General features: G+C 59.4%; 77 protein-coding genes. 39 read left to right on the top strand and 38 right to left on the bottom strand.

What is annotated here, in order from left to right; translation table 11 throughout:
* Together B2344_RS14330 and B2344_RS14325 are read right to left on the bottom strand one after the other, a co-directional pair.
* The coding region (locus B2344_RS14330) for a mechanosensitive ion channel domain-containing protein (RefSeq protein WP_290485453.1) at positions 1 to 1,451 on the bottom strand (1,451 nt) is incomplete at its 3' end.
* 11 nt (positions 1,452 to 1,462) lie between these two features.
* Positions 1,463 to 2,380 carry an SDR family NAD(P)-dependent oxidoreductase gene (locus B2344_RS14325; RefSeq protein ID WP_206991355.1) on the bottom strand — a complete coding sequence of 306 codons (918 nt, stop codon included), beginning with the start codon at positions 2,378 to 2,380 and terminating at the stop codon, positions 1,463 to 1,465.
* 102 nt (positions 2,381 to 2,482) lie between these two features.
* Between B2344_RS14325 and B2344_RS14320 the strand changes: the two genes are divergently transcribed.
* The 5 genes from B2344_RS14320 (at position 2,483) to B2344_RS14300 (ending at position 5,305) form a co-directional block, all read left to right on the top strand.
* Positions 2,483 to 3,133 (top strand): HAD-IA family hydrolase, encoded by a 651-nt coding sequence (locus B2344_RS14320; protein WP_206991354.1) that lies wholly within the window; start codon positions 2,483 to 2,485, stop codon positions 3,131 to 3,133.
* Positions 3,120 to 3,704, top strand: a complete 585-nt coding sequence (locus B2344_RS14315) for a hypothetical protein (RefSeq protein ID WP_206991353.1) — start codon at positions 3,120 to 3,122, stop codon at positions 3,702 to 3,704. Before B2344_RS14320 ends, B2344_RS14315 begins: the two co-directional genes overlap by 14 nt.
* 3 nt (positions 3,705 to 3,707) lie before the next feature.
* A complete protein-coding gene (locus B2344_RS14310) occupies positions 3,708 to 4,001 on the top strand; it encodes a 4a-hydroxytetrahydrobiopterin dehydratase (RefSeq protein WP_290479970.1) in 294 nt (97 codons plus the stop codon).
* Positions 4,002 to 4,100: 99 nt separating this feature from the next.
* The gene (locus B2344_RS14305; RefSeq protein WP_206991351.1) at positions 4,101 to 4,871 is read left to right on the top strand and encodes an SDR family oxidoreductase; all 771 of its coding nucleotides are present in this window, start codon (positions 4,101 to 4,103) and stop codon (positions 4,869 to 4,871) included.
* A 62-nt stretch (positions 4,872 to 4,933) separates the two neighbouring features.
* Complete coding sequence (locus B2344_RS14300; protein ID WP_034810488.1) at positions 4,934 to 5,305, top strand: VOC family protein; 372 nt, start codon at positions 4,934 to 4,936, stop codon at positions 5,303 to 5,305.
* Here B2344_RS14300 and B2344_RS14295 read toward each other — a convergent pair.
* Positions 5,292 to 6,536: an MFS transporter gene (locus tag B2344_RS14295; protein ID WP_290485452.1), complete on the bottom strand. Its 1,245-nt coding sequence runs from the start codon at positions 6,534 to 6,536 to the stop codon at positions 5,292 to 5,294. The two genes, B2344_RS14300 and B2344_RS14295, sit on opposite strands and share 14 nt — an antisense overlap.
* Positions 6,537 to 6,695: 159 nt before the next feature.
* On the opposite strand from B2344_RS14295, the gene B2344_RS14290 reads away from it, so the two are divergent.
* The 4 genes from B2344_RS14290 to B2344_RS14275 are packed head-to-tail and all read left to right on the top strand — an operon-like array spanning position 6,696 to position 8,409.
* The gene (locus tag B2344_RS14290) at positions 6,696 to 6,989 is read left to right on the top strand and encodes a YggT family protein (protein WP_034810489.1); all 294 of its coding nucleotides are present in this window, start codon (positions 6,696 to 6,698) and stop codon (positions 6,987 to 6,989) included.
* Positions 6,990 to 6,993: 4 nt separating this feature from the next.
* On the top strand, positions 6,994 to 7,290 hold the full coding sequence (locus tag B2344_RS14285; protein WP_206991350.1) for a DUF167 family protein: 297 nt from the start codon (positions 6,994 to 6,996) through the stop codon (positions 7,288 to 7,290).
* On the top strand, positions 7,271 to 8,158 hold the full coding sequence (folD, locus tag B2344_RS14280) for a bifunctional methylenetetrahydrofolate dehydrogenase/methenyltetrahydrofolate cyclohydrolase FolD (RefSeq protein ID WP_206991349.1): 888 nt from the start codon (positions 7,271 to 7,273) through the stop codon (positions 8,156 to 8,158). The genes B2344_RS14285 and folD overlap by 20 nt, the downstream gene beginning before the upstream one ends.
* Positions 8,155 to 8,409 carry an HNH endonuclease gene (locus B2344_RS14275; protein ID WP_290479969.1) on the top strand — a complete coding sequence of 85 codons (255 nt, stop codon included), beginning with the start codon at positions 8,155 to 8,157 and terminating at the stop codon, positions 8,407 to 8,409. The genes folD and B2344_RS14275 overlap by 4 nt, the downstream gene beginning before the upstream one ends.
* On the opposite strand, the gene B2344_RS14270 is transcribed toward B2344_RS14275, so the two are convergent.
* Positions 8,406 to 9,146 carry a LytTR family DNA-binding domain-containing protein gene (locus B2344_RS14270; RefSeq protein WP_290485451.1) on the bottom strand — a complete coding sequence of 247 codons (741 nt, stop codon included), beginning with the start codon at positions 9,144 to 9,146 and terminating at the stop codon, positions 8,406 to 8,408. The two genes, B2344_RS14275 and B2344_RS14270, sit on opposite strands and share 4 nt — an antisense overlap.
* A gap of 162 nt (positions 9,147 to 9,308) precedes the next feature.
* Here B2344_RS14270 and B2344_RS14265 point away from each other — a divergent pair, with 162 nt between their 5' ends.
* The 8 genes from B2344_RS14265 (at position 9,309) to odhB (ending at position 19,793) form a co-directional block, all read left to right on the top strand.
* A complete protein-coding gene (locus tag B2344_RS14265) occupies positions 9,309 to 9,731 on the top strand; it encodes a DUF2141 domain-containing protein (protein WP_290485450.1) in 423 nt (140 codons plus the stop codon).
* Positions 9,732 to 9,754: 23 nt separating this feature from the next.
* A complete protein-coding gene (locus B2344_RS14260) occupies positions 9,755 to 10,306 on the top strand; it encodes a DUF2306 domain-containing protein (RefSeq protein ID WP_290483588.1) in 552 nt (183 codons plus the stop codon).
* A gap of 75 nt (positions 10,307 to 10,381) precedes the next feature.
* A complete protein-coding gene (locus tag B2344_RS14255) occupies positions 10,382 to 11,554 on the top strand; it encodes an alkaline phosphatase D family protein (protein WP_290485449.1) in 1,173 nt (390 codons plus the stop codon).
* Between the two features lie 37 nt (positions 11,555 to 11,591).
* Positions 11,592 to 12,842, top strand: a complete 1,251-nt coding sequence (locus tag B2344_RS14250; RefSeq protein WP_206991344.1) for an MFS transporter — start codon at positions 11,592 to 11,594, stop codon at positions 12,840 to 12,842.
* 122 nt (positions 12,843 to 12,964) lie between these two features.
* The gene (gene sucC / locus B2344_RS14245; RefSeq protein WP_206991343.1) at positions 12,965 to 14,161 is read left to right on the top strand and encodes an ADP-forming succinate--CoA ligase subunit beta; all 1,197 of its coding nucleotides are present in this window, start codon (positions 12,965 to 12,967) and stop codon (positions 14,159 to 14,161) included.
* A gap of 6 nt (positions 14,162 to 14,167) precedes the next feature.
* Complete coding sequence (sucD, locus tag B2344_RS14240; RefSeq protein WP_034810499.1) at positions 14,168 to 15,070, top strand: succinate--CoA ligase subunit alpha; 903 nt, start codon at positions 14,168 to 14,170, stop codon at positions 15,068 to 15,070.
* Between the two features lie 164 nt (positions 15,071 to 15,234).
* On the top strand, positions 15,235 to 18,243 hold the full coding sequence (locus B2344_RS14235) for a 2-oxoglutarate dehydrogenase E1 component (RefSeq protein WP_290485448.1): 3,009 nt from the start codon (positions 15,235 to 15,237) through the stop codon (positions 18,241 to 18,243).
* Between the two features lie 29 nt (positions 18,244 to 18,272).
* Positions 18,273 to 19,793, top strand: a complete 1,521-nt coding sequence (gene odhB, locus B2344_RS14230) for a 2-oxoglutarate dehydrogenase complex dihydrolipoyllysine-residue succinyltransferase (RefSeq protein WP_290485447.1) — start codon at positions 18,273 to 18,275, stop codon at positions 19,791 to 19,793.
* On the opposite strand, the gene B2344_RS14225 is transcribed toward odhB, so the two are convergent.
* Positions 19,790 to 20,491, bottom strand: coding sequence for a class I SAM-dependent methyltransferase (locus tag B2344_RS14225; protein ID WP_290483584.1), 702 nt, complete (start codon positions 20,489 to 20,491; stop codon positions 19,790 to 19,792). The two genes, odhB and B2344_RS14225, sit on opposite strands and share 4 nt — an antisense overlap.
* Positions 20,492 to 21,011: 520 nt before the next feature.
* On the opposite strand from B2344_RS14225, the gene B2344_RS14220 reads away from it, so the two are divergent.
* Both B2344_RS14220 and B2344_RS14215 read left to right on the top strand, forming a co-directional pair.
* Complete coding sequence (locus B2344_RS14220; RefSeq protein WP_034810502.1) at positions 21,012 to 22,199, top strand: mechanosensitive ion channel; 1,188 nt, start codon at positions 21,012 to 21,014, stop codon at positions 22,197 to 22,199.
* A gap of 152 nt (positions 22,200 to 22,351) precedes the next feature.
* Positions 22,352 to 22,696, top strand: a complete 345-nt coding sequence (locus tag B2344_RS14215) for a chorismate mutase (protein ID WP_051607406.1) — start codon at positions 22,352 to 22,354, stop codon at positions 22,694 to 22,696.
* Here the strand turns inward: B2344_RS14215 and B2344_RS14210 are convergent.
* Complete coding sequence (locus tag B2344_RS14210) at positions 22,657 to 23,037, bottom strand: Hpt domain-containing protein (protein ID WP_206991339.1); 381 nt, start codon at positions 23,035 to 23,037, stop codon at positions 22,657 to 22,659. The two genes, B2344_RS14215 and B2344_RS14210, sit on opposite strands and share 40 nt — an antisense overlap.
* A gap of 187 nt (positions 23,038 to 23,224) precedes the next feature.
* Between B2344_RS14210 and B2344_RS14205 the strand changes: the two genes are divergently transcribed.
* Together B2344_RS14205 and B2344_RS14200 are read left to right on the top strand one after the other, a co-directional pair.
* Entirely contained in the window at positions 23,225 to 23,368 is a 144-nt protein-coding gene (locus B2344_RS14205) for a hypothetical protein (protein ID WP_156947764.1), read from the top strand.
* 77 nt (positions 23,369 to 23,445) lie between these two features.
* The gene (locus B2344_RS14200) at positions 23,446 to 25,551 is read left to right on the top strand and encodes a hypothetical protein (protein WP_290485446.1); all 2,106 of its coding nucleotides are present in this window, start codon (positions 23,446 to 23,448) and stop codon (positions 25,549 to 25,551) included.
* Here B2344_RS14200 and B2344_RS14195 read toward each other — a convergent pair whose 3' ends face one another.
* The 3 genes from B2344_RS14195 to B2344_RS14185 all read right to left on the bottom strand — a co-directional run bounded on the left by B2344_RS14195 (position 25,552) and on the right by B2344_RS14185 (position 28,917).
* Complete coding sequence (locus B2344_RS14195; RefSeq protein WP_290485445.1) at positions 25,552 to 26,445, bottom strand: DMT family transporter; 894 nt, start codon at positions 26,443 to 26,445, stop codon at positions 25,552 to 25,554.
* Between the two features lie 33 nt (positions 26,446 to 26,478).
* Positions 26,479 to 28,020, bottom strand: a complete 1,542-nt coding sequence (locus tag B2344_RS14190; RefSeq protein ID WP_034810507.1) for a 2-isopropylmalate synthase — start codon at positions 28,018 to 28,020, stop codon at positions 26,479 to 26,481.
* Between the two features lie 153 nt (positions 28,021 to 28,173).
* Positions 28,174 to 28,917 (bottom strand): TVP38/TMEM64 family protein, encoded by a 744-nt coding sequence (locus B2344_RS14185; protein WP_290479958.1) that lies wholly within the window; start codon positions 28,915 to 28,917, stop codon positions 28,174 to 28,176.
* 140 nt (positions 28,918 to 29,057) lie between these two features.
* Between B2344_RS14185 and bioB the strand changes: the two genes are divergently transcribed.
* Positions 29,058 to 30,059, top strand: a complete 1,002-nt coding sequence (gene bioB, locus B2344_RS14180) for a biotin synthase BioB (protein ID WP_290483581.1) — start codon at positions 29,058 to 29,060, stop codon at positions 30,057 to 30,059.
* 3 nt (positions 30,060 to 30,062) lie between these two features.
* On the opposite strand, the gene B2344_RS14175 is transcribed toward bioB, so the two are convergent.
* From B2344_RS14175 to B2344_RS14165, 3 genes are all read right to left on the bottom strand, one after another.
* A complete protein-coding gene (locus B2344_RS14175; RefSeq protein WP_290485444.1) occupies positions 30,063 to 30,836 on the bottom strand; it encodes an SDR family NAD(P)-dependent oxidoreductase in 774 nt (257 codons plus the stop codon).
* A gap of 106 nt (positions 30,837 to 30,942) precedes the next feature.
* A complete protein-coding gene (locus B2344_RS14170) occupies positions 30,943 to 31,533 on the bottom strand; it encodes a fatty acid desaturase CarF family protein (protein WP_206991334.1) in 591 nt (196 codons plus the stop codon).
* 140 nt (positions 31,534 to 31,673) lie between these two features.
* On the bottom strand, positions 31,674 to 32,036 hold the full coding sequence (locus tag B2344_RS14165; RefSeq protein WP_290479955.1) for a YbaN family protein: 363 nt from the start codon (positions 32,034 to 32,036) through the stop codon (positions 31,674 to 31,676).
* A gap of 170 nt (positions 32,037 to 32,206) precedes the next feature.
* On the opposite strand from B2344_RS14165, the gene B2344_RS14160 reads away from it, so the two are divergent.
* From B2344_RS14160 to msrA, 3 genes are all read left to right on the top strand, one after another.
* Positions 32,207 to 37,180: an alpha-2-macroglobulin family protein gene (locus B2344_RS14160; protein ID WP_290485443.1), complete on the top strand. Its 4,974-nt coding sequence runs from the start codon at positions 32,207 to 32,209 to the stop codon at positions 37,178 to 37,180.
* Positions 37,181 to 37,183: 3 nt separating this feature from the next.
* Positions 37,184 to 39,241 carry a penicillin-binding protein 1C gene (gene pbpC / locus B2344_RS14155; RefSeq protein WP_290485442.1) on the top strand — a complete coding sequence of 686 codons (2,058 nt, stop codon included), beginning with the start codon at positions 37,184 to 37,186 and terminating at the stop codon, positions 39,239 to 39,241.
* A gap of 173 nt (positions 39,242 to 39,414) precedes the next feature.
* Complete coding sequence (gene msrA, locus B2344_RS14150) at positions 39,415 to 40,065, top strand: peptide-methionine (S)-S-oxide reductase MsrA (RefSeq protein WP_290479952.1); 651 nt, start codon at positions 39,415 to 39,417, stop codon at positions 40,063 to 40,065.
* Here the strand turns inward: msrA and B2344_RS14145 are convergent.
* Positions 40,059 to 41,780, bottom strand: a complete 1,722-nt coding sequence (locus B2344_RS14145) for an ArnT family glycosyltransferase (protein ID WP_290485441.1) — start codon at positions 41,778 to 41,780, stop codon at positions 40,059 to 40,061. The two genes, msrA and B2344_RS14145, sit on opposite strands and share 7 nt — an antisense overlap.
* A gap of 263 nt (positions 41,781 to 42,043) precedes the next feature.
* Here B2344_RS14145 and B2344_RS14140 point away from each other — a divergent pair, with 263 nt between their 5' ends.
* The 3 genes from B2344_RS14140 to aguB all read left to right on the top strand — a co-directional run bounded on the left by B2344_RS14140 (position 42,044) and on the right by aguB (position 47,050).
* The gene (locus tag B2344_RS14140) at positions 42,044 to 45,115 is read left to right on the top strand and encodes a TonB-dependent receptor (protein ID WP_206991329.1); all 3,072 of its coding nucleotides are present in this window, start codon (positions 42,044 to 42,046) and stop codon (positions 45,113 to 45,115) included.
* Positions 45,116 to 45,216: 101 nt separating this feature from the next.
* Positions 45,217 to 46,191 (top strand): agmatine deiminase family protein, encoded by a 975-nt coding sequence (locus B2344_RS14135; RefSeq protein WP_290485440.1) that lies wholly within the window; start codon positions 45,217 to 45,219, stop codon positions 46,189 to 46,191.
* A gap of 16 nt (positions 46,192 to 46,207) precedes the next feature.
* A complete protein-coding gene (aguB, locus tag B2344_RS14130) occupies positions 46,208 to 47,050 on the top strand; it encodes an N-carbamoylputrescine amidase (RefSeq protein WP_206991327.1) in 843 nt (280 codons plus the stop codon).
* On the opposite strand, the gene B2344_RS14125 is transcribed toward aguB, so the two are convergent.
* Positions 47,047 to 47,598, bottom strand: coding sequence for an EF-hand domain-containing protein (locus tag B2344_RS14125; protein ID WP_206991326.1), 552 nt, complete (start codon positions 47,596 to 47,598; stop codon positions 47,047 to 47,049). The two genes, aguB and B2344_RS14125, sit on opposite strands and share 4 nt — an antisense overlap.
* A 199-nt stretch (positions 47,599 to 47,797) precedes the next feature.
* Between B2344_RS14125 and B2344_RS14120 the strand changes: the two genes are divergently transcribed.
* Both B2344_RS14120 and yghU read left to right on the top strand, forming a co-directional pair.
* The gene (locus B2344_RS14120) at positions 47,798 to 50,248 is read left to right on the top strand and encodes a sensor histidine kinase (RefSeq protein ID WP_242517391.1); all 2,451 of its coding nucleotides are present in this window, start codon (positions 47,798 to 47,800) and stop codon (positions 50,246 to 50,248) included.
* A 104-nt stretch (positions 50,249 to 50,352) separates the two neighbouring features.
* Complete coding sequence (gene yghU, locus B2344_RS14115) at positions 50,353 to 51,231, top strand: glutathione-dependent disulfide-bond oxidoreductase (RefSeq protein ID WP_290485439.1); 879 nt, start codon at positions 50,353 to 50,355, stop codon at positions 51,229 to 51,231.
* Between the two features lie 12 nt (positions 51,232 to 51,243).
* Here yghU and B2344_RS14110 read toward each other — a convergent pair whose 3' ends face one another.
* Together B2344_RS14110 and B2344_RS14105 are read right to left on the bottom strand one after the other, a co-directional pair.
* Complete coding sequence (locus B2344_RS14110; protein ID WP_290479946.1) at positions 51,244 to 51,954, bottom strand: class I SAM-dependent methyltransferase; 711 nt, start codon at positions 51,952 to 51,954, stop codon at positions 51,244 to 51,246.
* A 100-nt stretch (positions 51,955 to 52,054) separates the two neighbouring features.
* Positions 52,055 to 53,026, bottom strand: a complete 972-nt coding sequence (locus tag B2344_RS14105) for an oxidoreductase (RefSeq protein ID WP_290483577.1) — start codon at positions 53,024 to 53,026, stop codon at positions 52,055 to 52,057.
* Between the two features lie 154 nt (positions 53,027 to 53,180).
* Between B2344_RS14105 and B2344_RS14100 the strand changes: the two genes are divergently transcribed.
* The gene (locus B2344_RS14100) at positions 53,181 to 53,780 is read left to right on the top strand and encodes a tetratricopeptide repeat protein (protein ID WP_290485438.1); all 600 of its coding nucleotides are present in this window, start codon (positions 53,181 to 53,183) and stop codon (positions 53,778 to 53,780) included.
* Here the strand turns inward: B2344_RS14100 and B2344_RS14095 are convergent.
* The gene (locus tag B2344_RS14095; RefSeq protein WP_034810523.1) at positions 53,774 to 54,289 is read right to left on the bottom strand and encodes a bactofilin family protein; all 516 of its coding nucleotides are present in this window, start codon (positions 54,287 to 54,289) and stop codon (positions 53,774 to 53,776) included. The two genes, B2344_RS14100 and B2344_RS14095, sit on opposite strands and share 7 nt — an antisense overlap.
* A 194-nt stretch (positions 54,290 to 54,483) precedes the next feature.
* Between B2344_RS14095 and B2344_RS14090 the strand changes: the two genes are divergently transcribed.
* The gene (locus B2344_RS14090) at positions 54,484 to 55,173 is read left to right on the top strand and encodes a GH25 family lysozyme (protein ID WP_290485437.1); all 690 of its coding nucleotides are present in this window, start codon (positions 54,484 to 54,486) and stop codon (positions 55,171 to 55,173) included.
* Between the two features lie 3 nt (positions 55,174 to 55,176).
* Here B2344_RS14090 and ilvC read toward each other — a convergent pair whose 3' ends face one another.
* The 6 genes from ilvC to miaA form a co-directional block, all read right to left on the bottom strand.
* Positions 55,177 to 56,196, bottom strand: a complete 1,020-nt coding sequence (gene ilvC, locus B2344_RS14085; RefSeq protein ID WP_034810525.1) for a ketol-acid reductoisomerase — start codon at positions 56,194 to 56,196, stop codon at positions 55,177 to 55,179.
* A 53-nt stretch (positions 56,197 to 56,249) separates the two neighbouring features.
* On the bottom strand, positions 56,250 to 56,903 hold the full coding sequence (locus tag B2344_RS14080) for a hypothetical protein (RefSeq protein WP_290479942.1): 654 nt from the start codon (positions 56,901 to 56,903) through the stop codon (positions 56,250 to 56,252).
* The gene (gene ilvN / locus B2344_RS14075) at positions 56,900 to 57,472 is read right to left on the bottom strand and encodes an acetolactate synthase small subunit (protein ID WP_051607411.1); all 573 of its coding nucleotides are present in this window, start codon (positions 57,470 to 57,472) and stop codon (positions 56,900 to 56,902) included. The genes B2344_RS14080 and ilvN overlap by 4 nt, the downstream gene beginning before the upstream one ends.
* On the bottom strand, positions 57,469 to 58,167 hold the full coding sequence (locus B2344_RS14070; RefSeq protein WP_206991319.1) for a hypothetical protein: 699 nt from the start codon (positions 58,165 to 58,167) through the stop codon (positions 57,469 to 57,471). Before B2344_RS14070 ends, ilvN begins: the two co-directional genes overlap by 4 nt.
* Before the next feature lie 38 nt (positions 58,168 to 58,205).
* Positions 58,206 to 59,978: an acetolactate synthase 3 large subunit gene (locus B2344_RS14065; RefSeq protein WP_290483575.1), complete on the bottom strand. Its 1,773-nt coding sequence runs from the start codon at positions 59,976 to 59,978 to the stop codon at positions 58,206 to 58,208.
* Between the two features lie 169 nt (positions 59,979 to 60,147).
* Complete coding sequence (gene miaA, locus B2344_RS14060; RefSeq protein ID WP_290485436.1) at positions 60,148 to 61,098, bottom strand: tRNA (adenosine(37)-N6)-dimethylallyltransferase MiaA; 951 nt, start codon at positions 61,096 to 61,098, stop codon at positions 60,148 to 60,150.
* Positions 61,099 to 61,151: 53 nt separating this feature from the next.
* On the opposite strand from miaA, the gene serB reads away from it, so the two are divergent.
* Positions 61,152 to 62,072, top strand: coding sequence for a phosphoserine phosphatase SerB (serB, locus tag B2344_RS14055; RefSeq protein ID WP_290485435.1), 921 nt, complete (start codon positions 61,152 to 61,154; stop codon positions 62,070 to 62,072).
* A gap of 9 nt (positions 62,073 to 62,081) precedes the next feature.
* Here serB and B2344_RS14050 read toward each other — a convergent pair whose 3' ends face one another.
* The 4 genes from B2344_RS14050 to hflK form a co-directional block, all read right to left on the bottom strand.
* Positions 62,082 to 63,539 (bottom strand): Do family serine endopeptidase, encoded by a 1,458-nt coding sequence (locus B2344_RS14050; RefSeq protein WP_206991316.1) that lies wholly within the window; start codon positions 63,537 to 63,539, stop codon positions 62,082 to 62,084.
* An 81-nt stretch (positions 63,540 to 63,620) separates the two neighbouring features.
* Positions 63,621 to 63,818 carry a DUF2065 domain-containing protein gene (locus B2344_RS14045; RefSeq protein WP_206991315.1) on the bottom strand — a complete coding sequence of 66 codons (198 nt, stop codon included), beginning with the start codon at positions 63,816 to 63,818 and terminating at the stop codon, positions 63,621 to 63,623.
* A gap of 12 nt (positions 63,819 to 63,830) precedes the next feature.
* Complete coding sequence (gene hflC, locus B2344_RS14040) at positions 63,831 to 64,727, bottom strand: protease modulator HflC (RefSeq protein ID WP_206991314.1); 897 nt, start codon at positions 64,725 to 64,727, stop codon at positions 63,831 to 63,833.
* Positions 64,727 to 65,860 (bottom strand): FtsH protease activity modulator HflK, encoded by a 1,134-nt coding sequence (gene hflK, locus B2344_RS14035; protein ID WP_206991313.1) that lies wholly within the window; start codon positions 65,858 to 65,860, stop codon positions 64,727 to 64,729. Before hflK ends, hflC begins: the two co-directional genes overlap by 1 nt.
* 98 nt (positions 65,861 to 65,958) lie before the next feature.
* Between hflK and B2344_RS14030 the strand changes: the two genes are divergently transcribed.
* Positions 65,959 to 67,134 (top strand): Mrp/NBP35 family ATP-binding protein, encoded by a 1,176-nt coding sequence (locus tag B2344_RS14030; protein WP_290479939.1) that lies wholly within the window; start codon positions 65,959 to 65,961, stop codon positions 67,132 to 67,134.
* Here the strand turns inward: B2344_RS14030 and B2344_RS14025 are convergent.
* The 4 genes from B2344_RS14025 to B2344_RS14010 form a co-directional block, all read right to left on the bottom strand.
* Positions 67,131 to 68,225 carry a serine hydrolase domain-containing protein gene (locus B2344_RS14025; RefSeq protein WP_290485434.1) on the bottom strand — a complete coding sequence of 365 codons (1,095 nt, stop codon included), beginning with the start codon at positions 68,223 to 68,225 and terminating at the stop codon, positions 67,131 to 67,133. The genes B2344_RS14030 and B2344_RS14025 overlap by 4 nt on opposite strands.
* Positions 68,226 to 68,327: 102 nt before the next feature.
* On the bottom strand, positions 68,328 to 69,404 hold the full coding sequence (locus B2344_RS14020; protein WP_290485433.1) for an MBL fold metallo-hydrolase: 1,077 nt from the start codon (positions 69,402 to 69,404) through the stop codon (positions 68,328 to 68,330).
* 23 nt (positions 69,405 to 69,427) lie between these two features.
* Positions 69,428 to 70,336 carry an SMP-30/gluconolactonase/LRE family protein gene (locus B2344_RS14015; RefSeq protein ID WP_290485432.1) on the bottom strand — a complete coding sequence of 303 codons (909 nt, stop codon included), beginning with the start codon at positions 70,334 to 70,336 and terminating at the stop codon, positions 69,428 to 69,430.
* A gap of 70 nt (positions 70,337 to 70,406) precedes the next feature.
* Positions 70,407 to 70,943, bottom strand: a complete 537-nt coding sequence (locus B2344_RS14010) for a dihydrofolate reductase (RefSeq protein WP_206991308.1) — start codon at positions 70,941 to 70,943, stop codon at positions 70,407 to 70,409.
* A gap of 159 nt (positions 70,944 to 71,102) precedes the next feature.
* Between B2344_RS14010 and B2344_RS14005 the strand changes: the two genes are divergently transcribed.
* Entirely contained in the window at positions 71,103 to 71,771 is a 669-nt protein-coding gene (locus tag B2344_RS14005) for a hypothetical protein (protein WP_034810545.1), read from the top strand.
* 81 nt (positions 71,772 to 71,852) lie between these two features.
* The gene (locus B2344_RS14000; RefSeq protein ID WP_290479935.1) at positions 71,853 to 72,209 is read left to right on the top strand and encodes a carboxymuconolactone decarboxylase family protein; all 357 of its coding nucleotides are present in this window, start codon (positions 71,853 to 71,855) and stop codon (positions 72,207 to 72,209) included.
* Here B2344_RS14000 and B2344_RS13995 read toward each other — a convergent pair.
* Positions 72,206 to 73,000, bottom strand: coding sequence for a thymidylate synthase (locus B2344_RS13995; protein WP_290483841.1), 795 nt, complete (start codon positions 72,998 to 73,000; stop codon positions 72,206 to 72,208). The genes B2344_RS14000 and B2344_RS13995 overlap by 4 nt on opposite strands.
* Positions 73,001 to 73,226: 226 nt before the next feature.
* Between B2344_RS13995 and B2344_RS13990 the strand changes: the two genes are divergently transcribed.
* Complete coding sequence (locus B2344_RS13990; RefSeq protein WP_290483567.1) at positions 73,227 to 74,768, top strand: TadE/TadG family type IV pilus assembly protein; 1,542 nt, start codon at positions 73,227 to 73,229, stop codon at positions 74,766 to 74,768.
* Here B2344_RS13990 and recF read toward each other — a convergent pair.
* The 6 genes from recF to B2344_RS13960 all read right to left on the bottom strand — a co-directional run bounded on the left by recF (position 74,765) and on the right by B2344_RS13960 (position 80,791).
* Entirely contained in the window at positions 74,765 to 75,877 is a 1,113-nt protein-coding gene (recF, locus tag B2344_RS13985; RefSeq protein ID WP_290485431.1) for a DNA replication/repair protein RecF, read from the bottom strand. The two genes, B2344_RS13990 and recF, sit on opposite strands and share 4 nt — an antisense overlap.
* A 25-nt stretch (positions 75,878 to 75,902) precedes the next feature.
* A complete protein-coding gene (locus tag B2344_RS13980; protein WP_290483565.1) occupies positions 75,903 to 76,199 on the bottom strand; it encodes a putative quinol monooxygenase in 297 nt (98 codons plus the stop codon).
* 100 nt (positions 76,200 to 76,299) lie between these two features.
* A complete protein-coding gene (dnaN, locus tag B2344_RS13975; RefSeq protein ID WP_206991303.1) occupies positions 76,300 to 77,421 on the bottom strand; it encodes a DNA polymerase III subunit beta in 1,122 nt (373 codons plus the stop codon).
* 192 nt (positions 77,422 to 77,613) lie between these two features.
* Entirely contained in the window at positions 77,614 to 79,071 is a 1,458-nt protein-coding gene (locus tag B2344_RS13970) for a DnaA ATPase domain-containing protein (RefSeq protein ID WP_290485430.1), read from the bottom strand.
* 544 nt (positions 79,072 to 79,615) lie between these two features.
* Complete coding sequence (rpsT, locus tag B2344_RS13965; protein ID WP_034810557.1) at positions 79,616 to 79,879, bottom strand: 30S ribosomal protein S20; 264 nt, start codon at positions 79,877 to 79,879, stop codon at positions 79,616 to 79,618.
* Between the two features lie 129 nt (positions 79,880 to 80,008).
* Positions 80,009 to 80,791, bottom strand: a complete 783-nt coding sequence (locus B2344_RS13960) for an enoyl-CoA hydratase (RefSeq protein WP_034810559.1) — start codon at positions 80,789 to 80,791, stop codon at positions 80,009 to 80,011.
* A 260-nt stretch (positions 80,792 to 81,051) separates the two neighbouring features.
* On the opposite strand from B2344_RS13960, the gene B2344_RS13955 reads away from it, so the two are divergent.
* Entirely contained in the window at positions 81,052 to 82,416 is a 1,365-nt protein-coding gene (locus B2344_RS13955) for an ABC1 kinase family protein (protein WP_290485429.1), read from the top strand.
* Between the two features lie 60 nt (positions 82,417 to 82,476).
* A partial coding sequence (locus tag B2344_RS13950; RefSeq protein WP_414651739.1) for a PaaI family thioesterase occupies positions 82,477 to 82,721 on the top strand: 245 nt, incomplete at its 3' end.

Raw genomic sequence — 82,721 nt, 5'->3', positions numbered from 1 at the left:
ATCTCGACCTTGAGCGCGGAGTCCGGTTCGATGAACAGCTCCTTGCGGCGCAGCGGCACGGACATGCCATTCTCGGTGAAGCGTTTCCAGACTTCGCGCAGGATGTTGGAGCCGACATTGGCCGTGCCATTTTCCGGGTCGATGATCCAGAAGCGCATCTCCAGAACAATGCACTCATCGGTGAAGTCTTTGACCAGGCAGACGGGTTGCGGCCAGCTGATCACGCGCTCGGTCGCCTTGGCGGCGGCGATGACGATGGCAATCGCCTCTTCCAGGTCGGACGTATAGTCGATGCGCAACTCTTTGTGAATGCGCACGCGCTTGTTGGAAAAGCTCCAATTGATCACCGTATCGGTCATCAGCTTTTCGTTCGGGATCAGGAATTCCTTGCCTTCCTGCGTCGTGATCGACGTGTAGCGCAGGCCGAGGGATTCCACGACGCCGAACGTCTCGCCGACCTCGATCACGTCCTGCGGCTTGATCGAGCGCTCCGAGAGCAGGACGATGCCGGACACAAAGTTCGAGACCACTTTCTGCATACCAAAGGCAAAGCCGAGGCCGATGGCACCGGAGATGACCGTTAGCGCGCCGAGCGGAATGCCGAGCCCTGCGAGGGTGAGCAGGGCAGCCGCCACAATGAAGACAATCTGTATGGCATTGCCAATCAGAATGCGGATGGACGGTTCGACTTTCGGGATGTGATTGACCCGCCGCTTCATCGATTTTGCGGCGCGGTTTGCAATGAACAGCAAGACAGCGGCGGTCAGGATGGCCTGGAAGATGAAGACCGGGCTGATCCGCCGATTCCCGAAGGATGGACCAATACTCGAAAGCCAGTTCATGACATCCGGCAGGACGCCGAGGGCGAAGAATATCGCGAACGTCCATGTCAGGAATGATGCAAGACCGCGCAATTCTTCCGGCAGGAAGGTCATGGTCACGCGGATGGCAAGCCAGGCAATCGCGAGTGACAAGGCTGTCCGAACCAGGATCAGCGAGTGGTCAATGGAGCTGAGCAATGAGACCGCAAGCCCCAGAAGGATGGACCAGAGCGCCGGACGAACCGCCTTGTGCAAGACGTCCAGTCCTTCGCGGCGGGGCGGCTCGACAAAGCGTCGCAGCGTGACCGTGATCAGGCGCTTGAAGGGTGGGGTGAGCAGGGCGCCCAGCGCGAGCGCCAGGATAATACAGCCGAGCTGGATCAGGATGGGATAGAGAAATTCAGGCTGTTGCGCCTTTGTCTGAAGCCAGCCGGCTGGGTCGTCGAGAAAGGGTCGAGCAGGCTCTATCCATTTGAGTAGCGGATTAATGACGTCTTCTACCGGCGGGAGGATATCCTCCGATGGCGGAGTGGCTTGTCCGGTCGCTTCCGTCGCATCCACCGGACGGCAATAGGTTTCCCCATCACCGCCGGTGATGCATTTCTGGTAGGTGACGCCATCTTCCGCCAAGCGCTATCCGCCTAGACTGGGTCGTAGGGGAAGACACTGGCCGAGGCGCCCATGTCGAAGAAGTTGGCTTTCATGGCGGGCATGGCCTGTTCGAGCAGGCTTTCCGGCGTCCAGCCCTCCATACGCGCCAGCGACTTGACCGGACGCGGCTGGTCGAACAGCACGACTTCATTGCCGCGCACGGCAAAAATCTGTCCGGACACGTCATTGGCCTTGTCGGCGCAAAGGGCGACGGCGAGCTGTGCCACCTGGTCGGCCCGCATGCCCTGGCGCATCCGCTCGACACGCTCTGCGCCGGCTTCGTCCTTGACCGGGATGGAGGCGATCATGCGCGTCCAGGCAAATGGCGCGATGACATTGGAGCGGACATTCTTGCGCGCGCCTTCCATGGCGACGATGCGCGACAGGCCGACAATGCCCATCTTGGCGGCGGCATAGTTCGCCTGGCCGATATTGCCGATCAGGCCGGATGTGGAGGTGAAGAGGACGAAATTGCCGTCTTCCTTTTCGCGGAACAGTTCGATGGCCGCGCGGGTGACGTTGAAGCTGCCCCGCAGGTGCACGTCGATGACGCTGTCCCAATCATCTTCGCTCATCTTGTGGAACATGCCGTCCCGCAAGATGCCGGCCGGGTTGATGATCGAGTGCAGGGCTCCGAACTCGTCCTTGGCCTGTTCGATCATGCCTTGGACCGCTTTCATGTCGGTCACGCTTTCCGAGTTCGAGACAGCCTCGCCGCCCGCCTTGCGGATTTCCTGAGCCACGGTTTCGGCCGGGCCTGCACTGCCTTCATCGGCGCCGGTCAGGCTGCCGCCCAGATCGTTGACGACCACTTTTGCGCCCTCGCGCGCCGCCAGCAGCGCGGTTTCCTTGCCGATGCCATTACCACCGCCGGTCACGAGGACCACTTTGCCTTCCAGAACGCCCATCAGACGAAACTCCCTTTATATGTTGCAGTCGCCGCCACACTAGAACTCGGCCCGTAATGTTCAAGGTTTGAAATCGTCGCTGGTGCGGGTAGAGGTGCTGGCATGACAAAGACATTCCAAGCTGTAATCTGGGATTTCGGGGGCGTATTCACGACCTCTCCCTTCGACGCCTTCACCCGGTACGAGGCCGCGCATGGCCTGCCAAAGGATTTCATCCGCACGGTCAATGCCACCAATCCGCTGGACAATGCCTGGGCCAAGCTCGAGCAGAGCCTCGTCACGGCGGCAGAGTTCGACGGCATGTTCCGCGAGGAATCAAAGGCGATGGGGCATGAAGTGCCCGGCGGGGAAGTGCTGGCGCTATTGTCCGGCTCGCTGCGGCCACGCGTGGTCAAGGCGCTGAGCGTCTGCAAGACCAAGGGCAAGGTTGGCTGCATCACCAATAATGCGCCGGTCGGCAAAGGCGCCTCGATGACCAATGACGAGGCAAAAGCACGCGACGTGGCCAAGGTCTTCGACATGTTCGACCATGTGATCGAAAGCTCCAAGCTCGGCATTCGCAAGCCCGATCCGCGAATCTATGCTCTGATGTGCGAGACGCTCGATGTTGATCCGGCAAGCTGTGTCTATCTGGATGATCTCGGGCATAATCTGAAACCGGCCCGCGATATGGGCATGACAACGATCAAGGTGCTCAATGAAGACCAATTGCTGTCAGACCTTCAGGCGGCGACCGGGTATGAACTGGGCTAGCGCCCTCGTCGGCGCGCTGGGGGCCGCGCTCCTGGCGGCGTGCTCGCCTGCGGCCGAGCCGGAACGGCCATTGGTGCCGGATGAATCCCTGATGCAGCCGCCACAGGTGCCTGAGCCGGTCGTGTTGACTGAAGAAGCAGAGGCGATGCGGGACCAGCTATTGTCGCATGCGAAAGCCGGATCGCTCAGCCGTTTGTCGCGGGTGGCCAATGCGAATGACGGCTTTGTCTCCAATCTGGGCGGTACGCCGCATCGGCAATATTGGGATCTGATGCGCCGGATTGGCGCCGATCCGAACCGCAGCTTGCGCAAGTTGTTCGAACTGCCTCCCGGCATGCGCGAGATTGATGGCGAAGTCTGGTATGTCTGGCCAGACCTTGCCGCGCGTGACGCTGAGGACCTGATCCCGGAAAAACTGTCCTTCCAGGACCGGCGACGCCTCATGGAACTGATTGGCGAAGAGGGAATTGAACGGATACGGCAGGGCGAAGGCTATCCTGGCATGCGCACCGCCATCGCGGGCAATGGCCGATGGGTCTATTATGTACTCGGTCAGGATGCAGAGGACTGAGCTATGACAGACAGGATTGGCGCAGATGCGGCGCTCTCAAAACTGGACGGCTGGGCAAAAGGTGCCGGCGATCGCGACACGATCGAGAAGACGTTCAGGCTGGCCGATTTCAAGACGGCCTGGAGCTTCATGTCGGCTGTCGCACTGAAAGCCGAGCAGATGGACCATCATCCTGAATGGTTCAATGTCTACAACAAGGTCGAGGTTACGCTGACGACGCATGATGTGGACGGTGTGTCTGAAAAGGACGTTGAACTGGCCCGGTTCATGGACGAACTGGCAGCGAAACTTTCCTGATCCTCCTGGCAGGACTGTCGCTTCTCCCAAGGTCAAGCTGGCCCGGTTTCGAGTGCACTGTTACGGGTAGGAAAACCTGAAACAGTGGAGGAGACAGGCATGGGTCGCGTACAGGGCAAGAAGGCATTTATCACCGGCGGTGCGCAGGGGCTGGGCGAGGCAACGGCTCGCATGATGGCTCGCGAAGGCGCCAAGGTGACCGTCACGGATGTGAACGGGGCAGGGGCCGAAGCTGTCGCCGCCTCGATCAATGACGAACATGGCGCAGGCACGGCCTTTGCCTGGCAGCATGACGTGACCAATGAGGCGCAATGGCAGGAAGTGCTGCAAGCGGCGCATGATGCGATGGGCGGCCTGAACGTGCTGGTCAACAATGCCGGCATCGGTTCGCTCGGCTCGGTCGAAGACGAAAACTACGACATGTTCAAGAAGGTGCAGACCGTCGATGTCGATTCCATTTTTCTCGGCTGCAAGTACGCCATTCCGCTGATGCGCGCGCACGGGCTTGGTTCGATCATCAACATCTCGTCCATTGCCGGTATCATCGCGAGTGCGAACTACGTCTCCTACAACACCGCCAAGGCGGCCGTGCGGCATATCTCGAAATCCATCGCGTTGCATTGCGCCAAGGGCGGCCAGATCCGCTGTAACTCGGTGCATCCGGTCTTCATCAATACGCCGATCCTGGACCGGACGAAGGAAATGTTCGGCGAGGAAGAAGCGCTCGCCAAGCTCGGTCGCCAGATCCCGCTCGGCAAGGTCGGTGAGCCGGACGATATCGCCTATGCGGTGCTCTATCTCGCATCGGATGAGTCGAAGCTCGTCACCGGAATCGAGCTGAAAGTGGATGGTGGCATCTCGGCCATGTAAAGGCTTGTCGCTCCCGACTGTTCCTGTTATGTTCCATTCTGTCCAATTGATGGGAGGGACTTATGATCGGGTATGTAACAGTCGGGACGTCAGACCTGCAGCGCGCGGCGAAATTCTATGATGCCATTGCGGCCGAGATGGGCACTGGGCGGATGATGGATTTCGACACATTCATCGCCTGGGGCACGCCCGGCGGTGCAGCAGGCGTGGCGGCGACCCTGCCATTCGACAAACAGCCTGCTACTGTCGGCAATGGCACGATGGTGGCGCTGCAGGCCAGGGACAAGGATCAGGTGCACAAGCTGTATGAGATCGCGCTGGCAAATGGCGGCAGTGATGAAGGCGCTCCCGGACCGCGTGGCGATGAAGGGTTCTATGCCGCTTATTTCCGGGATCCGGATGGCAACAAGCTCAATGCTTTCACGATGGTGTAAGCGGGCGTTTCGACGTCACGATCACGGCATAGACGGCGAGTGTGCCGACCAGGCCTGCCGATACGTAGAGCGGGAGTTCCGGCATGAATGAGTACAGCATAGCCCCGATAAGGGGGCCGAAGATGAAGCCGGCCGGGGGCGCTGCCGCGAGCAGCGCTGCCGCTGAGCCTTGCTCCTCGCGAGAGACCGAAAGGCTGCCCAGCGCATTGGCGGCGGGCACGGCCAGCGCCGCACCACACCCAACAGCAAAGAAGCTGAGTGCGAGCGACCAGAACGGGAAGAAGAGGTCGGCTGAAACATAGCCCATGGCCACAATGGCGAGGCCGATGGGCAGGATGCGTCGCGGATCGGGTTTGCGCGGTTGAACAAAGCCGAACTGCACCATGATCATGCCCGCGGCGATGCAGGCGAAGGCAATCCCGGAATGAAGCACGACGGCTTCGCCGGCAGAGCGGCTGGCTGTGTCTACGAACCGGTAGCGATCTTCGATGAACCAGCTGATCGTCTGCTGTACGATTCCGATTCCGATGAAATAGGTGAACAGGAAAAGCAGGTGCGGGAAGACGCGCGGGTCGCGCACCGCGAGTGGGGTGGGGCGTTTGGCTGATTTCGGGCGCGGCCTGGTCGGGGGCAGAACCACTGCCAGAACAAGCGCTACGATCAGATTGAAGGCGATAGTCCCCCAGATCGGCATCAGCGCCCCAAACGGGGCGAGCACGGTGGCACCTGCCGGGCCAAGGATGGATCCGATGCTCATGCAGGCGCCAAGCATGCCGAGCCCGCCGGCCCGGTCGAGCGGCGTGGTGGCATCCGTCATCGCGGCCATGGCGGCTGGTTGCAGACCGGGCGACAACAGGCCGAACCAGAGGCGCACGAAGACAAGTGTGAAAAAGGCGGTCAGCCCGGTCAGGACTCCTGCCAGCGCGGCGCTCAGGGCGAACACGAAGATCATGTTGGTCAGGCCCATGGCCGCCAGCGAGAAGACCATGACGCGTTTGCGGCCGAACCGGTCAGCCAGCCGGCCCCAGGTTGGAATGAGCAGCGCATAGACGGCCGCAGACAGGGTCAGGATACCCGCGACCTGAATTTCGGTCAGGCCAGCCTTGCGGGCGAGGGGGGCAACGACCACGAAGTTGATGCTCATGCCGGCGCCCATGGCCACCATGGCAATGCCGATCATCGCTTTCTGGACCCCGGTGAGCGGAAGCAGCGGCCTGTCCGGATCTGTCATGCAAGCGGGCTCCCTCGGCAATTGTTATAATTGTTTGTGTTTGCCCGCCTTGCCAAACGGAATGTGTTCCCAACTGGCAAAGCTAGAGAGAACGCCTTGCACAAGCTAGGGGCATCACCCTAAGTGAAGGCAACAACAGAAAAATCGGAGCGTTGCCCCATGGCCGCCATTCTTGATCTCATCATGGTCGTTCTGCGGATCGCCACATTCATCATCATCATTCAGGCTGTCTTGTCCTGGCTGGTCGGTTTCAATGTGCTGAGCCTCCAGAACCCCACCGTACGCAGTGTCTGGGGTGGATTGCAGCGTATTACCGAGCCGGTTTATCGCCCGATCCGCAACATCCTGCCGCCCATGGGTGGGCTGGACCTGACGCCTATGGTGGTTCTGCTGATCATTTTCTTCCTCGAGCGTGTGATCGCGCGCTACGGCTACGGCATCGTCCCGTTCTGATCGCATGCACAGGCTGATCGTCCGCGTTCAGCCGAACGCCTCGGCCGACCGGGTCGAAACATGGGAAACAGACGCTGCGGGCCGGACCTATTTGAAGGTTCGTGTGCGCGCCGTGCCGGAAGGCGGAAAGGCCAATGCGGCGGTTGAAAAACTGATCGCGAAATGGCTGGGCGTGCCAAAGTCTGCGGTCAGGGTGGTGACGGGCCCAAAGAACCGGTTAAAAGGCCTCGACATTGACGGGCCGCCCGATCTGGCGGCGAAACTGGCCGGGGATCAGGGCAATGAGCGCGCAGGTAATTGACGGAAAATCGGTTGCGGCAGATGTCCGCGCAGACGTGGCAAAGGCGGTCAGCCAATTGCCCGGACAGCCTTCACTGGCTGTGGTCCTTGTGGGGGAAGACCCTGCGAGCCAGGTCTATGTGCGCAACAAGGTGCGCCAGACCGAGGAGGTTGGCATGGTCTCCGTGCACCACCGCCTGCCGGATACGGCCAGCCAGGCCGATGTCGAGACCCTGATTGCAACCCTGAATGCCGATCAAAGCGTCGATGGCATCCTGCTGCAGTTGCCGCTGCCCAAGGGTCTCGATGCTGATGCGGCGATCGAGAAGATCGACCCCGACAAGGATGTCGACGGACTGACCGAAGTGTCTGCCGGTCGCCTGACGCTCGGCAAGCCGGGCCTGCGCCCGTGTACACCGACCGGCTGTGTGATCCTGGCCAAGCGCGCGCTGGGCAGTGACCTCTCCGGCAAACATGTCGTCGTGATTGGTCGCTCTATTCTCGTCGGCAAGCCGGCCGCGCTATTGTTCCTGGCCGAGAATTGCACGGTCACCATCGCGCACAGCCGCACAAAGGACCTGCCGGCCATGTGCCGCGAGGCCGACATTCTCGTGCCTGCCGTCGGACGTCCGCAAATGGTCAAGGCCGATTGGGTGAAGCCGGGCGCGACCATTATCGATGTCGGGATCAACCGGATCGACGCGCCCGAAAAGGGCGAGGGGAAGACGCGTCTGGTGGGCGATGCCGACTATGCCGCCAGCGCGGAAGTTGCGGGTCACATCACGCCCGTGCCGGGCGGGGTCGGGCCCATGACCATTGCCTGCCTGTTGCGCAACACGGTGCTGGCCGCCTGCGCCCGGCGTGGCTGGCCTGTTCCAGACGGTCTGTGAGCCAGTCCTTTTCCCCGCCGGACACGCCGCGATTCCGGCAACTTTGGGAAGATCAGGACGGCCTCTGCGCCCTGTGTGGAAAGCCCATGCCCCCCAGCCGGGCCGATGTGGCGCATTCCACGCTCTGGAAGAAATGGCGGCCGACATTCGACCATATCATACCGCGCGCGCATGAGGGGTCGGACGAGATCAGCAATCTCCGTCTTGCCCATGCCATTTGCAACAAACGCCGAGGCACCGGAAAGGGCTAGGCGAGGCCTGCAGCCCGGACATTCGGCTGGTAGGTACGCCAAACCGGTGCTTCCTGACCGGATTTCAGGATGAGAACCAGTTTGCCATTGGTGCGCCGCGTATCGGCGACGCCATTGTGCGAGACCCACCATGAGCGATGAGTCTGCAGGCCGTTGTCTTCGCCCAGTTCTCGCATCGCATCGGCCAGCCGCATCAGGATCAGTTCTTCTCCCCGGTCTGTATGAACGCGCAGATAGTGATCTTCCGAGGAGATGGCCCAAAGATCTGCCCCCCGATATCGCACTGGCAGGCGCGACAGGAAGCCCGCGACCCGGTCTTCCGGTTCGGCGTCTTCCAACTCGGCCAGTTGGCGGGCCCGATCAATGAGGAATCCGCCCGTCGTGATGACGAGCGAGATCGCCAGCACATAGGCGAATTGGATGGGGATTTGCGCCAGGGAAATGGACGCGCCCAGAAAAGCCAGGAAAATACAGAGTGAGATCGTGACCGGAATTGCAAGCAGGACGGCCGCGGCCACAATTCTCAGGGCCGGGTGGGACGTCTTCATGTGCGTGTGGAAGACAAAGGGTACGACCCAATAGGATGCGACCGACCCGACCAGCATTGTGACGAACCACATCAGGAATCGGAGTTTGAGAGAGCCGCCGGTGCCATAGACTCCGAACCATGTGAAGCCAGCCGCCAGCAGGGTGACGATGCCGAGTGTTTTTCCAATATCCTTCAGGGCTGATGCCATCGTGTCATCCCGTGTATTTCGCGCTTCGTGAATGGGTTTGCAGGTATTTGGCGAAGGATTCCAGCCCGCCCGCGCAATCTGCGTAGCGCCGATCCGGCCCGCGCCACACCCTGTCTTCATCACCCGCCACGGGGCGACCGCCCCACACTATGGAGACATCAAATGAACATCAACCGCACACTCGTATCGATCCTGGCCGCCATTGCCATTGTGCCTGTTTCGGCGTCTGCCGCTGACCTGACACTCAAGGTGGAGAATGTCGGCGAGAATACCGGGGCGCTGCGCATTGCGATCTTCGACGCAGGCGGCTGGTCCGGGAATGACGCTGTTGCGGCGGACAGTGTCGACGTTTCAGAAGGCGCTGATTCCGTCGTCTTCGAAGGGCTGGAGCCCGGCACATACGGTGTGAAGCTGTTTCACGACGTAGATGGCGACGGCGAACTGGCGCGTGGAAATTTCGGTATTCCGACAGAACCCTATGGTTTCTCCAATGACGCGCCGGTTCGCTTTGGCCCGCCAAGCTTCGGCGATGCCGCGTTCGCCCTGCCGACCGATGGCGCCGTCCACACAGTCACGCTGCGCTAAGCCTGTCGCCAAGGAGACCTGCCATGAAAAGCCCTGCCTTTGCCCTGCCATCCGGACTGCCCCGCCTGTCGCTGAGGCGGCCCAGCAACCGCACCGTGATCCTGATCGGCCTTGCCGCCTATGCGGTGATCAGCTGGATGATCCTGAAAAGCGCGGACAATCCTCCAATCCGGTTCAGGCTGGATGCCGCGCGTCTGACCGAGTCGCCGGTCGTGCTAAAAATGCACCTGGCGGGAGCGCTCAGCGCGTTTGGTATCGGCACGGCTTTGATGATGGGCGTGAAGGGCAGGGGGCTGCACAAGCGGCTTGGCTATGCCTGGGTTGTGGCGATGGCGATCACGGCGATCAGTTCCTTCTTCCTGACAGGCCTCAATGGCAACAGCTTCAGCTGGATCCATGGCCTGTCAGCCTGGACAATCATCGGCCTGCCCATGGGCATCGCTGCAGCGCGGCGAAAGGACATTGCGAAGCACCGCAAGGAAATGACCGGAATGTTCACAGGGGGCATGTTGGTTGCCGGCCTGTTTACCTTCCTGCCGGGCCGCATGATGTGGTCGATCTTCTTCGGCGTTTGACCGGAATAAGCCTCTTACCGACCCCTCCAAAGACCGCTACACCTATTGCAGGTAGAGGTACCTTGGAGGGGTAGAATGAAACGTATTGTCATTGCGATTGTCGTTGCAGGGCTCGCGGCGTGTCAGACGCCGGGGCCGATCACCATTCCGGGCATAACGCGCGCGCCGCAGAGTGCCGAAGACGCGCTCGACGCATATTACCGCACATTGCCGGAAGAGTTTTATCCGACCGCGCCCGCCGGATTGCCGCTGCCTTCGAAAGACTCTGTCCTGTCGCGCGTGCTGGTTGGCTCTTGTCATGATGAGGAAGAAGCCGGACCGTCCGATACATTGCAGCGCATCGCCGCCGAAGACGCGGACCTTTTCCTGATGATTGGCGACAATGTCTATGGCGACAAGGACGGCATGAGCTATGCCACCAACCAGGCTGAACTCAACGAACTTCGCGAGAGTTTTGCCGATCTCGCCGCCCGTAGCGACTTTCAGGCCGTGCGGGCAAGCCATCCGATGATGGTGGCATGGGACGACCATGACTATGGCGCCAATGATGCGGGCCGAGAATTTCCGTTCCGTCGTCTTGCCGAGCGCGTGCACGAACGCTTCTGGGGGATCGAGAACATGGATGTCGGCGCCTGGCCCGGCACCTATTATGCGCGCAGCTTTGGCCCGGAAGGCCAGCGCACCCAGATCATCATGCTGGATACCCGCTTCTTCCGGTCGCCGCTGACCGCGACAGACGAGTATGGCGTGACCGGCAAGGAGCGTTATATCCAGTCTTCCGATCCCAATCAGGACATGCTGGGCAATGACCAGTGGACCTGGCTGGAAAACCAGCTGCAGAAGCCGGCGGATTTGCGCCTGATCGTCTCGTCGATCCAGGTCTTGCCGACCGATGGGCATGGCTGGGAAAGCTGGTCGCGCCTGCCAGCCGAACAGCAGCGCCTCTACAGTCTGATCAGTGAGACAGGTGCGAACGGCGTGGTGTTCGTGTCAGGCGACCGGCACGCATCCTTCCTCTATCGCAGTGAGAGGGCGCTGCCATACCCGGCCTATGAGCTGACGGCGTCATCGCTGAATGTGTCGTTCCAGGATACGACGGACGAGATGGACTCAGCACAGGTCGGCGAAGGCTTTTCGCAGGACAATTATGGTGCAATCGGCATCGATTGGGCCGCTGGGTCTGTCGATCTTGAGATAAAAAACGCCGCAGGCGAGACGGTTCGTCAAACAACCGCCCAATTCCGGTAGCTATGCCACGCGGCAACGGAAAGGCCGCCTGTAGATTATGACCGATACCCGCAATGTCTTCGCCCTCATCCTGGCGGTGATGATCCTGCAAATTGCGGGCGGCTTGTTGAGCATGTTGACCCCGCTTGGGCTCGAAGCGCTGGGCACGGCGCCCCAATTCATCGGTGGCATCGCCGCGCTCTATGCGACGGGCTTCATGCTGGGGGCATGGACCGCACCTGCAGCGCTTGCCTCCTTTGGCAACATCCGCCTGTTCGCTGCTGCCGCAGCAGTCACTTCGGCGGGGTCCATTGCCTTGTCACTGTGGTATGAGCCCGGCTTCTGGGCCATCGTACGCATCGTACAGGGTGTCAGTTTTGCCTACATGTTCACGAGCGTGGAGAGCTGGTTGGGTCAGGCCGTGCCGGACAAGTCGCGCGGCAATGTCATGGGCCTGTATCACATGGGCGCGAAACTCTCGCTGATGATTGGTCCGTTCTTCGTGGCCGGCCTGTCGCCGCTCGACAGCCGCGCCTATAGCTGGGCCGCATTGTTTCTGACCTTGGCGCTCGTGCCGATCTGCCTCACACAGCAGGAACAGCCGGAAGCGCCGGATCGCAAGGCAATGCCGATTGGGCGCCTGTACAAACTGGCTCCGGCGGCTGTCATCGGGGTGATGCTGGCGGGCGTGATCAATACCGGTACGCTCGCTTTGCTGCCGATCTATTTTGAAAGCTTCTCCATTGGCGGGGGAGGGACGGCGGCTGCCGCAACCGCCCTGGCGGCTGCGTGGCTGGGCGGCTTCATCATTCAATGGCCTGCAGGGCGGTTGTCCGACCGAATCGAGCGCCGATTGGTGATCGCGGTATTGTGCGCCATTTCGGGCATGGCTGCGATGGTGATCGCGATATTCGGACGCAGCCTCGGAGAGGTTGGCGTGATGATGGTGCTGGTCGTGTGGGGCGCCGGTGCGTTGACGTTTTTTGGATTATGCGTGGCCCACGCCATTGACCGAACCCCCAAGGGAAAGATTCCGCAGGTCATGTCCGGTCTGCTTTTCATTTGGGCCGGTGGATCAATTGTGGGGCCACTATTGTCGGGTATCGCCATGCGCGGTGCAGGTGCGACAGGCCTGTTCGGTCTGTCTGGCTTGTTGCTCATCCTGTTGGCGTTGATCATGGTCTGGCGGGTTTCCGCAAGGGCAGCTCCGGAAGAGCACCAGCAAGAGGATTGGAGCCCGATCCTGCCAACGCCTCTGGCCAGCGTGGAACTCGATCCGCGCAATCCGGACCGGGAAGCCGAAACCTGAGTCCAGACTTGAGTACTCAGCTGGTTTACGGGCCTGCCAAGACTGTTATATAGCGCGGACAATCAAACGGGCCGGCCTGTGCCGGCTCTTTCCGCAAGCCAGGGCAGACAAGGCAAGTTTCCATGAACATACACGAATACCAGGCCAAGGCCGTGCTGAAATCTTTCGGCGCTCCAGTGGCAGAAGGCGTACCCGTTCTTTCTCTCGATGATGTGCAAAAGGCGGTCGATACGCTGCCGGGGCCGCTCTGGGTCGTGAAGTCCCAAATTCATGCCGGTGGACGCGGCAAGGGCAAGTTCATCGAAGCCGCAGCTGGCGAAAAGGGCGGTGTTCGCCTCGCCTTCTCCAAGGAAGACGTTCTGGAGCACGCCAAGGCGATGCTGGGCAATCACCTCGTCACCGCGCAGACCAGCGATGCTGGCAAACAGGTCAACCGCCTCTACATCGAAGACGGCGCCGACATTGACCGCGAACTCTATCTCTCCCTTCTGGTCGACCGCGCCACAGGCCGCCCGGCCTTTGTTGCCTCTACTGAAGGCGGCATGGACATCGAGGAAGTTGCGCACGAGACGCCTGAGAAAATCCTCACCCTGCCAATCGACCCGACGGCTGGTGTGACCGAAGCCGATGCGGCGCAGCTCTGCGACGCGCTGAAGCTGGACGGTGCGGCCCGCGAAGATGGCATGAAACTCTTCCCGATCCTCTACAAGGCCTTCATCGAGAAGGACATGGCGATGCTCGAGATCAACCCGCTGATCGTCATGGAAAATGGCCGTCTGCGCGTGCTCGACGCCAAGGTCAGCTTTGACGGCAACGCCCTGTTCCGCCACCCTGACATTGTCGAGCTGCGGGACACGACCGAGGAAGACGAAAAAGAGATCGAGGCCTCCGAATGGGACCTCGCCTATATCGCCCTCGACGGCACGATCGGTTGCATGGTCAACGGCGCGGGCCTCGCCATGGCGACGATGGACATCATCAAGCTGTACGGTGAAGAGCCAGCCAACTTCTGTGACGTTGGCGGCGGTGCAAACGCCGAGAAGGTCGCTGCGGCCTTCAAGATCATCATGAAGGACCCGAACGTCAAAGGCATCCTGGTCAACATCTTTGGCGGCATCATGAAGTGCGACGTCATCGCCGAGGGCGTGATCGCCGCGGTGAAAGAGACCAACCTCGCTGTGCCGCTGGTTGTGCGCCTCGAAGGTACGAACGTCGAAATGGGCAAGGAAATCATCAAGAATTCCGGCCTGAACGTCATCCCCGCCGATGACCTCGACGACGCCGCCCAGAAAATTGTTGCCGCTGTTAAAGAGGCCTAAGGAAACATGTCCATTCTCATCGACAAGAATACCAAAGTCATCGTCCAGGGCCTGACCGGCAATACGGGCTCTTTCCACACCAATCAGGCGCTGGAGTATTACGGCACGCAAATGGTTGCCGGTACGCACCCGAAGAAGGCTGGCCAGAAATGGACCGCTGACAACGGCACCGAACTGCCGATCTTCGCCAATGCCGGTGAAGCCGCCAAGGCAACCGGCGCCAATGCGTCCGTGATCTACGTGCCGCCAGTCGGCGCTGCCGCCGCCATCGAAGAAGCCATCGATGCGGAAATCCCGCTGATCGTCTGCATCACCGAGGGCGTTCCTGTGCTCGACATGGTGCGTGTGAAGGCGAAACTGGAAAAATCCAAGTCACGCCTGATCGGTCCGAACTGCCCCGGCCTGTTGACGCCGGAACAGTGCAAAATCGGCATCATGCCCGGCAAGATCTTCCAGAAGGGCACTGTTGGCGTTGTGTCGCGCTCCGGTACGCTGACCTATGAAGCCGTGTACCAGACCTCTCAGGCGGGCCTCGGCCAGACATCTGCAGTCGGTATCGGCGGTGACCCGGTCAAAGGCACCGAGTTCATCGACGTGCTGGACATGTTCCTGTCCGATGATGAGACCCAATCGATCATCATGATCGGTGAAATTGGCGGCAGTGCCGAAGAGGAAGCTGCGCAATTCCTGATCGACGAAGCCAAAAAAGGCCGGAAAAAACCGATGGTCGGCTTTATTGCGGGTCGGACTGCGCCGAAGGGGCGCACGATGGGCCATGCCGGTGCTATCGTTTCAGGTGGCCAAGGCGATGCCGAGAGCAAGATTGCGGCGATGGAAGAGGCGGGTATTCGCGTTTCCCCGTCACCTGCACGTCTCGGGACAACCATGGTCGACGTATTGAAGGGTTAGCGCCCGGATATACATCTAAGCCAGGACGGCCCGTCCGGGCCAGTCTGGCGAGGCCAGCATCTGTCCCCGCACAGGCCGTCCTGGAGAACTTCAGTCCCGGTAGGAACCGGGCAAGTATTTTGTTTCTTAATGTCAGGGAACAGGTCCCAAAGGACGGATTGAAAATGGCAGATGATGGCAGCCCGGTAGACGGCTCGCGCGGCGCAGGTAACAGCGCCATGCTGGAAACAGCGTTCCTGTATGGCGGCTCGGCCCAGTGGCTGGAGCAGATGCAGGCCGCATATGCGAAGAATCCCGCGTCAGTTCCCGAGAGCTGGCGCGAATTCTTTGCAGAATTGGGCGATGATTCGGGCGACGCCGCGCGCAATGCCGGGGGCGCCAGCTGGAAACGGGGCGACTGGCCCCGTCCGGTCAGCGACGAACAGATCGCGGCTTTCGATGGCAACTGGGCGCTGGTCGAGCCAAAGCTCGAGAAAAAGCTGAAATCTGCCAAGCCGGGCGCCTCTGCCGAGGAAATCGCGCAGAACGTCAAGGATTCGATCCGCGCGATCATGATGATCCGGGCCTACCGCATGCGCGGCCACCTGGCCGCCCAGCTGGACCCGCTTTCGCTCGACACGCCCGAAAAACAGCCTGAACTGGACCCGGCCAGCTATGGCTTCGGTGCAGAAGACATGGGCCGCAAGATCTTCATCGATGGCTATCTTGGTCTGGACCATGCGACGGTCAGCGAGATGCTCGATATCCTGCAGCGGACCTATTGTTCGACCATCGGCATCGAGTTCATGCATATTTCCGATCCGGAAGAGAAGGCCTGGCTTCAGGAGCGGATCGAAGGCCCGGACAAGGGCGTTGCGTTCACGGATCAGGGCAAGAAGGCGATTCTCGCCAAGCTGATCGAAGCGGAAACCTTCGAACGCTTCCTGCACAAACGGTATCCAGGCACGAAGCGCTTTGGCCTTGATGGCGGTGAAGCGGCGGTGCCGGCGCTGGAACAGATCATCAAGCGCGGCGGCGCGCTTGGCGTGCGCGAGATCGTTGTCGGTATGCCGCACCGTGGTCGCCTCAACATGTTGGCCGCTGTGATGGGCAAGCCCTACGAGCAGATCTTCCACGAATTCCAGGGCGGTAACACGCAAGGCGCGGGCGAGTTTGGCTCGGGCGATGTGAAATACCATCTCGGCGCGTCGTCTGACCGCGAGTTCGACGGCAATGAAGTTCACCTCTCGATGAACGCCAACCCGTCCCACCTGGAAGCGGTGGATCCGGTTGTGCTGGGCAAGTCGCGCTCCAAGCAGGAAATGCTGCATCGTGAGAGCGGGACGCTGGACCGCTCGACTGTGCTGCCATTGCTGCTGCACGGCGACGCCGCCTTTGCGGGGCAGGGCGTCGTGTCGGAATGTTTCGCATTGTCGGGCCTGTCGGGCTATCGCACAGGCGGGACGATCCACTTCATCGTGAACAACCAGATCGGCTTTACGACAAGCCCTATCTATTCGCGGTCTTCTCCGTACCCGTCGGATGTCGCTCTGATGGTTCAGGCACCGATCTTCCACGTCAATGGGGATGATCCGGAAGCGGTCACCTATGCGGCCAAGATCGCGACCGAGTACCGCCAGAAATTCGGCAAGGACGTTGTCATCGACATGTTCTGCTATCGTCGCTTTGGGCACAATGAGGGCGACGAGCCCATGTTCACCCAACCGGTGATGTACACCAAGATCAAAGGTCATGCCTCGACCCGTGAGATCTATGCGGAACGCCTCGTCAAGGAAGGCATTCTGACGGCTGAGCAGGTCGAACAGCAAGTCGTCGATTTCGAAGCCTATCTCGACCGCGAATTCGAAGCCGGCAAGACATTCGAAGCCAAGAAGGCAGACTGGCTGGACGGCGAGTGGAAAGGTCTCGGCCTGCCCGATGATGACGAGCGCCGTGGCAAGACCGGCGTGGCCAAGAAACGCCTGCAAGCGCTTGGTCAGACCATCACCACAGTGCCAGAGGGCGTTGACATTCACCGCACGCTTGCGCGCGTCATTGATGCACGGGCGACGGCCATCTCAAAAGGGAAGGGGCTCGATTGGGCGACGGCGGAGCATCTGGCTTTCGCGACCTTGCTGGATGAGGGCTTCCCGGTCCGTCTGTCCGGTCAGGATTGCGGTCGCGGGACGTTCTCCCAGCGCCATAGCCACATCATCGACCAGACCAATGGTGATCGCTACACGCCGCTGAACAATATCAGCGACAAGCAGGCCCATTACGAAGTGATCGACTCGCTTCTGTCGGAAGAAGCTGTTGTCGGATACGAGTACGGATATTCGCTGGCCGACCCGAACACGCTGACCATGTGGGAAGCCCAGTTCGGGGACTTCTCGAACGGTGCGCAGGTCTTCTTCGACCAGTTCATTTCGTCGGCTGAGCGCAAATGGCTCCGCATGTCGGGCCTGGTCCTGCTCCTGCCGCATGGCTATGAAGGTCAGGGTCCGGAGCATTCCTCGGCCCGGCTCGAGCGCTTCCTGCAAATGTGCGCGGAAGACAATTGGCAAGTCTGCAATCTGACGACGCCGGCGAACTATTTTCACGCCCTGCGCCGCCAGATCCATCGCGACTTCCGCAAGCCGCTAATCATCATGACGCCGAAATCCCTTCTGCGTCACAAGCTGGCAACGTCCAGTCTGGACGATCTGAGCACGAAGTCGTCCTTCCACCGCATCTTGTGGGATGATGCCGAGACGCCGGGCCGTGAAGGCAAGGTGAAACTCGTCAAGGACAACAAGGTGCGCCGCGTCGTCCTGTGTTCGGGCAAGGTCTATTATGATCTGTTCGAGGCGCGCGAGGAAAGCGGTGTGGACGATGTCTATCTGCTGCGCGTCGAGCAATTCTATCCGGTGCCACGCAAGTCGCTGATCCATGAGTTGAAGCGCTTCCCGCAGGCCGAGATTGTCTGGTGTCAGGAAGAGCCACGCAACATGGGTGGCTGGACATTCATTCGGGACGAGCTGGAATGGTGTGCGAACCAGGCTGGATCATCCTCTCCGCGTCCGTCCTATGCGGGTCGTCCGCCATCTGCTGCTACGGCAACAGGTTTGCTGTCCAAGCACAAAGCTGAGCAGGATTCCCTGATCTCAACAGCCCTTGGCAAAGACCCTGTAGCTGACAACATCGTCGCCACCTGATTCTGATTTATTACAAACGGACTGATTTCATGACCGATATCACAGTGCCTACTCTCGGCGAGAGCATCACCGAAGCCACAGTTGGCCAATGGCTGAAAGCCAAAGGCGACGCTGTGAAGAAAGATGAAGTGCTTGTCGAACTCGAAACAGACAAAGTGTCTGTCGAGGTTTCCGCCACCGAAGACGGCGTCTTGTCCGAGATTCTCGCCAATGAAGGCGACACGGTCGAAATCGGCGCGCTGTTGGGCAAGCTTGGTGGTGGGTCCGGCGCATCGGCGAAGTCCGAAACGGCTGCGGCGGCACTGCCGGCACATGGCGGTCCGAAGGATCCGGGCGGCGTTCCGGGCAAGGCCGACAAGGGCGAACTGATGGATGTCGAAGTGCCGACCATGGGCGAAAGCGTCGCCGAAGGCACGCTGTCTACATTCCTCAAGGCACCAGGCGATGCGGTCAAGAAAGACGAGACAATCGCCGAGATCGAAACCGACAAGGTTGCACTGGAAGTACCTTCACCCGCTGACGGCATTGTCGCCGAACTGCTGGTTGGTGAGGGGGACTCGGTTACGCCGGGATCTGTTATTGCGCGCATCAGCGCGGGCGGGTCGGCTGCGGCCGCTGCGCCGGCGGCGTCGAAACCTGCAGCCACCACATCGGCTCCTGCCGCAACGGGCGAGCGCCCTGTCTCTCCATCCGTGCGCCGCATTTCATCAGAAGCCGGCGTGAACCCCGCTGATATTCCAGGCTCAGGCCGTGATGGCCGCGCGACAAAGGCTGACGCGATGAATTATGTGAACAGCACGCCGAAGGCTGCTTCGGCTCCGGCAGAAGCCAAGGCACCGCGCGACATTGGTCCGCGGGAAGAGCGCGTCCGCATGACGCGCCTGCGCCAGACAATCGCTCGCCGCCTGAAAGAGGCTCAGGACAATGCGGCCATGCTGACGACATTCAATGATGTCGACATGGGCGCGATCATGGACCTCCGCAAAAAGCATCAGGAAGCTTTCGTTGCCAAACACGGCATCAAGCTGGGCTTCATGAGCTTCTTCGTGAAAGCGTGCGTCAACGCACTGAAGGAAGTGCCTGCGGTGAACGCCGAGATCGATGGCACGGACATTATCTACAAGAACTATTATGACATCGGCGTCGCGGTCGGCACCGACAAGGGCCTTGTTGTGCCAGTTGTGCGCGACTCCGATGACCTGTCTCTGGCTGGCATTGAGAAGTCTATCGCAGACCTTGGCAAACGCGCCCGCGATGGCTCGCTGACGATTGGCGACATGCAGGGCGGTACGTTCACCATCTCCAATGGCGGGATCTATGGCTCGCTGATGTCGACCCCGATCCTGAACCCCCCACAGTCCGGCGTGCTTGGCATGCACCGGATCGAACAGCGCCCTGTGGCCATCAATGGCGAAGTCAAGATTCGCCCCATGATGTATCTGGCGCTGTCCTATGACCACCGGATCGTGGATGGCAAGGAGGCCGTGACCTTCCTCGTCCGCGTCAAGGAAGCTCTGGAAGACCCAGAGCGGATGCTGCTCGAAGTCTAGGCCTTCGCGGTCAGCCAGCCTCGGATAAGTCCTGCCTGCATGCACTGTGCGGGCAGGGCAAATCCAGCACTCTCCATCATGTGTTCAACCTTTGCCGGTCCGTGGCAGGCAAACTGTGAGCCGAACATCTGCTGGTAGTGAGCCCGACCCTCCGGGGTCATGCCCGTACGGGACAAGAGGTTCAGCCAAAGCTCCATCACCATCGGGAAGTCGGGCGCGTTCATGTTGGCGCACAAGTCGGCATTGAAGAGCGGTGCACCGGGGCGCAAGCGATCCGCGATGGAACGGAAGTAAGCGGTCCGCGAGTCTGCCTGGGTCAGGAAGTGCGAGACGAGCAGACTGGTTGCGCCCTCAAAGTCGAATGCTTCGACCTCCGAGACATAAGCATTGTGAAACGTGCAGCGCGCCGCGAAGCCTTCAGCCTCCGCATGTCGGCGAGCGACATCCAACATGGCGCTGGAAGGATCAATGAGCGCAAACTGCCATTTGGGAAATCGTGTGGCGAGGTAGCGGACTTCAGCGCCGGTCCCGGCCCCGGCGACAAGAATGCGTGCATTGTCCGGCAGTTTTCCCAAACCGGTTTCCAGTATCAGATGCAGCAGCCCCTTGATGGCCTGCAATTCTTCAAACTGATTGTCATATGCTGCGGCATGATCCGGGCCGAAGGCTTCAGACAAAGCGAACTTGTCTTGCGACATGGGAAGCTCTCCATACATGTTATTTTATAACATTAACGTTTGACCCATGTGACCGCAACCGGAAAAACAGTCGAGAATGCCTTTGCGGGGTTTTTTGCGAAATTGACGTGCGGGTTCACGAAAAAGGGCAGGTGCGTTTCTGCACCTGCCCATTCGCGTCGTCCCCTTATCGCGGCCTGCCAGGGGGGCGTCTCCCCACCCTCCGCGATGTGTTGTATTTATTACGCGTCACAACACAGGTTATGTACATAAGGGGGGCTGATTGAATGGTTCCCCAATGCCTTGTTATTTCACGTTCATTTGATCCGAGGTAGCAAAAGCGGTACGCTTTGGTGCGCTCCGTAGTCGAAATCGACTTCAATCCCTAGTGTGGGTGAGCGCACACAAACGGAGGCGGTGGGCATGTGCTGGGCTGGCATTTTCCAAGCGAAATTTGTTGGCACGCGCAACCAGGGGCTCCCCCAATGCGTATCTGATTGAGCCTCAACTGGCGCAACACAACTAAAGGGGACTAACTTCAATGGACGAATTCTGGCGAAATACGGTCGATCAGGCGCAGGCCTATGGTCCACAGCTGATCAAGGCCGCCTTGGTCATGATTGCCTTCATCATCGGCGCTTTCATCGTGCGCTGGCTGATTGCGGCAGCCATCGACCGGACAGGTCTGGCCAAGAAAGCCAACGCATCAACGGCCACCAGTGACAGCAAATCGCTTGGCACCAGCCTTGCGCAAGCGGCATTCTGGGTCACGATCCTGATAGGTTTGATGCAAGCGCTCGCGATCGCAGGCGCAACGCAGATTTCGAGCGCGCTACATGGCGTGATCGATCCGATCCTGTCCTATCTGCCAAATGTCATCGGCGCGGCACTGATCTTCGGCATTTTCATCATTATTGCCAATGTCGTGCGTGAGACGCTGAAAGCCGTACTTGTATTCGGTGACGGCATGCCGGAACGCTTCGGCTTGGCGACCGGACGCGTAAACATCTCCGGCATTGTGGCATCCGTGGCATTCGCCGTTCTGGTGATCATCGGCGCTATCATGGCGTTTGATGTGCTGGCCATCGAGGCGATCTCCGCCCCGGCAAATGAGCTGCTGACCGACATTATCGGCATTATCCCGAATGTACTGGCCGCTGGCGTGATCCTCGCAATCTTCGTGCTGATCGGCCGATTTGTTGCCAATCTGGTGCTGAAGACGCTGCCAGGTACAGGCGTGGATTCGGCTGTTTCCGAACTTGGCCTGCTCAAGGGCGCAGATGGCGGGCTGACTGCCAGCACGGTAATTGCCCGGGTTGCGATGTTCCTGATCGTGCTGCTTGGCCTGGTGGCTGCGCTGAACGCGCTGGGAATTGAGTCGCTGACCTATGCGATGAATGTTGTGCTCGATATGGGCGTCCAGATCATCTTTGGCGCGCTGATCATCTTCGCAGGCGTATTCATTGCCAAGCTTGTGAGCTCGGCCATGGATTCTACTGGGGCAGGGGCAACGGATGTCACTGCACGCGTTATGAAATGGATCATCATCGTGCTTGCCGTGATCCTCGGCATCTCCCGCATGGGCCTCGACCCTACGGGTGGCGTGTTCATTCTGGAAGTCGCCAAATGGATTGTCATCGGCGGTGCCGCCGCTTTTGCCATCGCCTTTGGTTGGGGTGGCCGCGAATGGGCCGCCCGGATCCTCGAATCCTGGCGCAGCACACGCTAGACAGCGCTCAACCCATAAAACAGGGGGCCGCTCGAAAGGGCGGCCCTTTTTCATGTCCATGTGGTCTGGAGGCGCTTCGTCGCAGCTGCTTTGTTGCGGTGGCGATTGGGGTCATATATGCGCAAACCTCTCGGCAACAGGGCATAATCCGCATGACCACCTACACTTCCGATCAGCGACGTCACTCATCCGAGACGGCTGAAACCATGTCCGATGTTCGTTATGAGATCGACCGGATTGATCGTCTGCTCGTCGAAATCCTGGCAGAGCGCCAATCCTTCATGGATGCTGCGGCGCGTATCAAGCCGGACCGGTCGAAAGTGCATGACAGCGCGCGGATCGAAGATGTCGTGACAAAGGTTAAGGCTGCTTGCGAAGGCGCGGGCTTGTCGCCGGCCATCGCCGAGCCGGTCTGGCGGACCTTGATTGACCGTTGCATTGCGTACGAGTTCGGCAGCTATGACGCGCGGCGTGGCGGCGACGACGTAAACTCGTAAAGCACCTGGGCGACCTCTTCGAGCGTGTCCCCCAGCGCATCCTTGATATCGCTGATCATGACTGCAGCGGCCGTGACGCTGGGCGGGGTCTCTGACCGGCCGGCTTTTTCGGCTTTTTCACATTTCGACGCCAACAGGATGGCACCAATACCAAGGCTGGCGCCCTTGAGCGTGTGAGCGGCGTCGGCCCATTGGCTCGCCTCGGCGTGCGGATCCAGCATACGTGACCAGATTTCGGCCTGATGCCGGAAGATTTCGATGACTTCCACGGCGAGATCATTGTCGCCTCCGGTCATTGCTTTGAGGTGCTCGCGATCGAGTAAGGCAAAGGTCTCGGTCATGTCAGGCGTCTCCCACAGAATTTGACCGTGACACGAGGCTGCTGCCCAATCGTTAATGATTTTAGCTTTTCAGAGAATCTTTGATCGGGCTGAATTTATCGATTGTCGAAAAGGCAAACTTGAATTATTATTCATCTGTGCCGAGTTTTGACGTGGCACAATTCGTATTTGGCTCTGGGGAATTACGATGTTGGATTTCGTCGTGTTGGTTCGTAATCTGGTTTTGGCAGCTGCTTTGGCGTGGCTGGGACTGGAATTTGCGCCGGAGCAGGATGACAATTCCGAAGCAGCCCGTCAGGACTCTGTGGTTACGGCCCTGCTGGCCCGTTAACGCATTCGGCCTTCCAAACCTAGAAATGCACACATTCTGGTCTCGCGCCGGTCGAATTGTCGCGGTATACTCCGGCTATGACCGAGCCGTCTGCCGCTCGCCCGTCTGGCCGCGATCTGCTTGTCAGGCAAGAGGCGTCTGAAAACTTCGAGCTCGCCCGCAGTGGTGGCAGCTGGATGGTTGTGACCGGTTTTGTCGTTGCAATTTTCTGGATATTCGGCGCGGCTGCGATGGCAGTGGGCCTTTGGGGTGTTGATGGCCTGAAGGAATTACAACCATTGGTCTTGGTCGGCGGAGCCATGGCATTGGTCGTCCCGGCGCTGCTGATGATCATGGCGGGCTATATGGGGCGCACCAATCGTCGCTCTTCTGCCTCGAATGCGCTGGTGATGGAAGCCGCCGTTCGCCTGATGGCTCCGGCGCGTGAAGCTGGCACCGAGGGCATCACTTTTGCCGAACAGATGAAACAGGCCGCAGCTGAAGTGGATCGCGCCATGGCGCATGCGCTGTCAGCGATGAAGGCCATGGCGGGAGAGATCGGAGACGAGCGCCTGCGGTTGGAATCGGTGGCTTATGCCAGCGCGGACAATGCCCGCGACCTGACCGAACGGCTTGGCCAGGAAAGACAGGCTCTGGAAGGACTCGCCCGAGACCTGCGCACGCATATGCAATCTCTGAACGAAGCCATCCCGCGACAGGCCCAGATGATGGTGAGTGCCACGCGTGAAGCCAGCGAAGAGGTGTCCCGCGCCGATGAAGCGCTGGCGCGCCGTCTGGAAGCCATGCAGGTGGCGGGTCGCACATTGTCTGAGAAGCTGATCGAGCTGGATGCGCTCGCAGGTGATGCTGCCACGCGCACCGAAACGCTTACCTTTGCGGTCACACGCGTCGAGGAAAAGCTCGACCAGTCCCGCCGCACGGTAGACGCCGCTGTGCGGGCAGGGGAGATCGCTGCAGCTGCCGCAATGACAACCGGCGACGCCTTGAAAGATGCCGTATCTTCAGCCCTGGATGGTGCTCGCCGGGCGAACAACGAAATCAATACTTCTACGCGCGAGGCCGCCGAAAACGCGGCGCGCGCATTGGCCCGGCTGCGCGAAGCCGGCGAGGAAGCTGCCGCAGCGATCCGCTCGGCGGAGTATGCCGCCAAGGCCGACACGGTCCGGATGGACCACAAGACACGTGAAGCTGCGTCTCTGGCGTTGGCGAGGGATGATCTTGCGAAACCGGTCGTGCCTGAGCGCGCGCCTGAGCCGGAGCCGAAACCCAGCATCATTCCCGCTTCCGCACACCAGTCCGACGAGCTCCACGACGATGACGGTCTACATGATGACGAAGCGTTCGAGCCAATGCCTGTCCGCAATGGCAATGGGCATACGAATGGTTTCCATCTTGAGGACCGCAACGGCCACACGCCAGAAATGCCTGAGACCCCCGTCGCGCCAAAACCCAAGCCTGCGCCACGTGCCAGCATGGATGACGAACTGTTCGATGCGGCGGCCGACGCCTTGGCCAGCGCTGCGCTGACGGACAAGCCGGACACATCGGCGCAGGACGACACCTGGGATCTGAGCCGCGCCCTCGAAGAGAAGACACCTGAACCGGTGACGCAGCCCCTCCGCCGCCGCCATGATGACACACCCGCCGTTACCGAAAGCCCATTCGATGAAACGCCGCGCCGGCGCGCAACAGACTTGGTCCCTGACGAATCTGATATTCTGGAGCCCGAGCCAGTAGACGAGCCGATGCCGCTCGTACCTGTGCGGCCGTCCTCGCCGTCATCGGGTGCGGAAATGGGCTGGCGCGACATCATTTCGGATATGAGCCGCGAGGACAAACCCCTGCGCGACCGTGAAGATGTCGCCGACGAACTGATCGACCGGCTGCAGACGTCCGGTATCGTCCTGCCCGAGGCAATCCGCCCGAAAGCCAAACGCAAGATTGCCGAAGCCGCCCGGCGCGGCGACAAGGAGCGCAAGTCTGCAATCCTGTCCCAGGCGGGTCGCCAGGTGGAGCGCGTCACACAACGCCTGCGCAATGACCGCGACCTGATGGATCTGGCGCGGGACTTCCTCGATATGGAAGCTGACGACGCGTTGCACGCGCTGGAGCAAACGCAGAAGACTGGCCGCAATGCCAGCGCCCGGCTTGCCGCTTATCTGCTGCTTGATGCGGCACTCTGATCAGCCGCCAAGCAATACAATCCCAATCACACCCGAAGCCACGAGCAGGATACCTGCCAGTTCGCGCGCCGTGATGCGCTCGCGAAAGACCACATGTGATGCAATCAGGGTAAACAGGATTTCGACCTGACCGACAGCCTTTACGCTGGCAGCGTCCTTGAGCGTGAACGCCATGACCCATGCCATTGATCCGAGGAAGCCGATCAGGCCAACCCATCCGGCTTGTCGCCATGCCCCGAACAGCTTGGCGACCTGGCCGGGCTCGCGCAGTCCGAGCCAGCCGAGCAACATGACCGACTGGATTATCGTGACGAAGGCGAGCGTGGTTGTGGTGCTGAGCAGCAGGCCGACCTCGCCAAGCGACAAGGATGCGCCGCGAAGCGACACGGACGATACGGCGAAACAGGCTCCCGACAACAGCCCGATCCAGAGCGAACCGTCCGGCGTCCATTTGTGCCCGTCAGCTTTGGAAAGCGAGATCAGGATGATCCCCAAAATGCTGGCAATGATCGCCAGAAGGGCGGGCAAGGTGAGCGTATCGCCGAGCAGGATAATGCCGACGAGCGCAGCCTGAACAGGTTCGGTCTTGGTAAAGGCCGTGGCAGCCGCGAAATTGGCCCTGGAGAACAGATGGATCAGTAGTCCGGTCGCGAGCACCTGACTGATCCCGCCTATAATCGCATAAGCAAAGAAGGCAGCGGGCGGCGCGGGCAGGGGCGTGCCCCGCCCGATGATCAACACCGCCAGCAGGCCGACTGCCAGCGGCGCTGCATAGACGAAACGTGAGGCCGTCGCGCCCCATGTGCTCAGCGTCTGCTTCAGCTGTTTCTGAAGCGCTGAGCGACCATTCTGGCAGAATGCAGCCGCCAGCGTCATGGGAATCCAGAGATCCATGCAGCAATACTCTTTGAGAGGAGACGGGGCGTGCTAGGCGGCCTGCGACCGCTTCGCTTTGCGCGCTTCCAACTTGTTCACGGCGTGGAGGTAGGCTTTTGCACTCGCGACAAGCGTGTCCGGATCCGAGGAACGACCGGTCGACATGATGCCGTCGCTGTTGAGACGAACAGACACGGTCGCCTGGGCATCGGTGCCGCCAGTGACGGCGTGGACCTGATAAAGCTCCAGCTTGCCTTCATGCGGCACGATCTCGCGAATGGCGTTGAACACCGCATCCACTGGGCCATTACCGCGGGCGATGGCGAATTTCTCTTCGCCGTCCACAACGAGATCAATCTCGGCCGTTTGAGGGGCGTCTGTTCCTGCAACCACACGCAACCGCTTGAACGCGATCCGTTCGCCTTCTGCAGCCAACTGGTCATCGACCAGTGCGATAATGTCATCATCGAAGACGTGCTTCTTGCGGTCGGCAAGGGCCTTGAAGCGCTTGAACGCATCATTCAAGGGATCGCCTTCCATCGTGTATCCGAGCGCTTCCAGCTTGTCGCGGAAGGCGTGACGACCGGAATGCTTGCCCATGACCAGTGATGTCTTGGCAACGCCGACATCTTCGGGCCGCATGATTTCATAGGTCTCGGCATTCTTCAGCATGCCATCCTGATGGATGCCGCTTTCATGCGCGAAGGCGTTCTTGCCCACGATCGCCTTGTTGTACTGGACCGGGAAGCCGGTGATGCGGCTGACCATGGCAGAGGCACGGGAGAGATAGGCGGGTTTGATGTCGGTCTCGAAGGGCAGCGTATCGCTGCGCACTTTCATGGCCATGACAATCTCTTCCAGCGCGGCATTGCCGGCACGTTCGCCGAGACCGTTGATGGCGCATTCCACCTGACGCGCGCCATTGGCGACGGCATTGATGGAGTTCGCGACAGCCAAGCCAAGGTCATTGTGGCAGTGGGCCGACCAGATGACCTTGTCAGAGTTCGGGATTGTCTCGATCACACGGCGGAACAGGGCGCCATACTCATCCGGATGTGAGTATCCGACCGTGTCAGGCAGGTTGATTGTGGTTGCACCGCTGGCAATGGCCACGTCGATACATTTGCACAGGAAGTCGAAATCGGTGCGCGTGGCGTCTTCGGCGCTCCATTCAACATCGTCAGTATGGTTGCGGGCCTGGGCGACCGAGCGGCCTACCGCTTCGAGCACGGCATTCGGCCCCATTTTCAGCTTGTGCTTCATATGGACCGGGCTGGTCGAGATGAAGGTGTGAATGCGTGGGCGGGCCGATTTCTTCACGGCTTCGGCGCAGCGCTCGATATCGTTCGGCGTCGAACGGGCGAGGCCGCAGATGATGGCTGACTTCGACTGTTCGGCAATGGCGCTGACGGCGGCGAAGTCGCCTTCGGAGGCGGCAGGAAAACCGGCTTCGATCACATCGACACCCATGGTTTCCATCAACTCGGCGAGTTCGAGCTTTTCATTATGGGTCATGGACGCGCCGGGTGATTGCTCACCGTCGCGCAGGGTCGTGTCGAAGATACGGATATGAGGATTGGATGACGTGGACATTTTGGAGCTACCGGGTCTGGGAATGGGAAATAAGGCTGGTGATCACCCCTGACCGCGCGGCTGCCCTGGCTGACCTAGGCAGACATCACCGGCCAGGGGCCGGTAAGCAGTAGCTGAAGAGGCATTTTATTCCACATGGGGTGTTACATCGGCCTATGGGGCGGCGGTGTCAACCTCGTTTTGCGGGATCAGGGCAACAGATTGCCCGGTTTTGCGCATCCGGGCACGGGCATAGGCGGCGATGGCAATATAAACGCCGACGGCGGCAGCGGCCGCTGCAATAGCAACCAGTGGATTCCCCGTGAAGGCAGCAAGCAGGCTTTGACCGGCGAAGGCGATCAGGGCGATCTTGGGAATGATCCCCACCCCCATGCCGGCCCAGTAATGGAGAAATTTCGCATGACTCACGCCGAAAGCCATATTGACCAGCAGGGCAGGGCCCGCAGGCACATTGCGTACGATCGCGCTCGTCATCATGGCATTGCGACCAACGAACGTGGATAGCTTGTTGGCGGTTTCACCCGCATACCGGCGAAACGCTTTTTCGCCTGCAAGGCGCCCGGCATAGAAGGTGGCGGCGCCTGCCACCATGTTGGCGATCCAACCAAACATCGCGCCGAGCCAGGGGCCAAACATGGCAATCGCGATGGCCAGCAATGCAAATTGGGGAATGCCGAGAAAGGCGCCGACCACAAATAGCAGGATCAAAGCTGGCAGGGCCCACGGGCTGGAGGCGATATCCTGCATGAGGGCCTGCAAGGTGGCGATGTCCAGCAGATTGGTCGTCTTGCCGATTGCGAACAGCAAGATGATTACAGCCAGCGCGATACCTCCAATGATGGCGCCGCGACGGGCATTGGCATCCAGGACTTTCTTGGGGGCGGGCCGAGTATCCATGACAGGGGGCTTTCAAGCTCGAGCCGATTTACGTCAATCCGCCGCCTGCCGCAAAGTTAATTTCAGCAGTGGTTGATCCCGTTGGTCCCCCCGGATACGTACTCCGCCGAACTCTAGTGTCGCTTAAAAGGATTCCGCGCATGACAGACCTCTCCCCTCGCCATGACTGGACCCGAGATGATATCGCGAAACTCTACGCCTTGCCGTTGGACACGCTGATGGCGCACGCATTGACGGTGAAGCAGGCCAACTGGCCGGATGGGAAAGTTCAGAAGTCTCAACTGCTATCGATCAAGACGGGCGGCTGTGCTGAGGATTGCGGCTATTGCAGCCAGTCAGCCCATTTCGATACCGGGCTCGATGCCTCGAAACTGATGCCGCTCGATGAGGTGGTCACCGCCGCGCGCAGAGCCAAGGAAAATGGCGCGGACCGGTTCTGCATGGGAGCGGCCTGGCGCAGCCTGAAGGATCGCGATGTCCCCAAAGTTGCCGCCATGATCGAAGCCGTGAAGGCCGAAGGGCTGGAAACCTGCGTCACGCTGGGCATGCTGGATGACGGCCAAGCCGAAGCGCTGAAATCGGCCGGGCTCGATTACTACAATCACAACCTGGACACTTCACCGGAATATTACGGCAAGGTCGTCTCCACTCGCACCTATGATGATCGGCTTGAAACGCTGGGGCGTGCGCGAACGGCTGGCCTGAAGCTCTGTTGTGGTGGCATTCTGGGAATGGGTGAAAGCCGAGAGGACCGGATTGGCCTGATCCATGAATTATCCAAACTGACGCCGCACCCGGAAAGCGTTCCGGTGAACATGCTGGTGCCGATTGAAGGCACGCCGCTCGGCCACAGTCCGGCCATTTCGGTCATCGAGATGGCGCGGGCCATTGCCGTCTGCCGGGTCGTGTTTCCACAAAGCTGGGTACGTCTGTCCGCGGGCCGCGAAGGCATGACGGAAGAGGGGCAGGCACTCTGCCTGCTGGCGGGTGCGAACTCGATTTTTGTCGGCGACCGCCTTCTGACAACCGACAATCCGGAAATCGACGAGGATGATGCGCTGATGGGTCAGATGGGCCTGGAGGCCGCCGGCCGGGCAGAAATGGAAGCCCCGGCGCGGCGGACCACGCTGATCGGCGGCTGATCCCTATCGGGTCTGCCCACCGTCCACAGGCACGATGGCACCGGTGATGAAGCTGGCCACCGGGCTGAGCAGGAAGGCTGCCGCTGAGCCGATCTCTTCAGGCTTGCCGAAGCGCTGGAGCGGGACTTCGCGCTTGATCCAGCGGGTCCAGGCGTCTCCACGCTCACCATTGATGCGTTCTTCCCATTCTCCATCCGGGAAGATGATGTTTCCAGGAGCGATGGCGTTGATGCGCACATTGTTGCGGCCGGATACCCGGGCGAGTTCCTTGGTCAGATGGTTCATCGCGGCTTTTGACGTGCCATAGGTCAGCGGCGTGCCGAGGCCGGTGAGGCCTGCAATCGAAGAGATCATCAGGATGGCGCCTTCGCCACGCGGGTCCATGCGTCGCAAGGCCGACCGGGCTAGGAAGAAGGCGGAATCGAGGTTTTGCGAAATGCCGGCATCCCAGGTGGCGTCGTCGACTTCAAATCCGGGCGGACAAGGGTGCAGGCCGACATTGGCGACCGCGCCCCAAAGCTCGCCGAGTTCGTTCTCGATCGTGTCTATCATCGTCTCGACCGTGCGGGAATCGCGCAAGTCTCCGGCGCGGGCCCAGACATTTTCCTCGCCATACTGGGCGGCGAGCCGCGCACGTTCCTGTTCCAGCTTCTCTTCCCCACGAGCGGCGAGGGCGACTTTCGCGCCTTCTGCGAGGCAGGCCTCTACGATGCCAAGGCCAATGCCCCGGCTGGCGCCTGCAACGAAGATGGTTTTTCCCTTTAGGCCCAGATCCATGTGCGTTTCTCCCTTTTGGTTATGCCCAGCAGACTAGACGCCGCGTCGACAAAAGAAATCCCCGCCCTCAGGGAAGGCGGGGAAGGATGAGGTGCATATCTCAGGATCAGGCCGCCTTGCGATAGCGTTCATTGACGCTTTCATCGAGACGTGGGGACCGGCCGGTAGCGATTTTGACAAGGCGTTCCAGGGCCGGGAAGAACCGGGCGCGTTCCAGGACCGGATTGGTGTAGTTGGTAATGACGCAATAATGGGTGTCCTTGCCCATGCGGTGATGGGCGGCGTGATGCTGGAAGGACTGGGCGAAGCCGGTTTTCTGCAGGGCGTTGATCAAACGGCCATTCTCCTTCGGGCTGCGATGGGCAGCGCGATGGAACTCATTGGCGAAGACGCCGAACAGGACAGCCGAACCGGTGAACAGGTTCAGCGTGCCCGTGGCCCAGAAGCCGGCGAGGAACAAGGCGCCAAGCACGAAGACTTCCTTGTTGCGCGACAGGAATGAGCCAGCCAGAAATGCACGCGGTTTGAAATGGTGTTCCTGATTGGCGCGGATCGTATGGCCCAGCACAGGCCATTTCGGATTTCCGTACCGGTCTTCAAACCAGTGGATGAGGCCTGAAATGAAATCGGCCAGAAACAAGCCTCCGAAAACGGACGCGGCGGTTTTAAGGGCAGTCGCGACAATCGTGACCGGCATGGGGTCATCTCCTTCTTGCTGTCGAACACTCTTGTGAGGTTAGTATGTGATCATTTGCTCGCAAAAGAGGGCGAAATTGTGGCAAGTGAGAGATCAATCACTCGATTCCTGTCCGGGTCTGAGAGCAGCAGGAGAGGGATCTATTCGTCGCGCAGGGGTTTGCGCGTGATCACATAGACAGCACCGACGGCGATGAGGCCGAGGCCTGAGCCCAGTACCCACGGCTTATGATAAGCAAACGCGGTGACAATCAATGCGGCCAGGCCCATACCGCAAACAGCGGCGATTTTCGCTTCACGCGCCATGGCGCCCGTTTCGAGGAAGGTCTTGATTGCCGGGCCGACGCCCGGCTGACGATAGATCCAATCCGCCCAGCTGGGATTGGATTTGGCAAAGGCCAAAGCGGCGACAATCCAGAAAATGGTCGTGGGCCACACCGGTAAGGCAAGGCCTATCGCGCCGAGCGCGAATGCCACAACTCCGACTGCTCGCCAGATCCACATGAGAAACCCATTCCGCGCTGTGGGGTGGCTGGCAACCCCCAAAGCAGGCCACCTCAGCTGAATGCGGCTGAAATTTGCAAGAATTTCTTTGATTTGACCCATTCACGCCCTGTTCGCGCCGTGGCGAAGATGTGTAAGAGTTGTAAGAAAGCTCAAAGGAGAGGGTTTCCATGTCGCACTTCATATCGGGCACGCGGGGAATTGGTCGGACACTGGTCACAGCCATGATGATCGCCGTGCTCGCGGCGTGTGGAGGCAACAAGGAAGACCGACAATCTGATACTGCCAGTGATGAAGGCACGATTGTCACGCGCTCCGCCGCTGACAATGTGGCTGCTCGCCAGCGCGAACGCCGTCGTCAGGCTGCGATTGACGAGGTTGAGCAGGATTTCTCCTATTTCCGCTACCGTATCGATACCGCCACCGAACAGCCGCTGGCGTGTTTCGTCTTTTCTGCGCCGCTTGATCCGGAAGCGGATTACTCGCCGTATCTCGAATTCCGTCCCGCTTTCCGACCTGCGCTCAGTGTTGAGGGACGCGAGCTGTGTGTTGGCGGTCTGACTTTTGGGTCGGAACGGTCTGCAACACTGCTTTCCGGCCTGCCTTCGGCTGATGGCCGCACATTGAAGAATGAGGAAGTTGTTCCGATCGATTTCGCCGACCGGCCACCTTATGTCGGCTTCAAGGGAGCAGGCGTGATCCTGCCGCGCGAAGATGCAGATGGCCTTCCGATTGAAACGGTGAATGTCGACGAAGTTGAAGTAACCGTGTCGCGCGTCAATGATCGCGCGCTGGCCTTCAAGTCCATTACTGAAGGCCAAACCAATGCCCAAGGCCGCTATGCCTATACATGGGGTGAAGACAATCCTGAGGATGTTCAGGAAATTCTCTTCAAGGGACGGATGGACGTGGCCAGCGAGCAGAATGCGCCCGTAGTGTCGGTCTTCCCCTTGCAGGACGTCGTCGGCCCGCTGGAGCCGGGCGCGTATTATGTTTCGGTCAAGGACGCCGCAGACCTGGATAGCGCCGAGCAGCCGCCAGCCTCTTCCAACCGGTGGATCATGATGACCGATCTGGCCATCACCGCCTATGAAGGTGGCAATGGACTCGATGTCACGCTGCGCTCACTGCAGGACGGTCGCCCAGTGCCCGATACAACCGTGCAGCTGGTCGCGCGCAACAATGACATTCTTGCCGAAGGCCGCACAAATGAAATTGGCCGGGTGGCCTTTGATGCGCCGATCACGAATGGCCAGGGCAATATGGAGCCCAAATTGATCATGGCCTACAGCGCCAAGGGCGAACTCGCTGTGCTGGACCTGACCCGCGCGCCGGTGGACCTCTCAGAATATGCTGTAGGTGGCCGCCGGGTCTCCGGGGACATCGATGCCTTCATGTATACAGAGCGTGGCATCTACCGCCCCGGCGAAACGGTACAATTGACCGCGCTGCTGCGTGATCATACCGGCAAGGCTATTGAAGACCGTGCCGGCAATATCGTCATCTATCGTCCGAATGGGCTGGTGGCCGGGAAGATACGGTTCGATGATCCTGAAGCGTCTGCAGTTGTTGAGGGCTATGAACTTACCAAGGGTGCATCTCGTGGCCAGTGGCGTGCGACGGTGGAAGTGGACGGTGTGTCGGGCGCATCCGGATCAGTCAACTTCGCAGTCGAGGATTTTGTGCCACAGCGCATTGCCGTTGACCTCGACACTGACAAGGACGCGCCCGTCTTGTTGGGTGAGAGCCGCAGTGTCGAAGTTGCCTCGCGTTTCCTTTATGGCGCACCAGGCGCGGGTCTGACGGTGAAATCCGAAGCCCGCATTGAAGCGGCGCCGACCCCATTCCCGCAATACAAGGGATTCAAGTTCGGCAGGCATGATGAGAGTTTTCGTGAACGCATCCTTGAAATGGATGATACGACTACGGACGGAGCCGGGATCGCGACGGTCACGCTCGCGCCGGGAAATGCCGGCAGTAATGCTGGGCGGCCACTGCGCATCAATGCTGTGGTTAGCGTACTTGAACCCGGCGGACGCGCGGTCACAGAAAGCGTGCGCATCCCGTATCGTCCGGAACGCCTTTATGTCGGTCTGAAACCCGGTTTCGAATATTCGGTCGAAGAAGGCCAGGATGCGGCCTACGAAGTCGTGGCCATGAACGAGAAGGGCCAGGCGATCGCGCAGCGGCTCAACTGGAAACTGCTTGCCATCGACTATCATTACGACTGGTACCGGGACGGTGACCAATGGCGTTGGCGCCGGTCTCGCACGGTGACCAAGGTCAATGAAGGCATCGTGACGACGCCGGAAGGCGGCAGCACCGAGATTCGCGTTTCCGGTCTGGATTGGGGCAGCCATGAACTGGTTGTCGAAGGCAGCGACGCGAATGCGTCCGCCGCGTCCAGTGACGATTTCTATGTCGGCTGGGGCGGAGGTGTCTCAGAGGATGGTGCCGAAGCGCCAGACCGTGTCCGCATCATCGGACCTGAGAAAGCCCCCTCTGCAGGTCAGAGCGCCGATATCACCATTGTGCCGCCTTATGAGGGCCAGGCGCAGATCGTTGTGGCTACCGATCGCATTCTGTCGGTACAGAATTTGTCCGTTAGTGCACAGGGCACCAATGTGACCCTGCCGGTAACCGATGAATGGGGAGAGGGCGCCTATGTGATGGTCTCGGTCTATACCGAGCGCGATCCGATTCTGCGGGCAAAGCCGCGCCGTGCGGTTGGTGTGACACATGTGCCCGTCGATATGGGTTCGCGGACGTTCGAGTTGACGCTCAATGCGCCCGATATTGCCCGACCTGTTGGGGAGCAGGTGATTGAGGTCGAGTTTGATGGCGGCCCACGTGAGCCGGTCTTCCTGACACTGGCCGCTGTCGATGAAGGCATCTTGCGCCTCACCAAATTCGAGAGCCCTGACCCTGTCAGCTACTATTATGGCAAGAAGGCGCTCGGTGTTGAAATGTACGACGATTACGGTCGGTTGCTTGACCCGAATATGGGTTTGCCAGCCGAAGTCCGCTCAGGGGGAGACCAACTTGGCGGTGAAGGGCTGTCGGTCGTCCCGGTGAAATCGGTCGCGCTCTTCTCTGGCTTGGTTGATGTCGGCCGGTCGGGTAAGGCAAAAGTTCGCCTTGAACTGCCGGAATTCAATGGTGAGCTGCGCTTGATGGCCGTGGCCTGGTCGCGATCTGGTCTGGGGTCAGCGGAGTCCAGCATGATCGTGCGCGAGAAAGCACCGTCGGATCTGATCATGCCGCGCTTCATGGCGCCTGGCGATGAAGCTCAAATTACTGCCAGTATCGACAATGTCGAAGTCGGGCCTGGAGCGTTCACAGCCGAGATTTCAGCGGACGGCCCGATTGATGTTGCGGATGGCAAGCTGACGCGTTCGCTTGCAACGGGTGCGCGCGCGGATGTGCCAGTTCGGATTGGTGCGGATTCAGAAGGTATCGCAACGGTCAGGTTGGCGGTGACGGGGCCAAATGATTTCGAAACGGACCGGACTTACCAGATACAGACCCGTTCGCCCTATTTGCCGGTAACAAAGATCAGTCGGCAATTGATGGAACCGGGCGAAAGCTATTCTGTTGACGCTGATCTGCTGGAGGGCCTTGTGCCGGGGTCTGCTGCGATCAGTGTCGGCTATTCGACGCTGCCAATGGATCCGGCGACGCTCTATGCTTCGCTCGACCGCTACCCTTATGGATGCACCGAGCAAACCACTAGCCGGGCCTTGCCATTGCTCTACTCCGAACAGCTGATTGCAATGGGGGCTCCAGAACGTCGCGATGATCCGAAGATGCGGATTCAGACTGCGGTGAACACGCTGCTCAACCGTCAGGGATCTGACGGAGCGTTCGGCCTGTGGCGGGAAGGGGATGGCTACGCATCCCCTTGGCTTGGTGCCTATGTGACGGACTTTGTCTATCGCGCGAAACAGGCTGGCTTCTCTGTGCCGGACGAATCCTTGGAGCGGGCCTATGGCGCTCTGCGGCAGGTTTCGACTGGCGATGCATGGCGCGTTTATGGGTACGACACGGATGTCTATGAAAGCCGCTATTCCAACGACACGGCAGAGAAGCTGATGCAGCGCTCGTCGGCCTATGCACTTTACGTGCTCGCCAAGGCGGGCAAGGCCGACATTTCTCGCCTGCGCTACCTGCATGACCGCGAGCTCGATTCCATCGATAGCCCGTTGGCACGCGCCCATATCGGCGCAGGCCTTGCCATGCTGGGTGATCGGGCGCGGGCTGCCTCGGCCTTCAACGCAGCGGAAGACGCGCTCGGTTACGAGAATACCGGCGATTACTACCAGACCCCGCTGCGCGATGAGGCGGCCATCCTGGCCCTCGCATCCGAAGCGGACATGCTGGATGTGGTAGAGCGTCTTGCCGCCAAGCTGGGCGAGGATGCGCCAGACCCGACCGGATTGACCACGCAGGAAAAGGCTTTCGCGCTACTGGCTGTGGACTCCCTGAACAAGGGGGCTGAAGGCTTCCGGCTCACCGTCGAAGGGCTTGGCCGTGGTAATAATAATGACCGGCAATATGCCCTGACCGAAGCGCAGGCCACGGAAGGTGTGACGTTCACGCTGGAAGGCAAGGCGCCGATGTTCCGGACAGTTATGGTCAGCGGTTCGCCAGAAACGGCGCCGCCCGCTGCGACATCCAAGATGGGCGTCGACAAGACATTCTTTACACTGACCGGTGGTCGTGTGAATCTGTCCCGGGTCAGCCAGGGGGACCAGCTGATCGTGCGCTTGACGGTGTCGCCACATGAGCGCCGCCTGAACCCTGTGATCGTGGCGGACCTGCTGCCCGCCGGCTTCGAGATTGAATCGGTGCTGCGCCCTGCAGATGGCAGGCGTGAATATGGCGGATCGGGCGCGTTTGCCTATCTCGGCCAGATTGCGAATGCACAGACTGCCGAGGCACAGGATGATCGGTTTGTGGCCGCCGTCGATGTCTATGCGCAGCCGGTCACGCTTGCCTATGTCGTCAGAGCGGTAACGCCGGGCGATTTCGCAATGCCGGGTGTGGTGGCCGAGGATATGTATCGTCCGGAAGTGTTCGCCCGGTCCAAGCCTGGCCGCGTCACGATCAGCGCAGCGCCCGGAACGATGGGAGGCGGTCAGTAAGCCATGCTGACGCCTCGGCGTATCGTCATCGGGATAGCCGCAGTGTTTGCTGCGGTTGTCCTGATGGACTGGGTGCTGCCGCCGCCAATTGACCGCGCGGGAGAAATCTCCGCGCTGGTAACCGACCGGGAGGGCAAGCCCCTGAGGGCCTTTCCGACCGAAGACGGACGGTGGCGGTTCCGCGGAGATCTCGACAAGATCGATCCAGAGTTCATCGAGGCGCTGCTTCGGGTCGAAGACAAACGTTTCTATAGCCATCGCGGGACAGATTGGACGGGGCTGGGCCGGGCTGTGGCAGACTCGGCGCGGGCCGGGCGGATCGTATCTGGGGGCTCCACGATCACGATGCAGACTGCGCGCCTGCTGGAACCTCGGGACCGCAATGTCGGGTCCAAGCTGATCGAGATCGCGCGCGCCTGGCAGATCGAACGTCGCTTGTCGAAAGATGAGATCCTCGAACTCTACCTTACGCTGACGCCCTATGGCGGCAACCTTGAAGGCGTGCGGGCAGCGAGCTGGAGTTATTTCGGGCACGAGGCTGACCGCTTGTCCGCTGACGAGATCGCACTGCTGATCGCCCTGCCGCAATCGCCCGAAGTGCGCCGCCCGGATCGTCGGCCACACCAGGCGCAAAAGGCGCGCGATTGGGTCGCAACCAAGCTCGGTTGGTATGGTGTTTTCAGCGAGGCTGATGTGGAGGAAGTAGCCACATCGCCGGTCCCGACGCGGCGGCGTGATTTTCCGATGCGTGCCTGGCACGGCACAGAGAAAGCGCTGGCGAGCGGGCCGCGCGAGGATGTGCGCGCCACGCTGGATGCGGGTCTTCAGGCTGAACTCGAATCCATGGCCTTGCGCAAGGCTGAGGCGGAAGGCCCTGACGTTCAGGTCTCGGCGATTGTGGTTCACATTCCGACACGTGGTGTGCGCGCTCTGGTCGGATCTGCCTCGCGCGACCGGGCAGGGGGCTGGCTCGACCTGACCGCGCAAGCCCGCTCGCCGGGCTCCACCTTGAAACCGTTCATTTACGCCATGGCGTTCGATGACGGGCAGGCCGCACCGGATACGCGCATTTCCGATCTGCCCAAACGGTTTGCGTCCTATCAGCCGGAAAATTTCGACCGGATGTTTCGCGGTGATGTGCGGGTTTCGGATGCTTTGCAGCATTCGCTCAATGTGCCGGCGGTGCTTATGCTGGATCGGGTCGGGCCAGAGCGGTTTGCGGCGCAGTTGGCGCTGGCGGGCGCGCGACCACGCATTGGCGGCGGCGCAAATCACGACGCTGGCCTTGCCCTCGCGCTGGGCGGTGCAGGCCTGACAGCGCGCGAATTGGCTGTCCTCTATGCTGCTCTGGGCGATGAGGGTGTGGCCAAGCCTCTGGTCTGGCGCGCCAGTCAAGAAGCTGCAAGTTATGAACGGATGGGACGGCGGCTGGTCAGCGCCGAGAGTGCGTCAGATATCGTCCGTATCCTGCAAAATGGTCCCATGCCGGAAGGCCGTATGCCAGGGCGCCTGACTGCAGGCGCGCCACAAGTTGCTTTCAAGACCGGCACATCGTACGGCTTCCGCGACAGCTGGGCAGCCGCAGTTTCTGGCGAACATGCCATTGTCGTCTGGGTTGGCAGGGCCGATGGCGCGCCGCGGCCTGGCAAGACCGGCCGGGTGACCGCATTGCCCTTCCTGTTCGAGATTGCTGATCGAACTGCCCATCATTTACGAGATGAAGGCGAAGCTCGCACACGCCTGACCACGCAGCGCAAAATCGAAACACGCGGCGCGCTACATGACTTTTCGCCTGAAGCGCCGCCCGAAATCCTGTTTCCACCCGCGAGCGCGGAATTGTGGGCCGGCAGTGTTGATGGCAAGTCGGCCCGGCCCTTTGTATTGGCTGGACGCGGGGAGGGGCGCGTTTCTTGGTATATCGACGGAAAGCCCAGCCAGATCGATGATGCCGGTACGCCAGTCTGGCAGCCGACGCAGGCGGGATTTTACACGATTACGGCCGTCGATCAGAGCGGGCGGTCCAGCCGGGTCAGGGTCCGTGTGCTGATGGGGCCGTCCTGACATACTTCCTGCCATGCCAATCAGCCTCATTGCTGACGCAGTTTGGCAACACGCAGGCAACACATTTATGTTAGGACTGACTTTCTGGCCTTCACGGCGGACGGGAGACCGCCATATGACGGACAGAACGCAGCGTGTGTTTGCTGCGACTGTATAGAGTATCGGGAACTGCCATGCGTATGCCATCCGCCCCCACCTTCACCATCGCCGCTGGCTTGGCCGCCATGGCGCTTGCGTTCTTCTCGAATGCGGGCGCGCAGGACCAACCCCTGGCAGAAACGGCCCCCAAGCGGCTGTCTTCGGCCATTTTTGCGGGCGGGTGTTTCTGGTGCGTTGAGTCTGATTTCGACAAGGTTGATGGCGTGATCGACACCGTGTCCGGCTATACGGGCGGTGAAATCGCCAATCCGACTTACAAGCAGGTCTCCAAGGAGAACACCGGCCATTACGAGGCCGTAAAGGTTACCTACGACCCGGATCTGGTCAGCTATGACACATTGGTCGAGTATTTTTTCCGGCACGTGGATCCCACAGATCCCTATGGTCAGTTCTGCGACAAGGGCGACAGTTATCGTACCGCGATCTTCGTCAACACTGATGACGAGCGCGCGGTGGCTGAAGCCGAGATTGCCGAGATCGAGACGTCAGGCGTGCTGAAGGACCCCATCGTGACGCGGGTGATTCAGGCCGAAACATTCTGGCCGGCCGAAGATTATCATCAGAATTATTACAAGAAGAACCCGCTCAAGTATCGCTACTATCGCGCTTCATGTGGCCGGGATGGCCGGGTCGAAGATCTTTGGGGCGAGTCAGTCGGTCATTGATCGGTTGGTGATGGGCAGGGCTCAGGCTTGAATTCCGTCTGTCCATCAAAACGTTCCTCCCATTCGGGTGTCCGGTCCTGACGGTCATATCCGTTACCCAGATAAAGTTGGAATTCCCGCAAGATCGGGCATCCATTGCTACGCGTTCCAAGCGGAATTGAAATTTCGCCCACATGGTCAAAGGACTGGAAATCGCTTCGCAGTTTCGGGCGCATGCCGGGATGTAGCGACGCGATGAGTACGCGATTGGCCAAACCGCCCTCAAGTGGCTGGGCCTCTGAAAAACTCTTCGGTCCGGCATAGCGGCGCCATGAAATCATCGGCGTGGTGCGCTCGCGTGCGTAATAGTCCAGGCCGTGCCAGGCTTCTCGCTCATCCACGAGCACTGAGGTTGCGCCAAGTGCATCGGCGCGCGCAAACAATTGCTCAGCGGCGCTATCCCAGCCACGAGTGCGTTTGAGGGCGTTGTCGAAACCAAGCGAGGTCGACAGGGAGGCGGGCAGTAGCGCGAGGGTCAGCAGGGCCAGCATCAGAGCAGCGTGCAGAGACAAACTGGTCCAGAGCAGGCCGGACGGGGAATGCCGCACAAAATGGCCGTAACCCAGAATGGCTGCTGCGACTATGGCACCAATCAACAGGCGCGTGGCGAATGACACATCCGGCGCGAGCAGAAAAGCGACGAAGCTGACCGCTGCAATGATGTACCAAAGTTTGCGATTTGGCTTTGCGCGGGCGAGCCATGAGGCCACCAGCACGCTCGCGGCCGGATAGGCAGTTGCAGCCCAATTGGCATTGGCGCGCGACAGGACCGCTTGTGCCATGATGATCAGCAAAACCGGCAGGATAAAGCAGAGCAGCCAGCGGTCCCGGCCCATGATGCCGTCATCCTCGCTACGCATCACAAAGATGCCGAAGACGAGCGCCAGGAAACTGATTGGCCCGAACACGCCAAGCTGATCGACCAGGAAGGTGAGGGCGTTCTCAGGATTGATAAGGTCGCCGCCAAGATTGGCATTGTCGACCGTGTGGCTCACCGTCTTGAAATCATTCGCGGCATTCCAGGCAAGATGTGGCGCAAAGATCGCTGCTGCCACGGCCAAGGCTGCGAGGCCTTTCCAACTCAGCAGGGCACGGCGACTCTGTGCGTCAATCAACAGGACCAGCACGACGCCGATCGCGAAATATAGCATTGCGTATTTCGACAGGAAGCCGAGTCCGACCGCGACGCCGAGACCCAGCGCGCTGACCCATGCGCCTTGCCCACTGCGCAGGCGCCACAGAGCCCAAAGGGCGGCGCACCAGAAGGGGATGAGTACGCCATCTGTGGAGATCACGACAGAAGACAGTATGACAGCCGGCATCAGTGCATAGCCAAGGCTGGCAAACATGCCGACACGTGCACCATACATGTCTCGCGCAAGGAAATAGATGAAGGTGGCACCGGCCGTGTGCAGGAAGGCCGCGGGAAGCCGTACGGCCCATTCTGCATCACCCAATACAGCTGTCACAGCATGGATGACCCACGCAATCATGGGAGGCTTGGAATAATAGCCCCATTCCAGCGTATCGCCCCATCGCCAGTACTGCGCTTCATCTGCATATAGGTTCAGAGGCGAAATGCCTGTGAATACAACCCTCAGTACAAGCAGCATTGCCAGCGCGGTGAGTGTGATGGTCTGCCAGCGGCCAGGCGATTCGGATTCCTCGACGGTCATGGGGTGCTATTCCTTCTCAACTTGAGACTTATGCCGCCCCACCGAGGCAGAATATACCCTGAACCGCACGCAATCTGCGCATGTCCGCCTCCAAACCGTGTCTTTTTTGCATCGCAACATATCGATCCACCGTGATCGCAGCCTTATGTGCTGAACCTTCAAGATCTTGTCACTAATCTGTCATCCGGTGTCGTTATCCGACCCGCAGTACCGGCGACCCGCAAGGGGCGGTTGTCGGCGCATCACCGACTAGGGGAATAGTCATGACAAATTGGACCACTTTCGGGCGTGGGGCAGCAGTATCTGCCATTGCGCTGAGCATGGCCGGCGTCGCTATGGCGCAGGTTACAACTTCAGCCGTCCGCGGCGCAGTGACCGATGATGACGGCCAGGCCGTATCCGGTGCGCTGGTTACCATCACCGATCCTTCCACAGGGCTGACACGGACTGCGACGACCAACCAGACCGGTCTGTACAGCATCCGCAACCTGCCTGTTTCCAGCGGCTATGTCGTTACGGTGACTTCGTCAGAGTTCCAGGGCCAGTTCATCGAAGATGTGGGCCTGAACCTCGGCGATGCGACCCAGGTCGACTTCACGCTCACCAATGATGGTGAAGCGCGTCAGGAAACGATCGTTGTTACGGCTTCCGTCTCCGATCTCGCACCGACTGCTGCTGGTCCTTCGGCGACCTTCGGCCTGGAGACGCTGCAGAGGGCCCCGGCCATCAACCGCAACATCACGGATGTCCTGCGCCTCGACCCACGCATCTATGTTGACGAATCCCGTGGTGATATCAACGCAGTCCAGTGTGGCGGTAAGAACTCCCGCTTCAACTCGCTGACCGTTGACGGCATTCGCATGAATGACAATTTCGGCCTGAATTCGAATGGTTACCCAACCGAGCGCATCCCATTTTCTTATGATGCCATTGAGCAGGTTGCGGTCGAACTGGCTCCCTTCGATGTGCAGTATGGTGGCTTCTCCGCCTGTAACATCAACGCGGTCACGAAATCCGGTACGAATGAATTCCACGGCTACCTCTTCGGCGACTACACAAATGACGGCCTGCGCGCCGACAGCCTCGAAGGCGACGACATCACGACGGGTGAGTACGACGAAACCCGCTACGGCTTCGGCGTCGGTGGTCCGATCATCAAGGACAAGCTGTTCTTCTTCGCGGCCTACGAGAAACTTGACGGCGTGAACCTGTTTGACCGCGGCGCGATCGGCTCCGGCGCTGTCAACGAAGTGAACATCACTCAGGCCGAAGTCGATGAGATCCGCAACATCGCCATGGAACTCTATGGCTATGATCCGGGCACGATCCCGAGCAGCGCTGATAACTCCGACGAGAAGATCCTGGTCAAGCTCGACTGGAACATCAGCAACGATCACCGCGCATCCTTCACCTATAACTGGAATGATGGTTTCAACATCGCCCAGTCGGACGGTGACTCCGATGAGCTGGAATTCTCCAACCACCTCTATGAGCGTGGCGCGGAACTGACGTCCTATGCCGGTTCGCTTTATTCTGACTGGACGGACAATTTCTCCACTGAAGTCCGTCTTGCCTATTCCGAACTGGACAATCGTCAGATTTCTGTCGGCGGTACCGATTTCGGTGAGATCACGATCGAGACCGACGATGTTGATGTCTACCTCGGTGGCGACGACTCCCGCCAAGCAAACAAGCTGTACTACGAGACCCTCAGCCTCGCGCTGAAAGGTTACTACACGACGGGCAACCACAATTTCAGCTTCGGCTATGAGCGTGAAGCCCTCGACGTGTTCAACATGTTCGTCCAGCACGTCGAAACCGAAATCGACTTCGATGGCAATCCGTCCTCTGGCGGAGCATTCGACGATGCGATTGAGAACTTCCGTCTCGGCATCGCCGACAACGTGAACTACAACAACTCCCCAACAGGCGATCCGAACAATGCGGCTGCTGACTGGGGATATGAGATCAACACGCTGTACGCCCAGGACGAAATTGACTTCGGCAACGGGATCGTGGTGATCGGTGGCCTGCGCTACGACTGGTACACAACCGACGACGCACCTGAAACCAATGCAGACTTCCTGGCTGACTATGGCTTCACAAATGGTGAGACGCTGGATGGTGAAGGTCTGCTTCAGCCACGTCTCGGCTTCGAGTGGGACTTCTCCGACAATCTCGACCTGCGTGGTGGTGTCGGCCTCTACTCCGGTGGCAACCCGAACGTGTGGCTGTCCAACACCTACTCAGCAAACAACGTGCTGCAGTTCGGTTCGGACGGTGGTGCATTCGGTCTTGAAAATGGCGTGACATCGCTCTTCGACATTGACTACGGTCTTTGTGAAGACGGCGTGCCGACGGGACCGGGCTACTGTGTGCCACAAGACATGATCGACGCTGTCGCAGCTGGCGAAGGCTCGAACTTCGAGATCAACTACCTTGATCCGAACTTCGAAATTCCATCTGAGCTGAAATTTGCTTTCGGCGGTACATACTATGCTGACGCGCCTGGGCTCGGCGGCGAGTATGTCCTCTCGGGCGACATTCTGTACACCGTTGCTCAAGATAGCGCTGTCTGGATCCGCGGTGATCTCGAGCAGACTGGCACAACCACAGTCGATGGTCGCGAATACCCGACCTACAGCAGCGTTCGTGAGGCAGCCTTCGTGCTGACCAATGCGAAAGAAGACGCCAAGTCTCTGCTGGTTTCCGGCTCGATCTCGAAGTCCTATGACTTCGGTCTCGACTGGGCCCTGGGTTACGCCTACACGGATGCAGAAGACGTGCACCCGATGACGTCCTCGGTGGCCTTCTCGAACTACGTCAACCGCGCATTCGGCGACCCGCAGGATGTCAGCGCTTCGACGTCTGACTACAACACCAAGCACCGCTTCACGGCACTTACCAATTATGAGCGCGCTTTCTTCGGCGACAACATGACCACGTTCTCGGCCTTCGGCCAGGCTGTGTCGGGTCGTCCATACAGCGTGGTTTACGGTGGTAGCGCGAACGGTATCAGTGGCTTCAACCCTTACCTCGAAGGCAACCCGTACCTGGCTGCTGGTGCAGAGCGTAACGGCGAAGAAGGTTCCTGGTGGGGCAAGGTCGACATCAAGCTTGAGCAGGAATTCCCTGGCTTCCTTGATCACAAGGCTTCCGGCTTCATTGTTGTCGACAACTTCACAAATCTGCTGAACGACGAGTGGGGCGTACTGCGTGAGCCTGGCTTCCCAGCGGTTTGTGCGGTTGACGACTTCCAGGCTGGTGATTGTGAATCTCGTCAGGGCGACGCGTCGCGCTACGAAATTCGCTTCGGCCTGCGCTACGAGTTCTAGTCACTCGGAACTCCGAAACTGAAAATCGGGAAGGGCGGCTCTGAGAAGAGCCGCCCTTTTCCTTTGGAACAAGGTGTGGCATGGCGCGCTCAATGTCTGACATGAAACCTCATCTCCTGCCCGAATGGGCCCCTCATGCTGCTCTCTGGGTTGGCTGGCCGCGTCTTCTTGAAGAGTGGGGCGGCAACCTTGAAGGTCCACGCAAAGATATCTCCGGATTCATCCGCGCTGCATCAGACTATGTGCCGATCCGGGTCGCGGTAGGGTCAGATGAAGCCGAGGCAACGGCGGGTGCAGCCGTAGGTGATTGCGCTGAGGTCTGCCGAATTCCGACCGGTGACATCTGGATGCGCGACACCGGGCCAATCATTACAGGAACGGGCGATGCGCGCCGCGCGCAGGCCTTCCGCTTCAATGGCTGGGGCGGAAAATACCTGATGCCAGGCGACACGGAAACGGCGACGGCCATTGCGCAGCACGAAGGCATTCCGGTTTCGCAGCACGAGATGGTTCTGGAAGGCGGGGGCATTGATGCGGACGGCACAGGCCGCCTGCTGACAACCGGACAATGCCTGCTCAATCCAAACCGAAATCCGGGTATGGATCAGGCCGAGATCGAGATGGCGATTGCCGAGGCGCTCGGCGTACTGGAATTCATTTGGCTCGGCGACGGCTTGCTCAATGACCATACAGATGGCCATGTCGACAATATCGCTCGTTTCATCGCGCCGGGACATGCGATCTGCCAGCATCCATCGGGCGCAGACGACCCGAATGCTGATACGCTGCAGGAGATTGAAACAACGCTCCGCAGGGCTGGGCTCGAGGTTACCACCATTCCCTCACCCGGGCTTGTGAAGGACGAGGATGGAAATCCGATTCCGGCAAGCCATATGAATTTCACAATCACGAACGGCGCGGTCCTCGTGCCCGTTTACGAAGACCGTTACAGCCTTGTGGCGCAGGCCGAACTGAGCGCTCTGTTCGAAGGTCGCAAGGTGATCGGCCTGCCGGCACGCAATATTCTCAATGGCGGGGGCAGCTTCCACTGCATGACCCGCGAAATTCCAGCTTGATTTCCAGGAGCGAGCCATGCCCCGTACCCTAACGCTTGCCTGCATCCAGTTTACGCCATCAGACGATGTGCAGGACAATATCGACCGCGTGGCGGAGCGCGTGCGCGAGGCCGCAGAGCAGGGGGCCGACGTTGTGCTGCCGCCGGAACTCTTCACGGGGTACTATTTCTGCAAGACACAGGAAGAAGAGCATTTCGCGCGCGCCTATCCCTGGCGCGAGCATCCGGCTGTCGAGCAACTGTCGGCGCTGGCCGAGGAACTTGGCGTCGTCATCCCCGTCTCAATCTATGAGAAGGACGGTCCGCTCTATTACAATTCTCTGGTCATGATCGACGCGGATGGGTCGCCTCTGGGCGTATATCGCAAGAGCCACATTCCGGACGGGCCGGGCTATCAGGAAAAATACTATTTCCGCCCAGGCGATACCGGGTTTCGCGTATGGGACACAATGAAAGGCCGGATTGGTGTGGGAATCTGCTGGGACCAATGGTTCCCGGAAGCTGCGCGCGCCATGGCGCTAATGGGCGCGGATGCGTTGCTGTACCCCACAGCGATTGGCGCTGAGCCGCAGGATGCGGGCCTTGATACGGCCGCCCGCTGGCGCCGCGCGATGCAGGGCCATGCTGTCTCGAACACCATCCCGGTCGTCGCGGCAAACCGTGTGGGCGACGAGGAAGGGCAGGTCTTCTACGGAACCAGCTTCATCGCGGACCCAACCGGCGAGATCGTGATTGATTTCGGTCGTACCGAACAGGGCGTGCTGGTGGCAGAATTCGATCTGGATGAAATTGAACGCGAACGGGCCGCCTGGGGGTTTTTCCGGGATCGGCGGACCGACCTCTACAATATTCTCACCTAATTTCGACGAAGCGGCGGGTCATTGCGGACAAAGCGGGTCTCTTCCCGTTTTTCAGGCTTGGGCGCTTTCAGGTCGGCCACGTGAATGATGCCGGAATCCGAGGCGTAGTCTGCGGCGAGGCTGGTGAGAACCGTGTCGAATTCGTCGAAACTGGCGCGCCGATCCAGATTCGGGTCGAAGCGGGCCGGATTTCCCAGCGTGTCATCGCGGGTCGGCTGGCTTTCGGCCCATGAGAGCTGTTCGAGCGGGCTGAGATAGCCGTCCTTATTGGAATCGGCCTCAAGGAAGGCAGCCTCAATGCCCGTGGCGAGTTCTTCCGGGGTGACATTGCCATCCAGGTTGGCATCGAAACTGACAATCAATCCACCTCCCGCCACAAGGCGTTCTGGGACATGTCCATTCGCTTTGGCACCGCGTCTTGTCGGGCCGGGATAAGACTGCCCCGGCAGGCGCACAAGATCGTCGCCCTCATCTTCGGCACCGGCAGATGCAGGTGCACCAAGACAAACGAGTGCCGCCGCGGAAAGGGCAAGGGCCAGATTACGCATGAAGAGACTCCCAGAAGGTTCGAGGGATCAGACTATGTCGGTGTGGCGTTTTTGCAACATGACGTTTCAGTTATCTTGTCTGGACATCGGTCTGGCATTAGCGTCTCGTTAACGCCGCCTTAACGCAAAGGGAGCAATCCGTTAACCAGTTGCGGCCGCCGACCGGTGGTCGATTCGTGCGATTTGGATTGAAGACACTATGGCAATCACGGCGGACCAGGTCCCTATCATCATGTCTGCTGGTGCAACCGCGCTGGGCCTAGCCGCCTTGCTATGGGCGCTGCGCGTGTCGGATGGGGCACGTGGCGCGGCGCGCAAATACAAAGACCGGTCGTCCGATCTCGAGACTCTTCTGGCAGAGCACCGCTCAATCCTTGGTGCTCACCCGGGCGTAATCCTGGTCTGGCAGGGTGAGGCGCTTGAGCCCGATAGTGAAGAAATGACCCCGCCGGAGCTCTACGGTTCGCCGGTGGCATTGGCTGGCCTGCTCAGCTTCACCGACGATGCGATTTCGCCCGATCCGGCAGTGCGCATCATCGAAGGCCTTGCCGACCTCGAAGCGCGTGACAGTTCCGGACAGGACACGACGCTGCGGATTCGCATGCGCGAGCTGCGCGATACTGGACAGGCTTTCTCGCTCACCATCATCGGGCCGTCTGGCCGCTTCCTTGAGGCGGACGGGCGGACGGCTGGCGCGCGGGCGGTCGTCTGGGTCACCGACACCACCATCAAGGGACTGGAAGAAAGCTCCGCCCGCGGCAAGCTGGAAGAGGCGCGCCAGGTTATCGCGCGCGATCCGACAGCCTTCCTTGACATGCTGGGTAAGGCGCCGTTCCCGGCCTGGCGCGTATCCGGCATGGGCAAGCTGCAGTGGGTGAACCCATCTTACATTGAGGCAGTCGATGGGGTGAACCTCGACCGCGTCCTGGATCGCCAGATCATGCTGGACCAAGCTTCAGCTGACCAAGCCCGCAAGACTATTTCTGAAGGTGCCGATATCGACGAGACGCGCCACATGGTCGTGAATGGAGAGCGGCGCGCCATGCGTGTGCTGACCTTCCCTCTATCCGGCGGGGCAGGGGCGATGGCGTTCGATGTGACCGCCCAGGAAAATGCGCGCGAGGAACTGAACCGCCATGTTCGCGCGCATGACGAGACACTGAACCATGTTGCCGATGCTGTCGCGATCTTCGGGGCGGATCGCAAACTGACCTTCTACAACAAGGCCTTCCGCGACATGTGGGATCTCGATGAGAGCTTCCTGCTGGACCGCCCGAACCACGGGCAGTTGCTGGACCGCCTGCGCGAGCGCCGCAAGTTGCCGGCCCGTACAAATTACGCCGAATGGCGGGCGGAGGAGCTGTCCTATTACCTCGATATTGATGGGGTAAAGGAAGATACATGGTCACTGCCGGATGACCGGACTCTGTCCGTCACACGCCAGCGCCATCCGATGGGTGGCCTGTTGCTGTTGTTCAAGGACATCACAGGGGAACTGAACCTTCAGACCAAGTTCAATGCCATTGTGAAGACGCAGGCGTCCACGCTCGACAATCTGCACGAGGCAGTTGTCGTGTTCGGCGGCGACGGGCGGCTGAAACTGTTCAACAAGGCTTTTGAACGGCTCTGGTCCCTGGACCATGACGAGTTGAAAGACCATCCGGACTATAGCGATGTGATCGAGGACTGCGTTCCGCTGTTCCATGACCTGGACGTCTGGGACGCGATCAAGGGCCATATTACGGACCCGTCCGCCCGCGCGCGCCAGTCCACCACCGGAGAGATGCGCCGGTCTGATGGATCTATCCTGACATATCTGACCCATCCGCTGCCGGATGGAAACACGCTGATCGCCTTTGCGGATGTGACGGCCACACGCAGGGTTGAGTCCGCGCTGAGAGATCGGGCTGAAGCATTTGAGGCTGCGGACCGTCTGAAAACGGAGTTCGTGCGCAATGTGTCCTACCAGCTGCGGTCGCCGCTGACGGTCATCTTTGGCTATGCTGAACTGCTGGAAACAAAGCGCAATGGCGATCTGACCGAGCGCCAGACAGACTATGTCAGCGCAATCCTGTCAGCTTCCGACCACCTCTCGAAACTGATCGAGAATATTCTCGACCTCGCCATGATCGAAGCAGGCCGTATGGATCTCGATCTGAAAGATGTGGATCTCAGCCATGTCATCGAGGAAAGCATCGACATGGTCGTGTCAAAGGCAGAGGACACGCAGATTGCCGTTCGCGCCGACATCAAGGGCAAGCTTGGAGTCATTCGGGCAGATGAGCGCCGCATCAGGCAGGTCTTGTTCAACCTCATTTCCAATTCGCTCCGCTTTACCGAATCCGGTGGTGAGATCGTCGTCTCGTCCCAGCGCGTAGGCGACATGGTGACCCTGTCTGTGCGCGACAATGGCCGCGGGCTAGCAGCCGATAAACGGGCCACCAGCTTCGACAGTTTCGTTTCGGGCGACCAGCGCGGGGCCGGCCTCGGTCTTGCGCTCGTGAAGCATTTCATCGATCTGCATGGCGGAACGGTCGGTATGAAACCGGTCGATGGCGGCGGTCTGGAAGTGACCTGCTGGCTGCCGGTGAAGGTCACGAAAGTTGTGCAGAACCAGGAAATGTTGCTGACTGAAAGCCTGCCAGCCTGATTACCTGAGGGCCTGTTTAGGACGTCTCACAAACAAGTTTACTGACTTTCTGCGCGCCATGCCTACATGTTGGTTTGACAAAACCAAGCAAGAAGGCACGCTACATGGCTGACGATACTTATATCCCACCGAAGGTCTGGAAATGGGATGCTGAGAGCGGCGGGCGTTTCGCCAGCATCAACCGGCCGATTTCGGGCGCGACCCATGACAAGGATTTGCAGGTTGGGAAACATCCGCTGCAACTCTATTCGCTGGGCACACCGAACGGCGTCAAAGTCACTGTAATGCTCGAAGAACTGCTCGCGGCGGGCCATTCCGGCGCTGAGTATGATGCCTGGTTGGTCAACATCATGGAGGGCGACCAGTTTTCCAGCGGATTTGTTTCTGCCAACCCGAACTCCAAGATCCCGGCCCTGATGGACCATTCGACCAATCCGCCCACCCGCGTGTTCGAATCCGGATCGATCCTTCTGTACCTGTCAGAGAAGTTTGACGCTTTCCTGCCCAAGGATCCGCGCGAGCGCACGGAAGCGCTTTCCTGGCTGTTCTGGCAGATGGGATCGGCGCCTTATCTCGGTGGTGGCTTTGGCCATTTCTACGCATATGCGCCAATCAAGATCGAATACGCGATCGATCGGTTTGCGATGGAGGTGAAGCGGGAACTGGACGTGCTGGACAAGCGGCTCGCCGATAATGAATTCATGGCTGGCGACGAGTACTCGATTGCAGATATGGCAATCTGGCCCTGGTACGGCGCTCTGGCGTCAGGTGTCGTGTATGATGCGGGAGAATTCCTGCAGGTTCACGAATATGAAAATGTCCAGCGCTGGACCAAGCAGATCGCCGAACGTCCGGCAGTCAAGCGTGGCCGCATGGTGAACCGCACTTTTGGCAAGCCGGAGACCCAACTGCGCGAACGCCACGACGCCAGCGATTTTGATACCAGGACCCAGGACAAGCTGGATCCCGAAGGCTCCAGCTGATCCTGTCTTTGGTCAGGATTTCTCGAATTTGAGAATGTAGCGATCCGTCTGTCTCCGGATAGACGGATCGAATACGTTCAGCGTGCCATCGTCGTCGGGATTCGCGAGTAGGTCACTCTCCTCGACAAGGACGAGGCCGACATCGCCCATCATATCCATCAAGGTGTCTTGCGCCAGCCGATGTGTCACGCCGCCAGTTGTTGCGGGCGCACCGTCAGGCGCGCGGTGATCAATCACAACGAAATGCCCGCCGGGTTTCAGGACGCGCGCAATTTCGGAAAAGGCGACATCCGGATCTCCGAGTGCACCCGGCTCCGCGCCTTCCGGCGTGTACCAGAGCTCATGTGGACCGAGAAACCAGGTTACGAGATCCACCTCCATATCGCCAATGGGTTCGAAATCATCGAACGATGTCTGGATGTGAGTCACGTTGATCAGCCGGCCATCCATGCGTTTCTCGACCGCATCGCCGAGGAAGGTTTCAAACTCTGGTGGGTTCTGAAGGTAGACTTTTCCCTCTTCGCCCACGACCAGTGAGAAGAGTTCGGTATAGATGCCGCCGCCAGCTTCCATATCCAGCACTGTCATGCCCGGCATTACTCCGGTGAATGCAAGGATCTGCCGCGAATTGCGAAGTTCATACTGCTCGAAATCATCTTCCGGGCGACCATCATGCACGAAGACGGAATCGTAATCGAACGCAGGGACGGTAGTTTCCGGCATTGTTGGCATGCTCTCGGGAATCGGAGCAGCACATGCGGCCAAGCTCAAGCAAGCAGCTGCGAAACTTAGTGAATGTCTCATGGGAATGTCCTCTGTCCGCTCAGGCCTTGCTGAGCATGGTCTGGCTGATATCCCAAAGCCGCTCGGCTTTTTCGTCATCACAGATCCAGGGTCGGGCGTGCTCCCAGCGTTGACTCTCTTCGGTGGCAAGCTTGGCAATATCGCAATCTTCGCAATAAACGCCGCCCTTGTCCGCCAGGGCAGGGGAAGTAGCGGCCCAGACGCTGGTGGATGCGCCTTGCTCTGGTGTCTTGAACATGGCCTGAACTTGAGGCGGGATTGTTCCGTCGGGGTTTTTCCAACCGAGTTCGGCCATTTCCTCATCAGTGAGGTGGCGTTGCAGAGGCGTGAAAATCCCACCTGGATGCACCGAGAATGCCCGCACACCGATATCCTTGCCGCGATGGTCCACGCCCAGAGCAAACAGGGCGCACGCTGATTTGGACTGGCCGTAGGCTTCCCATTTGTCATAGGGATGGGATTCGTAATTGGGATCGTCCCAGATCACGTCGGAGCGCACATGCGCTGTTGATGAAAGGGCGACTAAGCGCGCGCCGTCCGCGCGTTCAAGAGCGGGGGCGAGCGCGAGGCTCATCGCCATATGCGCGAGATGGTTCACGCCCAACTGGCGTTCCCAGCCGGGCCCAACCCGCGTTTCAGGGCAGGCCATGACACCCGCATTGTTAACAAGGATATCAAGTGCGCGGCCTGTGTCCTCAAAATCAGCGGTGAATTTTCGCACAGTGGCGAGGTCTTCCAAGTCCATCGCCGCAATCTCGATATCGCCGGGAATGTCAGCGAGCGCAGCCTCGGCGGCGTCGACGCGTCGCGCAGGAACCGTCACGCGCGCGCCTGCGCCCGCCAGGGCGCGAACGGTTTCCAGGCCAATCCCCGAATAGCCGCCAGTGACGATTACGTTGCGTCCGGTCAGGTCGATGCCGTCGATAACTTCCTGTGCCGTCGACTTTGCATGAAAGCCTGATCCGATCGGCGTCTGGTCTGTTGCGGCCATGTGTTTCCCCTTTGGTCGTTTGGTTTCTTATGCTGAGCCAGCCGGTACGACGGCAAGCGATCATGCGTGATGTTACCAATCTGTAAGCAGCGGTTTACATGGACGCACTCCGTATCGCCACTTATATCCCGAATATAACCAAGGGAGAAATTGCATGCGTATTCTTGCCGCCGCGATATCTGTTGTCGCCATGTCAGTCGCTGTTCTTCCTGCCGCTGCGCAGTATGGTCAGGTTGAGCGGACCCAAGCGGAAATTGCGCTCGAGGAAGCTACGGCTAACCTTGAGACCAATCGCGTCACACGCACCGAAGCCAGTCAGGCCTGTGACACCAGGGATTATCAAGCCTGCTTCGAGCTGGCCGATATGTATCGCAAGGGGCTTGGCGGCGACCAGGATTACAAGAGCGCTGCGGACAATTATCGCAAGGCGTGCGATGGAAAAGTCGCAGAGGCCTGTTCAGGACTTGCCTATCTGACTGTTCAAGGGCGCGGCATGGATGCCGATACCGCTCGGGCGCGCCAGCTTTATGATAAAGCGTGTGATTATGGCGACGTGAGCGGATGTGCAGCCTATGGCAACATGATCTATACCGGCCAAGGTGGTTCCAAGAACGTTGCGGAAGGCACGCGCCTTCTCCAGGAATCCTGCGATGAGGCGTATGAATGGGCCTGCGAACGCCTGTCGACGCTGGGGGCCTATCAGCCCGATGACTCGACTTGGGAGCGTCTTGAAGACGTCAGGCGCCGCTACTGATTTTCGCTCAAGGTCGACAGTTTGCGCGCAAGGCTTGAGCCTGGCAGCGGGCTGGCGGGTCGGTTAGGGTCGATAGCGGGGGTCTCGGAAACTGTATCAGCAGTGATATGCTCAGGTGTGTCCACAGCCTCATGTGTCGGTATGGGACCGTCGGTTGCGACGTTGAGGTCAGCGGTCATCAGCGACCCTGCGTCAACGCGGATGCTGCGGGTGAACACCTTTCCGGTGACAACAGCTTCATTCCATATCTCGAGGCTCTCATGAGCAGTCACATTGCCCGTCAGCTTGCCATGTACGACGATGATTGCCGCCTCCAGCGATCCTTCGATATGACCGGTCGCTTCGATCAATACCAGCCCGTCCGATTTGACCGGACCTTTCATATGGCCTGCTACGGTAAGCGGGCCAGAGAAATTGAAGCTGCCTTCCAGCGCGCATTCCGTGCCGATGAAGCTGCCCTGACCTGAGCGGCCCTTGCCGGCAGCATTGTCCGTTTCGAATTTGGCCATCACCCATACTTTCCCATGTTCTGACCTGGTGCGCCTGTTGTCGGCGTTGGGGTTTTCATCCGGGCCAGAGAATTGATTTCATTGCTCTTATAGCGCGCAATTGGCCGCGCGCACAGTTCCAAGCAGAGATTACCTTGCAAGATACGGGCAAGTTTTCCTCGCCATAAGGCCATATTCCCGTGTTGAAACAGCTCATGAGCCTGTTTCGGTCCGTTTCATTTGCCTTGATGCTGGTTGCAGCGGCGTGTTCACAATCGTCTGAACCGGTTGCAGGCGGTGTTATCCCGTTGCAATCCGGTTTCACCGGCATTGACCTGTCGCACCATAATGGTCGCATCCGCTGGGACGAGTTCGAGGCCGCACCCGTCGATTTTCTTTACCTCAAGGCTACCGAAGGTCGGGACTGGAAAGATCCACGTTTCCTGGAAAACTGGCGCGAAGCGACAACGCGCGGCTGGACGGTCGGCGCTTATCATTTCTACCGACTCTGCCGGCCGGGAGCCGAGCAGGCCCAGAATTTCATTCAGTCGGTGGAAGTGCGGACAGGGGCGCTGCCGCCCGCAGTTGATCTGGAATATGCGCACAATTGCGAGCCGCGCGGCAGCACGACTGAGACTTTGGGAGAATTGGACACATTCCTGACAGCGCTAGAGGCCGAATATGGCGTGCGGCCGGTGATCTACACGACGCCAGAGTTTCACACCGACTGGCTGTCCGGCAGTTATGATGACTATCCGCTCTGGTTGCGCGGCCTTGGCGAGACGATGCCGCGGACCATCAACGGCCGCGTACCGGACATCTGGCAATACACCATGTCCGGCCGCGTACCGGGAATTGACGGCCGGGTGGACATGAACCGGGTTCCGGACCGTCCACCCGGATAAGGTTTAGTTGCGGGATTTGTCGACCAGGCGATCGTTCTGGGCCCAGTGCATCATGCCGCGAAGTTTCTCGCCGACTTCTTCGATTTCGTGGCTGTTCATGCGCTGGCGCATGGCGTTGAAGCCCGGTGCGCCGGCCTGGTTTTCGAGGACCCAGTTGCGGGCAAACGTGCCGTTCTGGATGTCTTCGAGAACCTTTTTCATGTTGGCCTTGGCTTCGGAATTGATCACGCGCGGGCCGGAGACGTATTCGCCATATTCGGCCGTGTTCGAGATCGAGTAGTTCATGTTGGCGATGCCGCCTTCATAAATAAGGTCAACAATCAGTTTGGTCTCGTGAAGGCATTCGAAATAGGCCATTTCCGGCGCGTAGCCAGCCTCGACCAGGGTTTCATAGCCAGCCTTGATCAACTCGACGATGCCGCCACAGAGCACAGCCTGTTCGCCGAAGAGGTCTGTTTCGGTCTCTTCGCGGAATGAGGTCTCGATGACACCAGCGCGCGTATTGCCGATGGCCTTGGAATAGGACAGGGCAACATCCTGTGCCGTGCCGGTCGCGTCCTGATGGATTGCGATCAGACCCGGCAAGCCGAAGCCCATCTGGTACTGGGCGCGCAGCGTGTGGCCGGGGCCTTTCGGGGCGGACAGCGAGACATCAACATCGGGGCGTGGACGGATGAGGTTGTAGTGCACGTTGAAGCCGTGGCCGAACATGACATGCTGGCCAGCGCGCAGATGCGGTTCGATCTCGTTTGCATAGAGCACGGCCTGCTTTTCGTCCGGGATAAGGATCATCAGCACGTCGGCCCACTGGGCGGCCTCGGCGGGCGTGACCACTTCAAGGCCCTCGGCTTCTGCTTTGGCGCGGCTGGCCGACCCCTCATAGAGGCCAACCTTCAGCTGCTTCACGCCGCTGTCGCGCATGTTCAGAACGTGGGCGTGGCCCTGGCTGCCATACCCGATCACGGCGACTTTCTTGCTCTGGATGAGGGAAAGGTCTGCATCCTGTTCGTAATAGATTTTCATGGGCCTCTACTTGCTCCGCTGGAGGATTGATTGTTGGGGTAAGGGTCTTCAGGTCAGTTGGACTTGCACACCCAGCCATCTGAAAAATTGGCGACGCCGATAACGCTACGGTTCAATTCGGCAATTATGTCTGTGGCCTCCGAATGGCGCGAAAACTGTTTCAGGCCATTGGTGGTTTCAATTGAGGTGATGATGTCGTGCGACGCCAGCAGCAGCTCATAGCTGCGCGATCCGTCGGCATTGACCACCATTTTTTCCCGCGCGCCATAGGCGGGCAGTCCTGCATCGCTGGTGGTCAGGAGAGACAAGGCGACCTTGCTTGCGACGGGGGCAGGCAGTTGGGTCTGCAGGCGACAGAGCGGAATATGTGTGTTGGTGTCGGAATCGACCGGTACCGTTCGCGCATCCAGCATCATTGTGCCGTCTGCATCGACGATATCGTAGACATAAGCGGCCCCGCTGGGCGCTGCGGTGTCCACGATGCGCAGGATGGGGTCATTGGAGGAATCAAACGTTGCATCGGCCCGGTCGGCAATCAGGGCCGCACGGTCGATATCGCATTGCAGCTGAGCCTGATCGGCATCATCTGCAAGCGCCAGGGCCGAGCCGGCCACTTTCGGGCGGCAGCTTTCGGGCTGTTCTTCTATGGCGTGCGCATTGCCAGCGAGAAAAAGGACGCCGAGCGCAATCAGGCTGGTGCGTGTCATCCCTTCTCCTTTCCCCTCTTGATCGACAGAACACCTGTCCGGCTTACCTCAACCAAGCCGAGCGGTCGCATCAGATCCACAAACTGGGTGATCTTTTCAGAGGCGCCTGTCAGCTCGAAAATGAAGCTCTCATTTGTCGTGTCTATCACATTCGCGCGGAAAATCTGAGATATGCGCAGCGCTTCAACACGGGCTTCGCCTTTGCCGGCGACCTTGATCAATGCCAGTTCGCGCTCGATGCCGCGCTTGGACTTGGTGATGTCGATCACCTGTTCCACGGGCACGATGCGCAAGAGCTGGGCTTCGATCTGCTCCAGAATATGCGGTGTGCCCTGGGTCACGATGGTGATCCGCGAGCGGCGCTCATTCACGTCGACCTCGGCCACGGTCAGGCTGTCGATATTGTAACCCCGGCCAGAGAACAGTCCCACAACACGGGCCAGAACGCCTGGCTCGTTATCGACCATGACGGCCAGTGTGCGGCGTTCGACGGCCTCGTCCTCATGAGACAGGAAATAGGCCGATTTCGGATTGCCAGCGGGGGGCGTAGCTGTTGATCCATCGCTCATGGCTGTGTCTCCGGTTTCGGGGTGTCACGATTCCAGAAGTCGATGGAGAGGTCGGGACGGCGAGTCAATAGCTCGTCCCGCAGCGCTCCAGACCGGCTGATCGCGTCGTCCTGGTGTTTCTGCTTTTGTTTGGTGTAGCGGCCCAATAGCTGGTCCATGCGCCGTGGATCGAGATGGGCTTGCAGTTCAGAGACCAGCAATTTGCGGCAAGCATCGATGAAAGCCGCACTGTCCTCGCTTGTCGGGCCGCCTTCGCGGGTCAGGGCATGAACCTCTTCATGGGCCCAGACGAGGCTGTCCAGGATCGGCGCGCGGAAGCCTTGATATGCGCCATCCTTGTTGAGGCCATGACGGTCAGGCGCAAGGTTTGGAAAGAACATCCGCCCACGGTCAATCAGGGTCGACAGGTTAGTCAGACTGTCTGCGCGCGCCTCCTGGAAGGCGCGGTCGGAGTCCATCACGTGGCGGTTGCGCGCCAGCATGGCAGCAGAGGCCAGCGTTTCGATGGCGGTATTGCCCCAGTCGAGGCTAGCGCTGTCGATGCTCTGGCGCAGCTGTTCGGTGCGCAGCTGGTGTTGTTTGCGGGTTTCGGCGCGGCTTGCGAGCGCGCCAAGTACAGCCGCAATGGCGGAGACCACGGTCACGATCGTGCCGATATTTTCCATTCCCCACTGCCACAGATCACTCGCAGCCATCACATTCGTCCTATCAAGCTCCCGCCGGGTCTGGTCGGTCAGACCAGTCCCTTGCCAGCTTCGCCAATCTCATCGCCCTTGATTTCTCCAAGGATCATCTCGTTGTGCGCTGAACCCGACGGTATCATAGGCAGGCAGTTCTCGGCCTTTTCGACACGGCAATCGAACAAAACCGGCCCGGGATGGTCAATCATCTCGCGGATCTTGTCGTCCAGCTCCGCTGGATTGTCACAACGGATGCCATGTCCGCCCATTGCTTCGGCAAGTTTCACGAAGTCGGGCAGGGTTTCCGAATAGGAGTGAGAATAGCGCTCGCCATGCAGCAATTCCTGCCACTGGCGCACCATACCCATCCATTCATTGTTGAGGATGAAGACTTTGACCGGCAGCCTGTGTTGAACGGCGGTGGAGAGTTCCTGCGTCATCATCTGGATTGACGCTTCGCCCGCAATGTCGATCACGAGGGCGTCCGGATGCGCTGCCTGAACGCCCACTGCGGCGGGCAGGCCATAGCCCATCGTGCCGAGCCCACCGGAGGTCATCCACCGGTTCGGCTCGTCGAAATGATAGAATTGCGCCGCCCACATCTGGTGTTGGCCAACTTCGGTCGTGATGTAGGTCTCGCGATCACGGGTCAGCTCATACAGGCGCTCAACGGCATGTTGGGGTTTGATGACCGTGTTGGAGTTTGCGTAGGTGAAGCATTTCCGGGCGCGCCAGATGTCGATTTCCTGACGCCAGGGTTTCAGGTCCGGCTTCTTGGCCTTGCGGGATTTGAACTCTTTCAGGATTGCGGCCAGCGCCTCTGCGCAGTCGGCAATCACGGGGATATCGACTCGGACGATCTTGTTCACCGAAGAAGGATCGATGTCGATATGCACCTTCTTGGAGTTGGGTGAGAAGGCGTCGATACGGCCGGTCACCCGGTCATCGAAGCGCGCGCCCACGCAGATCATCAGATCGCAATCGTGCATCGCATTATTGGCTTCGAAGCTGCCATGCATGCCGACCATGCCCAGCCAGTCCGGATGGGAGGCAGGGAAGGCGCCAAGCCCCATCAGTGTAGAGGTCACCGGATACCCCGTGACGTTCTGGAGCTCGCGCAGCAGATCGGACGCCTTCGGACCGGAATTGATGACACCGCCGCCAGTGTAGAAGACTGGCCGCCGCGCGTGCATCATCAGATCCACTGTCGCCGAAATCGCATCCGGGTGCGGTTTGGTAGTGGGGTGATAGCTCGGCTTGTGAACGCCCTCCTTGCCGACATAGGTGCCGGTGGCGAACTGGATGTCCTTGGGAATGTCGACCACGACCGGTCCGGGTCGACCGGATTTGGCGATCAGGAAGGCTTCGTGGATCGTGCGTGCGAGCTGGTTCACATCGGTAACCAGGTAATTGTGTTTGGCACAGGTGCGGGTGATGCCGGTTGTGTCGCATTCCTGGAACGCGTCGGTGCCGATCAGGTGTGTCGGAACCTGTCCGGTCAGGACCACCATCGGAATGGAATCCATCATCGCGTCTGCAATCGGGGTGACCATATTGGTCGCGCCGGGGCCGGAGGTGACGAGGCACACGCCAGGTTTGCCTGTTGTGCGGGCATAGCCCTCGGCCGCGTGGCCAGCGCCTTGCTCGTGGCGCACCAGAATGTGGCGAATTCCATCGGAGTTGTAGAGCGCATCATAGATCGGAAGAACCGCCCCACCCGGATAGCCGAACATGACTTCCACGCCCTGTTCCTTGAGCGCCGTGATGACGATTTCGGCGCCTGTCATGGTCAAGGTTTCAGCTGCGGGCTTGGTCTTGGTTGTCATGGGGAGATCTCTGATGGAACTGAGTTTGGACTGTATCGGAAAAGAAAAAGGGCTCCAATGGAGCCCCGTTTTGTGCGCGCATCCGCAACTGGCTACTTAAAGCCAGCTACGGATGCTTAATAACGAGTACCACGTATTTGCGCACGGTGCGTTTCCTCCAACGTCGGGATTAGGAATAATCTGCCTCAACCGGCCTGTCAATCTCCCTATACAAGGCAAGAATAACCCTCAATCGATCTTCTGGCTCCGGTGAAGGAATGCGCGGCCAGAAGGGAAATTGGCGACCGATCCACGTGAATTGCCGTTTTGCGTAGCGTCTTGTGTCGCGTTTTGCGTTTTCTGCGGCAAATTCTGCCGTTATCTCTCCGCGTGCGAAGGCTGCGAGCCACGGCATTCCATGTGCTTTCATGGCAGGAAGTTCCGGGTCGAGATCGCGTTTTATCAGTTGGCGGGCTTCTTCCATCGCGCCCTGCATCAGCATGCCTTCAAAACGGCGGTCGATCTTCTGATAGAGTTTTGCGCGAGGTGGGGTCAACGCAACGCCCATCCATTCATTCTCCTGCAGGACCGGCGGCTGGCGGTTGCGCTGGAAGTCGGTCAGCGGTTTGCCGGTCGCCAGATAAACCTCATAGGCGCGTGCGAGGCGCTGGCGGTCGCCGGTGCCCAGTCGGTCAGCGATTTCCGGATCGACCGGGGCCAGTCGGGCACGCAGGCCGTCCGCGCCCTCGGCATCGGCAATGGCGCGCACGTCGGCGCGGACATCGTCGGGTACAGGGGGAATATTCGACAGGCCTTCAGTCATTGCGAGCAGGTAAAGGCCGGTGCCGCCGACCAGGACAGCGCGCTTGCCGCGCAGTTCAAGCGTGCGAATGGTCGCGCGGACCTCTTCCAGCCACTCGCCAGTGGAGTAGCGCTCGGCCGCGTTCACATGGCCGAAGAGATGGTGCTTCACACCGTCCATCTCTTCTTCGGTCGGGCGAGCTGAAATCACTTGCAAGTCGCGATAGACCTGCATGGAATCGGCATTGATGACCTCACCGCCCAGACGGCGCGCCACTTCGATGGCGAGCGCGGTCTTGCCGCTGGCCGTGGGTCCGTGAATGAGTATTGCCGGTGTCATCCATATAGACGTAAGGGCTTGTCAGCGACGAGGAAACCCGTGAAGAGGCGGGAATGATTGAGAAAGCAGTTAATTCCATGATCCTGATCGCCGCCGCCAATGCCCCGGAAGACAATATTGCCTCGCGCCTCGGCATGATCCTCGGAGATCTCGGCATTGCCCAGACCTTGCCTCAGATAACAGGGCTGGGACAGGTCGGAGATGTCAGCGCTGTGGAGATTCCGCTTGCTCCGATGGATGCCGATTTCCAGCACGCAGCGCTCGTTGCGCTGGAAGCGGAAGAAATGGACGTTGCCCTGGTGCCCGCAGGAAATCGTCGCAAACGGTTGCTGATCTCCGACATGGATTCCACGATTATCGGACAGGAATGCCTCGATGAATTGGCGGATTTCGCTGGTCTGAAAGCGGAAGTGTCCGCGATCACAGAACGTGCCATGCGGGGCGAGCTGGATTTCGAGGGCGCGCTGACAACCCGCGTGGCCATGCTGAAGGGGCTCGACCTCAAAGCGCTGCAAGACGCCTATGATGCGCGCATTTCGCTGAATACCGGCGCGAAGACACTGGTGGAGACGATGAAGGCGCAAGGCGCGATGACCGTGCTGGTCTCCGGCGGGTTCACCTTCTTCACGGGCCGAGTCGCCGATGAAGCCGGGTTTGCTGCCCACCGCGGCAATACGCTGATCGATGATGGCGCAGTGCTGACCGGGGAGGTGGGCATGCCGATCCTCGGACGCGAAGCGAAACTCTCGGCGCTGGATGAGTTTTCAGCGGAAGCGGGCCTCAGCCGGGCAGATTCACTTGCACTCGGCGATGGGGCGAATGATCTTGCCATGATCCAAGCGGCGGGCCTCGGCATTGCCTACAAGGCCAAGCCCATTGTCGCGGCTGAAGCGCATGCTGCGATCAATCATACCGATTTGCACACAGCGCTGTTCTTCCAAGGCTATCACGCGGACGAATTCGTCACTGAATAGACTGCCGGATCAGGAATTGGTCAGGTCGACCGAGATGAACTGATCGAACCAGCCCGCTTCGCCGCGACGCTTCACGCGGAGCAATAGTGGCTGGCGCGGTGTGGTCATCGCGGCTTCGACCTTGCTGATCGTGTCGGTAACGGTGGTGACGCGCTCGAAATTCACTTCAACCAAGACGTCGCCGCGTTGGAGTTTTCCAAAGGAGCGCCCACGCGCAGAGACCGTTGTAACCACAACGCCGTCAACATCCTTTGGGATGCCATAGCGGCGGCGGATATCATCGTCGAGGCTGGTCAGTTCTGCGCCAAGATCGTTGGAACTCGCCGGCGCATCCAGCGTGGCATCGGCGGCGGGCGTATCGGCCTCGTCTTCCAGTTCACCGAGCGTGACATTGACAGTGCGTCCCTTCCCATCTCGCACAATCGCGATGGGAACGGTGCGACCGATCTCGGTATCGGAAATCAGGCGGGTCAGTTCGCGTACGCTGGTCACGGTCTGGCCATCGAAGCGGAGCACAAGGTCGCCGACTTCCATATCGGATTTTGCCGCCGGTCCTTCATCGGAGATACGGGTGATGATCACGCCGCCCTTGCCCGTCGCCTTGTACGCGCGCACGAGTGCTTCATCCGCATCCTGTACATTGACGCCCAGCCAGGCGCGACGCACGCGGCCTTCCTTGATGAGCTGGTCGGAAATGCGTTTCACGAGATTTGCCGGCACGGAGAAGCCGATGCCGACCGAGCCGCCCGTAGGGGAGATGATCGCGGTGTTCACGCCGACGACTTCGCCGCCGAGATTGAACAAGGGCCCGCCGGAATTACCGCGGTTGATGGCGGCATCGGTCTGGATGAAGTCATCTGAGCGACCCGCATTCAGGTCGCGATTGCGCGCCGAGATAATGCCAGCCGAGACAGAGCCCCCGAAGCCGAATGGGTTGCCGATGGCGATAACCCAGTCACCGACTTCTGCTTTGTCGCTGTCGGCGAGGTCCACATAGGGCAGGGCAGTCGAGGATTTCACCTTGAGCACGGCGAGATCGGTGTCGCGATCACGACCGACGAGTTCAGCCTTCAGGACGCGGCCGTTCGAGAAATTGACGTCAATCTCGTCGGCATTCTCGATGACATGATTATTGGTGATGATGATGCCGTCAGCCGAGATGACAAAGCCGGAGCCCAGTGATCCTTCACGCCGGAAACCGTCTTCATCCCGACCGAAGAATTCGTTGAAGCGCTCCATGGGCGAGCCTTCCGGAAAGGTCGGCATGCCATCGGGCGCAATTGTTTGCGATGTTGAAATATTGACCACGGCCGGCATCAGGCGCTTGGACAAGTCACGGAAGCTTTGCGGTTGGACCTTCTGATCGATTCCATCGACTGCCGTCGACAGGCTGTCCTGAGCATGGGCAGGCAGAACGGCGGTTGCCGAACTCATCAGGAACAGGGCAGCAAGGGCCGGGATACGCATAGGCCGCTGAGCCTCCTTTCGAAGCATAATATACACTAATGTCTGTAAACTATGGCGCTTTGCAGGCGTCTTGCAACAGCTTCAACAGAACCGAACTGCAATGACGATGAAGATTGCGCCGATTGCCGCGGACCCGATCCCGGCAAGCGCAATCTCGCGTCCCGGCATACGCGCTAGATACTCTGCCATACGCCGCATGAATTCGGGGGCGACCGCATAGATCGCCCCCTCAATGAATAGCCACATGCCGATCCCGATCAGGATCAGTTGTATGGACATGCCAAACCCGTCCTAGCGTGAGCCGCCATTGGCCCGTGCGCGATTGATAAACTCATCACACAAGCCCAGGGAATCCGGCGCCACGACAATGCGTGTGCCTTCCTGGATGGAGTTTTCACACGCGATGAGCGCGCGCTGGAAGCGGAAGAATTCCGGATCCTTGTTATAGGCACTGGCGTATATCTCGGTGGAGCGAGCATCGCCTTCACCGCGAATGACTTCTGACTGTTCCCGGGCCTGAGCCTCAAGTACGGTCTTCTCACGTTCGGCTTGCGCGCGAATCAGTCGGGCGCGTTCTTCACCTTCGGCACGGATGCGCTCGGCTTCCTGCTTACGGGCTGTCTGCATCCGACTGTAGACACCATCGGCCACTTCGCGCGGCAGATCTGCCTGACGAATACGGACATCGATGATCGAAATCCCCGCATCTGCCAGTTCATTGGCAACCTTTTCGCGGATATTTTCCATCAGTTCGGACCGCTGGCCTGAAATGATCTCAGGCACGGGCACATCGCCCATGACTTCCCGAATGGACGCCTTGGTCACATCATTCAGCTGGTTGGCGGCGCCCGGAATGGTCCGGAGGCTCTGATAGAATTGCAGCGGGTCGCTGATTCGCCAGCGTACGAACGCGTCCACAGCGAGGCGACGCTGGTCGGATGCGAGAACCTGAATATTCTCGATGTCGAGTCCCAGATTCTTGCGGTCGAGTTTTTCAACCGTCTGGATGACCGGAATCTTGAAATAAAGACCGGCTTCATCCGTGCCCGGCGCGTTGATCACCGCGCGTGGTTCCCCAACTTGCAGGATCAGAGCCTGCTCGTCCTGGCGAACAACATAGAAAGAATTGAAGATAGCGACCAGTACGATCGCGACGATGGCAAGGGCAAACCAGCTCAGATTGCGCATCAGTTCTCTCCTCCGCGGTTGGCAGGTTGCACCCGGTCAAGCGGCAGATAGGGAACCGCGCCGGAATTGCTATCAAGAATGGTCTTGTCAGTGCGTTCAAGCACGCGCTCCATGGTTTCGAGATACATACGCTCCCGCGTGACGCGTGGCGCCTTGCGGTACTCCTCATAGATTTGCTCAAAACGGGACGCTTCACCTTGGGCGTCGGCGACGATCTGGTCACGATACCCTTCAGCTTCCTGCAGCAGTCTCTGAGCCGTACCACGGGCCTGAGGCACGATCTGGTTGGCGTACTGGGTGGCCCGGTTGATATTGGTTTCGGCGTCCTGTTCTGCGACGTTTACATCATTGAAGGCCTCGATGACCTGCTGAGGCGGGTCGGCCTTGTCGATCTGAATACTCACGATCTGGATGCCTGCGCGATAATCGTTCAGCAGGGTCTGGACCTGATTCGCCACTTCGGTCTGAACAACATCGCGTTCGGTCGTGATGACACTTTGAAGGCGGGTTTTGCCGACAACTTCGCGCATCACGGACTCTGCCACCATTTCGACAGCGATATCGGGCTGTTTCACATTCAGGATGTAATCCTGTGGTGCTTCGGGCTTCACGCGCCAGAAGACGGAGAACTGAATGTCGACGATATTTTCGTCTTCAGTCAGCATCAGGCTCTCGTCCATGGTCTGGCCGATCTGAGTCTTTCGGCGGGCTTCGACCTCGACCAGTTCATGCTCCTCGAAGGGGGCAGGCAGGTGGAAGTGGAGGCCGGGGCCAAAATTGGTCTGCCATTTGCCGAAGCGGAAGACGGAGGCCTGTTGGCCCGGATCTACCATAACGACGCTGGTGGACAGCCAGGCAAGCAGGGCGATACCTGCGATGACCAGAAAGCCGAGCGGACCGAAATTGGTTCCGCCGCTGCCGCCACCGCCGCCACGTTTGCGACCACCGCCGCCGCCGCGCTGCCGGAAACGTTCCTGCATGCGCCGCATCTGGTCTTCGAGGTCATTACCCCCATTGCCGCCCGAGCCGCCGGGACGGTTCCAAGGAGAGCCGCCATCCTTGCCGCCTCCATTGTCATTTCCGCCCTCGCCGCCCCAAGGGCCGCTGGATTTAGTTTTGTCATCCCAGGGCATGAGCCCTCCCTGTATTACTGTGCATGGGTTCTATATAGGCGCTTTGGTGATAAGTGCATGCCTGTTTGCAGGCATCAAGAGCAGCGGAGTCGCAGATTTTGTTCGGATCTAGGGATAAATCACGCCGGAAACTCGAAGAAAAGATCATCGAAGCCCTCGGTCGGCCCGATTGGCTCGAATCGGTTTCGGTGGGTGAAGACGGTCGCGCGGTACTTGTGATCGAGGCAGACCCAGCCGCGCCAGAGGCCGCTGAGGCGCGCCGGATCGAAGCTGAAGGCAAGGTCGAACTGGTCTCCGGGGTCAAATCCGTGAGCAGCGTTCTGACCGCCGAACGCGTTGCGGTCGCTCCGGCGAAGGAGGTTCATCTGTCTCATGCGCCCGCCTCAAAACGTGTGCGCAAGGGCGCCCGCCTGTCGGATGAGGCGATGCAGCAAGGGAATGTTCCGGCCAGCACACCAAAGTCCTCAATCCCCGGTATTTCCAGGATTCTAGTCGTGGCGAGCGCCAAGGGCGGCGTCGGCAAGTCTACAGTCGCGGTCAATCTGGCTGCGGCGATGGCAAAAGCAGGCATGAAAGTCGGCCTCATGGATGCCGACATTTATGGCCCCTCTATCCCGACCATGCTGGGGACAGTGTCGGCTGAGCCAGTGACGTCCGCGGAGTCCGGCAAGCTGCAACCTGTCGAAGCCTTCGGCATGAAGACGCTATCGATTGGATATCTGTCCGATCCGGACTCGCCGATGATCTGGCGCGGACCCATAGTAATGTCAGCAATCACACAGATGTTGAATGATGCGGAATGGGGTACCGTGGATGATCCGCTGGACGTGTTGATCATCGACACGCCGCCGGGAACGGGGGATGCACAGTTGACGATAGCCCAGCGCGTGCCCGTAACGGCGGCGCTGATCGTCACCACGCCCCAGGAAGTCGCGCTGGCGGATGTGCGTCGCGGCGCGGCCATGTTTGCCAAGACTGAAGTGCCGGTCCTTGGCATAGTCGAGACAATGAGCTGGTTCGAAGATCCGGCGGGCAATCGCCATTATCTGATGGGGCAGGGCGGGGGCACCGCCACGGCGAATGCTCTTGGCCTGCCAGTGCTGGCTGAGCTTCCGATGCTGCAAGCGATCCGCGAAGGTGGCGATTCAGGCAAGCCGGCGGCGCTGTCAGATGAAACAACGGGCCAGCTCTTTCATGAACTGGCCCGCCGCGTTGCGATGGGGCTGGATACGCTTCAATCGAAGCCCGCGCCGCAGATCATCTTCGAGGACTAGGTCGGCTCACTGAAGTATTCTTCAGCGAGCGTGCTCGCTATGGTCAACAGATTCTCGTAGCCGACCGTATTGTTGTTGAGGACGACGATGACACCGTCTTGTTCCGGAAGGAGCAAAACAAGGCTGAGATAGCCGATCAGACGTCCATTATAGAAGATGACCTCCGTCGGTTCTCCGCTGCCGATGGTCATTTGAGTCACCGTCCAGGCCATCGGCGCTTCCGGATTGAAGGCCTCCTTCCGGCCAGTTTCGGACAGGAGGTCTCCGTTAAGAACGGCCTGTCCCCAGGCAGACAGATCATCAACCGTTGAGTACATCGAGGCGGTTCCGCGGAACAGGACGGGGTTGGTGATCGGGATGATTTCGTAGCCGCCATCTTCGGAGCGGAAATAGTTGGCCGCCAGATCAATTTCGTCCTGATAGATTTGCCCGGTACGGTCGAGGCCGAGCGGATCGAGAATCTGCGATCGCAAATAGTCTTCGTATCCGGTGCCTGCATGGCGGTCGATGATGCGCGCGAGCAGGTAATAATTCACGTTTGAATAGAGGTAGTCGCTGCCGGGCCGGAATCTCAGCTCGAGCGCCTCAAGAGTGTCCATAAAGGACTCATCGGTGAAGGATCGCTTCACCTCATTGTCGAACCACCCGGGAATGTCGACATAGTGCGGAATGCCGGACCTGTTCTGGAGCAGGTGGCGCAGGGGGACGTCACGCGCATAGGGCGTCTCAAAATCGGGCAGGAGTTCTTCCAGTGACTGGTCCAGATCGAGTTTTCCCTCATCGACCAGTTGCAGGACAAGCGAAGCGGTGAAACTCTTTGTCATCGACGCAATTGGGAAACGGGTGTCGGAATTGACCGGTTGTACGTCTTCGGTTGGCCATGCGTTCACAGCCTGACGCAGGATGATTTCTTCTTTTTTGCCAACAAGAATGCTGCCAGAAAATTCCAGCTCTTCCAGAACGCCCGTGATTTCCCGGGAGGGTTGGTCGTTGGTGTCTATCGCCGGTGCATCATAGGAGGCGGCGTGTTCCGGCGTGCAGCCGATGGTCAGGAGTGCAGCCATCATGGCCAAAATCGTCGCGTAGTTCATGGTTCGCTCCAAATCGTCAGCGCTCCGATCTAGCGGCGCTGGCCGGCATTGCATATCGAAAAGCTGAAAGTTTTTTGAGGCCTTGCCCGAAGCGAACCGGGTCTAATCCAGCCGCTTACGGACGATATTCTCGCTGCTTGCAGACAATTCGAATGCCATGCCGTCTTCGCCCATAATGATCGGGCCATCATAGGCGTCATCCGTTCCTTTCAGGAATGCCGGGTATAGAAGGCGGCTCGGCACCGCCGGAACGAAATGGCTGAAGACCAGCATGCGCGCACCTGCTTCGCTGGCGACTTCCGCGCCCTCGACCGGCGTCGTGTGGTAGTCGAGGATATCGTTCATGATGGCCGCGAGGCGGGCCTGTCCGTTCGCATTGAGTTGGTCGCGGATTTGGCTGACCATGTCGGCATTCAACGCTTCGTGAACGAGTATGTCCGTGTCCCGCGCCAAGGCGACCAAGCGTGGATCCTTGACCGTATCTCCGGAAATCGTGACGGACCGTCCTTTGTAGTCGAACCGGTAGGCTACAGCTGGCTCAATTGGATCATGATCCACTGAAACTGCGGTAACGCTCAGGCCATCGCGGTCATACACTTTGCGAGCTGTGCTCGCAGGCGTGAATGGAACAGCATCTGCGCCTTGTCCAGATGGGGACAGGACATCCGCTCCGTGATGGGCGACACGGTATGCAGAATCCAGAGCATAGGCAGCGTCGAAGCCAGCGACGACCTGGCCGACGCCATCCGGACCGTGGATCGGCAAGGGTGCCTGTGCGCCACCGGCTGCCCAGTGTTGCAGCAACACCTCTCCAAGCCCATCAATGTGATCGGAATGGAAATGGGTCAGGAACACCGCCTCCACATTGGCCCACGGCAGACGCAGCTCTCCGAATCTTCGGCCTGATCCGGCCCCGGCATCAACGATAAAGACGCGGTCTCCCGCAACGACCACCGTCATGGGTCCCACACGCCCCGGATCGGGCAGGGGAGATCCCGTGCCGACAAGTACAACGGTCAGACCGTCTGGTGCGTCGGCAAGCGCATTTTGCCCCAAGGTCGATTTGACCGCAGCTTTGAACGCAAACTCGCCAATTTGTACGCCGAACAGGGTGCGTGCGCCAATCACGGCGAGCACCAAGACTGTCGCGGCGATCAGAATGATTTTGAGAACTCTCATCGCTTATCCTCCTGAATTGCAAACTAGGCGTTGAAGTTCAGTTTCAGGCCCGGCTCCGGCCACCGGCATTTGGCAAGCTGGCCGGTACTCGACAGGGTAACGTAGGCATCCTGCATGTCGTCGCCGCCAAAGGCGATATTGGTGACGATCAGGTCGGGAAAAGCCGTGTGGTGAAAATCTCCGTCCGGCGTGATCGTTGTGATACCGCCATTCAGAATGGTTGCGACACAGACATTGCCCGCCGCCGTCATGGCCAGGCTGTCAAAATACTGCAGGCCCGGCATGGTGGCGACTACGCGCCCGCCATTGAAAGGGGAGGCAGGTTTGATGATGCCGGGGCTTTCCAAATCAAACGCCCACATGCGTCCGGTCATGGTGTCGGCCATGAAGACGGTCTGCTCATCAGGAGCAAGGCCGACACCATTTGGACTACTATAATGGAAGTCCAGTTCCTTGGCTTCGCTGGCACCATTGGCGAGGAAAAAGAGCCCGCCGAAATCGCGGTGGCGCGAGTAGGTTTTGCCATGATCGGTGAAGTAGAGATTGCCTGCCTTGTCGAAGACGAGATCGTTGGGGCCTTTCAGGGGGTGGCCACCGACTGTGTCCAGTACCCGGTCAACCTTGCCTGTAGAAAGATCAACCCGTTCGATGCGGCCACCATCATAATCGTCCGGACAGTTTCCGGGGATGAGCAAACCGTCCATGTCAGTATAGATGAAGCCGCCATTATTGCAGACCCAGAGTGCGCCGTCCGGACCGATCGCAAGGCCGTTGGGGCCGCCGCCGGGCGTCGCGATCACTTCGGTCTTGCCGTCACCCCAGCAGCGCGTGATGCATTTCTTCTCGATCTCGACAACGATAATGCTGCCATCGGCCATAACGACCGGGCCCTCCGGAAAGCGCAGACCGCTCGTGATGATTTCGAATTCCATGTGGCTGTTTCCTCCTCGCCCTTTTTTGGGAGGAGGTTAGGCGTCGCGATGGGGAAGGACAACGCGTATCCTAGGGGGAAGTGAACGCGCTGATCCGGTCGAGCTGGCGGATGGAGAAGGCGAAATCATTGCCTTCGCCGGCCTCGAACTGTTCTGCGCCGGTTTCTTTCCACTGGTTCGCGTCTAGTTCCGGGAAGTAAGCGTCTCCATCGGGTGCGGCATCGACTTCCGTAAGATAGAGGCGATCTGCAATCGGCAGGGCCAGTTTGTAGATGGCTTCGCCACCGATCACGAAAACCTTGTCGGCGGCGGTTCTGGCGGCCACGGCGCGGGCGGAGTTCGTTGCCGCCGCAAAGCTGGAATAGACACGGGCGCCTTCGGCATTGTAGGCCCAGTCGCGGGTCATCACGATGTTCTCGCGACCTTTGAGCGGGCGCACGGGCAAACTTTCCCAGGTCTTTCGGCCCATGATGATTGGGCACCCAAGCGTCGCTTTCTTGAAGAATGCGAGGTCACTTTTCAGGCGCCAGGGCAGATCACCTCCAGAACCAATCACATTGTTGCTGGCCCTGGCGGCAATCAGGCAAAGTTTTACATGTGCCGACATAGTGACCGGTTCCAATCTACTTGCATCCAATTTCGCGCGCGGCCCTTGTGACCAGAAGCGTCTGCGTGAATACATGCAGAGCCGAGTTTGTATGGTGAATGCAACCTTCTTTCATCAGTTTTCACAAGCCCAAAAACAGTTCCGTGGGGGATAATCAGAATGAAATCGATTGTAGCGATTCTGACCAATGGAAACCCGGAACAAATCGGACTGGCAATTCCTGCTCTTCTGTTGTCGTTCTTGGCAATTTGGCTGCTCAGAGGGCGCGGATGGGCGCTCATTTATGTCGCACTCATTCCCTTTTTGAACTGGTCGTTCGGGATCATCCCGGAGTTTCAGATTCTTGCCCCGACAGGCACCGGACTGACCGCTCAAGGCGTGTCTCTCCATCCGATGACAATGGTAACTGGAATGGTGTTCGTGGTCCGCGATTTCGTGCAACGCGAAATGGGCCACCGGGTGTTGCTTGTGATGGCCATGGCGATCGCCTGGTCGTTTTACTATGCGTGGCCCGTGATTGCGCTGGCCAGCGGCATCGCATTTGCCATTTCCGAGGGGGTGGATTGGCTGATGTTCACCTTCACCAAATATCGGCTATCGACCCGGATTCTGCTCTCCAGCGCGCTGGCAGCGCCGGTCGATACGACTGTGTTCCTGTATGGCGCTGATCTCGCCAAGCAGATGGAACTTGGCATGGACCCCGGAAACTCGCTGCATGTGTGGAACTGGATCGTGTTCGTGATCGGCAAGATGGTCGGCGCGGTTATCGTTTCGGCAGTCATTCGGCGGCGGGAAAACCTCGGTCTCGTGGATCCGGCGGCCGCCTGACTGTACTATCCGGGAATACCCATATTGCTGATGTCATAGAAACATGCATATTTGCGCAAATATGCAAATAAGGAGTCGATCATGGCGGACGGCAAGAAGGACTATGGCGCGATAACGGGTGCGATCAGCGAGGGAATATCCGGGCTTCGCGGCACCGGGGCCAAGGAGACGCTGACGCAGTTCAACGCGATGGCGAAGGCCGCTCTCGCGGATGGGGCGCTCGACACGAAGACCAAGGAACTGATCGCGCTCGCCATCGGCGTTGCCAAGCAGTGCGATGGATGTATCGGCTTTCACACCAAGGCGCTCAAGAGGCTGGGCGCGACGGATGAGGAAGTGGCCGAGACGCTCGGCATGACCGTTTACATGGGCGGTGGCCCAAGCCTGATGTATGCGGGCGACGCCTGGACGGCTTGGCAGAGCCTCAATGATTCCTAGACGGCCACCGGCGCCTTGATGTGAGCGTGCGGTTCGTAGCCTTCGACCGTGAAGTCTGAATACTCCCAGCCGAACAGGTCGATCTTGTCGGGATTCAGGATCATGCGGGGCAGGGCACGCGGCTCACGGGTCAGCTGGAGCCGGGTCTGCTCCATATGGTTCAGGTAGAGGTGCGCATCGCCGAATGTGTGGACGAACTCGCCAGCTTCCAGCCCGGTCGCGCGCGCCATCATCAGGGTGAGTAGCGCATAGGATGCGATGTTGAACGGTACGCCGAGGAAGACATCGGCCGAGCGCTGGTAGAGCTGGCAGTTCAGCTTGCCGTCCATGACATTGAACTGGAACAGGCAGTGACAAGGGGGCAGGGCCATGTCGTTCACATCGGCCGGGTTCCAGGCGGACACAATCAAGCGGCGGGAATTGGGATTGGTGCGGATTTCGTCCAGCACCCACTGGATCTGGTCAATCACCCGGCCGTCCGGCGCGGCCCAACTGCGCCACTGCTTGCCATAGACGGGGCCAAGGTCGCCATTCTCATCGGCCCACTCATCCCAGATCGAAACGCCGTTCTCCTTCAGATACGCGATGTTCGTATCGCCTTTCAGGAACCAGAGCAGTTCGATGATGATTGAGCGCAAATGCAGTTTCTTGGTGGTCACCATTGGAAAGCCGTCGGCAAGGTCGAACCGCATCTGACGGCCAAACACAGCGCGTGTGCCCGTGCCGGTCCGATCTCCGCGTTCATGGCCATTGTCCAAAATGTCCTGCAGGAGATTGAGATATTGCTGCATGTCGGCCTCGGTCGGGAATCGATTTTCAGAGTTCAGGATACCACGGAAACAGGCTGTGGGGGCAAGGCCCGACAGCGGGTTTTAACCAGATGGTCTAGGCCCAATCAGGGTAAATGCTGTCTTTCCCCACTGCACCAATTTTGAGGCCATATCTGAAGACGCAGGAAATCAGTCTGAGCGAAACTCAGGATTCGCAGACAGGTGCTGACGATCGATGGGGCAAGTGATGGATATGTATCCTGCAAACAGGCAATCGCACTCACTCGCGCGCGATGATCGCGGCAATCTGACTGTGCTCACTGCGTTCATTCTGGCCTCCATGGTGGCGCTGGTTGGTTTGGCTGTCGATCTCGAGTTTATCTTCAGGCAACAGGCGCGCGTTCAATATGCGATGGACTCGGCGGTGCTGGCTGGGGCGTTGTCGCGCCAGGCGGGCGCGACAGATGAGGAAGTGACCGCAGACATTCGCGAATACATGAGCCCGCTGATTGCGAGCGCTGGCGGCGGTATGACATGTACACCCGTCACTGTGGTCTTCACCGATGACAGCGAAGACATTCTCGGGAAAATGAATTGCACCCAGCCGACCTTCATTTCCAACATCATGGGAAATGACGACATGAGCTTCAACGTCGCTTCGACCTCGACCTTCTCGGTCGGAAAGATCGATGTCTCGTTTGTGTTCGACGTATCGGGCTCCATGAACAGCAACAATCGGCTAACCCTGTTGAAAGAGGCTGCGGTCATCGCGTTTGATGAATTGCTGCCAGATGATCAGGTGCGGGATGGCACGGTCAGGCTGGGCATTGTGACCTACAATAATTCGGTCAATGCGGGGGCTTATTTTGATGAGGTGACGCGCGCGGTCACCATTCCGGCCGACACTTCCAACAGCAATGGGTTGAGCAATTACAATTCCTACAATAGCGCGCGGATGTATGACGACGCGACCGGCAAGCGTTTCATGTACTACGAAAACGGCACGTGCACCGAAAGCGATCCGGATGAGTGTGACCAGCATGGTGACTATGACTGGGACGTTGCCCGATGGTTCTGGGAAGACTCGTCAGCCACCGACACGTGTGTGTACGAGCGGACAGGCACCTATGCTGATAGCGATGCAGCGCCGGGCAGCTTCGCCTGGATCGGGGCAGGCAATCCACGCTGGAACTTCTATGATAGCGATCGCGACAAGTATCGCGGCGAAAACGAGATCGAAAATGGCGGCGCAAATGGCTCTACCGGCGCACTCGATTTCTACTATGCGACGTGCCGCGCCACCGGGCCGGTCCCATTGACCGAAGACAAGGCAGCGCTGACCGCCCATGTGAACAGCATGACGGCGAATGGCGGCACCGCCGGACATCTGGGAGTGGCGTGGGGGTGGTACCTGCTGTCGCCGAACTGGCAGAATGTCTGGCCGGAGACGGCCAAGCCCTGGGACTATGACGAGGTCAATGTGACCAAGGCCGTGATCCTGATGACAGATGGCGATTTCAACACAAACCATCCCAGCGCCAGCAAGAACTCCTTCAGGCAGGCCATGGATTTATGCGACGCCATGAAGGCCGAGCCGTCCAAGGTCCAGATTTACACGGTCGGTTTTCAGGTGCCATCCTATGTGCAGACCACGTCTGATGGGCAAACCATTATGGAATATTGCGCGACAAGCCCGTCTTATGCTTTTGATGCGTCGAGTGGGGACGAGTTGAAGGAAGTCTATCGCGAGATCGCCCAGTCGATTTCAGATCTGCGCATCAAGAGCTAGGTTTCAGGGACTGCCATTCCGTCATCTACGCGCACGGTTTGCGCCCGGTCCCCAAATGCTTCGAACAGGAAGGCTTCGGTGCCGGTCAGCCAGGCTTGCCCTCCCAGCGCTGCCAGCTCATCAAACAGTGCGGCGCGCCTGTCCGCATCAAGGTGGGCGGCTGCCTCGTCCAACAGCAGCAGGGGAGAGGGGCCATCGCCGCCAGCGCGGAGCGCCGCAGCCGATGCGAGGATCAAGCCGATGAGCAGGGCCTTCTGCTGGCCGGTCGAGGCGTCCTTGGCGGGCGCACCGGTTGGCCGGTGAATGACCGTGAGGTCTGAGCGATGCGGACCATCAATGGTGCGTCCGGCGGCGATATCGCGGCGACGGGTCGTTCGGAAGGTTTCGGTCAGCGCTTCGAAGATCGTCTTGAAGTCATCGCCGCGAAGGGCGGCTTGTTCGGCCTTGCCTTCCAGTGCGAGGTCAGCCTTCGGGAAATAGCCTTCGGGTCTTGCATCAATCGCCACCTGCAGGGATTCCAGCACATGGGCGCGGTTGATGGCCATTTCTGCTCCGGACTCCGCCATGCGGGCCTCGATGGCATCGGCCCAGGCCGGATCCACATGACCGCGTTCCAGCAGGGCATTGCGTTCGCGCATCGCTTTCTCATAACGGCCCGCAGCGGTGCCATGGGTCGGCATATGTGCCATGACCTGACGGTCAAAGAAGCGCCGCCGGTCGGACGTGCTGCCACGAAACACACCGTCCATTGTGGGCGTGAGCCAGACGATGCGCACAAGATCTGCGAGGTCGGATGCGGTTGCTGGCGCGCCATCAATACGTACCGTACGTTTCGTACTGGGGCCGGTATCGACACCTACGCCGATCCGCTGATCGTTTGCGAGTGCGGCGGAAACAGTCCAACCGCCCAGCGCGTCTTTTCGTATCATTTCCGGCAGGGTGGCAGAACGCAGACCTCGGCCCGGCCCCAATTGGCTGACGGCTTCCAGCAAATTCGTCTTGCCTGCGCCATTCGACCCATAGAGACAGACATGCCGGCCATCGAGTGGCAGGCTGAGCGACTCGTAATTTCGAAAGTCAGTCAGGGTCAGGCGGGTCAGGGCGGTCATTCAAGCTGTATGGAGGGGCCAGAGGTCAGGAGTCGAGACCATGGCCGCCTTCGGGCCGGGTCTCTGCGATGCGTTCCATGCCGGCGATCATTGGGCGGCCCTTGGTGATGGCATCCTGTACGATTGGCATCGACAGGCTCGCCGAGTGGCTTTCCTGACTATCCCAGGCTTCGGTTATCCAGATGGCGTTCGCGTCGGTTGGATCGCTGGCCACGATATAGCTGAGGCAGCCGGGCATGCCCGAGACGCCATCGATAAGGATGCGCATCAGCGCGTCGCGGTTGCCATCCGTTGCCGTGAACTTTCCGATGAGGCCGTACATGCTTGTCTCCTTCCGGGTCGGGATACCACAGGCCGCCAAGCCGGTCGCTGCGGTTGCGCTGGCAAGAAGGGTCCGGCGATCCAGCGGCTCCACAGACAAACTACACCCGCAGCGGCATCAACACATAACGCGCGCTATCATCTGATGGGTCCAGCACGAGCGCTGGCGACGCAGGATCACTGAACATGAACTCGGCTTCGACAGCCTCGATCTGGCCGGCAATGTCGAGCAGGTATTTCGCGTTGAATCCGATTTCCATCGCTTCGGAGCCATACTCGGCTTCGAGTTCTTCATTGCCCACACCCGTTTCAGCGTGATTGACAGCCAGTACCAGCTTGCCATCAGACAGGGACATTTTTACCGAGCGTGAGCGCTCGGCCGACACGGTCGAAACGCGGTCGACAGCGGCTTCGAAGGCCTTGTTGTCGATGGTCAGCTTCCGGTCATTCCCTTTCGGGATGACGCGGCCATAATCCGGGAAGGAGCCGTCGATCAGTTTAGAAGTCAGGACGGCGCGACCTGCACGCACGACGATCTTCGTGTCGGAGACTTCGATTTCGATGTCGTCATCCACCCCGTCGACGAGGCGGCGCGCTTCCGCGACCGCCTTGCGGGGCACGATGATGCCTTCGAGATTTTCCGCGCCGGCGGGAGCCGGAAGTTCTGCCAGGGCAAGACGATGGCCGTCTGTGGCAACGGTGCGGAGCACGGCCGTACCGTCTTCGGTCTTGGCTCCGTGAAGATAAACGCCGTTCAGATAGTAGCGGGTTTCTTCAGTGGAGATCGCGAAGCGGGTCTTGTCGATCAAACGGGCGAATTCCTTGGCGCCAAGTGAGAATTTGGTCGGCGTGTCGTCAGAGCTCATGGTCTGGAAGTCGGATGCTGGCAGGGTCGGCAGTTCAAAGTGCGAGCGGCCTGCGGTGATCGCGAGGCGCTGGCCTTCGGGTTGGACTTCCAGTTCGACTTCGGAGCCCGCAGGCAGTTTGCGGACGACGTCAAACAGCGTACCGGCCGGGGCCGTGACCGCACCTTCGCGCGTGACGGTTGCATCCGCGCTGTCCACGGCCTCGATGTCGAGATCGGTCGCAGTGAGTTTCAGCTCGCCATTGCTTGCTTGAAGCAAGACATTGGAGAGGATCGGAATTGTGTTCCGGCGCTCCACCACATTCTGCACGTGAGAGAGTGCGTTCAGCAGGTCGCCGCGTTCAATCGTCAGTTTCATCGTCCGTTCCGTTCATCGGGGGGCCTTGGAAAAGGCCCGGAATTCTTCACCAGTCCTGCCGCTTCCGCCCGGAACCGGCGGTCCGGAATGGAATCGGCCCGCTCTGTGGGGAGAGCGGGCCGAGCACACTTACTCAAACAAAGGCAAAAGCCAAGCGCCGATCGTAGATTCGCCGCTCTCAGCTGGGTTTGCCTAATTCATGCCTGCCGCCTGTAGCTCCAGGATGGTCTCGTTCACGGCTTTGATGTGCGCGCCCAATTCATTGTTCTCGGGCAAGGCCTTGGACACTTTGCGGTGCGCGTACAGGATCGTGGTATGGTCACGCTTGCCGAAACTGTAGCCGATCTGCGGGAAGGATTTCCCGGTCAGTTCGCGGCAGAGATACATGGCAATCTGGCGTGGATACACCACGGCGCGTGCCTTGCTCGGGCTCTCCATGTCAGCCTTGGAAACCTCGAACACTTTCATGGCAGCCTTCTTGACCAGTTCGATGGAGGGCTGGCGGACATCGCCTTCGGTCCGGCGGATGATCTTGTGAACCATTTCCATTGTGGGCGTGCGAATGCCGAAGGCCGCTTCGGTGTAGAGGTTCCAGATCGCACCCGTCATCTCGCGGGCCTGACCACGGATGCCGGCATTGAACTCGGCGATCATTTCGTCGGTGACCGCAAAGTTCGGGTGACCGGCCTCGATGTGGTCAGCGAGGTGGCGCATGATTTGGTGCCGCATGCCTGCATCCGGTGCGCCAACCTCAACAGTGGTCGCGCCTTTCAGCTCACTGATCATGCGCGGGCTGAACCCGGTGACATCGCCGGGGGCCTTATCACCCGCCAGCACGACATGGCCGCCATTGGCCGTGACTTCGCGAATGTTCTGAAACAGTTCCGTCTCGGTGCCGGGCTTGCCGCTGATCCGGTGAAGATCGTCGATCATCAGGATCGTCGCCGCGCGCAGCCGCTTCTTGAGGGCGCTCGTATCCTTCACCTTCACGCCATCAGTGTAGGATGAGAGGAACTCCTCGGCCGTCAGATAGACAATGTGACAATCCTCGCCGCGCTGCTCTGCAGCGGTCTTCAATGCGTGCAGGATGTGTGTCTTGCCAGTGCCTTGCAGGCCGTAGAACAAGGTTGTCAGCGTTCCGACCGGCAACCCGCCTGCAATGCGTTTGGCCATCTGGACAGCCAGCTCGTTCGCCTCACCCGTGACGAGCGTCTCAAAGCTCATAACAGGCGCGCCGGAGCCGGAACCGGCAGGTTTCGCCTGCTCGGGCGCGGCCTCGGCGATCTCCGCCTTGGCCCATGGGTCCTCGACAATGTCGAGCAGCTCAGCGGGCGCGGTGCGCCAGCAGACGAGCTTGATCGCTCGGCCTGCCGGGTCATGCTCGCGCCAGATGCGCTGGATCGCATGGCGGTGTGCGCCATAGACGCGGTCAAAAGACAGCGGGTCGCGCGCCGCGATCACCATTTCGCCATTGAACTCAGCGACCAAGCGCAGGCCATCGATCCAGCGATCATAGTCGGCGGTGTTGAGGATTGTCGCAAGATGGGCTTTGACAGTCAGCCAAATCTCCTTGCCCGGAGCATTCTTGCCTTTATTCATCTTCTCGAAGTCTACGCCAGTTTTTGAATCAAAGAGTTTGTTCCCGTCCATGCCGAGCCCCATTTTCTAGTTATAATTTCACCCTGACCAACTGGCACGCAGTTTCCCTTCCGAACCGAAATCCGGTCACACTCAATACTCCGTGTCGGGAGAACTTTTCTGTTGGTAAATTGAAATTACTCACTGGGGGTTTTGCTGACAAGTGCTACTTTTATGCGACAACAGGATTTGATGAGTTGACTCTTCGTACTGTACCTCAAACCGCAATCAAATCAGGTGCTTGAGCACTGATCTTTTTTTGTGAGTGAGTCGCCCCACACATTTGTTCGCACCTGTTCTGTCAACAGGGGGCGCGGGTATAAGGCTGTGGATATCTGCAGAAAATCGACGTGTTTCTCAGGATCGCTGACGAGTCCCTACATTACCGCAACCCGGACCCCGTCAGTCAGCCCAAATTCGCAATCCTACCATGAAACATCCAGTAGAAATGATGTTGAAACTCGAAAGGTCCAATTTGTTGTATTAGGAGATTGACATGAAAAAACCCGCCTGAACCATCAGGCGGGTTTCAAATTTCCAATCGGGAAAAGTCCGATCAGCCCATCGCTTTGACGCGAGCTGACAGACGCGAAACTTTCCGCGATGATGTGTTCTTGTGCATGACGCCTTTGGTCACCGCGCGCATCAGTTCAGGCTGAGCAGAGCGCAGCGCTTCCTGGGCAGCAGACTTGTCGCCAGCTTCGATTGCTTCTTCGACCTTGCGAACAAAAGTACGCACGCGCGAGCGGCGGGCTTTGTTCACTTCGGTGCGGTTCGCAATCTTGCGGACCATTTTCTTGGCGGAACGGGTATTAGCCATATTAAACTCCTGTGGCCCAAAGGGCTCCCTTCGGGCTGAAGGCGGGGGAATACATAAACGGTGCGAAGGCGTCAACCGCGCAATTGAGGCTGGTTGCAGGAAATAGCAGGTGGGCCGGGGCTTTCAGCATCATTTGTCTTTGAAATGAGCGGAGCGTTTCTCGACATAGGCGGCCATGCCCTCTTTCTGATCATCCGTGGAGAACAGGGACTGAAACATGCGGCGTTCAAACTGGATGCCTTGCGAAAGCGGAGTCTCATAGGCCACTTTGATGGCTTCCTTGGTCAGCATGGCGGCCGCCAGAGGCATGGATGCGATCGTGCGGGCGAGTTCCCGCGCAGCATCCATAAGGTCGTCGGCAGGGACGACCCGGCTGACAAGGCCACAACGCTCGGCTTCTTCAGCCTCCATCATGCGACCAGTCAGGCAGAGTTCCATCGTCTTGGATTTACCTATCACGCGGGCCAGACGCTGTGTGCCGCCGGCGCCCGGCATGACGCCGAGGCGCACTTCCGGCTGTCCGAACCTGGCGGTATCCGCTGCCAGTATGATGTCGCACATCAGGGCCAGTTCGCATCCCCCGCCAATGGCATAGCCGGAAACGGCGGCCACAATGGGTTTGCGGGCGCGAGCTGCGCGTTCCCAGTTCCGGCTGATGAAATCTTCATAATAGGACTCAGGATAGGTTTTTTCCTGAATTTCCTTGATATCTGCGCCACCCGAAAAGGCTTTCTTGCCGCCCGTCAGGATGATGCAGCCAATGTCCGGATCGGCTTCAAATCGATCCAGCGCATCTGTCAGCTCATTCATCATCTCTTCGCAGAGGGCGTTCAGGCTCTCGGCGCGATTGAGCGTGATCACGGCGAAGCCGGCTTCCTGGTCAATCTCGGTGAGAAGCGTTTTGTAAGACATTCATTAAATCCTGCTCGTCGCGGTGTGGCGCTGGCAATTTGATCTGCAGCAGCCTTTAACTTTCGGGACACTCTACATTCGGCTGCCCGGGGCCGGCAAAATCTGGAGGGCGATGCGCTTTTTCTGTTGCGGATCAATTCGCGAAGGCGGGCCTATACCGCGAACATGACGCATTTGTCATCCATTGCGAGTCATATGGCGGGAAAGGGCGACAATATACGCGATTGGTTGTTTTCAAGGCAGCACCCTATATCCCACCCATGACGGACGACACACAAACACCCCGTGACCCGGAGCGCAACCGCTTGTCGGGCCGGATTGCGCGCAGCGCACGGGTTGGTGCCAACCTGTCCGGCGCGGGTCTAACCTTCGCCACGCAAAGCCTGTTCGGGGGGGATCAGGGGGATGAAAAGATTGCCCGTGCGCTGGCCGCTGCGCTCGGTAAGTCCAAAGGTCCGCTGATGAAGGTGGCCCAGATGGTGTCGACCATTCCGGATTTCCTGCCGCCCGAATATGCCGCCGAACTCAGCCAGCTGCAGGCTGAAGCCCCTGCCATGGGATGGCCTTTCGTGAAACGCCGGATGCGCGCTGAACTGGGCGCCGACTGGCAGGAAAAGTTCGGCGCGTTCGAAAAGGAGGCCTCGCATGCCGCCTCGCTTGGCCAAGTCCATGGCGCGACCCTGCATGACGGGCGCCGGGTCGCCTGCAAGCTGCAGTATCCTGATATGGCCAGCGCGGTGGAATCCGATATTGGCCAGCTCAAGACCATGCTTGGCCTGTTCAAGCGGATGGATGGCTCTATCGACCCGAGCGCGATGGTGGTCGAAATCACCGACCGCCTCCGTGAAGAGCTCGATTATGCGCGCGAGGCCAAGCATATGGCGCTCTATGCGAACATGCTGGCCGATCGTGATTTCGTCACTGTGCCGGATCCTGTGCCGGAATTGTCCACCGACCGGTTGCTGACCATGAGCTGGGTATCCGGAAAGCGGCTGAATGCGTTTGAGGATGCCCCGCAGGAGGTGCGCAACCGGATTGCGGAAATGTTGTTCTGGACATGGTGGGGGCCGTTCAACTCCCATGCCGTGATCCATGGGGACCCGCACCTCGGCAATTACCAGGTGACCGGGGAGGGGACCGGGCTGAATCTGCTAGATTTCGGCTGCATCCGTATCTTCCCGCCGGAGTTCGTCAGCGGCGTGGTCGATCTCTATCGCGCGATCCTGGCGGACGATTTCGACGCGGCCTATGCCGCCTATGAGAAATGGGGCTTCAGCGGCTTGTCCCGCGAGCTGGTCGAAGTGCTGAATATCTGGGCGCGCTTTATATATGGACCACTGTTGGACGACCGCGTGCGTTCAGTCGCAGACGGTGTGACGCCCGGCGAGTATGGCCGCAAGGAAGCCTTTGCAGTTCGCAAGCTGCTCAAGGAAAAGGGCCCCGTTAAGATCCCACGCGAATTCGTCTTCATGGACCGGGCCGCTATCGGACTGGGCGCAGCCTACCTCCGCCTTGGAGCAGAATTGAATTTCTATCGCCTCTTCAATGAAAGCCTCGAAGGCTTCGATATTGAGAAGGTCGCCGCGCGGCAGGCTGAGGCCAAGGCTGCTGTTGGGCTCGACTGACCCAAAGGAAGTTTGTCTCGCCTCTGGCACTCTCAGGCAGGAGGCGCTAATCCGACTCCCATGAGCGACGATCTTACCAGAAACCAGACTTTCGACACGCCTGAAGGCTATTCCATCCTGCCATGGCATCGCGGCTTTGGCCGCCAGATTGGGCCCCTCTTCGAGAAGCGGGACGAGACCGGCCTGACGCGTGCCTTCAGGGTCGAGGAATACCATACCAATGGCATGATGAATGCGCATGGCGGCATGATGATGACCTTTGCCGACATGGCCTGGGGTGCTGCGGTCGAAAAGGATGAGGACAC

The sequence above is a fragment of the Hyphomonas sp. UBA3195 genome (assembly GCF_002366485.1).
In the GTDB taxonomy this organism is placed as follows: domain Bacteria; phylum Pseudomonadota; class Alphaproteobacteria; order Caulobacterales; family Hyphomonadaceae; genus Hyphomonas.
The sequence above is the reverse complement of the archived record's forward strand: the minus strand, read 5'-3'. Positions and strand labels throughout refer to the sequence as shown.

What these genes read in the sequence shown, in the direction of transcription:
- B2344_RS14325 (WP_206991355.1), bottom strand. Translation starts at nt 2,380, where the DNA reads ATGGGCGTTCTGGAAGGCAAAGTGGTCCTCGTGACCGGCGGTGGTAAT.
- B2344_RS14320 (WP_206991354.1), top strand. Translation starts at nt 2,483, where the DNA reads ATGACAAAGACATTCCAAGCTGTAATCTGGGATTTCGGGGGCGTATTC.
- B2344_RS14315 (WP_206991353.1), top strand. Translation starts at nt 3,120, where the DNA reads ATGAACTGGGCTAGCGCCCTCGTCGGCGCGCTGGGGGCCGCGCTCCTG.
- B2344_RS14310 (WP_290479970.1), top strand. Translation starts at nt 3,708, where the DNA reads ATGACAGACAGGATTGGCGCAGATGCGGCGCTCTCAAAACTGGACGGC.
- B2344_RS14305 (WP_206991351.1), top strand. Translation starts at nt 4,101, where the DNA reads ATGGGTCGCGTACAGGGCAAGAAGGCATTTATCACCGGCGGTGCGCAG.
- B2344_RS14300 (WP_034810488.1), top strand. Translation starts at nt 4,934, where the DNA reads ATGATCGGGTATGTAACAGTCGGGACGTCAGACCTGCAGCGCGCGGCG.
- B2344_RS14295 (WP_290485452.1), bottom strand. Translation starts at nt 6,536, where the DNA reads ATGACAGATCCGGACAGGCCGCTGCTTCCGCTCACCGGGGTCCAGAAA.
- B2344_RS14290 (WP_034810489.1), top strand. Translation starts at nt 6,696, where the DNA reads ATGGCCGCCATTCTTGATCTCATCATGGTCGTTCTGCGGATCGCCACA.
- B2344_RS14285 (WP_206991350.1), top strand. Translation starts at nt 6,994, where the DNA reads ATGCACAGGCTGATCGTCCGCGTTCAGCCGAACGCCTCGGCCGACCGG.
- folD (WP_206991349.1), top strand. Translation starts at nt 7,271, where the DNA reads ATGAGCGCGCAGGTAATTGACGGAAAATCGGTTGCGGCAGATGTCCGC.
- B2344_RS14270 (WP_290485451.1), bottom strand. Translation starts at nt 9,146, where the DNA reads ATGGCATCAGCCCTGAAGGATATTGGAAAAACACTCGGCATCGTCACC.
- B2344_RS14265 (WP_290485450.1), top strand. Translation starts at nt 9,309, where the DNA reads ATGAACATCAACCGCACACTCGTATCGATCCTGGCCGCCATTGCCATT.
- B2344_RS14260 (WP_290483588.1), top strand. Translation starts at nt 9,755, where the DNA reads ATGAAAAGCCCTGCCTTTGCCCTGCCATCCGGACTGCCCCGCCTGTCG.
- B2344_RS14255 (WP_290485449.1), top strand. Translation starts at nt 10,382, where the DNA reads ATGAAACGTATTGTCATTGCGATTGTCGTTGCAGGGCTCGCGGCGTGT.
- B2344_RS14250 (WP_206991344.1), top strand. Translation starts at nt 11,592, where the DNA reads ATGACCGATACCCGCAATGTCTTCGCCCTCATCCTGGCGGTGATGATC.
- sucC (WP_206991343.1), top strand. Translation starts at nt 12,965, where the DNA reads ATGAACATACACGAATACCAGGCCAAGGCCGTGCTGAAATCTTTCGGC.
- sucD (WP_034810499.1), top strand. Translation starts at nt 14,168, where the DNA reads ATGTCCATTCTCATCGACAAGAATACCAAAGTCATCGTCCAGGGCCTG.
- B2344_RS14235 (WP_290485448.1), top strand. Translation starts at nt 15,235, where the DNA reads ATGGCAGATGATGGCAGCCCGGTAGACGGCTCGCGCGGCGCAGGTAAC.
- odhB (WP_290485447.1), top strand. Translation starts at nt 18,273, where the DNA reads ATGACCGATATCACAGTGCCTACTCTCGGCGAGAGCATCACCGAAGCC.
- B2344_RS14225 (WP_290483584.1), bottom strand. Translation starts at nt 20,491, where the DNA reads ATGTCGCAAGACAAGTTCGCTTTGTCTGAAGCCTTCGGCCCGGATCAT.
- B2344_RS14220 (WP_034810502.1), top strand. Translation starts at nt 21,012, where the DNA reads ATGGACGAATTCTGGCGAAATACGGTCGATCAGGCGCAGGCCTATGGT.
- B2344_RS14215 (WP_051607406.1), top strand. Translation starts at nt 22,352, where the DNA reads ATGACCACCTACACTTCCGATCAGCGACGTCACTCATCCGAGACGGCT.
- B2344_RS14210 (WP_206991339.1), bottom strand. Translation starts at nt 23,037, where the DNA reads ATGACCGAGACCTTTGCCTTACTCGATCGCGAGCACCTCAAAGCAATG.
- B2344_RS14205 (WP_156947764.1), top strand. Translation starts at nt 23,225, where the DNA reads ATGTTGGATTTCGTCGTGTTGGTTCGTAATCTGGTTTTGGCAGCTGCT.
- B2344_RS14200 (WP_290485446.1), top strand. Translation starts at nt 23,446, where the DNA reads ATGACCGAGCCGTCTGCCGCTCGCCCGTCTGGCCGCGATCTGCTTGTC.
- B2344_RS14195 (WP_290485445.1), bottom strand. Translation starts at nt 26,445, where the DNA reads ATGGATCTCTGGATTCCCATGACGCTGGCGGCTGCATTCTGCCAGAAT.
- B2344_RS14190 (WP_034810507.1), bottom strand. Translation starts at nt 28,020, where the DNA reads ATGTCCACGTCATCCAATCCTCATATCCGTATCTTCGACACGACCCTG.
- B2344_RS14185 (WP_290479958.1), bottom strand. Translation starts at nt 28,917, where the DNA reads ATGGATACTCGGCCCGCCCCCAAGAAAGTCCTGGATGCCAATGCCCGT.
- bioB (WP_290483581.1), top strand. Translation starts at nt 29,058, where the DNA reads ATGACAGACCTCTCCCCTCGCCATGACTGGACCCGAGATGATATCGCG.
- B2344_RS14175 (WP_290485444.1), bottom strand. Translation starts at nt 30,836, where the DNA reads ATGGATCTGGGCCTAAAGGGAAAAACCATCTTCGTTGCAGGCGCCAGC.
- B2344_RS14170 (WP_206991334.1), bottom strand. Translation starts at nt 31,533, where the DNA reads ATGCCGGTCACGATTGTCGCGACTGCCCTTAAAACCGCCGCGTCCGTT.
- B2344_RS14165 (WP_290479955.1), bottom strand. Translation starts at nt 32,036, where the DNA reads ATGTGGATCTGGCGAGCAGTCGGAGTTGTGGCATTCGCGCTCGGCGCG.
- B2344_RS14160 (WP_290485443.1), top strand. Translation starts at nt 32,207, where the DNA reads ATGTCGCACTTCATATCGGGCACGCGGGGAATTGGTCGGACACTGGTC.
- pbpC (WP_290485442.1), top strand. Translation starts at nt 37,184, where the DNA reads ATGCTGACGCCTCGGCGTATCGTCATCGGGATAGCCGCAGTGTTTGCT.
- msrA (WP_290479952.1), top strand. Translation starts at nt 39,415, where the DNA reads ATGCGTATGCCATCCGCCCCCACCTTCACCATCGCCGCTGGCTTGGCC.
- B2344_RS14145 (WP_290485441.1), bottom strand. Translation starts at nt 41,780, where the DNA reads ATGACCGTCGAGGAATCCGAATCGCCTGGCCGCTGGCAGACCATCACA.
- B2344_RS14140 (WP_206991329.1), top strand. Translation starts at nt 42,044, where the DNA reads ATGACAAATTGGACCACTTTCGGGCGTGGGGCAGCAGTATCTGCCATT.
- B2344_RS14135 (WP_290485440.1), top strand. Translation starts at nt 45,217, where the DNA reads ATGAAACCTCATCTCCTGCCCGAATGGGCCCCTCATGCTGCTCTCTGG.
- aguB (WP_206991327.1), top strand. Translation starts at nt 46,208, where the DNA reads ATGCCCCGTACCCTAACGCTTGCCTGCATCCAGTTTACGCCATCAGAC.
- B2344_RS14125 (WP_206991326.1), bottom strand. Translation starts at nt 47,598, where the DNA reads ATGCGTAATCTGGCCCTTGCCCTTTCCGCGGCGGCACTCGTTTGTCTT.
- B2344_RS14120 (WP_242517391.1), top strand. Translation starts at nt 47,798, where the DNA reads ATGGCAATCACGGCGGACCAGGTCCCTATCATCATGTCTGCTGGTGCA.
- yghU (WP_290485439.1), top strand. Translation starts at nt 50,353, where the DNA reads ATGGCTGACGATACTTATATCCCACCGAAGGTCTGGAAATGGGATGCT.
- B2344_RS14110 (WP_290479946.1), bottom strand. Translation starts at nt 51,954, where the DNA reads ATGCCGGAAACTACCGTCCCTGCGTTCGATTACGATTCCGTCTTCGTG.
- B2344_RS14105 (WP_290483577.1), bottom strand. Translation starts at nt 53,026, where the DNA reads ATGGCCGCAACAGACCAGACGCCGATCGGATCAGGCTTTCATGCAAAG.
- B2344_RS14100 (WP_290485438.1), top strand. Translation starts at nt 53,181, where the DNA reads ATGCGTATTCTTGCCGCCGCGATATCTGTTGTCGCCATGTCAGTCGCT.
- B2344_RS14095 (WP_034810523.1), bottom strand. Translation starts at nt 54,289, where the DNA reads ATGGCCAAATTCGAAACGGACAATGCTGCCGGCAAGGGCCGCTCAGGT.
- B2344_RS14090 (WP_290485437.1), top strand. Translation starts at nt 54,484, where the DNA reads ATGAGCCTGTTTCGGTCCGTTTCATTTGCCTTGATGCTGGTTGCAGCG.
- ilvC (WP_034810525.1), bottom strand. Translation starts at nt 56,196, where the DNA reads ATGAAAATCTATTACGAACAGGATGCAGACCTTTCCCTCATCCAGAGC.
- B2344_RS14080 (WP_290479942.1), bottom strand. Translation starts at nt 56,903, where the DNA reads ATGACACGCACCAGCCTGATTGCGCTCGGCGTCCTTTTTCTCGCTGGC.
- ilvN (WP_051607411.1), bottom strand. Translation starts at nt 57,472, where the DNA reads ATGAGCGATGGATCAACAGCTACGCCCCCCGCTGGCAATCCGAAATCG.
- B2344_RS14070 (WP_206991319.1), bottom strand. Translation starts at nt 58,167, where the DNA reads ATGGCTGCGAGTGATCTGTGGCAGTGGGGAATGGAAAATATCGGCACG.
- B2344_RS14065 (WP_290483575.1), bottom strand. Translation starts at nt 59,978, where the DNA reads ATGACAACCAAGACCAAGCCCGCAGCTGAAACCTTGACCATGACAGGC.
- miaA (WP_290485436.1), bottom strand. Translation starts at nt 61,098, where the DNA reads ATGACACCGGCAATACTCATTCACGGACCCACGGCCAGCGGCAAGACC.
- serB (WP_290485435.1), top strand. Translation starts at nt 61,152, where the DNA reads ATGATTGAGAAAGCAGTTAATTCCATGATCCTGATCGCCGCCGCCAAT.
- B2344_RS14050 (WP_206991316.1), bottom strand. Translation starts at nt 63,539, where the DNA reads ATGCGTATCCCGGCCCTTGCTGCCCTGTTCCTGATGAGTTCGGCAACC.
- B2344_RS14045 (WP_206991315.1), bottom strand. Translation starts at nt 63,818, where the DNA reads ATGTCCATACAACTGATCCTGATCGGGATCGGCATGTGGCTATTCATT.
- hflC (WP_206991314.1), bottom strand. Translation starts at nt 64,727, where the DNA reads ATGCGCAATCTGAGCTGGTTTGCCCTTGCCATCGTCGCGATCGTACTG.
- hflK (WP_206991313.1), bottom strand. Translation starts at nt 65,860, where the DNA reads ATGCCCTGGGATGACAAAACTAAATCCAGCGGCCCTTGGGGCGGCGAG.
- B2344_RS14025 (WP_290485434.1), bottom strand. Translation starts at nt 68,225, where the DNA reads ATGAACTACGCGACGATTTTGGCCATGATGGCTGCACTCCTGACCATC.
- B2344_RS14020 (WP_290485433.1), bottom strand. Translation starts at nt 69,404, where the DNA reads ATGAGAGTTCTCAAAATCATTCTGATCGCCGCGACAGTCTTGGTGCTC.
- B2344_RS14015 (WP_290485432.1), bottom strand. Translation starts at nt 70,336, where the DNA reads ATGGAATTCGAAATCATCACGAGCGGTCTGCGCTTTCCGGAGGGCCCG.
- B2344_RS14010 (WP_206991308.1), bottom strand. Translation starts at nt 70,943, where the DNA reads ATGTCGGCACATGTAAAACTTTGCCTGATTGCCGCCAGGGCCAGCAAC.
- B2344_RS14005 (WP_034810545.1), top strand. Translation starts at nt 71,103, where the DNA reads ATGAAATCGATTGTAGCGATTCTGACCAATGGAAACCCGGAACAAATC.
- B2344_RS14000 (WP_290479935.1), top strand. Translation starts at nt 71,853, where the DNA reads ATGGCGGACGGCAAGAAGGACTATGGCGCGATAACGGGTGCGATCAGC.
- B2344_RS13995 (WP_290483841.1), bottom strand. Translation starts at nt 73,000, where the DNA reads ATGCAGCAATATCTCAATCTCCTGCAGGACATTTTGGACAATGGCCAT.
- B2344_RS13990 (WP_290483567.1), top strand. Translation starts at nt 73,227, where the DNA reads ATGGATATGTATCCTGCAAACAGGCAATCGCACTCACTCGCGCGCGAT.
- recF (WP_290485431.1), bottom strand. Translation starts at nt 75,877, where the DNA reads ATGACCGCCCTGACCCGCCTGACCCTGACTGACTTTCGAAATTACGAG.
- B2344_RS13980 (WP_290483565.1), bottom strand. Translation starts at nt 76,199, where the DNA reads ATGTACGGCCTCATCGGAAAGTTCACGGCAACGGATGGCAACCGCGAC.
- dnaN (WP_206991303.1), bottom strand. Translation starts at nt 77,421, where the DNA reads ATGAAACTGACGATTGAACGCGGCGACCTGCTGAACGCACTCTCTCAC.
- B2344_RS13970 (WP_290485430.1), bottom strand. Translation starts at nt 79,071, where the DNA reads ATGGACGGGAACAAACTCTTTGATTCAAAAACTGGCGTAGACTTCGAG.
- rpsT (WP_034810557.1), bottom strand. Translation starts at nt 79,879, where the DNA reads ATGGCTAATACCCGTTCCGCCAAGAAAATGGTCCGCAAGATTGCGAAC.
- B2344_RS13960 (WP_034810559.1), bottom strand. Translation starts at nt 80,791, where the DNA reads ATGTCTTACAAAACGCTTCTCACCGAGATTGACCAGGAAGCCGGCTTC.
- B2344_RS13955 (WP_290485429.1), top strand. Translation starts at nt 81,052, where the DNA reads ATGACGGACGACACACAAACACCCCGTGACCCGGAGCGCAACCGCTTG.